This is a genomic window from Nocardia vinacea NBRC 16497, from assembly GCF_000308835.1.
In the GTDB taxonomy this organism is placed as follows: domain Bacteria; phylum Actinomycetota; class Actinomycetes; order Mycobacteriales; family Mycobacteriaceae; genus Nocardia; species Nocardia vinacea.
The window spans coordinates 1-111,792 of sequence record NZ_BAGN01000115.1 but is presented as its reverse complement, the minus strand read 5'-3'; the positions used below and the strand labels follow the sequence as shown (position 1 = coordinate 111,792).

114 protein-coding genes and 3 pseudogenes (1 of these 117 only partly in view) are annotated in these 111,792 nt (G+C 65.2%); 49 read left to right on the top strand and 68 right to left on the bottom strand.

All coding sequences use genetic code 11. The annotated features are described in order from the left end of the window. Nucleotides 1-770, top strand: the 3' portion of a protein-coding gene (locus ON44_RS16220) for a universal stress protein (RefSeq protein WP_040690746.1). 103 nt of this gene lie to the left of the window's left edge; only the last 770 of its 873 coding nucleotides appear in the window; its start codon lies off the left edge, out of view; it ends in the stop codon at nt 768-770. A 48-nt stretch (nt 771-818) separates the two neighbouring features. Here the strand turns inward: ON44_RS16220 and ON44_RS16215 are convergent, their stop codons facing one another. Next, the gene (locus ON44_RS16215; protein ID WP_040690743.1) at nt 819-2,657 is read right to left on the bottom strand and encodes an AMP-dependent synthetase/ligase; all 1,839 of its coding nucleotides are present in this window, start codon (nt 2,655-2,657) and stop codon (nt 819-821) included. 194 nt (nt 2,658-2,851) lie between these two features. On the opposite strand from ON44_RS16215, the gene ON44_RS16210 reads away from it, so the two are divergent. The 3 genes from ON44_RS16210 (at nt 2,852) to ON44_RS51310 (ending at nt 5,029) form a co-directional block, all read left to right on the top strand. Then, complete coding sequence (locus ON44_RS16210; protein ID WP_040690741.1) at nt 2,852-3,085, top strand: hypothetical protein; 234 nt, start codon at nt 2,852-2,854, stop codon at nt 3,083-3,085. A gap of 76 nt (nt 3,086-3,161) precedes the next feature. Then, on the top strand, nt 3,162-4,562 hold the full coding sequence (locus ON44_RS16205) for a wax ester/triacylglycerol synthase domain-containing protein (protein WP_083897916.1): 1,401 nt from the start codon (nt 3,162-3,164) through the stop codon (nt 4,560-4,562). A gap of 272 nt (nt 4,563-4,834) precedes the next feature. Then, nucleotides 4,835-5,029 carry a hypothetical protein gene (locus tag ON44_RS51310; RefSeq protein ID WP_040690739.1) on the top strand — a complete coding sequence of 65 codons (195 nt, stop codon included), beginning with the start codon at nt 4,835-4,837 and terminating at the stop codon, nt 5,027-5,029. Here ON44_RS51310 and ON44_RS48335 read toward each other — a convergent pair. From ON44_RS48335 to ON44_RS50245, 3 genes and pseudogenes are all read right to left on the bottom strand, one after another. Continuing rightward, a pseudogene (locus ON44_RS48335) lies at nt 4,959-5,219 on the bottom strand (leucine zipper domain-containing protein); the annotation flags it as partial. The gene ON44_RS51310 and the pseudogene ON44_RS48335 sit on opposite strands and share 71 nt — an antisense overlap. Continuing rightward, entirely contained in the window at nt 5,209-5,571 is a 363-nt protein-coding gene (locus ON44_RS16195; protein WP_051182079.1) for a YbfB/YjiJ family MFS transporter, read from the bottom strand. The gene ON44_RS16195 and the pseudogene ON44_RS48335, both read right to left, overlap by 11 nt. Next, a complete protein-coding gene (locus ON44_RS50245; protein ID WP_157187179.1) occupies nt 5,562-5,753 on the bottom strand; it encodes a hypothetical protein in 192 nt (63 codons plus the stop codon). The genes ON44_RS16195 and ON44_RS50245 overlap by 10 nt, the downstream gene beginning before the upstream one ends. Between ON44_RS50245 and ON44_RS16190 the strand changes: the two genes are divergently transcribed. The 3 genes from ON44_RS16190 to ON44_RS16180 all read left to right on the top strand — a co-directional run bounded on the left by ON44_RS16190 (nt 5,725) and on the right by ON44_RS16180 (nt 8,433). After that, entirely contained in the window at nt 5,725-6,591 is an 867-nt protein-coding gene (locus ON44_RS16190; RefSeq protein ID WP_040690738.1) for an SAM-dependent methyltransferase, read from the top strand. The two genes, ON44_RS50245 and ON44_RS16190, sit on opposite strands and share 29 nt — an antisense overlap. 224 nt (nt 6,592-6,815) lie before the next feature. Beyond that, nucleotides 6,816-8,003: a L,D-transpeptidase gene (locus tag ON44_RS16185; RefSeq protein ID WP_051182078.1), complete on the top strand. Its 1,188-nt coding sequence runs from the start codon at nt 6,816-6,818 to the stop codon at nt 8,001-8,003. Nucleotides 8,004-8,184: 181 nt separating this feature from the next. Beyond that, nucleotides 8,185-8,433, top strand: a complete 249-nt coding sequence (locus ON44_RS16180; RefSeq protein ID WP_040690737.1) for a hypothetical protein — start codon at nt 8,185-8,187, stop codon at nt 8,431-8,433. A gap of 208 nt (nt 8,434-8,641) precedes the next feature. On the opposite strand, the gene ON44_RS16175 is transcribed toward ON44_RS16180, so the two are convergent. Then, nucleotides 8,642-9,316: a hemerythrin domain-containing protein gene (locus tag ON44_RS16175; RefSeq protein WP_040690735.1), complete on the bottom strand. Its 675-nt coding sequence runs from the start codon at nt 9,314-9,316 to the stop codon at nt 8,642-8,644. Between the two features lie 56 nt (nt 9,317-9,372). Between ON44_RS16175 and ON44_RS16170 the strand changes: the two genes are divergently transcribed. Both ON44_RS16170 and ON44_RS16165 read left to right on the top strand, forming a co-directional pair. After that, complete coding sequence (locus ON44_RS16170; protein WP_040690734.1) at nt 9,373-12,657, top strand: ATP-binding protein; 3,285 nt, start codon at nt 9,373-9,375, stop codon at nt 12,655-12,657. 56 nt (nt 12,658-12,713) lie between these two features. Further along, nucleotides 12,714-13,169, top strand: a complete 456-nt coding sequence (locus ON44_RS16165; protein ID WP_040690732.1) for a nitroreductase/quinone reductase family protein — start codon at nt 12,714-12,716, stop codon at nt 13,167-13,169. A 65-nt stretch (nt 13,170-13,234) separates the two neighbouring features. On the opposite strand, the gene ON44_RS16160 is transcribed toward ON44_RS16165, so the two are convergent. Both ON44_RS16160 and ON44_RS16155 read right to left on the bottom strand, forming a co-directional pair. Beyond that, nucleotides 13,235-13,492, bottom strand: coding sequence for a hypothetical protein (locus ON44_RS16160; RefSeq protein WP_040690731.1), 258 nt, complete (start codon nt 13,490-13,492; stop codon nt 13,235-13,237). A gap of 203 nt (nt 13,493-13,695) precedes the next feature. Further along, nucleotides 13,696-14,871, bottom strand: a complete 1,176-nt coding sequence (locus tag ON44_RS16155; protein WP_040690728.1) for a lipase family protein — start codon at nt 14,869-14,871, stop codon at nt 13,696-13,698. A gap of 243 nt (nt 14,872-15,114) precedes the next feature. Here ON44_RS16155 and ON44_RS16150 point away from each other — a divergent pair, with 243 nt between their 5' ends. From ON44_RS16150 to ON44_RS16140, 3 genes are all read left to right on the top strand, one after another. After that, nucleotides 15,115-15,894: an enoyl-CoA hydratase-related protein gene (locus tag ON44_RS16150; RefSeq protein WP_040690826.1), complete on the top strand. Its 780-nt coding sequence runs from the start codon at nt 15,115-15,117 to the stop codon at nt 15,892-15,894. A 149-nt stretch (nt 15,895-16,043) separates the two neighbouring features. Beyond that, nucleotides 16,044-17,114 (top strand): CHAP domain-containing protein, encoded by a 1,071-nt coding sequence (locus ON44_RS46825; protein ID WP_051182077.1) that lies wholly within the window; start codon nt 16,044-16,046, stop codon nt 17,112-17,114. 335 nt (nt 17,115-17,449) lie between these two features. Beyond that, the gene (locus ON44_RS16140; RefSeq protein WP_040690726.1) at nt 17,450-18,439 is read left to right on the top strand and encodes a TIGR03557 family F420-dependent LLM class oxidoreductase; all 990 of its coding nucleotides are present in this window, start codon (nt 17,450-17,452) and stop codon (nt 18,437-18,439) included. Nucleotides 18,440-18,478: 39 nt separating this feature from the next. On the opposite strand, the gene ON44_RS16135 is transcribed toward ON44_RS16140, so the two are convergent. From ON44_RS16135 to ON44_RS53440, 4 genes are all read right to left on the bottom strand, one after another. Next, nucleotides 18,479-18,796: a protealysin inhibitor emfourin gene (locus tag ON44_RS16135; RefSeq protein WP_157187177.1), complete on the bottom strand. Its 318-nt coding sequence runs from the start codon at nt 18,794-18,796 to the stop codon at nt 18,479-18,481. 29 nt (nt 18,797-18,825) lie between these two features. Further along, the gene (locus tag ON44_RS16130) at nt 18,826-19,872 is read right to left on the bottom strand and encodes a M4 family metallopeptidase (RefSeq protein WP_040690720.1); all 1,047 of its coding nucleotides are present in this window, start codon (nt 19,870-19,872) and stop codon (nt 18,826-18,828) included. Nucleotides 19,873-20,231: 359 nt separating this feature from the next. Continuing rightward, complete coding sequence (locus ON44_RS16125) at nt 20,232-21,116, bottom strand: DUF4231 domain-containing protein (RefSeq protein WP_040690716.1); 885 nt, start codon at nt 21,114-21,116, stop codon at nt 20,232-20,234. Next, entirely contained in the window at nt 21,113-25,282 is a 4,170-nt protein-coding gene (locus ON44_RS53440) for an nSTAND1 domain-containing NTPase (protein ID WP_040690714.1), read from the bottom strand. Before ON44_RS53440 ends, ON44_RS16125 begins: the two co-directional genes overlap by 4 nt. Before the next feature lie 143 nt (nt 25,283-25,425). Here ON44_RS53440 and ON44_RS50240 point away from each other — a divergent pair, with 143 nt between their 5' ends. Continuing rightward, nucleotides 25,426-25,587, top strand: a complete 162-nt coding sequence (locus ON44_RS50240) for a hypothetical protein (RefSeq protein WP_157187176.1) — start codon at nt 25,426-25,428, stop codon at nt 25,585-25,587. Between the two features lie 92 nt (nt 25,588-25,679). Beyond that, a complete protein-coding gene (locus tag ON44_RS16115) occupies nt 25,680-26,162 on the top strand; it encodes a hypothetical protein (RefSeq protein WP_040690712.1) in 483 nt (160 codons plus the stop codon). Between the two features lie 68 nt (nt 26,163-26,230). Here the strand turns inward: ON44_RS16115 and ON44_RS49465 are convergent, their stop codons facing one another. Further along, nucleotides 26,231-28,444 carry a glycoside hydrolase domain-containing protein gene (locus ON44_RS49465; protein ID WP_169338069.1) on the bottom strand — a complete coding sequence of 738 codons (2,214 nt, stop codon included), beginning with the start codon at nt 28,442-28,444 and terminating at the stop codon, nt 26,231-26,233. Between the two features lie 237 nt (nt 28,445-28,681). Here ON44_RS49465 and ON44_RS46820 point away from each other — a divergent pair, with 237 nt between their 5' ends. Continuing rightward, the gene (locus ON44_RS46820; protein ID WP_157187175.1) at nt 28,682-29,818 is read left to right on the top strand and encodes a helix-turn-helix transcriptional regulator; all 1,137 of its coding nucleotides are present in this window, start codon (nt 28,682-28,684) and stop codon (nt 29,816-29,818) included. Here the strand turns inward: ON44_RS46820 and ON44_RS16090 are convergent. The 7 genes and pseudogenes from ON44_RS16090 to ON44_RS16060 form a co-directional block, all read right to left on the bottom strand. Next, nucleotides 29,791-30,843, bottom strand: coding sequence for a fatty acid desaturase family protein (locus tag ON44_RS16090; protein ID WP_051182075.1), 1,053 nt, complete (start codon nt 30,841-30,843; stop codon nt 29,791-29,793). The genes ON44_RS46820 and ON44_RS16090 overlap by 28 nt on opposite strands. Before the next feature lie 111 nt (nt 30,844-30,954). Then, entirely contained in the window at nt 30,955-32,334 is a 1,380-nt protein-coding gene (locus ON44_RS16085) for an aldehyde dehydrogenase family protein (RefSeq protein WP_040690710.1), read from the bottom strand. Then, on the bottom strand, nt 32,334-33,425 hold the full coding sequence (locus ON44_RS16080; protein WP_040690708.1) for an acyl-CoA synthetase family protein: 1,092 nt from the start codon (nt 33,423-33,425) through the stop codon (nt 32,334-32,336). The genes ON44_RS16085 and ON44_RS16080 overlap by 1 nt, the downstream gene beginning before the upstream one ends. Before the next feature lie 327 nt (nt 33,426-33,752). After that, nucleotides 33,753-34,056, bottom strand: a pseudogene (locus tag ON44_RS16075) (ArsR/SmtB family transcription factor). 678 nt (nt 34,057-34,734) lie between these two features. Then, nucleotides 34,735-34,884, bottom strand: a pseudogene (locus ON44_RS48320) (SUMF1/EgtB/PvdO family nonheme iron enzyme); the annotation flags it as partial. Nucleotides 34,885-35,038: 154 nt separating this feature from the next. Beyond that, on the bottom strand, nt 35,039-37,390 hold the full coding sequence (locus ON44_RS16065; protein WP_040690808.1) for an arylsulfatase: 2,352 nt from the start codon (nt 37,388-37,390) through the stop codon (nt 35,039-35,041). A 383-nt stretch (nt 37,391-37,773) separates the two neighbouring features. Next, the gene (locus ON44_RS16060; RefSeq protein WP_040690806.1) at nt 37,774-37,983 is read right to left on the bottom strand and encodes a TOBE domain-containing protein; all 210 of its coding nucleotides are present in this window, start codon (nt 37,981-37,983) and stop codon (nt 37,774-37,776) included. A gap of 281 nt (nt 37,984-38,264) precedes the next feature. On the opposite strand from ON44_RS16060, the gene ON44_RS50235 reads away from it, so the two are divergent. Continuing rightward, the gene (locus tag ON44_RS50235; RefSeq protein ID WP_157187174.1) at nt 38,265-38,498 is read left to right on the top strand and encodes a hypothetical protein; all 234 of its coding nucleotides are present in this window, start codon (nt 38,265-38,267) and stop codon (nt 38,496-38,498) included. 2 nt (nt 38,499-38,500) lie between these two features. Here the strand turns inward: ON44_RS50235 and ON44_RS16055 are convergent, their stop codons facing one another. From ON44_RS16055 to ON44_RS48315, 3 genes are all read right to left on the bottom strand, one after another. After that, nucleotides 38,501-39,331 (bottom strand): mycofactocin-coupled SDR family oxidoreductase, encoded by an 831-nt coding sequence (locus tag ON44_RS16055; RefSeq protein WP_040690705.1) that lies wholly within the window; start codon nt 39,329-39,331, stop codon nt 38,501-38,503. A gap of 98 nt (nt 39,332-39,429) precedes the next feature. Continuing rightward, nucleotides 39,430-39,837: a TIGR03668 family PPOX class F420-dependent oxidoreductase gene (locus ON44_RS16050; RefSeq protein WP_040690803.1), complete on the bottom strand. Its 408-nt coding sequence runs from the start codon at nt 39,835-39,837 to the stop codon at nt 39,430-39,432. Between the two features lie 63 nt (nt 39,838-39,900). Further along, nucleotides 39,901-40,494, bottom strand: a complete 594-nt coding sequence (locus ON44_RS48315) for a cupin domain-containing protein (RefSeq protein WP_157187173.1) — start codon at nt 40,492-40,494, stop codon at nt 39,901-39,903. A gap of 203 nt (nt 40,495-40,697) precedes the next feature. Between ON44_RS48315 and ON44_RS16040 the strand changes: the two genes are divergently transcribed. Beyond that, nucleotides 40,698-41,357, top strand: a complete 660-nt coding sequence (locus tag ON44_RS16040) for an RraA family protein (RefSeq protein WP_040690800.1) — start codon at nt 40,698-40,700, stop codon at nt 41,355-41,357. Nucleotides 41,358-41,386: 29 nt separating this feature from the next. Here ON44_RS16040 and ON44_RS16035 read toward each other — a convergent pair whose 3' ends face one another. After that, nucleotides 41,387-41,878 (bottom strand): DnaJ family domain-containing protein, encoded by a 492-nt coding sequence (locus tag ON44_RS16035; protein WP_040690703.1) that lies wholly within the window; start codon nt 41,876-41,878, stop codon nt 41,387-41,389. A 58-nt stretch (nt 41,879-41,936) separates the two neighbouring features. On the opposite strand from ON44_RS16035, the gene ON44_RS16030 reads away from it, so the two are divergent. The 6 genes from ON44_RS16030 to ON44_RS16005 all read left to right on the top strand — a co-directional run bounded on the left by ON44_RS16030 (nt 41,937) and on the right by ON44_RS16005 (nt 47,931). After that, the gene (locus ON44_RS16030; protein ID WP_040690702.1) at nt 41,937-42,866 is read left to right on the top strand and encodes an N-acetylglucosamine kinase; all 930 of its coding nucleotides are present in this window, start codon (nt 41,937-41,939) and stop codon (nt 42,864-42,866) included. A 63-nt stretch (nt 42,867-42,929) separates the two neighbouring features. Then, nucleotides 42,930-44,459, top strand: coding sequence for a sodium:solute symporter (locus tag ON44_RS16025; protein WP_040690700.1), 1,530 nt, complete (start codon nt 42,930-42,932; stop codon nt 44,457-44,459). Further along, the gene (locus ON44_RS16020; RefSeq protein WP_040690697.1) at nt 44,459-45,619 is read left to right on the top strand and encodes an anhydro-N-acetylmuramic acid kinase; all 1,161 of its coding nucleotides are present in this window, start codon (nt 44,459-44,461) and stop codon (nt 45,617-45,619) included. The genes ON44_RS16025 and ON44_RS16020 overlap by 1 nt, the downstream gene beginning before the upstream one ends. A gap of 3 nt (nt 45,620-45,622) precedes the next feature. Then, a complete protein-coding gene (locus tag ON44_RS16015; protein WP_040690695.1) occupies nt 45,623-46,486 on the top strand; it encodes a MurR/RpiR family transcriptional regulator in 864 nt (287 codons plus the stop codon). Nucleotides 46,487-46,502: 16 nt separating this feature from the next. Further along, on the top strand, nt 46,503-47,399 hold the full coding sequence (murQ, locus tag ON44_RS16010) for an N-acetylmuramic acid 6-phosphate etherase (protein WP_040690693.1): 897 nt from the start codon (nt 46,503-46,505) through the stop codon (nt 47,397-47,399). Nucleotides 47,400-47,493: 94 nt separating this feature from the next. Beyond that, nucleotides 47,494-47,931 (top strand): nuclear transport factor 2 family protein, encoded by a 438-nt coding sequence (locus ON44_RS16005; RefSeq protein WP_040690797.1) that lies wholly within the window; start codon nt 47,494-47,496, stop codon nt 47,929-47,931. A gap of 203 nt (nt 47,932-48,134) precedes the next feature. Here the strand turns inward: ON44_RS16005 and ON44_RS16000 are convergent, their stop codons facing one another. Continuing rightward, on the bottom strand, nt 48,135-48,902 hold the full coding sequence (locus tag ON44_RS16000; protein ID WP_040690690.1) for a trans-aconitate 2-methyltransferase: 768 nt from the start codon (nt 48,900-48,902) through the stop codon (nt 48,135-48,137). Between the two features lie 131 nt (nt 48,903-49,033). Here ON44_RS16000 and ON44_RS15995 point away from each other — a divergent pair, with 131 nt between their 5' ends. Further along, nucleotides 49,034-49,444 (top strand): nitroreductase family deazaflavin-dependent oxidoreductase, encoded by a 411-nt coding sequence (locus ON44_RS15995; RefSeq protein ID WP_040690687.1) that lies wholly within the window; start codon nt 49,034-49,036, stop codon nt 49,442-49,444. 49 nt (nt 49,445-49,493) lie between these two features. On the opposite strand, the gene ON44_RS15990 is transcribed toward ON44_RS15995, so the two are convergent. Next, nucleotides 49,494-51,011, bottom strand: a complete 1,518-nt coding sequence (locus ON44_RS15990; protein WP_085998546.1) for an FAD-dependent monooxygenase — start codon at nt 51,009-51,011, stop codon at nt 49,494-49,496. A gap of 239 nt (nt 51,012-51,250) precedes the next feature. Here ON44_RS15990 and ON44_RS15985 point away from each other — a divergent pair, with 239 nt between their 5' ends. Beyond that, on the top strand, nt 51,251-52,741 hold the full coding sequence (locus tag ON44_RS15985; RefSeq protein WP_040690684.1) for a carboxylesterase/lipase family protein: 1,491 nt from the start codon (nt 51,251-51,253) through the stop codon (nt 52,739-52,741). Nucleotides 52,742-52,794: 53 nt separating this feature from the next. Here ON44_RS15985 and ON44_RS15980 read toward each other — a convergent pair whose 3' ends face one another. Continuing rightward, entirely contained in the window at nt 52,795-53,682 is an 888-nt protein-coding gene (locus ON44_RS15980) for a LysR family transcriptional regulator (protein WP_040690682.1), read from the bottom strand. Nucleotides 53,683-53,754: 72 nt separating this feature from the next. Between ON44_RS15980 and dapA the strand changes: the two genes are divergently transcribed. Continuing rightward, complete coding sequence (dapA, locus tag ON44_RS15975; protein WP_083897914.1) at nt 53,755-54,798, top strand: 4-hydroxy-tetrahydrodipicolinate synthase; 1,044 nt, start codon at nt 53,755-53,757, stop codon at nt 54,796-54,798. On the opposite strand, the gene ON44_RS15970 is transcribed toward dapA, so the two are convergent. From ON44_RS15970 to ON44_RS15960, 3 genes are all read right to left on the bottom strand, one after another. Further along, the gene (locus ON44_RS15970) at nt 54,715-56,295 is read right to left on the bottom strand and encodes a hypothetical protein (RefSeq protein ID WP_040690680.1); all 1,581 of its coding nucleotides are present in this window, start codon (nt 56,293-56,295) and stop codon (nt 54,715-54,717) included. The genes dapA and ON44_RS15970 overlap by 84 nt on opposite strands. A 41-nt stretch (nt 56,296-56,336) precedes the next feature. Continuing rightward, a complete protein-coding gene (locus ON44_RS15965; RefSeq protein WP_169338068.1) occupies nt 56,337-56,528 on the bottom strand; it encodes a hypothetical protein in 192 nt (63 codons plus the stop codon). An 86-nt stretch (nt 56,529-56,614) separates the two neighbouring features. Then, complete coding sequence (locus tag ON44_RS15960; RefSeq protein ID WP_040690675.1) at nt 56,615-57,817, bottom strand: DUF418 domain-containing protein; 1,203 nt, start codon at nt 57,815-57,817, stop codon at nt 56,615-56,617. Between the two features lie 105 nt (nt 57,818-57,922). On the opposite strand from ON44_RS15960, the gene ON44_RS15955 reads away from it, so the two are divergent. Continuing rightward, nucleotides 57,923-58,675, top strand: a complete 753-nt coding sequence (locus tag ON44_RS15955) for a TetR/AcrR family transcriptional regulator (protein WP_218007583.1) — start codon at nt 57,923-57,925, stop codon at nt 58,673-58,675. 3 nt (nt 58,676-58,678) lie between these two features. Here the strand turns inward: ON44_RS15955 and ON44_RS15950 are convergent, their stop codons facing one another. After that, complete coding sequence (locus tag ON44_RS15950) at nt 58,679-59,482, bottom strand: aldose epimerase family protein (RefSeq protein WP_040690674.1); 804 nt, start codon at nt 59,480-59,482, stop codon at nt 58,679-58,681. 192 nt (nt 59,483-59,674) lie between these two features. On the opposite strand from ON44_RS15950, the gene ON44_RS15945 reads away from it, so the two are divergent. Together ON44_RS15945 and ON44_RS15940 are read left to right on the top strand one after the other, a co-directional pair. Further along, the gene (locus ON44_RS15945) at nt 59,675-60,184 is read left to right on the top strand and encodes a GtrA family protein (protein WP_040690789.1); all 510 of its coding nucleotides are present in this window, start codon (nt 59,675-59,677) and stop codon (nt 60,182-60,184) included. 57 nt (nt 60,185-60,241) lie between these two features. Then, complete coding sequence (locus ON44_RS15940; RefSeq protein WP_040690672.1) at nt 60,242-61,162, top strand: LLM class flavin-dependent oxidoreductase; 921 nt, start codon at nt 60,242-60,244, stop codon at nt 61,160-61,162. Nucleotides 61,163-61,165: 3 nt separating this feature from the next. Here the strand turns inward: ON44_RS15940 and ON44_RS15935 are convergent, their stop codons facing one another. Beyond that, complete coding sequence (locus ON44_RS15935; RefSeq protein WP_174415070.1) at nt 61,166-61,555, bottom strand: VOC family protein; 390 nt, start codon at nt 61,553-61,555, stop codon at nt 61,166-61,168. Next, nucleotides 61,555-61,845 (bottom strand): ArsR/SmtB family transcription factor, encoded by a 291-nt coding sequence (locus tag ON44_RS15930; RefSeq protein WP_040690787.1) that lies wholly within the window; start codon nt 61,843-61,845, stop codon nt 61,555-61,557. The genes ON44_RS15935 and ON44_RS15930 overlap by 1 nt, the downstream gene beginning before the upstream one ends. A gap of 86 nt (nt 61,846-61,931) precedes the next feature. Between ON44_RS15930 and ON44_RS15925 the strand changes: the two genes are divergently transcribed. After that, a complete protein-coding gene (locus ON44_RS15925; RefSeq protein WP_040690667.1) occupies nt 61,932-62,618 on the top strand; it encodes a hypothetical protein in 687 nt (228 codons plus the stop codon). A gap of 202 nt (nt 62,619-62,820) precedes the next feature. On the opposite strand, the gene ON44_RS15920 is transcribed toward ON44_RS15925, so the two are convergent. The 3 genes from ON44_RS15920 to ON44_RS15910 form a co-directional block, all read right to left on the bottom strand. Next, complete coding sequence (locus ON44_RS15920; protein WP_040690666.1) at nt 62,821-63,306, bottom strand: carboxymuconolactone decarboxylase family protein; 486 nt, start codon at nt 63,304-63,306, stop codon at nt 62,821-62,823. Beyond that, nucleotides 63,303-64,382, bottom strand: a complete 1,080-nt coding sequence (locus ON44_RS15915) for an NAD(P)H-dependent amine dehydrogenase family protein (protein ID WP_040690665.1) — start codon at nt 64,380-64,382, stop codon at nt 63,303-63,305. Before ON44_RS15915 ends, ON44_RS15920 begins: the two co-directional genes overlap by 4 nt. Before the next feature lie 77 nt (nt 64,383-64,459). Then, a complete protein-coding gene (locus ON44_RS15910; RefSeq protein ID WP_040690663.1) occupies nt 64,460-64,888 on the bottom strand; it encodes a MarR family winged helix-turn-helix transcriptional regulator in 429 nt (142 codons plus the stop codon). Between the two features lie 72 nt (nt 64,889-64,960). On the opposite strand from ON44_RS15910, the gene ON44_RS15905 reads away from it, so the two are divergent. Continuing rightward, entirely contained in the window at nt 64,961-65,998 is a 1,038-nt protein-coding gene (locus ON44_RS15905; RefSeq protein WP_040690661.1) for a membrane protein, read from the top strand. Between the two features lie 144 nt (nt 65,999-66,142). On the opposite strand, the gene ON44_RS15900 is transcribed toward ON44_RS15905, so the two are convergent. Continuing rightward, nucleotides 66,143-66,298, bottom strand: coding sequence for a hypothetical protein (locus ON44_RS15900; protein ID WP_157187172.1), 156 nt, complete (start codon nt 66,296-66,298; stop codon nt 66,143-66,145). A gap of 144 nt (nt 66,299-66,442) precedes the next feature. On the opposite strand from ON44_RS15900, the gene ON44_RS15895 reads away from it, so the two are divergent. The 4 genes from ON44_RS15895 (at nt 66,443) to ON44_RS15880 (ending at nt 71,859) form a co-directional block, all read left to right on the top strand. Further along, nucleotides 66,443-66,964 carry a hemerythrin domain-containing protein gene (locus ON44_RS15895; RefSeq protein WP_063721571.1) on the top strand — a complete coding sequence of 174 codons (522 nt, stop codon included), beginning with the start codon at nt 66,443-66,445 and terminating at the stop codon, nt 66,962-66,964. Nucleotides 66,965-67,055: 91 nt separating this feature from the next. Then, nucleotides 67,056-68,294: a tetratricopeptide repeat protein gene (locus ON44_RS15890; RefSeq protein ID WP_040690657.1), complete on the top strand. Its 1,239-nt coding sequence runs from the start codon at nt 67,056-67,058 to the stop codon at nt 68,292-68,294. Between the two features lie 457 nt (nt 68,295-68,751). Continuing rightward, nucleotides 68,752-69,552, top strand: a complete 801-nt coding sequence (gene erm, locus ON44_RS15885) for a 23S ribosomal RNA methyltransferase Erm (RefSeq protein ID WP_051182073.1) — start codon at nt 68,752-68,754, stop codon at nt 69,550-69,552. Nucleotides 69,553-69,609: 57 nt separating this feature from the next. Next, the gene (locus ON44_RS15880) at nt 69,610-71,859 is read left to right on the top strand and encodes a serine/threonine-protein kinase (protein WP_040690655.1); all 2,250 of its coding nucleotides are present in this window, start codon (nt 69,610-69,612) and stop codon (nt 71,857-71,859) included. Here the strand turns inward: ON44_RS15880 and ON44_RS50230 are convergent, their stop codons facing one another. Next, a complete protein-coding gene (locus ON44_RS50230; RefSeq protein ID WP_157187170.1) occupies nt 71,860-72,024 on the bottom strand; it encodes a hypothetical protein in 165 nt (54 codons plus the stop codon). 325 nt (nt 72,025-72,349) lie between these two features. On the opposite strand from ON44_RS50230, the gene ON44_RS15875 reads away from it, so the two are divergent. Further along, a complete protein-coding gene (locus ON44_RS15875) occupies nt 72,350-72,571 on the top strand; it encodes a hypothetical protein (protein ID WP_040690653.1) in 222 nt (73 codons plus the stop codon). Continuing rightward, nucleotides 72,568-73,845, top strand: a complete 1,278-nt coding sequence (locus tag ON44_RS15870; RefSeq protein ID WP_157187169.1) for a hypothetical protein — start codon at nt 72,568-72,570, stop codon at nt 73,843-73,845. Before ON44_RS15875 ends, ON44_RS15870 begins: the two co-directional genes overlap by 4 nt. Before the next feature lie 95 nt (nt 73,846-73,940). On the opposite strand, the gene thpD is transcribed toward ON44_RS15870, so the two are convergent. From thpD to ON44_RS15815, 11 genes are all read right to left on the bottom strand, one after another. Continuing rightward, the gene (thpD, locus tag ON44_RS15865) at nt 73,941-74,816 is read right to left on the bottom strand and encodes an ectoine hydroxylase (RefSeq protein ID WP_040690650.1); all 876 of its coding nucleotides are present in this window, start codon (nt 74,814-74,816) and stop codon (nt 73,941-73,943) included. An 8-nt stretch (nt 74,817-74,824) separates the two neighbouring features. Then, nucleotides 74,825-75,223 (bottom strand): ectoine synthase, encoded by a 399-nt coding sequence (locus tag ON44_RS15860; RefSeq protein WP_040690649.1) that lies wholly within the window; start codon nt 75,221-75,223, stop codon nt 74,825-74,827. Nucleotide 75,224: 1 nt separating this feature from the next. Beyond that, nucleotides 75,225-76,493: a diaminobutyrate--2-oxoglutarate transaminase gene (ectB, locus tag ON44_RS15855; protein ID WP_040690647.1), complete on the bottom strand. Its 1,269-nt coding sequence runs from the start codon at nt 76,491-76,493 to the stop codon at nt 75,225-75,227. Beyond that, the gene (gene ectA / locus ON44_RS15850) at nt 76,490-77,074 is read right to left on the bottom strand and encodes a diaminobutyrate acetyltransferase (protein WP_083897905.1); all 585 of its coding nucleotides are present in this window, start codon (nt 77,072-77,074) and stop codon (nt 76,490-76,492) included. Before ectA ends, ectB begins: the two co-directional genes overlap by 4 nt. 149 nt (nt 77,075-77,223) lie before the next feature. Further along, the gene (locus ON44_RS15845; protein ID WP_040690646.1) at nt 77,224-77,934 is read right to left on the bottom strand and encodes a response regulator; all 711 of its coding nucleotides are present in this window, start codon (nt 77,932-77,934) and stop codon (nt 77,224-77,226) included. Nucleotides 77,935-78,166: 232 nt separating this feature from the next. Continuing rightward, nucleotides 78,167-78,565: a hypothetical protein gene (locus tag ON44_RS15840; protein ID WP_245567179.1), complete on the bottom strand. Its 399-nt coding sequence runs from the start codon at nt 78,563-78,565 to the stop codon at nt 78,167-78,169. 127 nt (nt 78,566-78,692) lie between these two features. Then, entirely contained in the window at nt 78,693-79,478 is a 786-nt protein-coding gene (locus ON44_RS15835; RefSeq protein ID WP_040690645.1) for an RNA polymerase sigma factor SigF, read from the bottom strand. Continuing rightward, a complete protein-coding gene (locus tag ON44_RS15830; protein ID WP_245567178.1) occupies nt 79,468-79,959 on the bottom strand; it encodes an ATP-binding protein in 492 nt (163 codons plus the stop codon). Before ON44_RS15830 ends, ON44_RS15835 begins: the two co-directional genes overlap by 11 nt. Before the next feature lie 55 nt (nt 79,960-80,014). Continuing rightward, entirely contained in the window at nt 80,015-80,638 is a 624-nt protein-coding gene (locus ON44_RS15825) for a PAS and ANTAR domain-containing protein (protein ID WP_063721573.1), read from the bottom strand. Between the two features lie 128 nt (nt 80,639-80,766). Beyond that, on the bottom strand, nt 80,767-81,165 hold the full coding sequence (locus ON44_RS15820) for an STAS domain-containing protein (protein ID WP_040690776.1): 399 nt from the start codon (nt 81,163-81,165) through the stop codon (nt 80,767-80,769). A 223-nt stretch (nt 81,166-81,388) separates the two neighbouring features. Next, nucleotides 81,389-81,922 carry a DUF6328 family protein gene (locus ON44_RS15815; RefSeq protein WP_051182070.1) on the bottom strand — a complete coding sequence of 178 codons (534 nt, stop codon included), beginning with the start codon at nt 81,920-81,922 and terminating at the stop codon, nt 81,389-81,391. 168 nt (nt 81,923-82,090) lie between these two features. Between ON44_RS15815 and ON44_RS15805 the strand changes: the two genes are divergently transcribed. Next, nucleotides 82,091-82,423: a hypothetical protein gene (locus ON44_RS15805; RefSeq protein ID WP_051182082.1), complete on the top strand. Its 333-nt coding sequence runs from the start codon at nt 82,091-82,093 to the stop codon at nt 82,421-82,423. Between the two features lie 79 nt (nt 82,424-82,502). Here ON44_RS15805 and mbp1 read toward each other — a convergent pair whose 3' ends face one another. After that, complete coding sequence (gene mbp1, locus ON44_RS15800; protein WP_040690641.1) at nt 82,503-82,748, bottom strand: microaggregate-binding protein 1; 246 nt, start codon at nt 82,746-82,748, stop codon at nt 82,503-82,505. A 158-nt stretch (nt 82,749-82,906) separates the two neighbouring features. Here mbp1 and ON44_RS15795 point away from each other — a divergent pair, with 158 nt between their 5' ends. Both ON44_RS15795 and ON44_RS15790 read left to right on the top strand, forming a co-directional pair. Beyond that, nucleotides 82,907-84,427, top strand: coding sequence for an FAD-dependent oxidoreductase (locus tag ON44_RS15795; protein ID WP_051182069.1), 1,521 nt, complete (start codon nt 82,907-82,909; stop codon nt 84,425-84,427). A gap of 167 nt (nt 84,428-84,594) precedes the next feature. Next, nucleotides 84,595-87,408: an aminotransferase class I/II-fold pyridoxal phosphate-dependent enzyme gene (locus ON44_RS15790; protein ID WP_051182068.1), complete on the top strand. Its 2,814-nt coding sequence runs from the start codon at nt 84,595-84,597 to the stop codon at nt 87,406-87,408. 61 nt (nt 87,409-87,469) lie between these two features. Here the strand turns inward: ON44_RS15790 and ON44_RS15785 are convergent, their stop codons facing one another. From ON44_RS15785 to ON44_RS15760, 6 genes are all read right to left on the bottom strand, one after another. Then, nucleotides 87,470-88,225 (bottom strand): ESX secretion-associated protein EspG, encoded by a 756-nt coding sequence (locus ON44_RS15785; RefSeq protein ID WP_306306487.1) that lies wholly within the window; start codon nt 88,223-88,225, stop codon nt 87,470-87,472. A 115-nt stretch (nt 88,226-88,340) separates the two neighbouring features. After that, on the bottom strand, nt 88,341-89,510 hold the full coding sequence (locus ON44_RS15780; RefSeq protein ID WP_040690640.1) for a hypothetical protein: 1,170 nt from the start codon (nt 89,508-89,510) through the stop codon (nt 88,341-88,343). Further along, nucleotides 89,507-90,028 (bottom strand): hypothetical protein, encoded by a 522-nt coding sequence (locus ON44_RS15775; RefSeq protein ID WP_051182067.1) that lies wholly within the window; start codon nt 90,026-90,028, stop codon nt 89,507-89,509. The genes ON44_RS15780 and ON44_RS15775 overlap by 4 nt, the downstream gene beginning before the upstream one ends. Before the next feature lie 55 nt (nt 90,029-90,083). Beyond that, entirely contained in the window at nt 90,084-90,686 is a 603-nt protein-coding gene (locus ON44_RS15770; RefSeq protein ID WP_051182066.1) for a DUF3558 domain-containing protein, read from the bottom strand. Between the two features lie 178 nt (nt 90,687-90,864). Beyond that, the gene (locus tag ON44_RS15765; protein WP_040690637.1) at nt 90,865-91,071 is read right to left on the bottom strand and encodes a DUF397 domain-containing protein; all 207 of its coding nucleotides are present in this window, start codon (nt 91,069-91,071) and stop codon (nt 90,865-90,867) included. Further along, a complete protein-coding gene (locus ON44_RS15760) occupies nt 91,068-91,919 on the bottom strand; it encodes a helix-turn-helix domain-containing protein (RefSeq protein WP_083897904.1) in 852 nt (283 codons plus the stop codon). The genes ON44_RS15765 and ON44_RS15760 overlap by 4 nt, the downstream gene beginning before the upstream one ends. 313 nt (nt 91,920-92,232) lie before the next feature. Here ON44_RS15760 and ON44_RS15755 point away from each other — a divergent pair, with 313 nt between their 5' ends. Together ON44_RS15755 and ON44_RS15750 are read left to right on the top strand one after the other, a co-directional pair. After that, entirely contained in the window at nt 92,233-92,379 is a 147-nt protein-coding gene (locus ON44_RS15755; protein ID WP_245567176.1) for a hypothetical protein, read from the top strand. Between the two features lie 377 nt (nt 92,380-92,756). After that, nucleotides 92,757-93,008, top strand: a complete 252-nt coding sequence (locus tag ON44_RS15750; RefSeq protein WP_040690633.1) for a hypothetical protein — start codon at nt 92,757-92,759, stop codon at nt 93,006-93,008. Between the two features lie 110 nt (nt 93,009-93,118). Here ON44_RS15750 and ON44_RS15745 read toward each other — a convergent pair whose 3' ends face one another. The 5 genes from ON44_RS15745 to ON44_RS15725 all read right to left on the bottom strand — a co-directional run bounded on the left by ON44_RS15745 (nt 93,119) and on the right by ON44_RS15725 (nt 96,299). Continuing rightward, entirely contained in the window at nt 93,119-93,661 is a 543-nt protein-coding gene (locus ON44_RS15745) for an AAA family ATPase (RefSeq protein ID WP_245567175.1), read from the bottom strand. Between the two features lie 130 nt (nt 93,662-93,791). Then, on the bottom strand, nt 93,792-94,238 hold the full coding sequence (locus ON44_RS15740) for a hypothetical protein (RefSeq protein ID WP_040690762.1): 447 nt from the start codon (nt 94,236-94,238) through the stop codon (nt 93,792-93,794). Between the two features lie 36 nt (nt 94,239-94,274). Then, nucleotides 94,275-94,604: a YlcI/YnfO family protein gene (locus ON44_RS46810; RefSeq protein ID WP_051182065.1), complete on the bottom strand. Its 330-nt coding sequence runs from the start codon at nt 94,602-94,604 to the stop codon at nt 94,275-94,277. Continuing rightward, a complete protein-coding gene (locus ON44_RS15730; protein WP_040690632.1) occupies nt 94,604-94,879 on the bottom strand; it encodes a hypothetical protein in 276 nt (91 codons plus the stop codon). Before ON44_RS15730 ends, ON44_RS46810 begins: the two co-directional genes overlap by 1 nt. 433 nt (nt 94,880-95,312) lie before the next feature. Beyond that, nucleotides 95,313-96,299, bottom strand: a complete 987-nt coding sequence (locus ON44_RS15725) for an aldo/keto reductase (RefSeq protein ID WP_040690631.1) — start codon at nt 96,297-96,299, stop codon at nt 95,313-95,315. 192 nt (nt 96,300-96,491) lie between these two features. Between ON44_RS15725 and ON44_RS15720 the strand changes: the two genes are divergently transcribed. Further along, a complete protein-coding gene (locus tag ON44_RS15720) occupies nt 96,492-97,391 on the top strand; it encodes a helix-turn-helix transcriptional regulator (protein ID WP_040690630.1) in 900 nt (299 codons plus the stop codon). Nucleotides 97,392-97,635: 244 nt separating this feature from the next. Next, a complete protein-coding gene (locus tag ON44_RS15715; protein ID WP_051182064.1) occupies nt 97,636-97,896 on the top strand; it encodes an SRPBCC family protein in 261 nt (86 codons plus the stop codon). Between the two features lie 81 nt (nt 97,897-97,977). On the opposite strand, the gene ON44_RS15710 is transcribed toward ON44_RS15715, so the two are convergent. Genes ON44_RS15710 through ON44_RS15695 form a run of 4 tightly spaced genes read right to left on the bottom strand, consistent with a single transcriptional unit; the run spans nt 97,978 to nt 102,984 of the window. Continuing rightward, complete coding sequence (locus tag ON44_RS15710; RefSeq protein WP_040690628.1) at nt 97,978-98,649, bottom strand: FHA domain-containing protein; 672 nt, start codon at nt 98,647-98,649, stop codon at nt 97,978-97,980. Beyond that, nucleotides 98,649-99,935 (bottom strand): vWA domain-containing protein, encoded by a 1,287-nt coding sequence (locus tag ON44_RS15705; RefSeq protein WP_040690626.1) that lies wholly within the window; start codon nt 99,933-99,935, stop codon nt 98,649-98,651. The genes ON44_RS15710 and ON44_RS15705 overlap by 1 nt, the downstream gene beginning before the upstream one ends. Next, nucleotides 99,932-100,996 (bottom strand): serine/threonine-protein phosphatase, encoded by a 1,065-nt coding sequence (locus ON44_RS15700; RefSeq protein ID WP_040690624.1) that lies wholly within the window; start codon nt 100,994-100,996, stop codon nt 99,932-99,934. Before ON44_RS15700 ends, ON44_RS15705 begins: the two co-directional genes overlap by 4 nt. Further along, a complete protein-coding gene (locus ON44_RS15695; protein ID WP_444543892.1) occupies nt 100,993-102,984 on the bottom strand; it encodes a tetratricopeptide repeat protein in 1,992 nt (663 codons plus the stop codon). The genes ON44_RS15700 and ON44_RS15695 overlap by 4 nt, the downstream gene beginning before the upstream one ends. On the opposite strand from ON44_RS15695, the gene ON44_RS52565 reads away from it, so the two are divergent. After that, on the top strand, nt 102,974-103,153 hold the full coding sequence (locus ON44_RS52565) for a hypothetical protein (protein ID WP_245567184.1): 180 nt from the start codon (nt 102,974-102,976) through the stop codon (nt 103,151-103,153). The two genes, ON44_RS15695 and ON44_RS52565, sit on opposite strands and share 11 nt — an antisense overlap. 259 nt (nt 103,154-103,412) lie before the next feature. Here ON44_RS52565 and ON44_RS15690 read toward each other — a convergent pair whose 3' ends face one another. From ON44_RS15690 to ON44_RS15675, 4 genes are all read right to left on the bottom strand, one after another. Further along, nucleotides 103,413-104,591 (bottom strand): hypothetical protein, encoded by a 1,179-nt coding sequence (locus tag ON44_RS15690; protein ID WP_040690622.1) that lies wholly within the window; start codon nt 104,589-104,591, stop codon nt 103,413-103,415. A 4-nt stretch (nt 104,592-104,595) separates the two neighbouring features. After that, entirely contained in the window at nt 104,596-105,543 is a 948-nt protein-coding gene (locus tag ON44_RS15685) for a glutamate ABC transporter substrate-binding protein (protein WP_040690621.1), read from the bottom strand. Between the two features lie 38 nt (nt 105,544-105,581). After that, nucleotides 105,582-106,856: a GlnX family signal transduction membrane protein gene (locus tag ON44_RS15680; protein WP_245567173.1), complete on the bottom strand. Its 1,275-nt coding sequence runs from the start codon at nt 106,854-106,856 to the stop codon at nt 105,582-105,584. A gap of 99 nt (nt 106,857-106,955) precedes the next feature. Beyond that, the gene (locus ON44_RS15675; RefSeq protein WP_040690619.1) at nt 106,956-107,825 is read right to left on the bottom strand and encodes an IclR family transcriptional regulator; all 870 of its coding nucleotides are present in this window, start codon (nt 107,823-107,825) and stop codon (nt 106,956-106,958) included. A gap of 406 nt (nt 107,826-108,231) precedes the next feature. Here ON44_RS15675 and ON44_RS15670 point away from each other — a divergent pair, with 406 nt between their 5' ends. The 4 genes from ON44_RS15670 to ON44_RS15655 all read left to right on the top strand — a co-directional run. After that, a complete protein-coding gene (locus tag ON44_RS15670; protein ID WP_040690618.1) occupies nt 108,232-108,711 on the top strand; it encodes a hypothetical protein in 480 nt (159 codons plus the stop codon). Nucleotides 108,712-108,723: 12 nt separating this feature from the next. Further along, on the top strand, nt 108,724-109,458 hold the full coding sequence (locus ON44_RS15665) for a vWA domain-containing protein (protein WP_040690616.1): 735 nt from the start codon (nt 108,724-108,726) through the stop codon (nt 109,456-109,458). Between the two features lie 6 nt (nt 109,459-109,464). After that, the gene (locus ON44_RS15660) at nt 109,465-110,925 is read left to right on the top strand and encodes a protein phosphatase 2C domain-containing protein (protein ID WP_040690614.1); all 1,461 of its coding nucleotides are present in this window, start codon (nt 109,465-109,467) and stop codon (nt 110,923-110,925) included. Nucleotides 110,926-110,933: 8 nt separating this feature from the next. Further along, nucleotides 110,934-111,792: hypothetical protein (locus ON44_RS15655; protein WP_218007582.1), on the top strand; the 859-nt coding region annotated here is incomplete at its 3' end.

Genomic DNA, 111,792 nt, shown 5'->3' with positions numbered 1-111,792 from the left:
GTGCACCCTTGCACATCGTGTACGGCATCGGCGCACCGATGGACTTCGGTCCCGGAATCGCCTTCAACCAAATCGATTACGACGCCTTCCGGGCCGCCGGCGCCTCTGCCGTTGCCGCCGCACGCGAATTCGCCACGGCCGCAGCCGCACCCGTCGGCGACCTCGACATCACCACCTATGTGGTCGATGCGCCACCGATCCCGGTGCTGCTCGACCGCTCCAAGGACGCGCGCCTACTGGTCGTCGGCACCCGCGGTCTCGGCGCGTTCCGCCGCGGCCTGCTCGGCTCGGTGAGCACCGCCGTGGCACGGCACGCACACTGCCCGGTCGCGGTCATCCCCGAACCCGAGAACTACACACCGGATCGGGTGCTCGGCCCCGTGCTGGTCGGCGTCGACGGCTCCCCCGCCAGTGTCCGCGCCATCGGAATCGCCTTCGACGAGGCCGTCAATCGCAATGTCGCGGTACGAGCAGTACTCACCTGGTCCGAATTCAACCGCTACATCTCCCGCGCCGACATGCAGAAAGAGGCCGAAGAACTGTTGGCCGAGAGTCTGGCCGGTTACGCAGAGCAGTATCCGGATCTCGAGGTGCAGCGCGTGGTCGCCGAGGACCGACCGGTCAGACGCCTACTCGCCGAATCCGAAAACAGCCAACTGATCGTCGTGGGCAGCCACGGCCGCGGCGGCTTCGCGGGCATGACCCTCGGCTCGGTCAGCCAAGCCGTCCTACACGCCACCGACTGCCCCCTCATCATCGCCCGCCCCTGAACCGCGCTCCATCTGGAGTTGGGTCGTGAGCCGGCCTGCGAGTCGACCTCAGTCATAGAGTGCGTCGATACGGTCCGCGAGATTGTTGACGACTATCTTGCGGCGCAGCTTCATACTCGGTGTGAGATCACCTGCCTCCACGGACAGTTCGCGTTCGATGATGCCGAATCTCTTGATCTGTTCCCAGCGATTGAGTTGGGCGTTCAGGCCATCGATGTAGTCGGCGATCACGTCGTGGGTCTTCTCGTCCCGCGCGATTTCGGCGAGCGGCATATCGGCCAGGCCGTGCTTGCCGGCCCACTCGGTGATGGCCTCCGCATCGAGACCGACCAAGGCGACGCAATAGGGTCGCGTCTCTCCGTAGACGATGAATTCTCCCGCATACGGACAGAGTCCCTTGAACGTCGCGGCAATCGCGGAGGGAGCCACGTACTTGCCTTGCGAGGTCTTGAACAAGTCCTTCTTACGATCGGTGATGCGCAGGAAGCCATCGGTGTCGATCTCGCCGATGTCGCCGGTGCGGAACCAGCCGTCCGCGTCGAAGGCCTCGGCGGTGGCATCGGGGCGGTCGTGATAGCCGCTCATCACACCCGGGCTTCTGAGCAGGATCTCGCCGTCCTCGGCGATCTTGACCTCGGTGCCGGGGAACGGTTTGCCGACGGTACCGAACCGGTACGCATCCGGGCGGTTGATGAACGAGGCGGCAGCGGTCTCGGTCAGGCCATAGCCCTCGAGCACGATGATGCCGATCGCGTCGAACCACTGCGCGACATCGCGGTCCAACGGGGCCGCTGCCGAAACGAAGTACCGCAGCCGACCACCGAAACGTTCACGGACTTTGGCAAGCACCAGCCTGTCGGCAACTTTGTGCTGCAAGGAAACCAGCGGCGACGGATCCCTGCCTGCCTGCCTGGCACGCGAGACCTTCAGGCCGACCCCGACCGCCCAGTCGAAGAGCTTCTTCTTGATCCCGCCTTCTTCGGCCACTATGCCCTCGATACGAGCATGTGCCTTTTCGAAGATGCGCGGGGCGGCCGCCACGATGGTGGGGTGCAGTATCGCAAGGTTCTCCACGATCTTGTCCACCCGACCATCGATAGCCGTGGGAAAGCCGATCAGCGGTGACAGCGCCAACATCACCTTCCCGAACGCGTGCGACAGCGGCAGCCACAAGAAGTTCAGGTCGTCCGGGCCGAGGACGTTCACGGCATCGATCGCGGCGGCGCTGTAGGTCCACGCGGAATGCGGTAGCCGAACCCCCTTCGGGGTTCCGGTCGTCCCGGAGGTGTACATGATGCTGCCCAGGTGCTCGGGGCGGATCCCACCGATGCGGTCGACCACCGCATCGGGAGATCCGGTGAGCAATTTCCGTCCGCGCTTTTCGAGGTCGTCGAGAGTGATCACCCAGTTTCCGTCGCCCTCGCCGTCGAAGATCACTACCTGTTGTACGTCGGGAAGTTCGGCGCGATGCTCGATCAGTTTGTCGACCTGGGTCTGATTCTCGGCAACAACGACACGGCTGCCCGAGTTGGCGATTATGAACGCGACGCCGGTGGCGTTGGTGGTGGGGTAAACGGTGGTGGTGGCCGCACCGGCGCACATCACCGCGAAATCGACGAGCACCCATTCATACCGTGTGGACGATACGAGTGCGATCCGGTCCTGAGCCTCGATTCCCAGCGCTATCAACCCGGCGGCGAGGAGGTCGACTCGGTCACCGACCTGCTGCCAGGACACGCTGGTCCAGCCCTCGCCGTCAGGGAATCGGAACGCCTCCGCGTCCGGAGTCGCGGCTACCCGGTCGACCAGCATCTGGGCGACCGACGGTGCCCGCTTCTCGATCTTGCTGAGGTCGGAAGGTTCCTCGGATTCTCGGAGGAACGTCATAATTCGATCCTACGAGTCCCCGGGCGATCGCTCGGGCATTCGGACGAGAAACATGGGCGCGAGAACACCCTGGCAGTAATCTCGCAGCGCCGATACTTCCCGACTTGCCAGGCACCCGAGGAGAGGACGAATGGCCTCGCCATAGGAGTCTTCGTAATCGGTTGCCTTCGGCCGGAACCGAGCAGACTAGCGGTATGGATGCCGCCGAGCATGCCGCCGTTCGGGCCCGCGAGATCGAGCGCAGGCTGTTCGGCGTGGGATCTGATGTCCGTCGGTCGCCACGGGATTCAATCCATATCGCGTTCAACGTCGGGTTCCCGGAATTGACGTGCGCCGATGCCTGGTTCTCGCGTGCAGCGATCGACGGTCTGGAAGACAAGATCCGCGCGGCACTCTCGGTGGAGCCGAGCCGGACCGTGAAGGTCTGAGGAAGCACAAGTGAAGCGGTACAACGTATAACGGCGAAGACGAAGGCAGCAGGCGATGGGCCACCGCGAATCCCACATGTCGCAATCGGACCTGTTCTCATGGAACATGGAGCGGGATCCGGTCCTGCGTTCGACGATCGTCTCGGTTCTGATCCTCGATACCGATCCGGACTGGGATCGCCTGGTGGAGACGATCGATCGCGGCACCCGCCTCGTGCCGAGGTTGCGGCATCGGCTGAGCACCGTGCCGTTCGGTCTCGCCCCGCCCAGGTGGGCGCTCGATCCCGACTTCGACCTGTCCTGGCACCTGCGACGGGTTGCGCTGCCGGAACCGGCGACCATGTCCGCGGTACTCGAATTCGCGCGCACCGAGGCGATGACCGCCTTCGATCCGGCTCGGGCCCTGTGGCGCTCGACCTTGCTCAGCGGTTTGGCGGGTGGGGGATGCGCGCTGGTGATGACAGTGCACCACAGCCTCACCGACGGTATCGGCGGCATTCAGATCGCCACAGCGCTACTCGATTTCGATCGTGCGGGCACCGATCGCGGCCATCCGCCCGAGCCGCAGCACGACCATGACGGCGCACTGCGCGATATCGTGGCATGGAACTGGTCGGTTGGCTCGGATCTCCTTCGCGGCGGTATCCGGGCGACGCCACAGACCGCGTGGCGAGCCCTCACGCATCCCACGCGGGCGGTACGCAACAGCGCCGCGCTCGCGACCTCGCTGGTCCGTCTGGCCAAGCCCGTTACCGCGACGCTGTCGCCAGTGATGATCGAACGCAGACTCGGTCGCCGACTGGCGGTGCTGGATACACCCGTCGAGCAATTGCGCCGCGCTGCGCGTGCCGTGGGCTGCACGATGAACGACGCCTTCCTCACTGCGGTCGTCATCGGACTGCGCGGGTATCACGACCGACACGGGGCGAGGGTCGACCATCTGCGGCTGACCATGCCGATCAGCCTTCGGGCGGCCGATGACCCAATCGGCGGCAACCGGATCACGCTCGCTCGTTTCGCGTTGCCGGTCGATATCGCCCAGACCGAAGACTTGATGCGTGCCGTGGACGCTGCGGTCAGCGGTTGGCGCCGCGAACCGGCCGTACCGCTGTCCGGTGCTGTCGCGGCGGTGTTCAACCGGTTGCCGGTCGGAGTGGTTACCGAGATGGTCAAGCATGTCGACTTTGTCGCCTCCAACGTCCCGGGTTCCCCGGTACCCCTCTATATCGCCGGGGCACGTATCGACCGTATGTACGCTTTCGGCCCCACCATCGGCACGGCCGTCAACGTGACAATGACCTCGCACGCCGGAACCTGCTACGTCGCGATCAACGCGGACACCGCCGCGATCCCCGACCTCGCGACCCTGACCGAATGCCTCGCCGCAGGCTTCGCCACCGTGCTTCGCCTAGGCGGCGAGTACGCACCGCAAGCTGCCGACGCCACGGCCGAAACATCTCGGCCTGCACCGGTCTGATCGGTTCCCCACGCGATCAGATCACGAGGCGTTTCGGAGCGAAAGTGTCCTTGGGTACCGACGAAAGCCCCTGGCAGCTGGTCGCCTTCGACACTGCCGGTCTCGAGCGCAGTGCCCCGCCGACTCGAGGCAACGGGGCCCGCGAGTGTTTCGCACCCCCACAGCGGCGAAAGTCAGTGTGCTGCCGGACGGTCGGGCGAGATGCTGTGTTCGACACTCCGATACACGCCGACTCGACCATCGCGACCTAAGGGGCAGCGGAATGAGACACGATGCGGATCGACACCAGCAGGCATCGGCTGCGGTGGTGGTGGGGACCGATGGGTCCGCGGCTGCTGATGCCGCATCTCGAAATCCCCATAGTCGACCTCGAGATCGCCGAACACGCACTGCTGGCCGTCCCGATACGGCGATCCTTCGCGCCGACCATTTGCGTTCTCGCCGCAACTGCTCGATCCACAGAATGATCTCGGCGTGGTCGCCGGGGCCGAGGACCGGTCGAGCAAACCGATTTTCCCATATCGGCGAAATCGGTTGCCCCACTTGCACGCGCTGCCGAGAGACACCCATCTCGGTGGCGACGTGAGCGATCGGGCGAGTCCGGCACCGCTCGATGCGTCGCCGACCTTCCACCGACAACGGTGCGTTAGCGTGCATCGGCGCGCACCTGCTCGACCGGGCACGCGACGAGACGACGGCCTACTAGAACGACACCGGCCGGAGTGGCCGTGAAGGCTGCGCCGCACCAGAGCGCCGTGGTGGTGTGACGGGTGCAGTTGACGACGAGACCGGCGGTGGCGGGGCCGAGAACGGCACCGATGTTGAAAGCGGTGGTCGCCAAAGCGCCGGCGATACGTGGCGCTGTTGGGACGGCGGTCTGCACAATCGTCGCGATCAGCGTCGATCCGATACCGAAGGCACCCGCACCCGCCACCGCTGACATGATCAGCACCCCGATCAGGGTGTGCGCGGTCAGAGCAGCCAGCACCCAGACCCCGATCAGGACCACGTTCCGGCAGTGATGATCCGCCACCGATGACGGTCGCTGTGGCGGCCGGTCAGCGTCACACCGGCGAAAGAGCCGAGCCCGAACAATGCCAGCACGACCGGAACCCACCCGGCACCCTCGCAGATGCCCGCGGTGATCGCTACGTTGGCGAGTATGCGCACCGATGGAGATTCCTGGGACATCAATACCAGTGTGGGATCTACGGCGTTGTTCGTCGCGGCGGCTCGCGCGCTGGGCGGCCGCGCGGCCGATGCGCCTGCGGAGGACCCGTTCGCCGAGCTTTTTGTGCGGGCCGCGGGCGGGGAATGGGCCGATCTGCTCGACGGTCGAGTGCCTGCCCATCCGTTGCTGAGCCCCGAATTCGGCATTCAGTTCCAGCAGCATCAGGTCGCCCGCACCCGGTACTTCGACGATTACCTCCACACGGCCGCGGCCGCCGGCATCCGGCAGGTGGTCATCCTCGCGGCCGGTCTGGACGCCCGCGCGTACCGGTTGCCGTGGCCCGAAGGCGCCGTCGTCTATGAGCTGGACCGACCGCCAGTGCTGGAGTTCAAGCGCGAAACTCTCGCGCAGGCTGGGCTCGATCCGATCGCCGAGCGTCATGAGGTACCGGTGGATCTGCGTGAGGACTGGCCGAAAGCGTTGTGCGACAGCGGCTTCGATCCTGCCGTGCCGACAGCGTGGCTGGTGGAGGGTCTGCTGATCTATCTGTCGTCGGCTGCGCAGGATCAGCTGTTCGACGCCATCGTCTCGCTCAGCACGCCCGGTAGCCGGGTCGCGATCGAGCAGATGGATCCGCTGCCCGCGGAGGCCGTCGCCGAGATGGCCGAGCACGACGACGCGGGCTCGGACTGGGTGCGGTTGATCTACAACGACCCCCGCGCTGAGGCCACCGAGTGGTTCGCCGACCGCGGTTGGACCGGCGAGCGGATTTACCTCAACGACTACATCCGCGACCTCGGCCACACTCCGGCTGCCCAGCAGTCATTGATCAATCTGGTCACCGTCGTACGGCCCTGAGCCGGTTTTCAGCTGCCGCTTCGCACCAACGGACCTTGTGACCGTCCGGGGCCTGCAGACCGCCCATGACCGTCTTGCCCGAAACCCGGATCAATCGCGGAACGGTGTCGGTTGTGCGACGGATCGGTGGCGATACCGCTCGTTGGCATCTCAGCAAGTGCCTAGCTACCACATGCTGGCGGACAGAGGTCGGCCCTGCTGCACCCAACGAAGGGAGAAATACGGTGGCATTGGGACGTCGTCGGCTACTGATCAGCTTCGCCGGTGCAGGTGGCCTCGCCCTGGCCGGATGCGGGCTGCGAGAACCTGCGCCCCCCAAACCCGCCACAATCCGATTCGATCCTCCACCCGGCACCCACGACGTCGATGCGCGCAGCCCCGGCACGGTCACGGTCACCGACGGGACACTGCGGTCGGTCGAATGGGTCGACGAAACGGGCAGACCACTGCCGGGTGCACCGGCACCCGACCATCGAACCTGGACCAGCGCCGAACCACTCGGCTACGGACACACCTACACCGCGAAAGCCGTGGCGCAAGGCGAAGCCGGCGACGTCACCGCGACGACGACCTGCACGACGGTGCGACCGCAACAGCTCATCGACGTCTCCCTGCGCTCCGCCAATCTCGTCGAGCTGGCCGAAAACGACACCTACGGAGTGGGTTTCGTGCTCGTCGCCCACTTCGACGAACCCGTCGATCGAGCGGCCGTGGAAAGTCACCTGAAGGTCACCACCCAGCCCGCCGTCACCGGTGCCTGGTACTGGCTCGACGATCAGAACGCCCACTGGCGGCCCGAGCACTATCACGCACCGGGAACCAGGATCACGATCGAGGCCGCACTCTTCGGCGTCGCGCTCGGCGAGGGCCGCTACGGCCTGCGCGACCAACGGGTGTCGGTGATCATCGGCCCCGCGCACGTCGCGATCGCCGACGATGACACCAAACAGATCGAGGTCTTCGACAACGGGAACCTGGTGCGCACCATGCCGACATCGATGGGCAAGGGTGGCACCGCGGCCGTCGGCGGCAGATATCTGTCGTTCTGGACCCGCCCCGGCATCTACACCGTGCTGGACCGAAACGACCCGGTGATCATGGACTCCGCCAGCTACGGCCTGCCGACCAACTCCGGCGGCTACCGCACCAGCATCAACCACGCGGTCCGCATCAGCCACGACGGAATCTTCGTGCACGAACTCGCCGCAACGATGTGGGCCCAAGGCAACACCAACGTCTCACACGGCTGCCTGAACATCTCCCCCAACGATGCCGCATGGTTCTACGACTACGTCATCCCCGGCGACGTCGTCGAAGTCCGCAACACCGGCGGCGACCCCCTCGACATCTGGCAGAACGGCGATTGGAGCATCCCCTGGTCCGACTGGGTTCGGGGCGGCACCCACACATGACACGAAAAGGCAGGCCAGCCGTGACGCAGCCCAGCGTGCCCCGCAATATCGAGCGGCGACTCACCGCCGCGACGGTCAAGGAACTGATCTTGACTTACAACGACAGTGCCTCCACCGCGCACCAGGCCACGCGGTACGGCATCCTCGAGACCGCAGTAATCGAGACCGGAGCGCTCACCCGGTGTTCATTCTGCTCATGGACGAACTGGAGCGCTCATGCGAACGAGGCGAAATCGCCTCCGACACAGACGTATTCCACAGCGTGCTGCATTTCATCGCCGACTTGTACCCACTGCTTACCGGCCTGCCCGAAAGGCCATCCATGCGCGATCTGATCCTGGAGAATTACGTGGCTGCCACCCTGCTCGATATGCCGGTGTCGACGACATCGTCCGGCTACCCCAGCTATTCAGCGGTCGGCCTCTGGTAGTGCAGCTGCACGGCGGCGAACCTCTCACCACCGGAGAGCTTTATCTCCGCGAGGTACTCACGGCCGCTGGCCAGCCGACCACCAGTGCAGAGAACGCGTTGTCAACCAACGGGATCCGCTTGGACGCCCCCTGGCTCGACTGCAGGTGAGGTAGGCGGCCGCGACAGCGTCGCGGACCATGCGACTGGGGCCCGGTATGCGCGAACGTCTATTCGGGATCTGTCCCATAGACCGAGCGGTACTCCTTGGCGAAGGCGCGGCGGCCGAGCAGGCGCCACGCCAGTCTGGCGGCGAACGGCATGTCGGCGAGGAACTTTCGGCGTTCGGCGTGCGGTACGCCTTGCAGGATGAAGCCGAGGAAGATCAACTGCCGGTCCTTGGGCACGGCGGCGCGTCCCCGTTCGCCGAGCGCCCCCCATTCGCGGGCGGTCATGACGCGTCCGACGAGCGGCAGGATGAGCGCCTCCTCCTCAGCCATATGCTCGTCGAGAGCGGCGGCGAGCGCTGACAGTGTGGCGGCGAGACGCCCGCGCACCTCCGGATGCGCCGATGCGGCGAATTCCTCGGCCTGCCGAGCCGCGCGGTCGATCAGTTCGGCGATCCGCTCGTGCTGTTCCTCCATCCGCAGGATCAGTGCGCCATCGGTCTTCGCCCGCTCGAGCAGCAGTGGCCACATCAGCTCGTCCTCTGCGGCATGGTGGTGATGCAGGCCGGTATCGAGTTCGGTGAGGAACTCGACGATGCGGCCCGCGCGGGCGGTGTCACCGTCGGCGACACCGCCGACCAGGCCGGGCAGCGCGTCGAAATGGCGGCGGAAGGCGCGGTGGACGAGCACCATGTCGGTGGTATCTGGGCGTTCGGTGGTCTGGGTCGCGATGTTCATGGTTCTCACTGTCTGTCGATCCGCTTGTAGCGCACTTGCAATAGACTTGGCCGGTCATGGTGCGGATTCAGGTGCTCGGCTCGCTGGCCGCGCAGACCGAGCGCGGCAGCGTCGATCTCGGCGGCCCACGCCAGCGCGGCGTGCTCGCCCTTCTGGTGGTGGCCCGCGGCGCGGTCGTGCCGATCGACCGGCTGATCGACGATCTCTGGCGCGGTGAGCCGCCGCCGCGCGCACTCGGCGCGTTGCAGGCCTACATTTCGCACTTGCGCAAGCTCCTCGAACCGGATCGGCTGCCCCGCTCGCCGGCCACCGTGCTGGTGAGCCAGGCACCGGGATACGCGTTGCGGCTCGCCACGGAGGCGGTGGACGCCTGGCTGTTCGAGGCCGAACTACGCAGCGCGCCAACAGATCCCGCAGGACGACGACGCAGTCTCGAACAGGCACTCGGCCGATGGCACGGCCCGGCATTCGCCGAGTTCAGCGACGAATCGTGGGCGCAGCCCGAGGCGAACCGGCTCGAGGAACTGCGCCTTGCCGCGCGCGAGCGACTGGCCGCGACACTGGTCGAACTCGGTGACCCGACGGCCGCTGCCGCGGAAGCGGATGCGGTGACGAGCACGCATCCGCTGCGCGAGGAGGCGTGGCGTATTTCGGCGCTGGCGCGGTTCCATGCGGGGCGGCAAGCGGACGCGCTCGCCGCGTTGCGTGCCGCCCGTGCGGTGCTCGCGGACCAACTCGGCATCGACCCCGGCCCGGCCCTGGTGCGGCTCGAGGCCGATTTGCTGGCGCAACGCATCCCTATCGATCTACCCGCACCGGTCTCGCTGCCGTCGCCCACACCCGAGCCGGCCCCGTTGCATTCCGAATTCGTCGGCCGGACAAGGGAACTGGATGAGCTGCGGCGGGCGGCGCGAGCGGGCGGCGCACCTCGTGTCGCGGCTGTGATCGGGGAAGCCGGCAGTGGCAAATCCCTTTTGCTGCAGCGGTTTCGGGCCGAGCTGGCGGCCGGCGGCTGGTGCGTGGTCACGGGCCGCTGTCCCGAGGAGGACGGCGCACCACCGGCGTGGGCGTGGGTGGAAGCTCTGCGCGAGCTCGCGGGCACGGTCGATCCCGGCAAATACGCCGAGCCGCTGGAGCCCCTACTCGCCGACCGGCGCCGCGAGTTCGGCGCCGATGCCGCGGTCGGGCGGTTCCAGCTGCATCGCGCTGTCGGTGCGTACCTGGACGACGCGGCACGGCAGCAACCGCTCGCGGTGTTTCTCGACGACCTGCACCGCGGCGACTCCGAGACGGTAGGCCTGCTCGGCAGCGTGGCGAAAACGGCCTCGATCCTGATCGTGATCGCCTACCGTCCCGACGAGATCGGGATGCCTTTGGAAGACGCGCTCGCCTCGCTCGCCACCGCGACCGCAGCCCGGATACGCCTGCGCGGCCTGGGTTACGACGATGCGGCGGTCCTCATCCGGTCGGTGTCCGGACACGATCCCGATCAGGCCACGATCGCGGCACTGGCCGAACGCACCGACGGAAATCCCTTCTATCTCACCGAAAGTGCTCGTCTACTTGCCAGTGAGGGCGCGCTCGTGGCGACTTCCGAGGTACCCGAAGGCGTCCGCGACGTGCTGCGCCGGCGCTTCGCACGGCTACCCGAAATCAGCGTGTCGGTCCTGCGTCTCGCGGCGGTGATCGGGCGCGAATTCGATATCGACGTGCTGATCGGCGCGGCCGAAGTCGACGAGGACACGGTCCTCGATGCCATGGAGGCGGGCGTGCTCGCCGGGCTGCTCGAGGAACCAGGTCCCGACCACGCGCGCTTCACCCACGCGCTCGTCCGCGACACCCTGCTCGGTGACCTGTCCCGCATACGGCGACGCCGCTGGCATCTGCGCATCGCCGAGTCGATCGAGCGGGCCCGGCCGGAGGACCTGTCGGCGCTCGCGCACCATTTCGGGGAGGCGCTTACCGCGGCAACGGCACGACGTGCCGCCGACTACGCCCTCGCGGCGGGTGAACAGGCCGAACGCCGATTCGCCCACGACATCGCGGCCGAAAGCTACGACCGCGCCGTCACCGCGCTCGAACGGATCACCGGCGCGGACACCACGGCCGAGCGGGTCGCCGCGCTCTCCCGCATGAGCAGGAGCCACCTCGCCGCCGGCGCCGGCATGCCGGCTCGCGACGCACGCGACCGGGCGGTGTCGTCGGCCAACACGCTTGAACTGCTCGTCGGGGCGCTCACCGCATGGGACACGCCGACGCCCTGGCTGAACCGCGCATACGGATCGGTCGACCAGCGGGCGGTCGCCTCCATCGACGAGGCCCTGCGCACACCCGGGCTCACACCCCAGGCACGCTGCCGGCTCCTCGTGGCGCTGGTCCGCGAGATCGGCGGAGAGCTGCACGAACGAGCACGCGAGGCGGCCGAGGAAGCCGAAGCGCTGGCACGTGAACTGCGCGATCCTGTACTGCTCGGGCTGGCATTGCAGGCGCGGACTTCGGTGTACGACACGTCGATTCCGCTCGCCGATCGTGACCGGCTCGCCACCGAGTTGATCCGCCTCGGCGAGGACAACGATCTTCCCGCCTTCGCGCTGATCGGCCGTAACGCCGCATTCCAAGTGGCCGCAGCCCGCGGCGACATCGACCGCGCGAATACCGAACTCGCGGCCGCGACGGTGTTGGCCGACCGCTACCAGTGGCGCCAGGCCCAAGCCGCGAACACCATGGGCCGTGCGATGATCGCCCACCTGACCGGGAATCTCGAAGCGGCAGAACAGCATTATCAGCAGGCGCACGAATTATTCTTGCGCCACAAAGTCTTCGATTCGGACGGCAACCTTCTGATCGCACTCGTGACCATTCGTCTCACGCAAGGCCGGGTCGGCGAATTCGCGCCTCTTTTCACTGAAATGTTCACGCAGCTCGCAACTTCCGGCGACGACCTCGTCGTCGACCCGCTCGCATTGGCACTGCTGGCGACCGGTGACCGGGATGGCGCACGAGCAGCGACGCGGGCCCGGCGCCCGCTGCGTGCCGACTTCTTCCGTTCGCTCTTCCTCACCGTGCGCGGTATGGCCGTCACGGCTCTCGAACAGCGCACCGAGGCAGCACAGGTGTACCAGCAGCTCCGCATCTACACCGGTCAGATCGCCGGCGCGGACACCGGCGCACACGCCGTGGGACCGGTCGACACCGTGCTCGGCGACCTCGCGGCGCTGCTCGGCAAACCCGCCCAGGCAGCTGAGCACTACGCCGCCGCGGAACGGCTCGCCCGCCGCTGCGGATGCCGAGAGTGGATCACCGCCGTGCACAACCGCATCGGTTTACAAGTCGATTACTAGTCGCGCCCGGAAGCTGGGTAGCAGATCACTTATCAGCCAGCAGAAGGAGCGCGGCCATGCCGACCGATCGTAAGCTCAAGACCTTGAACACCATCCACCGTACGGTGATAAAGATCAGCGGCGGCGTCCTCGGCACAACCTTCAAGGGCATGCCGACGATCTCGCTGACCACGACAGGCCGTAGATCCGGCCGACCGCACACCGTCATCCTCACCGCACCGATCATCGACGGCGACACGATCGTCATCGTCGCCTCCCGCGGCGGAGATCCCACCGACCCGGCATGGCTGCACAACCTGCGCGCGAACCCCACAGTCCAGGTTTCACTCAAGCAAGGCTCGAACCGGCCGATGACCGCTCTCGTCCTGTCATCGGCCGAGCGGGACAAGCTCTGGCCCGACGTCATCGCAGCCCACCCCGGCTACGCCGACTATCAGGAAATGACCACCCGAACAATTCCTCTGGTCACCCTGACACCAATCGCTGATGAGATCAACGCTCGGCCGATCTGATAGCCGTTGCCCGCCCGCGGGCACGCGCGGGCCGGCGACCGACCCCCGCGAACCTGTCGTGACCGTCAGGGGGTCGTTGCCGCAGAAGGGACCAGACTCCATCGGCGGAACCCGCCCGAAGCCGTTTCGAGCCGCCACCACGCCAACCGCTCGGCGAGTTCTGGCAACCAACTGGCCGGCGCATCGCAGAGGTCGTGTTGCGCGCGGGCGGCGGCGGCGTGCAGAACGTCGGCGGCGACGGCGGGAAAGTCGTGTCGGAGATGCTCGATCGCATCGGTGACAACGACGTCTGGCGTGGCTCTATCCGATCTCACCGACGTCATCTCGTACCCCTCTTGCTGGCTCGTTCGTGGATGACTTTGTTGGCCGACAGTATTTGCTCGATCGTGGCGGGGACAGGGCCACTGGTCCCACTCTCGTGGGCCTATAGGCACTGCTGAGGCGGCGTCGACGAAGTGGTCGGCAAAGGCCCCGAGCAACTCGCGATCGAGCACCGATGCCCCTACCACGAGGGACGAGGGCGGACTCAGGGGTTACCGATGGCCGGGTCGGATCGAATGCGGGCCACGAACTGCTCGATGGCAGCCCACATCTGGGGGTTGAGTTGCGTGTGCTTGTCGGTGCCCAGGACGGTGTGGAAGTCGACGCCGTTCGCGGCGAGTTGGGCGGCGAGGAGGCCGTGCAGCGGGGACGGGACGGTGGTGTCGGTGATGTTGATGCACAACAGGATCGGGGCGTTGTAACCAGTGGTGGGTACGGTCATGTAGGCGTCGGCGGCAGCGGGGATGGGCGCGACGGACAGGGGTTTCGCCAGCAACTCGCCGATGCTGAGGCCGCGGACGCGGTCCATGATCTGGGGTGTGCACATCGCGCCGACACTGTCGAGCACGGACCGGCCCTCGGGGGTGAGGTATTCGTCGACGTTCACCTCGGGTCGGGCGGCGCGCAGCCCTGCCAAGATGCTGACGAGCAGATCCACGAAACCGTCCGCGATGACGGACGGGGTCGGAGTGCCCGGCCCGAACAGCGGTGCAAGCTTCTCCACATCGGACTCGGGGTCGATCGCGATGGTGCCACGGAAGTCCAGGTCCGGCGCATCGGTAGCCTGCAGGTGGCCGGTGCCGAGCGCGGCTTGCCCGCCCTGCGACGCGCCCATGACCGCCCACGTCCGCGACAATTCCGGGTGCGCGGCGCGGGCGGCGCGCACGAGGTCGATCGTGGCCGTGGCCTCGGTATCGATCCCCAGGTATGGATGCGGTCCGGTGTCGAAGACGCCGAGGCCGAGGTAATCGGGCGCGACCACGGCGAATCCCTGCGACGCCAGGTACTGGAGCAGCGAATCTTCATCCCCCGCAATCGTCTGGGCGGGGTGCTCGAGCGGATCGGACTGGCCACCGCAGCCTGGTCCGAGCCCGCTGGTGCCGTGGTCGTAGGCGATGATCGGCCAGCCGGACGACGGCGGGGTACCGGCCGGGACGTACAGCGCTCCGCTGGCCGGCTGCGTCGTCCCGTTCGAGCCGCGCATCCAGTACTCGATCACTGAGCCATCGGCATCGGAGATCCCGCGCGAACCGTCGGGTAGCGGGTACTCCGCGATCAGGGTTCCCGCAGTTTCTGCATGCACCGGGGCGATAGGCATCAGGAGTGCGATACCGAATGTGACCACCGCCGCCACTTGCTTACCCGCATGGACAACTCGCATCGAACACCTCACATCCGGTCCGACACCGTCACAATCGTGAACGAGGCTATAGATCAGAACGCGGCAACTCGCTTCAACACGCTGCTCAGCAGAAATCGCGCATCAGGCCGACCACACCTATCCGAGCAGACAGCTCGCGCCGCATCGGTGGATTCGATCTGGATGCGATCCCGCGGCGGGCGCGGTCACCTTTTCCGGATCACTCCGGAGGTGTCGTTGCCCGGAGGGATCTACGGTGGAGATATGACCGCCTTGGAGTATCGGCATTTGCTGGTCGCGCGGGATGGCGACACGGTGCGCATCACCATGAACCGGCCGGAGCGGCGCAATGCCCTGTCGGGCGAGCATCTGGCCGAACTGCTCGCCTCGTTCCGGGCCGTCGGCGAGACCGACGCGACCGGGATAGTTCTCGGGGCGCACGGTCCGGTGTTCTCCGCGGGACATGATTTCGCCGACGTGGCCGCCCGCGACCTGCTCGGCGTGCGGGAACTGCTCACACTGTGCACCGAGCTCATGTCGACCATCGAGTCGGTGCCGCAGGTGGTGATCGCCCGGGTACACGGTCTGGCCACGGCCGCCGGCTGCCAGCTGGTGGCCTCATGCGATCTGGCCGTCGCCGCCGAATCGGCCGGGTTCGCACTTCCCGGCGGCAAGGGTGGCTGGTTCTGCCATACCCCGGCTGTGCCGGTCGCGCGCGCCGTCGGCCGTAAACGCCTGATGGAACTGGCCCTCACCGGCGACCCGATCGATGCCCGCACCGCCGAACAATGGGGCCTGATCAACCGAGCGGTGCCAGACGCTGAGCTGGACACCGCCGTGGACGAGTTGCTCGCCCGCGCCACCCGGGGCAGCCGGGCCAGCAAGGCACTCGGCAAACGCACTCTCTACAGCCAACTCGACCGCCCTGAAGCAGATGCCTACGCCCTCGCCCTGGAAGTCATGGCCGCCGCCGCCCAACTTCCTGGCGCCCGCGAAGGGATGGCGGCCTTCCTGGCGAAGCGCCCGCCCGTCTGGCCCGATTAGCACCGCCAGGGGACTCTTTCAACAGGGACTGGAGCGTCATTCCCGATTCTGGGAATGGCCGATACTCGAATCGCATCGGTCCCTGTGAGTAGAGGATTACGGATGTCGCGATTCGTCGGTCCACAGCCGAGGGGCAACGGGGTGCTGCGATGAGCCCGACGGTCGACCACTATCGGATCATTCCGGAGCTGACCGTTCCCGATTACGCGTCGGATGCGCTCAAAGCCATTGTCGGTGCTACCCACGCGGCGGTCCAAGCCAATGTCGACAACCTGGGCGCGGGCACACCTTCGAGGGCCCCGAAATTCGTGAAACTGCTGCAGGACAAGAAGATTGTCGACGACAAGAATCAGTCGATCGCGACCACCAACCACAACGAAACCGTCTCGGCACTGCGGGACATCGAAGCCTCGATGGACGCGAACGACGAAGGCGTCGACAGCTCGACCTACGGAACCTACTCCGTGGCGGGCGACGCATATGTCGACATCGAGGCAGCGGTGAAACAACTTCAAGGCACCATCAACGACGCGGCGAACGTACCCGGAGCGAGCATCGACGCGGCAGGCCGAAAATACTGGCCGGAAACGGTGGAGGGCCCACTGCGGACCGCATGCGCCACTACCGCCGCGACAGTAGAGGAGCGGATGTGGGGCGCCGCGACGGACATCCAGCGCCATGCCGACCACATCAACAACTCCGCCCCCGACAACCCGACGAGCAGTGGCTACGGCGGGACCACGGCGCCGTTGACGACTCCGTGGTCCGGCCACAGCTATGTGCCACCCGCCGACGCCAGCACCATCGACAAGATCAAGGGATTCGCCGCGAACGAACTCGGCGTCGCCGAAACCGGAACCAACCACGTGAACCGGCCGTACAACATCGACGACGCATGGTGCGCGTCCTTCGCCACCTGGGTCTGGAAAAAGTCCGGGATCGACGTCGACTGGAGCAACAAGAACTACGTGCCCAGCGTCTGGTCCGACGCCGCCAGTAAGGGCTTGGCCGATAGCGACATGTCGAGCGCCCGCCCCGGGGACCTCGTTGTTTTCGGCGGCCAACACCACATCGGTGTAGTGGTGGCCCGCAACGGCAATAGCATCACCACCATCGAAGGCAACTCCGGCGACGCCGTACGCCAGCACACCTACAACCTCGCCAGCGGAAATTTCACCGGCGTCATACACCCGCCGGCCAAGACCCCGGTCAACGCGTAGCCGCCTTGGGCCGGGGCCCGGCGAACTATCGGGAGAGGCTGCCGGAGTCGATAGGGTGGGTTCGATGTCCAGAATCGATGATGGTGCGAGCCGAGTGGCCGCGGCAGCCCTGCGGTCGAGACGGACGGTGGCGGTTGAAGTCGCGCTCGACATGGTGTGCGAGGCGATAGGCGAAACCCCGAGTTGACCGGCGCCTATCCGCGGCCGGTGATTATCGAGGACGCTGTCTCGGAGATCTCGGCTTTCCCGTTCGTCGTATGGGTGGGGAGCGCTCCCGATAACTACGCGGTAGACGGGTAGCCCCCCGATATCCAGCGCCGAGCGAAGGAGCGACAGTGACCCGATTCGGATACACACTGATGACCGAGCAGAGCGGCCCGCGCGAACTCGTCCGCTATGCGGTCGCCGCCGAGGAGGCAGGATTCGATTTCCTGGTCAGCAGCGACCACTACGCACCGTGGCTCGAGGAGCAGGGACACGCACCGAACACCTGGACCACCCTCGGGGCCGTCGCACAGGCGACACAGCGCATCCCGTTGATGACCTACGTAACATGCCCGACCATGCGCTACCACCCGGCGATTGTGGCGCAGCAGGCGGCGACGTTGCAGATCCTGGTCGAAGGGCGGTTCACTCTTGGGCTCGGAAGCGGTGAGAGTCTCAACGAGCACGTCATCGGTGCGGGCTGGCCCGGACTCGAGGAACGGTTGGAGCGACTCGCGGAGGCCATCGGCATCATTCGTGACCTGCACGCGGGCGGGACGGTCAGCCGACTCGGCCAGTGGTATCGGGTCGACGCCGCTAAGGTCTGGGACCTGCCGGATCAGCCGGTACCGATCGCGGTCGCGGTATCCGGACCACGATCGGTACAGCGATTCGCCCCTTTGGCCGATGAGATGGTCAGCACCAGTCCCGATGCCGAACTCGTTCGGTCGTGGCATAGCATCCGCGCGAAAGAGTCCGCCGGGGCGCGGTCGCGCGTGACCGGGCAACTGCCGATCAGCTGGGATACCGATCGAGACAAAGCAATTCAGCGCGCCCACGAACAGTTCCGGTGGTCGGCAGGCGGCTGGGATGTCAACTCGAATCTGCCGACGCCGGCGAGTTTCGCGGCCGCGACGCAGTTCGTGCGCCCGCAAGATGTCGCCGAGACGATCCCGTGTGGCCCCGATCTCGACGCCATCGTGGCGGCGGTGCGGCCCTACCAGGACGCCGGGTTCACCGACATCGCCGTCGTCGAAATCGGCGACGAACAGCAGGACCGGTTCCTCGCCGAGGCCGCCGAACCGCTACTTGTGAAACTCCGTGCGGCCGATACCGGTTAGGCCATCCACAGTGGTTGCCTTCTTGTCGAGCGATCTGCTTCAGGTAGCCGGATCCGGTTCGGAGCGTTCGGCGAGTTCGGCGATCAGCGGTTGTGCTGCGTCGGGGATCTGCATATCGGTCCAGTGATAGGTACTGGTCCGATGGCCGTCGGTGACGGTGAGTTCGTAGTCGAACTGATCCGGCATCGGCGGACGATGTGTCGGCGTGTCCTGCTCGAGCAATGTGTCGTTGAGCAGATCTGTGATGACCGGCGCCTGCTCGGCGGGCAGGTCGCGCGCGTCGACCGAGGTTGTCATCTCTATTCCGGCGAGGCCGCCGCTTCGCCGGAATTCGAGATGTACGTCGGATGTGGCCATACACACGATGGTATTCGTGGCCGTGCGGTTCAACGCAGCGAAACTTTCACAGCATCCCATGCAGATTCCACCGCGTGTGCTTCGGTGCTGACCCTTCCGAAACGGTAGCGGGCCTGTTTCAACGTCAATGCGGCGAAGTTGCTGAAGGTGGCGTTGGGTTTGAGCCCGGGGTCGACGAGCGCGTCGTACCAGACTGTTCCCGGCGTCTTCCACGCTTCCCCGCCCAGCGTGGTGGCGAGCACATAAAAGGCGTGGTTCGGGATGCCCGAGTTGATGTGGACGCCGCCGTTGTCCCTGGTGGTCTGCACGTATTTGGACATATCGGCGGGTTGGTTGTCGTGCGGGTTGGCTGTGCCGGGGGCTTTCAGCGATCGCAATGCAGGCGACAACAGCGGTCCCACGATGTCCGCGCCGATCAACCAGTCGGCTTGATCGGCGGTTTGGGCCAGGTGGTACTGCTTCACCAGCGATCCGAACACGTCGGAGATGGATTCGTTGAGTGCGCCGGACTGGTTGGAATAGGTGAGATTAGCCTCGAACTGGGTGACTCCATGGGTCAACTCGTGCGCAACCACATCGAGGCTGCGGGTGGTGTCGGTGAATACCTGGCTGCCTCCGTCACCGAAGAACATGTGTCCCTGTCCATCCCAGAACGCGTTGTCGTACTTCGTGCCGAAATGGACCATCGCGGCAATCGGCATGCCCTGGTCGTCGATGGAGTCGCGTTGGAAGACGTTCCAGTAGAAATCATAGGTTTCGCCGAAATTGTCGTAGGCGGCGTTGATCGACGGGTCTGCAACCGGCGGCTGACCTTCGGCTCGAACAAGCGTGCCCGGCACCGTCGCAGTGGAATGCCGCTGGTCGAAGATCGATCGCTGCGGTACCCCATTCGATACCGCGCCGACCGCTTGTTGCGGTTGTGGTCCCTGGCGGCCGACGGCTTCGGCCCGCAGCATTCGGATGCTGTTGTCCAGATCCATGGATGCCAGCAGTTCTGCTCGCTGTTTCGGCGGGAGTTCACGTGCGACCGACTGCAGTAGGTCGGGTGGGAGTATGCACGCTGTTGGGTATCGCATTTTCTGCTCCGTTTCGGGTGCTGAGCGGTGGCTGATTCTGGATGCGGGCGCGGCCGGTTGGTGCGCGGCAATGGCTCGCTCGGAGTCGAGGTTTGCGAGGACCGTTTGGCGGCTCTACGTTATCCGGGCGTCGATATCCATCGAAAACGCTTGTGGCGCTGTCGATTTATGTCGTTGCCGCACGGTTCAGCGGAACAGATGAGTGGCTTGTGCCTTACCACCTAGACCAGCATCGACCTGCGTTTTCATTCTCTGACAGCACATAGCCCCCGGCACGGGTAAGCGACTACTCCTTATTTGCTGTCGAAGCGACCAACCGGGTCGAGTAGCGCCCGGCAGAATAACCGTGATCGGGCTGGTCAGCGGGCGTCGGCCCACTTTGCCAGCCAGCTTTCGTTTTCGATGGCGATCGCGTTCTCACAGTCGTCGACGAATTGCGACCATCGCGGTGGATCGGTCGGAGATCCCGCTGTTCGCCAATGGTCGAGCAGTCGCTGCAGGCGGTTTGCGGTCGCGAGATAGCTGACGACCAAGAAGTCGTATCGCTTGCTTGCGAGGAAGGCGACCAGCGAACCGCTGAGTGTGGTCAGGACTGCGATCCATGGTGCGATTCGGGTGGCGGCGTCGGCGCCTACCGCGGTATCGACCGAAGCCGCGATCGTGGCGACAAGGCCCAGTGCGATGGCGACCCGACGCAGGAATTGTGCTCGTGCGCAATACCGTAGCGCGGACGGGCGATAGTAGTTGGTGATCTGGCCTTCCACACGTTTGCTCGCATACTGCTCTGGTGTCAGCGGCCCGGGTGCGGGTCCCGGGGTCGGCGCCTCGTCGAGGAAGCACAGGAGATCCTCGGCGGCCTGTTCGAGCTCTTCGACCTCGGCCCGAAGCTGCGCGACCGTTCCCGGAATCGCGCGAAACCTGAAGATCTGGTGCCGCATTCCCTCCGATACCGCCCGGGCGCGGGTCCACCGCCGGACCGCTTCCGAGGTCAGGAATTGGGCTCCCACGAAGGTGGCACCTGCCAGCGCCGCCGCACCGGTGGCCGCGACGATGCGCGCGGGCAGCCCGGACTGCCGCAGCACCGTAGCCGTCAATGCGGCCGCGACCGCTCCCCAACAGCTCAGGTACAGCACTGTCAGCCGGAGCCGGTCGATCCGCAGTTTCATCCGGGTGGCCGCATGAGACCAGCGAATCCGCTTCTCCCACAGGGCATTCACCAGCTCGTCATCGGAAGCGACTGTCATTTGCCCTCCTCACCGAAGATCGGCAGATTCGGGCATAGTTTGTGGTACGGGATTTCCGGCGAGACCCAAGAGTTCCAGCGTTCCCGGCTCATGTTGTAGGTCATCTTGTCGCACAAGACGTCTTCTGATGCGGTCGGGATGGGCCAAACGCGGATGGTTCCGTCGTAGCTCGTCGATAAGACATCCTTGCCGTCGGGGCTGAACTCCACATGCGTGACCGGTTGGGTGTGGCCGACGAGGGCGGACCCGATCTGGCGGTTCTCCTGTACATCCCACAAACGCACGGTCCCGTCCCCGCCACCGGTGACGATGCTTCGGCCATCAGGGCTGAACGCGAGGCTGTATACCCAGCCGTCGGTCCGCATGGGCTTGCCGATCGAATCTCCGGTCTGCGCGTTCCACAGGCGTGCCGTTTTGTCCTGGTATGCGACGGCGAGAGTATGGCCGTCGCTACCGAATTCGATGTCGCTGACCCACCCTTGGCCCGTCAGGACTTTGCCGATCTGTTGGCCCGAGTTCGTGTCCCAGAGGCGGACATTCCAGTCCCGGCCGCCGGTCGCGAATTGTCGACCGTCGGGGCTGAACTTGAACGTCAACAACGATGGATGTCGAAAGGGAACCCCGATCGGCTGCATCGTGTCGATATCGCGTATCTGGATCTCGGTACCGTTATCCGTCGCGAGCTTTCGGTCGGCGACGTCGAGTGCCACGTACTTGGTATCCGGCGGCATGGCGATCGGTTGCCCGACCAGAGCACCACTGGCCGAGTCCCAGTGTCGCAGCGTGGTCGTAGTAGCCGTGACGATCTGCGTACCGTCGGGGCTGAAGCCCCAGGCGGCCACACCGTCGACCGGAATCACCGGAGCCATGGTTGTACCGGTACGGGCATCCCACCGCCGGATCGTCGCATCGACACCGCCGGACACGATCCGAGTACCGTCCGGGGTGAATGCTGCGGCGTAAACTCCTCCGTCGTGCCCGCGGAAGACCTGTCCGCCACTGGCGTCCCATTCGCGCAGCGTTTCGTCGAAGCTGCTGGAAATGAGACGCTGCCCGTCGGGGTGGAAGGCGACCGCGCTGACCGCGAATTCGTGTCCCACCAACGGTTCGCCGACCGGCTGTCCGGTCGCGACATCCCAGAGGCGCACGGTCTTGTCGTCGCTTGCCGAGGCGAGCCGGGTGCCGTCGCGGCTGAACACCACTCGCTCGATGCTGGCGGTGTGGCCTCGCAGCGGCTCGCCGATCTGCTGGCTGGTACGGGTATCCCACAATCGGATCGTGGTCCCGTCGCCACCCGCTGCGATTCGGGTGCCATCCTCGCTGAACGCGACACTGGTGACCTGCTCTCCTGGCACGCGCATCAGCTCCCCGATTTGCTGGCGGGATACGGTATCCCACAGCCGAACCGTGCCATCGAAGCTTGCTGAGGCGACTTTGTCATCGGCGCCGACCGCGACGCTCGTCACCTCTTTCTCGTGTCCGCGCATCGGTTCGCCGATCTGCTGGTGGGACTCGGCATCCCACAGCCGCAATGTCTTGTCCGAGCTGCCCGATACGATTCGGCGGCCGTCACGGCTGAACGCGACGCTGGTGACTTGCGCTTCGTGTCCGCGCATCGGTTCGCCGATCGGTTGGTGGGACTCGGCATCCCACAGCCGCAATGTTTTGTCGAAGCTGGCAGTCACGATTCGTTTGCCGTCGGGACTGAACGCGACCTGCGATACCTCGAGCTTGTGCCCGGTCATGGACTCCCCCGTGGGCTTCCAGGTCTCGGCGTCCCACAGCTGGATGCTGGAACCATGACTGGACACGATTCGCGTGCCGTCGGGGCTGAACGCGAGGCTGCGGGGGTCGCCGCCGCCGGAGGGGATGATCTTGCGCAGGTTGCGTAGCTGATTCACGGCATTGAGCAACGAGAAATCGCCGTCGTGGCGGTTCGTGAAACCGCGCGCGGCCAGGACACTCTGCATGGCGAGTACGTCGTCGTTGACGCCCGGATACGAACCGGACAGAATCAGTTGCGAATTCGCGTCCAGCGCAGACGCGGTCGCATCCCTACTGCGCTCGGACGCCTCCTTCTCCGCTCTCGACGCTTTGAGGAACAAGAACCCTGCAGCCAACGCCGCGACAACCGCTATAGCCAACGCCATCCGCAGGATTCGCGACCGCCGCCGCAGCACCAGGGTGTACTCCTGCGCCTTCTCCTTGGCCTGGGTTTCCGCCGCCGCCAACGCTTCCGCGGATTCCTGACGCTCCTGTGCCGTCCGCAGGTCGGCCTCGACGCGCTCGTCCTCACGCCGTCGGGAGGCGAGCAGGAACTCCCGGATCGGGTTGAGCCGTTCCCGGAAACCCGGTTCGGCGGAGAGGGATTCGGCACCATTGAGTCGTGTGCCGGTGAGCAGCCATTCGTCGCTTCGCGCGTTGGTCTCCCAGGCATGCGCCGCCCGTTCCAACTCGTCGGCGCCCTTCAGGTCGGTGGCCTGCTCGCGCAACCACGCGGCGAGCGTATCCCATTGGCGCAGTAGGCTTTCCAGTGCAACTTCGACGACAATCTCGCCGTCGCGTTCATCGCGGACCAGCAGGCGCCTGGCGATGAACGCCTCGAGCAGCGAGTGGCTGTCCGACGGCAGGTCGAACCAACGCGCCGCGCGTCGCATCGGCTGGTCGTTATCCGGATTGATCGTTGCCAGCCACGGCACGAACGCGGTCCGCAGCACCGCCAATTGCCTTTGCCTGACCTGGGAATCCACGGCTAGCAGCTCGTCGATCTCGCATTGCACGACGCGGCGCAGCCCACCCATCGCGTTGTATTCGGCGAGCGTGATCTCGCCGTCACCGTAGTCCTGGTAGAGCCGGGCCAGGGTGAGCGAGAGCAGCGGCAGCGTATCCGCGCCGCGCGACCAGTCGTCGAGCAGTCGGTCGACCAGGTCGGGCGCGAACGAGAGTTTGCTCCCGGCTTCCTGCGCGCGTCGAGCGGGCCCACAGATCACCTCCTTGAACTGCGCCTGCGGCATGGGTTTCAGATCGTCGAACGGGCGAACCTCCAGGGCGGCCAACTGCGGCGCGGTCTGCAGTGGCTCGTACCGGTCGGAGCGAATTGTCGCGATCACGATCATCGGCGGCGCGTCGTCCGCGCCGAGCAGGTCGGCCAGCACACCGAGGAAGGCGCCCGCCTGCGCACCCGCGTCGACGCCGAATAGTTCCTCGGCCTGGTCGATCGGGAGTACGAGGGTGGGTGGCACGTCGTCGGTCGGGTCGATGATGCGATCCCTGGCAGCCCGCTGCGCCTCGGTCAGCCACGCGCGCACCCGTGTGACATCACGAATTTCTTCCTTGATCACACCGAGGCTCGGCGTATGCAGCCCTACGCTGTCGCGTAGGTCGTGAATCGAGTGGGCGAATCCGCCACCGCCGCTGAGCGCGTTTCGTTGCGGTCGGACGATGCCCATCGGCAGGAAATGCCGGTCATCGCGATGGAGGCGCGGCAGCAAGCCCGCCCGCAGGAACGACGATTTACCGACGCCCGACGGCCCGAGTATGACGAACATTCGACCATCGCCGGAATTACGCATTCCCCGTATCGCATTCAGCGCGCGGCCGATCTGGGTGTCGCGCCCGAAATACACGGCGGCGTCCACCTTTTCCAGCGGCTGCCAGCCACGATATGGTGCGCGATCCGGGTCGTCGGGCGGCGGCCAGGCAAAGGTGTCCGCCCCGATTCCGGCCGCACGCAAGCCGTCCCGGAGTCGCAACAGTCCATCGGTGCGGAATTGCACCGGCGGCTCACCGTCCACGGCGATCTCCGTTTTCGGACCGTCACCGAACAGGTCGCAACGTTGCCATTCGCTGGTGATATCTCGGCCGGTCAAAGGCTGCAACCGAGCCGCGAAGATCGGCTTGTTCTGGTCCTCGGCGTGGCGGTATTCGACCTTGCATTCGCCCGATGCGTCCCAATTATCGGAGACCAGACAGATAACCGCTTCGCACCGATCGCTCGCGCGGCGCAGCGCGTCTTTCCACCGCACTCCCACCGGAATTCCGGTCTGCCGGTCCAGGTCGAGAAATATCTCGCCGGTGAGGCCGGGATCGGCCTCGGTCAACCACGCCTTGAGTGCGATCGCTTCTCGATCGTCCCGGCTGGAGTGGCTCAGAAAGACCCTGGACATCGCCCTACACCACCGCGCACAGACCCCGATGGAAGACCGCATCGAATATCGCAAGCAACATACGAAAATCCTGCGCTCGAACAAAACGCCGCACGCGAGTATCGCCCTACTCGATACCGCCGCAGTCCGTCACACTGGCATCCGTGAAGCGGAGCTTGGTATTCACCGCCGCGGTGCTGATCGTCGGGCTGGCGATCGAGTACGGTCGCGACGACGACCATTCGGGCGTGGCGGTGATGCTCGCGGTGGCCGCGGCCGTCTTGCTGCTCGATGTGGTCATCCGCCTGGGGCGTCATTCGCAGTGATGCGGTCAGCGCGGCAACGGGTTGATGCCGTGCGATCATTTCATCGCGTCGCACGCATCGATGCAGGCCGGAATCGACTATGAGGAGGGCTAGTGACGAACAACGGGGTTCGCCGGGCTACCGGCGTGAGTGCGAAGCTGGGTTTCGTCGGTGCGATGGTGAGTGCGCTGGTGCTGGGGCAGCACACCGTCGCTAGCGCCGCGGAGACGACGACGTTCCAGCTCCCGCTCGTGAAAATTTCCCAATCATGGGGTATTCCAACGCAATTCAGTATCTACTTGACGGCGACCGTCGGCGACCAACCCGGAGTAACCACCTTCGGTGTGGCCAATCCCGGCCCCTTCGGCGGTAGCACCATTCTCGACTCCCACGCCCGGATCCAGTGGTCGAACCTGACGACCGGAGCAGTCGGTGTGGTCGACGTGGCAGATCGGGAGACGGCGCAGCAGCCCTGCGACTGCGCCCCGGCGCCGGTGCCGGTGTACACCGGAGCAGGCCAGATCGTCGCACTTGCCACCGCAGGCGGCTTCGCCATCAACATTTCCTCGGGGTTCGGCACGTTCACGGCTCTTTGAGCCCGACCTGACCGGGTAATCGCTTTCGGCGATTACCCGGTCCAGTCGATGGATGGAATCCGGACGTCTCAGGGACCATCGGGCAACGGCTCTTCATTTCCGTTGACCGACCGAAGAGCGAGGGTCTGTTTCGGTGTCCAATAGATCCGGCCGTTTTCGAACTCCTGGTAGCTCCCAGTGTCGAAGGGAATTTCGTCGGATGTCGGCCAGCCGAGGGGCCCGTTCTCGAATCCGCTCCGATTCCATCGGTCACGGATTTCGCCGTGTATCCAGTACACCGGTCGGCCGTTGCGGTGATAGAGCGCCCCGTTCTGGAAGCCCTCCACCTCGCCCCATTCCACGTCCTTCGGATCGCGCAGTACTGTATTGTCGGTGATCGGATACCCCAAAGGCCCTGCTTCCCAACCGGTTTCGGCAAACTTGTCGAACAACGACGACGGGATCGGATGTGCACCGGTGGAGGGATGCCAGTAGATGTATCCATTCTTGAATTGAGCGAATCGACCGACGCCGTCCGCTGTCTTGATTTCGCCGTTGGTGCCGAGCCGCGGGCCCAGCCATGGCGAAGCCGCAGCCTTCGCATCGATTTCGCCGGCCAGCGCGGCACCGGAGAACTCTCGGACGTGGCTTTCGAAGACGTCCCACGGGAAGTTCGGGCCGACATCGGTATGGGTGCCGATCCCCAGGCACTCCGTCACATATTTGTGGTCGGAGATGCCGTCGCGCCGCGTATATGGCGGAGCGATGACATCGGTCGCGAAGCCGTACTTCTTCGCGTCCTGAACAGCCAGCCAGGCGGCTATCCGGAGATCTTCGTCGATGGCCATCCATTCGTCCCTCGACCATGCCGCCCGGCTGCCCGCGAAGCAGAGATTGATCGTCTGTGCGTTGGCATCCAGGACCGACCACGACGCGTAATCCGTGTCGACGACATCGCAGACGATTCCATTGCGCAGCGTGTAGTGATACGAGGCGCCGTTGGCCGTGTTGTTGAGGTACGCCGCCAGCGATTCGGCCGTGCCGCCGCCTTCCTGGGTATGCAGCAAGAAGTTCGTGATGCGAGCCCCCCAGCGCTCCGACCGGGAGTTTCCCATTCTGTCCAATTCGGTGAATACGGGGGCGTTCACGGCGTGTTCTCCTTGTGCCTGAGTGCGTTGGATGGACCACTGCCCGAAGTCGGTAGCCAAGATGTCGTTGACGTCGACCGAGCTACCGTCGATGACGGGGCCGGGATTGGATGCGGTATCGATGACGCGCTGATAAAGGACGGCCTCGGGTGTGTCGAGCCGATTGCCGGACCACGCGCGCGTCTGCCAGGCCCAGAACCGGCCTTCGGAAGTCCGGCCGAGTACACCGTCTTGGATGGCCCAGGCGCATACCTTGGACGAACCGTAGACTCCGGTCCACTCCCGCCCGATCGCGTCGTTGACGCCACGGAAAAAGTTGACCGCCTCGTCGTTCCATTGGTCCAGCGAAATGTCCTCGTCCACCGCGAAGAAGATCGGGCACCGGTCGTGCCCGCCGACGGCGGTATGGATTTCCCTGGCCTGCAGGCCCATCCGATGCCCGCCGTCGTAGCCTGTGGTCCAGTCCGAAGGCGCCTGGGCATTACCGGGCTTGCCGTACTGCCATATCGAAACGATGTCGAGCCCAGCCGCCTGCACACTGTCTGCATATTCCCTGGTCACCGGCTTGGCGCCGAAACTGGATCCGGGTCTGCTCGGCGACACGTAGACCAGGACTGCACTGTGTCCGGCTGCCTTGATGGCGTCGGGGTCGAGGAAACGCGCGGCGAAATCAACTGCGGTGGACATGCGGGGAACTCCATTGGTCGAGAGTGGCGGGTCTGTGGCTTCGGCCAGCAGCGGCAGCGGGTCGAGCCGGTCCGACCCGGGTGGCACCCAGACATGCCGATGCCACTCGAGGTGCAGATGCGGGGCGACGCCACCGTTGGATGCGGAATCGGGGTTGATGCGGGCGATCCGCTGCCCGGCTTCGACCCGGTCACCGACCGCGACTTCGCGAATCACGTGTCCGTACACGGTCGTGCCGCCGCCGTCTTCGGCGGGATGGTCCAGGACGACCCAGCCGGCCGGGTCGGGTCCGCCGAACCCGGAGGCCGGACCCGCGAATACCACCGTGCCTGCTTGGACCGCGTAGACGGGTAATCCGCCGCTGCCGCCTGGCCAGCCGAGATCGACACCCCAGTGGAAACCGTCGTCGCGGGGACCGAATCGGGAAGTGACGATGCGGCCACGCGCCAAGGGCCAGTACCTGGTCATGTCGTTCCCCTCCGAGAAGTCGTAGCCGACCGGCTGCGAAGCAGTTGCCCAATCGAGTAGAGCAGGGCTCGCGGCGCGGTTCGTCATCCAAACCGATGAAAAAGCGGTCCCCGTCGACGACATTCGGGACAATAGAATCGAGTGTCGGACTACTCGTGTGAAGCACCTCCCGAAGACCTATGATCCATCCCAGGATGATTGCCGTTTCTCTTGTGTCGCAGGTCATTTCATATGCCGATGACAGTCGAGAGGTTCTCCGCGATCGTCGCGCGAATCAACCGTGCGGCGCTGCATCCGGCTGACTGGCCGCAGGCGGTGCACGATATCGTCACGGTACTGGGCGCGCACCGCGGCGGCTTGGTCGTCTCGGCATCGGGTAGCCGACAGATGACCGCCTGTTCACTCGGCGCGGACGATCTGCGCCACAGCTACAACACCCGATACTGGCGTATCGATCCGATCGCGAATGCACTCGAACATCAACCCGCCGGTGTCATTACGACATGCGAAGAGCTGCTGGGGCCGGACTACCTGCACCGGCATCCGTTCTTCTGCGACTGGATGGCGCCACACCGGCTGGGCAACGGGATACTCACGCTCCTCACCAGTGGCGCCAGCACATCCTGGATCGGGGTGTATCCCGATGGGAGCCGCAATCTCGACCGATCACAGGCGACATCAACGATGCGCCTGCTGCTCCCGCATCTGCGGAACGCGCTGAACGTGCAGTCCTGTTTGACGGACGCCCGCAACGAATACGGCCTGGCAATCGCCGTGCTCGACGCGCATCGGAACGGGCTGGTGATCGTATCCAGTTGCGGCGCTGTCAGTTACGCGAACCCAGCGGCATTGTCGATCCTGGAAGCGCGAGACGGCCTCGGTATAGGACGCCGCGGGCACCTCGAATCATCGGACAGCCGAACAGCAGCCGGGATGCGCGCGATGATCGATTCGGCAGTCCGCAAGTATGGGCCCTACGTCGGCGGGCGCACCCTCATTCCCCGGGACAGCGGGCGCAGCTCGTACGCACTGCTGGTGTTGCCACTGGATCCGAAGATCGGCTGCCCGGAGGAGTACACATCGGCGGCGCTCGTCGTCATCGTCGACCCGGATCACGAAATTCCGGGAGGGCCGAAGGCGCTGCGGCAACTGTACGGGTTGACCGGAGCCGAATCGCGCGTCGCGGCGGCGGCATTACGCGGCGAAGGCCTGCGGTCGATCGCGGAAGAACTGGCGGTATCGGCGAACACCGTGCGCACGCATCTGCAACGCGTCTTCGAGAAGACCGGGACACATCGACAGGCAGAACTGGTTCGGGTGCTGACTGCTGTGCTGTCTGGAACCGGTCAGTTCGTCGAATTCCGCGAGGAGTAGGCCGTGCTCGCGGACCGACCGACAGTGTGCAGGTGACCCAGCGCTTGGCTGTATGAGCCCAGAAGGCTGGTCTGGCAATAGGGAACACCGATTTCAGCGCAGAATGCGGCGACCAGCGGTTGGGCTCGGCGAAGGTTGGGCCGGGGCATGGACGGGAAAAGGTGGTGCTCGATCTGGTAGTTCAGGCCGCCGAGCGCGGCATCGGTCAGCCACCCGCCGTGGACATTGCGGGACGTGAGCACTTGACGGCGCAGGAAGTCGGTTGAACCGGGAGTCGACAGTACGGCCATCCCTTTGTGGTTGGGCGCGAAGGTGCACCCCATGTAGAACCCGAACAGGCCTTGCTGCACCGCGATGAAGACAATTGCCTTAGCCGGAGACAGCACGAGGAACACCGCAGACAGATACAAGGCCACGTGGGCGCCCAGCAGCACGGCCTCCCGCCCCCAGTACGGCGTCGACCGCCGCACAAGGGCACGAACACTGGCGGTGTGCAGGCTGCCCGCCTCGAGGAACAACATCGGGAAAAACAGCCATGCCTGGTACCGGAATATCAGCCGCCGGATGCCACGGCCGGCCCGCGCCCGCACACTGGAATGCGCCAGCACGCCCATGATGTCGGGGTCGGCGCCCTCGGTGTTGGGGTTCGCGTGGTGGCGATTGTGATTGCCGACCCACCAGCCGATGCTCAACCCGATGCCGAGATTTCCGCAGATCATGCCGAACATTTGGTTGGCCCGCCGGGTGCGAAAGATCTGCTGATGCCCGGCATCGTGGCCGAGGAAGGCGAACTGAGCGAAGATCACGGCCAGAAACACCGCCGTGCCCAGCTGCCACCACGAGTCGCCGATGAGAACGAACGCCGTCCATCCCGCCGCCAGCGCCGCCCCCGTGACCGCGATCCGCCAGCCGTAGTACCGCAGCCGCCGGTTCAGCAGTCCCGCCTGTCGCACTCGGCGAGACAGCCGGGCATAGTCGCTGCCCCGGTCGGGCTCGACATGCGGGTCGGTCTCGGTCAATGTCACGCGTTGGGCCCCTATCGATACATCACCGGTTGCCAAGGATGTCCACAAACCTACCGGTGTCAACCGAACAACAGCCCCACGCAGCCCGAACGCTCGGGGTCGATGTGGCAGTCAGACTCCGGAACGGATCATGCCTTTGGTGCGCATCAGGAATTCGGCGAGGTAGCTGTCGTGGGGTACGCCCGGGCGCAGCCACGTGGTCGGGTTGTCGCCGAGGTACAGGTTGGTGATCGTCGGCTCGTCGAGGAGCGCTTCGATCAACTGCCGTCGCTCGGTCATCGCGGTCAATACCAGTGAGTTCTTCAGCGGCGCAACGCCGTCCGACGCCGACCACGGGCCTACCCAGACGCAGGGGAACGGGAGTTCGACGTTGAGTTGTGCTGCGGTGCTGTCCGCGACGAGGTGTACCGATGGGCGCAGGACCGCGCCACCGGTATCGAGTTCGTCGACGATGGTGTCGCCGCCGAGGATCGGGTGCGCATTGCCCGCCACCTTGTGCAGATAGGCGTCGATCGCGACCACGGCCTCGGTTGGCTGCACGGTGAGGATCGCGGCCGGATCGTCGGCGGGCAAGCTCGGGATCCGGTCGAGCACTTCGGCCAGCGCTCGGGCCAGAGGTGCTGGGTCGCCCTCGACCAGCACAGCGGTCGCGCACGTGCATGCGGTGCCGCCGAGGTGGCTCACCGAGTCGGCGATCAACTCGATATGGTCGCGCCAATCCACGTCCGAGGTGACCAGGATCTTGGATCGTCCGGGGCCCTGAGTCAGTACTCGGGGGTCGGTGCCGTACTTGTCGACCACGTCGTCCCCGCCGTAGACGATAGAGAAGTCCGCTTCGGCCAAGATGACGTCGGCGGCCGCGTAGTCGGTCGGAAGCAACGTGACGACGTCCGGCGGGAACCCAGCCGCACGTAAGGCGCTGACCAAGCGAAAAGCCGTGAACGGCTCACGGGTGGATGGTCGTACCGCGACCTTGTATCCCAGCGTGAGCGCCTCGAGCCAAAGGCCGTGTACCGCAGGCGTATTGCCCGCGGCGTGCACAGCGAACAGGTCTCCTTTGCGAGTCCAGACGGCCGAGCCCGCGCTGGTCTGTGGATCGTGCCAGTCGCGCACGGCTCCTCTGGGCATGGCGAGCTCGACGGTTGCGGGCTGCTCGCGCAGCACGTCGGCGACCCAGTGCACCGCCTGATGTACGACGGCCAGCGGCACACCGGAGGTGACCGAGACCAGACGTGTGTAATCGCTGGGGTCCAGACCGTCGATGACGCCGTGCAGGAAGAGGTCGGCGGCGCGCTGCAGTGCCCGCGAGCGCGCGGTTGCGGGCATGATGGGTGCTTTGCGCATTGCCGCCATGGTGCGCCGCACATAGAGGGGCGGAACCTGACTGATCTCACCGATCTGGTCGCCGGACACAGTGATCAGCGGCTTGCGGGCGTGTGCGCGGTAGGCGCCGTCCGGGCCGAGCGCGTCGATCTGGATGAACTCGCTCATCAGTACACGCCCTCGATGACCTCGACGTCGTCGAATGTTCGTACCGGTCCGACGTCGGCGACCGAACAACCGAGTGTGTCCGCGGGCGGCTCGACCTTCAATGCGATGTCGCGTTCCAGGTTGTTCGGCAGCAGTGCGTATTTGGTGAGATGGTTCATCACGACCTGTCCGCGCTCGCCGTAGTTCACTTCTGCGCCGGTTGCCGCGTCGACGACACCGAACGCGATATAGGGGCTGGGTGTATCGAATACCGCCAGCCCGTCTGACCGCTCCTCGTCACGTTCGCGCGACATGCCCAGGATTGTGGTACTGCCGTAGAGACCTTTGAGTGGAATGCCGGGAAAGATGTCGTGGCGGAACATATTCCGTGAATCCGCATCCATGTGGGCGCCGCTCCAGCAGATGAATCGGATCTTCTCGCGTACGAGGTCGACCAGTTCGTCGCGCTGCGCGATCCGTTCGAGGATCGGCGGTGTGGTGATGAGGATGCCGATCGATTGTGTCACCAGCAGGTGGGCTGCCTGGTCGACGATGTGATCGGCGTAGCGTTCGGTGTTGGCCGTGTCGCCCAGGCCGATCATCTGCTTGATCCACCGCGGGTCGAGATCGACAGTGAATTTCACACCGTTGTGCCTGCGTGCCCGGCGCTCGGCGAACTCTCCGAACATATGCGGCCCACTCGGCGTCACCGCGAGCACATTCGCGTCGCCGATTCCGGTGTAGTGGTGCTCGTCCCAGCCCAGCGCAAAGTCCATCCACCGGTCGAACATCACGAAACGCTTCGGATCGCCGGTGGTGCCGCCACTTTCGTAGATCCCGGCGATTACTCGATCCGCACCGGTCAGCCCGCGCGGAATCATATCCTCGACGGGCGCCTCGCGGAATTCGTTGACGACATTGGGAAAAAGGCTCAGTTCGCTGAATGTTCGCACATCGGAGAGCGGATCGAAATCGAGCGTCTTCGCACGCCGCAGCCAGAACGGGCTGCCCGTATCTTCGCTGAAATGCCAATGCATGAGGGCGCGGATATAGTCGTCCGCGTTGCTTGCCGCGAGTTCGCGACAGGAGAGGTTCAAAATTTCAGGGAGCACTCAGCGGCCTCCAGATAAAGCCCGAATCGGGGCAATTCGCTCGAATGGGGCAATCTTCCCGTGCCTGACGGCGGCCAAACCGGCGACCGACCCGGTTCGATCCCCCGATCGAAACCACCTGTCGGGCTTGCAGGGATCGCGACCGATACCACAGGGGCGACCGCGTGCTCCCTCAGCAGCATCCGCAGTCGGGACTGCCGGGCTGGGCGGCATCAATGCTGATTTGGGTTGTGGGACAGCAAGTGTCGCGGCCGAGGACACCTCGATCACCGACCCCAGTGAGAGCGACCACCGACGGAACAGACGGCATGCCCGACGACTGCGACCTCAGCAGCACTCCGCGTCGGCGGCTGGGTAGCAGGCCGGACCTACCGCGAGAACCAGGCCGAGGAGATCGTCGAGGGGGTGTGGGATGCGGCGATCAACCAGTTCGTAGCGGCTGCGCTGACCCTCAGGGACCGCCACGACCCGCCCGCAGACAGGCCAGATGATTGGACAGGATCTGCCGCGAAACCCCGTTTCGGTCGGCCAACTCCGACGGATAGGTCGGACCGGTGCGCATGCTCGACACGATCTGGGTACGGGTCGGATCCGACAACGCGTGACCGAAGCGGGCCAGCGCGCGCCACAAGAAGTTCGGCCTGACCGGCCATTAACAGGATAGTTATCTTCTAAATGTTCTCGTTCCGGCCGTTCGTCGGGTAGCCAGCGGTATGCTGTTGTGGACGCCTTTCGCGGTACCAGGAGGTGTCCTGTCCGGTTCGGTCGATAGCGCAGCTATCTGCCAGCCGGAGTACGCACTCCGGTCGGGGGTAAATCATGTGCGCTTCACCGAGCAACGAATCGGGTAACAGTAGCCGATTCGGCAGGTGACACATTCACAACCAAATCCAGCGGCTCGACAACGTGGCCGAGCACGCGGACGTCACAAAGCTTGGTCCTGGCCGACATCACCGAATCCAGCGGCCCCACGTCTAACCAGACCACGGGCGTGCATCAGCCCAACAGGGCGGCCACGGAGATGTCGATAACAATTTCTTGATTCAGCATTTAGTTGAAGGATGCAAAATGTCTAAAAAAATATTCAAGACCGCCGCCGCGACTGCTATGGCCTTGCCTTTGCTCGTCCTAGCAGCTCCCGCAGCTTCTGCCGACACGACTCCATCCCCATCTCCGTCGGCCGCCGCTCCAGCCGCCACGCCCGTGTTGTTCGGATCGGCCGTGTGGTGTATCAATCTCGGCAGTGTCATCTGGTGCATCTGAGTTCCTCGGCTCCCTCGAATTGAGCTAGCCGGTCGAGGACACAATTTCACGCTTCCGGTGCGTCGTGCGCGACGCACCGGAAGCCGAGATGGCAGGTAGCGGTGTCCTCGGTCTGCCCCTGTCGGGCAGCGGACCGGTACCGAAGGCAGTAGTCGGCCGCGCACAGATACGATCCGCCCTTGATCACGCGCCGGGCACATACCGCCACCAGCGGCGCCAGTAGTCCGAAGACACCGGTCCCCCAGTGCGGGGAAGAAGTCCTCCGACTTCCCATCGCGAAGCTGCCGCCGGAGATCCGGACCATGCCTCGCCGGATATCGTCGCGGATCGCGGTAGCCACCGAATCCGCCTCAATCGCGCGAAAATGCCGCAGCCGCCGCCATTTCCAGGTCCTGGTAGGGCTTACCGCTCACGTCCTCGATGACCTGGTGCATGGTTCCCCCGGTGAATGGGAACGGTGAACGGTAGCTCGCGGATACGGATTGACCGCTGTCGCGGCCGACGCGGATTCCTTCCCCGACGCCGGAGAAGACGATGGGCTGGGTCCGCATGTCCTCCAGTGAGCCGACCGGGTTCTCATCGATGTACAGGACGGCCTCACCGGTGGGTGTGAAGTTGTCCGGGCGGGTGCCGCGGCGTTCGTACCGGATCCCGAGGATGTGGTCGCCCAGCGGTACCGTCCGATCGGAGATGATGGTCTGCTCTTCCTCGCCGAGGAAGTTGTAGGTGTAACAGAGGTGGCCGTCCTTGACGTACAGGGTGTGTCCACCGAGTCGGCCGCCGTGGGCGAAAAGCACCCCCTCGGCATCGGCACTATCGATCGTCGTCTCCGCGAGCAGCGCGAACGACCGTCCCTGAATCTCCAACGCGGCACCGGGTCCCACCTCCGCGACGTCCGGATAGTAGACGGCACTGTCCCGCTGCGAGCCGTACGTCGGGCGTTGCCGCGTCATCATGGAGATGACGTCGAGATCGTTGAGCGGCAAGCCGTTGTATTTCTCGGCCTCCGAGAACCACAGCGCCTTCAGCTCTTCCAGCTTCTCGGGATGAACCTCGGCCAAGTCGTGCATCTGGCTGCGGTCCTGCTCGATATGGAACAGTTCCCAGCGGTCCTGGTCGAAATGCCCCCAACCGGACGGGCATGCCGCGTGAATGGTGTCGGCGAACCACCCGCGATGCCAGATCCCACGCGTGCCGAGCATCGAATAGAACTGCGTGTGCTTGCCGACGTCCGCGTTCGCGTCATCGAACAGCGCACGGAAACTGATCCCTTCCAAGGGACGCTGCTGCACGTTCTTGACCATGTCCGGAGGTGTGATGCCGAGCAGGTCGTAGACGGTCGGGGTGATATCGCAGACGTTGAGGTACTGATGGCGCACCTCGCCGCGGGCGGGTACCCCGGCGGGCCACGACATGAGGCACGGGTCGGCGATGCCGCCTTCGTGCGAGGCATATCGTTTGTACAGCTTGTACGGGGTGTTGAACGCCATCGCCCACCCGATGCTGTAGTGGCTGTAGGTGGTCGGCGAACCCAGCTCGTCGAGCTTGGTCAGACTGTCCTCGATCGTATCGATGTAGCCGTTGAAGAACTTCATTTCGTTGGCGGTGCCGTTCGGACCGCCCTCGCCGCTGGCACCGTTGTCGGAGAAGGCGACGATGATGGTGTTGTCCAGTTGGCCGCTTTCTTCGAGATAGTCCAGCAGGCGGCCGATCTGGGCGTCGGTGTAGGAGAGGAATCCGGCGAACACCTCCGCCTGCCGCCGGAACAGCCGCTTCTCGTCCTCCGACAGTGAATCCCACGCTCGCACCGTGTCCAGCATCGGCCACGGCTTGCCGTCGGCACTGGTCACATTCGCATACGGGTTCATCGGCGACAGCTCGGTGTTCTCCGGCACCAGACCCATGCGCTTCTGGTTCTCCAGCACGATCTCGCGATACTTCTCATAGCCCATGTCGAACCGGCCGCGGTACTTGTCGGCCCATTCCCGCGGCACGTGGTGCGGCGCATGCCCGCATCCCGGGCACAGGTAGGTGAACCACGGCTTGTCGGGGGCGACCACTTTCGAGTCGCGGATGAACTCGATCGCCTTGTCGGCCAGATCCTTCGACAGGTGATATCCGTCTTCCGGTGCGTACGGCTGCGGGATCGGGTGATTGTCGTACACCAGATTCGGATACCACTGGTCGGCCTCGCCACCGAGGAAACCGTAGAACCGCTCGAACCCACGCCCCAGCGGCCAATGCCGCTTGGAGGCCGCCAGATTCTCCTCTTCCAGTGGTGTCATATGCCATTTGCCGACCGCGTACGTGTTCCACCCGCGTTCGGCGAGGACCTCCGAGCACAGCGCGGTTTCGGCCGGTATGCGACCACACATACTCGGGAACCCATCGGTGAACTCCTCGATGGTCGCCATGCCGACCGAGGTCGCATTCCGGCCGGTCATCAAGGACGCACGAGTGGGTGAACACAGGGCGGTGGTGTGGAACTGTGTGAACTGCACACCGCGGTCGGCGATTCGCTTCATGTTCGGCATCTCGACCAGACCGCCGTAGCAGTCCCAGGTACCGATCCCGATGTCGTCCCACACCAGATACAGCACATTCGGCGCGCCCCGCGGCGCCTTCGGTTCCGCGTAAGGCCCCCAATCGGGGACCGAATCACGGATATCCAGCGCGACCTCCCCCTCGAACTTCCTGGCCATCATCCACCTCCGGTGCGAGAGCTGTTCGTTTGCCATTCGTCCTGTTGTCCGGGCTCCGGACCTCATGCCGAGTACACACGCGAACACCGACCGTGCGGCTGTCGTGTTGGGATGGATATCCCCAGCTCCGGCGATACCGCGGAGACGGGCTCGGATATTCGATTCGACGTGTGGTGGTCGTGCTCTCCCGGACATGATGTCGGGAAGTTCGCTGATAAACGCCTTCGGTACAGAGAGTACGGTGACCCACCGCGATGTGTCACGAGTTCGGCGGCAGGGGCGACCGAGTTCGGAACAGGTTGAGTTCGTACGTGGTCACCGGCGGCGTCCAGCCGATGATTGCGAGCGCCGACCTCGGATTCGGACTGCTGAAGATCTGAGGTTCAGTCGACGCCGAGGGCGACTTCGGTTGATTTGATGAGGACGGTGACTCGCGAGCCGTCGCTGAGCTCGAGGTCGTCGGCGGCGTCGCGGGTGATGGAGGACGTGATTTCGTCGCCGCCGGCCAGCCGGACGCGGACGACGGCCATCGCTTCGCCGCGGGTGACCGAGACGACTGTTCCATCGAGTTGGTTTCGTGTGGATAGTCGCATGTCAGTGATCCTACGCAGTGCGGGCACCGATTCATCGGATGTTCGTCCACGTCGCTCGGGGTTGCGTTTGCCCGCGCATATGCCACTGCCGACGCCGAGGTGGCATCTGAAGGTGCTCTCCCCGTCTTCCTGCTCTCGGTGGCGGCGGTGGTTCGAACGGAAGAGACTCTGAGGTGGGCGGTGGATGAGTAGGTCGATGAGTACTTCGGCGGATTCGGATGCGGCGGTGCGGAAATAGTGTCGATGGCATCGGTTCTCGAAATGTCGGAAGGACATCGACGATGACAAATCCCGGATTCTCGTCTTGGCAGGCGAGTCAGAATGCGAATCGGAACGTGGCCCGTCATATGGATTGGGCGCGCCAGTCCACGGCGGATGCGCATCGACTGTCGCGCCGCTACTCAGCCTCGCGTGGTTGGCGTATCGCGAATGTGATTGCGGCGCTGGTGGTTATCGGGGTGCTCATTGTCGCCGCACCGTTCGTACTGGCGATTCTCAACACCGTCGGGTTCTAGCCTCAGGTGGTGCCCGCGCTCATGCCGCCGGAGATGGTGATCGCTTCGCCGTTGAAGTGGCGCCCGGATTCGCCGACCAAAAGCAGGATGGCGTGGGAAACCTCTTGCGGCACAATCAGATCACCGTTCGGCGGACCGGCGGCGAACATCGCCTCCACATCCTCGAGTGTGGGATTCTCGATATCGGGCACCATCGCCGAATACATTGCTGGATTCATGATCATATCGGTGCGCACACCGGCCGGCAGTACCGCGTTGACAGTGATGCCGTGCGGAATTACTTCGTGGGCAAGCGATTTGACCAAACCGATGACACCCCATTTCGCCGCAGCGTAGTGGCCGGAGTTCGCCGCTCCCATGCGGCCGACGATGGACGAGGTGGCAACGATTCTGCCCCACCGGCGCTCGATCATATGCGGTAAGACCGCGCGGAAGCTGTGGAAGACGCCGGTGAGATTGACGTCGATCATGTCCTGCCACATCTGCTCGTCCATCTCGGCGACGGCCGCGCCGGAGGCGATGCCAGCGTTGGCGAGCAGGATATCGATCCGACCGAACTCGGCGACGGCTCGTTCGGCCAGCCCGTCCATCGCCGTGTGGCTGCGCACATCGGCCTGCACCGCGACACAACGCCGCCCGGTCTCCTCGACGAGTTTGACGGTCTGGGCGAGATCGTCTTCGGAACTCAGCGGATACGGCACGCTACCGATCGGTTCGCTGATATCGCACAGCACGATATCGGCGCCTTCGGCCGCCAAAGTCACCGCATGCGAACGCCCTTGACCGCGAGCACCGCCGGTGATCACCGCGACCCTGCCCTCCAACTGCCCCACGAGCGTCCCCTTTCGACTGGTTAGCCCATGCTGTCACGATCCGTAGCACCCGTGCATTCGAAATAGGAGTGCAACAGCCACGGTCCACACCGCGAGGGTCAGCTCGCGGACCAGCCCGACCAGCGGGTGACGTCGATAGCGAGCACTGGACCGGGTGGCGGCTCGGTGCGGTACACGGGATAGCGCGCGGTCAGCAGGTCCAGGGCCTGCTGGGTTTCAGGGGCGTCGGTGATTCGTGCGGTGCCGTCGGCCCTGGCCCACCACAGGTGCGTCCAGTCGTCGCTGTAGCAGTCGGCGAGTACGGCTACAGCGGGGTTCGCGGCGATATTCGCCAAGCGGCGTAAGGCGGTTGTCGTCTTCGGCTTCGCATCGACGGCGCTGTAGATGGTGTCGTCGATGACCGCGAATACGATCGGCACGATGTGTGGACGCAGGTCGGTGGAGACGGTGGCGAGTCGGGCTACCGGTTCTGCCACGAACCGTTCTCGCGCCGCTTTCGCACTCAGTCGCACCGAACCTCCGCATAACGTATTCAGGGCCGTAGCCCTATTCTCACCTGGACTCAGCGATTAGATGCGGACGAACAGCGGCCGGGCGGGGTCCACGGGTATCGGAATGGCAGGGCCGATTCCGAACAGGATGAAGACCGCGGGCTCCGGGCTGTCGTGCAAAGTGCCGTCGTAGTGTGGCGTACCCGCTGTGCGCGTGGCGAATTCGCCCGGGTACATGGGCAGAGTGGTGGTGAGGTCGATGGTGGGGCCCGCGCCGACGGTCCAGACGCCCGAGAGCATGACCGCGTGGCGATCGAAGGTGTAGGCATGCGGTGCGCTCATCCAACCGGGGTGCCAGCGGGCATAGCTCGCGTAGAAGCCGGGAGCTCGATAGGAACCGAGCACGTCGGCGGTTTCGAAGCTCTGCGGTGGTGCGCCGGGAGCGGGCTGCCAGTTCAGGTCGGCCATGCCGTGAATCGTGGTGCCCGGACCCGGGGACCGGTCGTGGACGGTCGGGAATTCGACGGTCGGCGGCTCGGCCGCGTTACCGTCCGATCCCTTCCAGACCACGGGGAGCATCAGCCCCAGTGCGGGCAGCGCCAGCGCGATTCTGCGGCGCATTTCGCGCGTCGTTTCGTCGTCGGCCTCGGCGAGGTATCGGTTGTCTTCCACGCGCATGACCTCCTGGACGCCATCGCAGCAGGGCAAACCGAATGCTTGACGCATCATACGGTGGTGTGCCGATCATTTGCTGGATATCCGGCAAGATCAACTCGGCCGCCCCGCTCATCGCACGGCCACGATTGGTCGGCAGGCTGTCCGACCGTACGATGCGAACTGATCCCGTCATTCGAGTTACGAAGGGGACGTCATCGATGCCGACCGACCAGCTCGTCCAGAAATTCCGGACCGTCGATACGACGGCGATCTGCGATGCCGATAAGTCGATCCGAGTGCTGGACAGCGCGATTCGCCTGCGCTCGGCCGAGCCGCGGATTCTCGGGCCCGCCTTCACCGTGCGCTGTCGCGGTGACTTCCTCGCCGTGCTGCGCGCCGTCGAGACCGCCGCGCCTGGCGACGTCATCGTCGTCGATGGCGGTGGTGCCGAAATCGCGCTCGCCGGAGAACTATTCGCGCGCGGCGCGCTGGTTCGCCGTCTCGGCGGCATCATCGTCGATGGCGGGTATCGCGATATCGCCTATGTCCGAGGTTGTGCGCTGCCGGTGTACAGCCGCTTCGTCACGCCCATGGCGGGTACCACCGCACACCTCGGTGAGCTGCAGATCCCGGTGACCTGTGGTGGCGTCGAGGTATCCCCGGGTGACCTGATCCTCGCCGATGAGGAAGGCGTCATCGTCGTCGAACCCGACCGAATCGACTGGCTCCTCGATGCGGCGGCAGCGGTCAAAGACGCGGAGGCCGGACTGGTCGCACTGCTCGACACCGGATCGACACTCAGCGATGGTCTCAACCTCACCGAGCACACCGCAGCCCTGAATCGCGGTGAACCCTCTACGCTGCGGTTTCTGGCCTGACCTCGAAATATCTTGCACTGCGGGTAGATTCAGCCTGGACTGCGGCGCGTAATCCGGTGCCACCAACGGGGTTCGGCAGGCGCGGGCCGAGGACGCGACTCAGGCGGAGCCGCTCGACGTGTGGCCGCACGGTCGGTGCGCCACTGCTTGACGATCTCCTCGGTATTGACCGGTCCGACCGGAACAAACGGCCCGTGCGGCATTCGCAACCACTCGACGATGCGCTCGTTCAGCTCCGATACCGTTTTGCGGACCTCGCGTTCGGAGGTCATATCACGCACCGTTTCCGGAAGTTCCTCGATATCGCGGCGCAATATGAGGGACGGGGGCAGCAGGCCGTCGCCACGCACGCCCTCTCGGCGCAGGTAGTTCTGCAACCACCAGTTCTCGTCGTCGACGGAGTTCGGGATCGGTTTGCCCGTGCCACGGAGGTTCTCGAATTCGCCGCGTTCGGTGGCCTCGCGGACCTGTTTGTCGATCCACGATTCGAAGGTGACACCGAGGGGCTTCCGCTCGGTCATGGCAACAGCTTCGACGGAACGTGCACAACCCCAGTCTACGGACGGTAAAGATATCCCCATGGCCAGCCATGTCCTCGCGATCGATCTCGGCAAGACCGGCTGTCGCGGTTCACTGCGTGTCGGCGGACGCCAGGTGGGCTATGCGGAAGCGCCGGGTGCGCCGGGGCTGGCGCACCGTACGGGTGTCACTGCGGCGGAGCGTGCGATCCACGCGGTGATCGATCAGATCGCCTCGCTACCAACAACGTTCACGCTCTCGGTGGGCGCGGCGGGTGCCGCATCGGCACCGGCCGCGGCCGCAGCACTCGCCCGAAGGCTGGCCGAGGTCCCCGGCGCGGTCGCCGTCGTCGTGACTTCCGACGCCGTCACCGCACACGCCGGAGCGCTAGGAGGGGCGCCCGGAGTCGTGCTGGCAATCGGGACCGGAGCCGTCGCGACCGCCGTCGACGGGGTAGGCCGGTTCACCCGAGTCGACGGCTGGGGGCCGCAACTCGGCGACGAGGGCAGTGGCGGCTGGATCGGCCTCGAAGGTCTGCGCGCCGCACTACGTGCCCATGACGGCCGCGGGCCACGCACCATCCTGACCGAGAGGGTCCGCGAACACTACGGCATCGAATTGGATGTATTGCCGAAATACCTTGGCGAACACGATAATCCGGCCCTTGCCGCCGCTGAATTCGCGCCCGTCGTTGCCGCTGCCGCCGACGATACCGCGGCCGCGATCATGGCGGCCGCCGCACGTGCACTCGCTCGCACGGTCCTCGCTGCGATCGAACGATCCGGAATTCGCCCACCTGTCCCCTATGCGATCACCGGCGGCCTGGTCAAGCTCGGCGCATCGCTCCTGGACCCGCTCGACAACCAGATCGCGCACGCGATCGATCGCCGCGACTCGCTCGGCGACCCGATCGACGGCGCCGCGCTACTCGCTCTCGACCCGACCACCGCGCTCGAAGCGCTGGTCACTCGAATCTCTGACACTTATTGACAGAGGCGTCGTGACATCTGACACTTAGTTGCATTCAGTCCACCGCGTCACCGGGGAGCTGCGTTGAACGCACTCGATCTCGCCGTCATCGTCGTCTATCTCGTTACCGTCGCGTGGATCGGCCTGCGGCTGTCCGGAAAACAGAAGTCCAGCAGCGACTATTTCGTCGGTGAGGGCCGAATGCCGTGGTGGACTGTGTGTTTCTCGGTGGTGGCCACCGAAACCAGTGTGCTCACCGTCATCTCGATTCCGGGCGGAGCGTACACCGATCAGGCCTTCGGAAATGTCGAACTGGCCATCGGGTACATCATCGGACGCACGGTCGTGGCGATCGTGCTGATCCCGCTCTACAAGCGCGGTGGGTTCGTCAGCGCATATCAGTATCTCGACCTGCGCTTCGGTCGCTACCTGCAGGGCGTGGCCGCGGTGACCTTCGTGTTCACCCGGCTGCTCGCCGAGGGCGTGCGACTGTTCGCCTCCGCCATTCCGATCAAATTGCTGCTCAGCGAATTCGGACTCGACTTCGGCTACGACGCGATCATCGTGGCGCTGACGCTGCTCACCGTCGTGTACACGTACCTGGGTGGCATCAAGGCGGTGATCTGGACCGATGCACTACAGATGGGCCTCTACCTCACCGGCGCGCTCATCGCGATCTGCGTGCTCACCGGCCACGTCGGCGCGTCCGGCTGGTCGGATGCGTTGCATGCGGGCAAGTTCGGTGTCTTCGATACCGATTTCGGTCTCGCGCACATTCTCACCAGCACCTTCGCTCTCCCGACCGCGATAATCGGCGGCGCGATCTTCGCGATGGCCTCGCACGGCTCGGATCAGCTGATCGTGCAGCGCATTCTGGCGACGCGGTCGCTGCGCGACAGCCAGAAGGCGATGATAGGTTCGGGCATCTTCGTAGCCATCCAGTTCGCCGCATTCTCCCTGGTCGGTGTGCTGCTGTGGTCCTACAACGGCGGCAAGACGGCCAAGGAACTCGGATTGGCCAGCGCGGACAGCCTGTATCCCAACTTCATACTGCACGGGTTGCCGGTGGTGGTCTCCGGACTGCTGGTCGCCGGAATCCTCGGCGCGGCAATGGGTTCACTGTCCTCGGCGTTGAATTCCATGGCCAATTCGACGGTCGCCGATATCATTCGCAGCTTCTCCCGGCGCACGCTCGCCGATCACACGCTGCTGCGGCTGGCGCGCGTGATGACACTGGTGTGGGCGGCGCTGATGGCGGCGTTCGCGATGGGTTTCAGCGCGACGACTGGCAATGTGTACCTGACCGCGCTCACCATCGCGGGGTACACCTACGGTGCACTGCTCGGCGCGTTCCTGCTCGGGCGACTGGTCGCGCGTGCCAACCAGTTCGACGCGATCGTCGCCTTCATCGCCACGGTGATCGTGATGACGTTCGTGGTGCGGGTGGTCAAGATCGATGTGACCGTCGCGGGGAAAGTGGTCGAAAAGGGTATCGCGGCACAGTGGTTGGTGCCGATCGGCGTGCTCGTCACCTTGATCGTCGGCGGAATTGCCAGCCTGTTCCATCCGGCATCCGCACCGGATGAGCCGGAACCCGTTGCGGCGGTGGCGTAGTGCGCGTCATCGGGTTGATGTCGGGGACCTCGCACGATGCGATCGATACTGTCGGCGCGGATATCACATTGCAGGACACGTCGATTCAGGTGCGACTTGTCGGACAGCTCAGCCGACCGTATTCCGAGGAACTGCGTACGGAGCTCATCGCCGCCTTGCCGCCCGGTGCCGTACCTATGGCCACCGTGTGCCGTCTGGATACCGCGATCGGCCAAGCCTTCGCCGATGCGGCTGATGCGGCACAGCACGAGTTCTTCGGCGGCACAGCTGATCTCGTCGCCTCCCATGGACAGACGGTCTACCACTGGGTGAGCGACGGTGCGGTGAAAGGCACGCTGCAGCTGGGGCAGCCTGCGTGGATCGCCGAGCGCACCGGGTTGCCGGTCGTCAGCGACTTTCGTTCGCGCGATATCGCCGCGGGCGGGCAGGGCGCACCGCTGGTGGGACTGTTCGACCTGTTGTGGCTGGCGGGACGTCCCGAACGCGCGGCCGCGCTGAATATCGGCGGGATCGCGAATGTCACGGTCACCGGCGACAAGCCGGTCGCCTTCGACACCGGCCCCGGCAACGCCCTCATCGATGCGGCTGTCGATCTGTGCACCGGCGGCGCCGAGCATTTCGACCGCGCCGGAGTGCGGGCCGCCTGTGGCGAGATCGACACCGATCTGCTGGAAACCCTTCTCGCGGAACCCTATTACCGCGCACCGGCACCCAAGACCACCGGGAAGGAGCTGTTCAACCGCAGCTATTTGGCGCGCGTGTTGGACGGCCGTTCGGTCTCCCCCGACGATATTGTCGCCACTGTGACCGCGCTGACCGCCCGTACCATCGCCGATGCCCTCGCACCGCTGCGCCCGACCGAGGTCATCGCGTCGGGCGGCGGGACACGCAATCCCACCCTGATGGCAATGCTCGGTGCACATCTCGCTACCACGAAGTTGCGCACCTCCGACGAACTCGGTCTACCGTCGGCGGCGAAGGAGGCAACCGCATTCGCGGTGCTCGGCTTCCTCACCGCGCACGGTCTGGCGGGTAGCCGACCCGCCTGTACCGGAGCGAGTCGCGCCGCGGTGCTCGGTTCGATCACCCCGGGTGCGGCCGGATTCGCGCTGCCCAGTGCGCCGACCGCTATGCCCCGACGACTCACGGTGGCGAGGTGAACCATGCCCGAGGCTGATGACGTACGTACTCGCCTGCTGGCGGCACTGCCACGACTCACCCCGACCGCACTGCGCGTCGCGCAGGTGATCCGGCACGACCCGGCCGCCGCCGCACAGCTCACCGTGAGCCAACTCGCCGACCGATCTGCGACCAGCACCTCCGCGGTCGTCCGGCTGGCGAAAACCCTCGGCTACGAAGGCTATCCGCAGCTGCGACTCGCAATGGCCGCAGTCGGCGGCGATGACGGCTCGCCCGTATTCGCCACCGATATCGACGCCGACGACGCGTTGTCGAAGGTGCTGCACAAACTCACCGCCTTCGAAACCGAGGGCATGATGGCGACCGCCGAACTCGCCGATCCGGCGACCATGGAAGCCGTCGTCGACGCACTGGTGGGCGCGCGACGGGTGCACCTGGTAGGTATCGGCGCGTCCGGACTCGTCGCGATGGATATGGCGCAGAAGCTGACTCGCATCGGAATGTGGTGCGGCGCATGCACATCCGAGGATGATGCACTGGTCCAGGCCAGCCTGCTCCAGGCTGGTGATGTAACCGTCGCGTTCTCGCATTCGGGCGAAACCGCCGCGATCGTCGAGGCTGTGCGCCGGGCCGCCGACGCGGGCGTGACCACGGTCGCCGTGACCGCGGGAGCACGATCCGGACTCGCCAATGCCGCCGCGCACACGGTGCTCGTGGCCGGACGCGAGGACGGATTCCGTTCCGCGGCCATGGCGAGTCGCATGAGTCAGCTCCTCATCGTCGACGCACTGTATGTCGGCGTCCTGCAACGCACGCCGTCGGCAGCCAGGGCGCTGCGGCGCACTTACGAGGCGGTAGCCGATCGTCGAACCAAGGAGGCCGAATGAATCACCCGGTGTCGCGGTGACCGAGATCGGCTCGCTGACCACCGAAGCGTCGAATCCACGCACCAGCGCGCTGGATTCGATGCCGATCGACGAGTTGCTGCGCACCATGAACGCCGAGGATGTCGGGGTGGCCTCCGCGGTGGCGCAGGCGATTCCGGAGATCGCGCGGGCGGTCGAGCTGATCGTCGCGGCGCGGCGGCGCGGCGGTCGATTGATCTACGTCGGCGCGGGCACCAGCGGCCGCCTCGGGGTGCTCGACGCGGTCGAATGCCCACCGACCTTCGGCACCGATCCCGGTGAGGTCCTCGGCATAATCGCGGGCGGACCGGATGCCTTCCTGCGGGCTGTCGAAGGTGCCGAGGACGATCCCGCACTGGCCGTCGCCGACCTGGCCGCCATCGCACTCACCGGCGACGATGTGGTCGTCGCACTGGCCGCCAGCGGCCGAACTCCCTACGCCGTCGGCGCGCTGCAGTATGGCCGCTCGGTCGGTGCCGCGACGGTCGCGATTTCGTGCAACCGCAATGCCGAAGCCAGCGCACACGCCGACGTCGGCATCGAAATCGACACGGGCCCTGAGGTTTTGACCGGCTCCACCCGGTTGAAGGCGGGCACGGCACAGAAAATGGTGTGCAATATGCTCTCCACCGCCGCCATGGTGCGGGCGGGCAAGGTCTACGGCAACCTGATGGTGGATGTGAAGCCCACCAATGCCAAACTCGTCGACCGCGCATGCCGCATCGTCGCCGAGGCGACCGGAGCAGACCCCGCCACCGCCGCGGCCCTACTGGACGCAGCAGATGGTCACGTGAAAACCGCGATCGTCATGCGCCTGGCCGGAGTCGAAGCGTCGGCGGCCCGCGCACTGCTCCATGATGCGGACGGACGGGTACGCGACGCCGTGCATCACTGATATTCCGTTCGCCGAATCCCAGCGCGGCCAACCGCTACCCTGGCCCACAGTTCCGCGCCCCGGCGGAACGATGTGTCGGCAATTCGGAGGCGCCATGCTGTCCCTGCAGGAGATTTCCGACCGCCTGGAGATCGAGGACCTCATGGTCCGGTACTCACATGCGGTCGACACCCGACAGTGGGATCTGCTCGACGAGATTTTCACCGCGGATGCGCATATCGACTATTCGGCCATGGGCGGCGCGGTCGGTGATCTCGAATCCACCAAGAAGTTCCTCGCCACCGTGATGCCGAACTTCCTTGCGTTCCAACATCTCATCAGCAATTCGTCCATCACCGTCGACGGTGACAGCGCCACCGGGCGCACCATGTGTCACAACCCGATGCTGGTCTCGACCGGCGAAGGTCAGCAGAGTCTGATGCTGTGCGGGCTCTGGTATCTGGACACCTTCGCCCGCGTCGATGGCCGATGGCGGATCAGGCAGCGTGTCGAGGAGAAGAGCTTCATGTTCGTCGCGCCGGGCACTGCCTGAATACGAACCGAGGCTCCCGGATTCGGGAGCCTCGATCGGTCATTCGTGTTGGCATTTATCTTCGCACGAGCACTTGCCGCCATCCTGGCAACCGCACCGACAGTCCGGACCACAAGCACAGGGAAGAACGCTGGGAACCATCGCAAACCTCTCCGAAGTAGGGATTGCCGCCTGAGCCATAGCCGGGAAGTATAACCAGGCGCTCAGCCGGTCTTGTGTGCCACGGCGAAGACCCGTCGGAACGGCAGCCAGGTGGTGCCGTCGAGCTGGCGCGGATAGGCCGCACGCAAGAGCGGCGCCAACTGTGCGGTGAACTCCTGCCAGGCGGTGTCGTCGAGTGCGTTGCGTACCGGACGCAGGGCGGTTCCGGTGACCCATTCGAGTACCGGATCCTCCCCCGACAGCCGTTGCAGGTAGGTCGTTTCCCATGCGTCGACCGCACAGCCCGCGAGGGCGAGCACCTGGGCATACCCGCTGGGGTCGAGGACATCACGCGGCTGCAGTATGCCCGCGGGTGCGAGCCGGTCGCGCCATTCGGCGCGGCCCGCGAGTTCTCGAATCGCGAGGTGTGACGGTGCGTCGAAATTGCCGGGCACCTGGAATGCGAGCCAGGCGCCTGCGGGTAGCGAATGTACCCATTGGGGCAGCAGCGTCGTGTGCATCGGCACCCAGTGCAGTACCGCGTTGCTGATCACGACATCGGTATCCGGCGCCGGTTGCCACTCCTGCACCGTGCCGAGTTGTGCGTCGATGCCGAGACTCCTTGCCGCGGCGACCATTTCAGGCGATGAATCCGAGGCCTCGATAACCGCTCCCGGCCACCGCTCGGCCAGCGCAGCGGTGAGATGTCCTGGGCCGCAGCCGAGATCGACGACGCGGCGTGGATCCTCGGCCCCGATACGACCGAGTAGTTCGAAGAATGGACGCGAGCGGTGGTCATCGAAGGCCAGATACTTCTTGGGATCCCACATCGGCAGCTCCAAGTCGATTCAACCAAACCGTACGTACGTACTGTATTCTGCGTCGGCTGGTCCGGCAAGAAGCGGCCGGAATTTCCGGCGCACAGTGTGGGTTGGTGCGGAAAACAACCGATGGGAGTGCAGTGAACGACTTCAATGCGCAGGTGATCAATGAGTTCCGCGCCAATGCGGGCAAGGTCGGCGGGATGTTCGACGGTGCGTCGATGGTGCTGATCACGACGACGGGCGCCAAATCCGGCCGCCAGGTCACCAGCCCGCTGGTTTACCTCCCGGACGGCGAGCGGATCGTGCTCATCGCCTCGAACGGCGGTGCCGATAAGCATCCAGCCTGGTACCACAACCTGCGCGCCAATCCGGAATTCACCGTGGAGCTCGGCACCGAGAGCTATCCGGCGAAGGCCGAGGTGGTGACGGGCGCCGAACGCGACGAACTGTATGCGCGGATGGTCCAGATCATGCCTGGATTCGGTGAGTACCAAGCGAAGACTTCCCGGGTGATTCCGGTTGTCGCGGTGTATCGCCAAGTGGCCTGACGATCAACGTGCCAGCCCGGTCCACTGTGTCCGGGCTGGCACCAGTCGATCAGGATTTGTCGCCGAACCAGCGTCGCAGCGCTTCGGCGAGTCCATCGCGCTCACCGGAATCCGAGGCCCAGGCCACGTAGCCGTCCGGTCGGATCAGCATCGCGGAAAGATCGCGTGGTGCAACGGGTTTCGCGGTCACCACGCGCACCCGATCCGACCACGGTGCCGCGATCATCCGCAGCCCAGCGGAATCGGCCAGATCCAACAGGATTGCCCGACCATCGGCGAAGTGCGCACCGAGCCGACTGCCGTCGGACAGTTCGATATCCGGCGCGACGGCGCCGATCAGGTCGTGGCCACCGCCGAGGTCGTAGCGGTGCAGCACACCAGAGATCCTCTTGAAGATCGCGGTGCTGCCGTCGCGAGTGGCGAGCAGATCGGTCATGACTTCGCGTAATGCCTTGCTGCGCTGGTCGAGTCGCATCAGCGCGACCTGTGCGCGGGTCCACTCCAGCACCCATGCGCCGACCGGATGACGTTCTGCGGTGTAGGTGTCGAGCAGAGCTTCGCTCGCATCCCCGCGCACGACGGCGGCCAATTTCCAGCCGAGGTTGACCGCATCGCCGATGCCCAGATTGAGGCCCTGCCCGCCGAGCGGTGAATGCACATGGGCGGCGTCGCCGGCCAGCAGCACCCGGCCCTTGCGATATTCGGTGACCTGGCGGGTGTTATCGGTGAACCTTGTTGCCGAGTGCACGGCGGTGATCTCGACCGGCACACCCGATACCGCGCGCAGGCTGGCCTGTAATTCGGCCGCAGTGACCGGCGTTGTCCGGTCGGAAGGCGGGCCGTCGAGTTCCACCGTGACGATACGGCCCGGTGTCGGGCCATTGGTGTAGATCCCGGACTCGGTGGTGTTCCAACCCGGCCGCAAACCCTCCGCACCGGTCATGTCGACAACTGCCTGATGGCCGGTGATCTCCGGGTCCAGCCCCGGAAAATCGAACTCGGCCAGCTTGCGGACGGTGCTGCGGCCGCCGTCGCAGCCGACGAGCCAGTCCGCGCAGACGGTGCTGTCACCGAGCTGGACAGTGACACCGGTTTCGTCATCGTCGAATTCGGCCAATTCCACACCGCGCCGGACCTCGACGCCGAGTCCGGCGGCGCGCCGAGCCAGGATCGCCTCGATGGCCTGCTGCGGCACCAGCACCACTTCGGCACCGGGCCCGAGCTCGGCGAAAACCGGATCCTCGAAATCGATTTCGTCCATGCGGAGCACGATGCCCGCGAAATGACCGGCCATCGGCAGGCGCTGGCTCCCGGCATTCGGGAATAGGCCCGCCGCGCGAATGCGCTGCAACGTCGCACTCTGCTGCTCGCGCAGGTCGGGCAGCAGGCCGCGACGGTAGAACGCCTGCACGGTCGGCACATTGATCCCACCGGCCTTGATGGTCATATCGGGTTCGGTCAGCCGCTCGACCACCAGCACCTCGGCGCCGCCGAGGCGAAGTTCGCAGGCCAGCATCAGTCCGACCGGTCCGGCACCGGCGACGATCACATCGAATGTCTCGTTCATGAACTCGACTCTGCCGATGGGCGATTGCGGCGGACTTACAGCGCCTTGCACGCGCCTTGCGTCGCGCCGGAACTCACTGACGTCAGTCGAGCTGATCGCTGACGGCCACACCGATCTAGTGGTCGGTCTGCGCGCGCCCACGGCATATCCGCGGCTATTCCGGAAGTTCTGCGACGTGCTCGAAACTGTAGTCCGACGCCCGGTGCTGCGTAGAGAATCGAGTCGAGCGAAGGAGACTCATGGAACCGATTGTTTCCGTCACCGGCGGCAAGATTCGCGGCCGGACGACCGCCGGGGTCAGCGCATTTCTCGGAGTGCCGTACGCGGCGGCGCCGGTCGGGCCCGCGCGGTTCCGGCTGCCGACGCGAGTGCCGGACTGGCAGGGGGTTCGTGATGCGCTCACCAACGGCGCGACCTGCGTGCAGACCCCCTATCCCCCGCCGATCCACGCGCTGATCGGCAGTGACGGGATACCGGGCGACGAATATCTGAATGTCAATGTGTGGACACCGGATCCGGACGGTGCCGGACTGCCGGTCATGGTGTGGATCCATGGCGGCGCATTCACCCGGGGATCCAATGCAAGGGCGATCTACGACGGTACGGCGTTCGCGCGCGACGGGGTCGTGCTGGTTTCGATCAACTACCGGCTCGGCATATCCGGCTTCGCGGCAGTACCCGACGCACCGCTCAACCGGGGACTACACGATCAACTGTTCGCGCTGCAGTGGGTGCAGGAGAACATCGCGGCCTTCGGTGGGGATCCGAACCGGGTCACCATATTCGGTGAGTCGGCGGGTGGGATGAGTGTGGCGACGCTGATGGCGTCGCCGCTTTCGCGCGGGTTGTTCCGGCAGGCGATCATGCAGAGCGGCAATGGATCCGCCGCGGTGGCCGTAGAGGATGCGCGCAAACTCGCCGGAGAATTGGCCACAAGTTTGGGAACGAATCCCACCGCGGCGGATTTCGGCGAACTCGGTCCCGATGAGCTGCGCGCGGCGCAGGACGCACTCGCGCTCGCGCTGATGAGTGATCCGGATCCGGCGCGATGGGGGTCGTCGATCATTGCCAATGGCATGGGGATCATGAGTCTGCTTCCGGTGATCGATGGTGAGGTGGTCGAAGGGCAACCGGTCAAAGTGCTTGCCGCGCAACCTGATCGGGCCGTGCCGCTCATCGCCGGATGCACCGCCGAGGAGTTCCGGTTCTTCACGTTTCCGACCGGCATCGCCGCCGGAATCACAGCGGACACACTACCTTTCGTACTCACCCGCTACGGACTCGATTCCGCGCTCGGGGATATCTACGGTGCGAATCGTCCCGGTGACACGGCAGCGGATATCTTCGCCGCGATCATTACCGACCGGGCCTTCCGCTCGGACACCCTGCGGATCGCGCAGTCGAACGCCGCCGCGGGTGCGCCGAGCTATGCCTATGAGTTCGCGTGGTCATCCGGCATCGAGGGGCTCGGTGCCTGTCACGTTCTGGAGGTGCCGTTCGTCTTCGATGCACTCGCGGGCGCGCACACGTTGACCGGCCCCAATCCGCCGCAACCGCTCGCCGATGAAATCCATTCGGCGTGGGTGGCTTTCGCCGAGTCCGGTGATCCCGGGTGGGCGCGCTTCGAGGAGGACTCGCGGCTGGTGCAGATCTTCGACAGTCCGGAGTCGGGTGTCGTGAGTGATCCGCGCGGGGACGAATTGGCGGCGCTGCGGAAGTCGGTCGCTTAACGGATCAAGATCAGGTGTAACTGGTGGCGGTCGAGCGAGGCGGCCGGTGGCCCCTACCTGTCGAGTGCACTGGAAATCGTTGTGGCGGAGGCGCGTAAGGCGGCGCGGGCCGCGACAACGGCTGGGTGTCGGCCAGTGCCGCGCCGGTAGGCCAGGTGGGTTTTGCGTCGGGTCGGTAAGGCGGTGAGCACCACGTTCGGAGGTGGGTCGAGTGCGCCGAGTTCGGGCACGAGGGCGACCCCCTGGCCGGCCGCGACCAGGGCGAGGACCGTACTGAAATCGTCCACGTGATGGCGGACCCGCGGCGTGAATCCCGCCGCCTGGCAGGCCCGGATCGTCATGGTGTGACAGAGCGTGCCAGGGGTGCCGACGATCCAGGAGGCGTCACGGTGGTCGTCGAGCGGTGCGGCGATCCGGGCGGCCAGGTAGATGGTCTCCTCGAGCAGCGGCTCGGTGTCCAAGGCGGGATCGGGTTCGGCGGGTACATAGTCGTACTCCTGGACCAGCGCGACGTCCAGGGTGTCCGTGCGCAGTGCATCCGGGACGGTGGCCGGATCCAGTTCTGTCACAATCAATTCCAGTGCCGGATGATCGCGGCTCAGTGCGACCGATGCCGGGGCGAGGATGGTGGCGACCGCCGTCGGGAAAGCGCCGATGCGCAGCGTTCCGGTGAGTGCGGCGCGGGAGGCAGCGAGGTCGGCGGTGGCCTGTTCGAGGGCCGCGAGGATCGTCTCCGCGTGTTCGACCAGGGTGAGGGCGGCGGGGGTGAGAGTGACGCGTCGCCCGGTCCGCTCGAGCAGCGGTACGCCTGCCTCCCGCTCCAGCGCGGTCAACTGCTGCGAGACTGCCGACGGCGTGTAGCTCATCGCCGCCGCGACCGCCGCGATCGTCTTGCGATGGGCCAGTTCGCGCAGCAGGCGCAGCTTCCGAACATCGAGCATCAGTTCAGCTTATGCTCAACGGAATAAATGTGAACTGGACCTGAAGTATTGCCGCGGGTCAGTCTGGAAACCATGACGCTCACCGGCCTCTTCGTCCCCCTGATCACGCCATTCGCCGCCAACGGTGAACTGGCCGCCGACGCACTGGCGGGCTTGGCCCACGAGGTACTCGACGACGGCGCAACCGGCATCGTCGCTCTCGGCACCACCGCCGAAACCGCCACCCTGAGCCCCGAAGAGCGCCACCGCGTTCTCGACATCTGCGGCGCCGTCTGCCGAGAACGCAACGCTCCCTTGATCGCCGGAGCGGGCACGAACTCCACTACGGATTCGGCCCGAGCACTCGCTGCCCTCGGCACCACCGTCACGGCCGCACTCACCGTCGTCCCCTACTACACCCGGCCCTCCGAAGCAGGCGTCCTCGCCCACTTCCGGCACCTGGCCGCCACCAGCCCGGTCCCCCTCATCGTCTACAACATCCCGTACCGCACCGGCCGCGCCCTCGGTACCGACACCCTCCACGAACTCGCCCGCATTCCGAACATCATCGGCTTCAAACACGCCGTCGGCGGTATCGACGACACCACAACCACATTCATGGCCACCCTCCCATCCGATGTCACCGTCCTAGCCGGTGACGACCTGCACGCCGCCCCACTCCTGGCCCTCGGCGCTCCCGGCGCCATCCTCGCCAGCGCCCACCTGGCCACCTCCGCCTTCGCCACCCTGATCCACCTCTGGCACAACGGACCCATCCAAGAAGCTCGCACCCTCACCCACCGCCTCACCCCTCTCTCCGCAGCCCTCTTCGCCGAACCCAACCCGGTAGTCATCAAATCCGCCCTCGCCGCCCAAGGCCGCATCCCCACCCCCACCGTCCGCCTCCCTCTCCTCCCCGCCGCCCCGGAAACAACCACCGCCACCCTCGAAGTCCTGAACCAGCTTTCCGTAACTGTCAGTCGGGCCTTCGCCTTCGATGAACGCGCGGTAATGCCGACTTTCAGAGGTTCTGTGGCGGTCGAGCACCGCAAATCATTCAACGGACTCGGGATTGCGCCATTCCTCGTCGATGGAGAATGCGCCGTGATGGCCCTTGTGCAGGCCGCAAACGGTTAGCGCGAGTACGCCGTGACCCTGCACGCGCGTGTGCGGACCGAGTCCTGCCGGGTCGACCGACGCCTTCGCGGCGACATTGAGTGGTGTCGCCAGATCGGGGATTCCGGTTACCTGCTGGAACTGGCGCCACAGGCTGAGATGGTCGAGCGGTTGGGGGGCGCCCCACGGTGTCGGTTCCGCGTTTTCGACGCGAAACCTCGCATCGCGGGTGTAGGAGGCCCACTCGTCTCCGTTGAATCCGTTGTCGGACAACCACTGCCGCTCGTCGTGATGTCGCAGACCGGCTTCGGCGGGATGTGGCGCGCCGAAATGGTCGAAATCCCGATCAGCGTCGTCTTGGTACCAGTCGTGTACGTAGTAGCGTTGTAGTCGACCGTGCTCGGCCATGCACCATCCCCACCGGTCGCCACAGCCACCATCCTCTATGAGGTTGTACCACTGCGCGCGCCCGAATCGCCTGCTCAGCTCGATGCAGCGGGATTCTCGAAGCTCACGCTCAGAAGGCGGGTCTATCTCGAGCACATCCTCGATCGTGATCGGGTGCCGGCGCCTCAGCTCGATCTCGCGTTCGTGGGCGTCGCCCTCGCGCGTCAGCACAGGGTTGCCGAAAACCAGTGTCCAGCCGTTCAATACCGGGCTGACGTACATGCGGGTGCAGTCGTGGTGTTCGGAGTAGCTCCGTTCGAACGGCCTACCCGCTTCGGCGTTGCGCCAGGGGTGGGTGCCCATGCACCAGGTCGCGGGAATCGGATCGTGGAGGTCGAACGCGTCGAGCACAGCGACTTGATCGTCGGTCTCGACGGCATACCATTCGCCCTGAGGCACGATAGGTCTTGGTATCTCCACGGCAATCTTCGCGGCGATGAGCCGCGCCAACGCGGTGAGATCGGGTGTGTCGAGTTGCCGCCAGCCGAGCCGGACCAGCGCCAGCAGAGCACCGCGGCGCTCCGGAATCGGTGCGCGCCTGGTGGCATGCAATAGTGGCAGCGTCGCAGGACCCAGCTTCGCGAAAACCGCCGCAGCCTCGTAGCGAGCCGAGGCGTGGGCCAGCACCGGAATCAGCAACGGCGCGTAAGCGACCGCCCGATCATCGCCGATCTGCCTGGCGACATTCCCCGGCCGGAGCGGCCAGCCGTGCTCACCACGCACGACCTTCGCATCACCATTGACAATCCCATCGGCGTAGGTCGCCACCTTCTCCAGGTCATCGGTGGGCAAATCCATTGCGATACAGCAGAGTTCAAGAATTCTGCGAGTGCGCGCCGGTTCGTCGAGTAGCGGCACGTTCGCGATCGCTTCGGTGAGCTGCCGATATGCGGGTGGGCCGATGCGGCGCAATACCGACACGATGATCTCGTCACCGACGAACGGTTCGGGCGCCAAGAGCTGCGCCACCAGCAGTTCGACCGCCGCTCGGCCAACGCCGACAAGCGTATCCGTGGCGGCGTTACGGGTCTGCGGGTCGGCCAACTCGAGCGTCACCGCGTACAAATCCATAACGAATTCGTAGCAGGACCTCCCGACAGTGCTGTACGCATTCATGGGGACCCGTCCGCTTCGCCCCGGCTCGCACATACAAGCGCCGAGGAAGATAGGGCAGTCTGTTCCGGCGGCACAGCGCGCTTTGTCGAGCCAACATCGCTCATGCCGCTGATCGTGCGTTGCTCGGTTTTCGTCATCCAGAACTTGACGATCTTCTCCTGCTCGTCGGGATCGTTGTCGGCGATCACCCCGTGGTTGCCGAAATCGATCTCGGCGGCCGACTCGGTGAATCCCGCTCGCGAACTCGCGGTCGCGCGAGCGATTCTTGCGGGATTCATGGTTGATTCGGCATTGGCTGTCCGGGAGGGTTGCGCCAGGTGGGGCGTTGGGCGTTGGTGATCCAGCGGAGGGTCCATTCGGCGGGGCCGTAGCGGAACCAGTGAAGCCAGAGTGCGCTCAGGGCTAGTTGGAGGGTGAAGACGAGCAGGGCTGTGGACATGGTGGCGAGCGGGGAGAAAGTGCCGGCGGCGGCCAGGCCTATGCCGGTGAAGATCAGTAGGCCGATTGCTGATTGGGCGAGGTAGTTGGTGAGGGCTATGCGGCCTGCGGGAGCCAGCGCTGTGCGGATGAAGGACGTGTGGGGGCTGTGCATTGCTCGCAGCAGAGTTGCGACATAGGCGGCGGTGAGGAATGGGGCGGTGGCGACGCTGATCGCTACCGAAAGGGTATGGCCGGTGCCGCCGCCGATGGTGAACAGGATGCTGCCTGCGAGGCCGATGGGGAAGCCGATGAGTTGGATTCGGCGCAGGATGGGTTCGTCGCCGCGTACGTGGGCGAGCAGTTTGCGACGGCCCGCCACCAAGCCGAGTAGGAACATGGCCAGTGCGGTCGGTCCCTGCAGCGTAAGAGATTGCAGGACAAGGAGTCCGAGGCCGTCGAGGTGTTCGCCGATAATGTCGCCCCAACCGCCGAGCATGGCCTGGGTTGCACTCTCGGCATTGGCCTGTGCCTCGGCGGTCGAGGGCAGCAGTGCCGACGCATCGAGGAACACAGTGCCGAGCAGCAGGCTCCCCACGACCAAGCCGTACAGAATCGCCGCGACGCGCAATGCGGTTCGGTCGCTGACCCGCCGCATCCAGAACAACACCAAGCACGCCACCGCATACGTGGTGAGTACGTCGCCCGCGTACAGGAACACGATGTGCAGCACACCGAGGACGAACAGGCCTCCGATGCGACGCAGCATCCGCGGTTCGAAGGCGGCTCGCGCGGCAGCCGCCGATTCCATCTGCAGGGTGAAGCTGTAGCCGAACAGGAATGAGAACAGCAGATAGAACTTCATATCGACGAACACCTCGGACAGTCCGCGCACGGCATCGTCGAGGGTGGAGGTGTAGTCGGGGTCGATCACCAGATTGCCGGGATAACCCGAGGCCATGAAGGTGATATTGACGATGAAGATGCCCAACAAGGCGAAGCCGCGCAGGGCATCGACGTCGTGCACCCGGGATCTGGAGGCGACCAGCTGATCGGTCATTGTGTTCTCCGCAAATCGATAGTATCCAAGGGATACTATCCAACATATACTATCTCTCGGGCTAGTATCCGCCAAAAGCATCGGCGATCCCGAGGAGGTAAGGCCGTGGCCGACGAGGCGGTGCCCGCCGACCTGGGCAGGCTCTGGAGACTCCCGACACCCGCACGGCTCGGCCGACCGGCGGAACTGGACGTCGACCGGGTCGTGCACGCAGCGGTGGATCTCGCCGATCGCTCCGGGCTGGGCGCGGTCACGCTGCTGAAGGTCGCGCAGACACTGGGTTTCACGAAAATGGCGCTGTACCGCCACGTCGGTTCCAAGGACGAACTCTTCGAGCTGATGGCCGATTTCGCCATCGGCCCGGCACCGGATCTCGGTACCGCACCCATCGAGTGGCGGGCCGGGCTGCGGCAGTGGGCGCATGCGATGCGCGCGGTCTACGCCGCGCATCCGTGGCTGCCGCAGGTACCGATCTCCGGGCCGCCCCGTGGTCCGAACACGATCGGCTGGATGGACGCCGCGCTGCGCGCACTCGCCGACACCGGACTCACCTGGGCCACCAAGGCGGGCATCCTGATGCTGGTGAGCGCACATGTGCGGCAAGCGAGTCTGCTCACCCAGCAGCTCACCGAGGCACGGCGCGGCACGGGTCTCGACGAGGTACAGGCCAATCGGAACTACCGCCGCACGCTGGCCGTCCTCGTCGATCCGGACCACTTCCCGGAGGCGGCCGCACTGTTCGCCAGTCCGCTGTTCGAATCACCGCCGGACGGGGATGCCGATGCCGCCGACCAGGACTTCGTCTTCGCGCTGGAATTGATCCTCAACGGCGTGGCCGCCGAGATCGATGGCGCATAGGACTCAATCGAGCAAACGCCAGGTCCAAGTGGTGGACAGTTCCAACGGGTCACTCGCGGTGACCGGCCGCGGGTGGGTGTTGATGCCGTTGGGCGGACCGGATTGTGGCTCGACACAGGCGGCTTCGGGTTGTTGGTCGAAGACGACGACCCACTCGGCGGGACTGGTGATGGTCAGCTCCAGAGCATCGGGCCAGTTCAGGGTGACAGTGGTGCCATCGGGCATCGCAAAACAGTCATCCCATGGACCGGGTTGCGGGGCAATGCGGCGTCCGGTCGGCAGATAGTCGGGGCCGCGCTCCTCCTGCCCGGCCGGGGTGAAGTCGAGCTCGATGTCCTTGCCGGAGCCCAGATTTCGCAGAAACCACGGATGCCAACCGACCTGCGCCGGAAACGGCTCGCCCGCTGTTTCGACCCGCATGGTCAGGGTGATCGAGTGCTCGGAGAGCTGGAATTCCTGGGTGACTCGCCCGCGATACGGCCACGGGTCCGTGAGCTCGCAGCTCAGCGCGGCGGTGGATTCCGTGGTGCTGAGGACGTGCCAGGCCCTATCGCGCGCGGTGCCGTGGATAGCGTGTGGATCGGCGTTGATCGGCAGCTGATGCAACGTGCCGTCATACCGGAACTGCCCCAATCCCATCCGTCCACACCAGGGCGCCATCGGAAACGCGCCGTACCGTGCGCCCTGCCGCAACAGTTCCAGCTCACCGACCCGCAAACTGGTCAGCCGTCCGCCATTCTCCGGCGCGATGCTGACCTGTGCCTTCCCTGCGGTCAGCACAACACGGAGATTGCCTGCATCGGCCATGAGCGCTCCTCCTCGGACTATGGGTCAGGTAAGACACAGTGCCATGAGCAGCCCGGTTGCGCTGACCGACGCGGCGCGCCCGAAACACCGGAGGTGACTTACCTGGCGCGACGGGAGCGGGCATGCTTGGGTTAGAGCGGCATCGACGGTCGGAAACGTGAGGTGACGGATTTGCTGGATATAGTGCGGGGCGTGTCCTTCGTCCAGCTTGCGCTCGACCGGATCCCGGAGCCGTACCGGTCATATCTGATCCAGCGGCGTGAGCTGCTCAAGTTCGCCGTCGTGGGTGGGATCACCTGGTTCATCGACACCGGGATCGTCTATGCGCTGAAGTTGACGGTGCTGGGCGAGAAGCCGCTCACCGCGCGCGTGCTCGGTGTGCTGATCGCGACGATCGTGTCGTATGTGCTCAATCGGGAGTGGTCGTTCCGGACCAGGGGCGGCCGGGAGCGGCATCACGAGGCTGCGCTGTTCTTCGCGATCAGTGCGCTCGGGATCGGTGTCACGCTGTTGCCGCAGGCGGTCGCGCTGTATGTACTCGATATCCGGGTGCCGCACGTCAGCCCGGTCACCCAGGCCGTCTCGAACTTCATCACCGGCCAGATTCTGGGCGTGCTGCTCGCGATGGCGTTCCGGTACTGGGCGTTTCGGCGGTATGCCTTCCCCGACGATCTCGTCCAATCGGAGCTCGAACCGCGGTAGGTCGCTTACCTTCGAGGTAATTGCCCCGATTCGGCGACCGGGGCGAAGATCGCCGGTATGACACAGATCGGCCTGCTGCTACCCAGCCGCGAAACCTCGATGACCGGCGAACACGATGCCGCAGGATTGGTCCGGTTCGCGCGGGCCGCCGAGGATGCCGGGTTCGATTCGGTGTGGATCGGCGATTCCCCGCTGGCACGAACCCGAGTCGATCCGCTGCCACTGCTCGCCGCCGTCGCCGCGACTACCGCGCGCGTCCAACTCGGCACCGCCGCACTCACCGCGACTTTGCGTCATCCACTGCTCGGCGCCCACACCGCCGCCACCGTCGACCAACTCAGCAACGGCCGGTTGGTCCTCGGTCTCGGTGCGGGATTCCCGCTACCCGAGAGCCGGGACGAGTTCGCCGCTGTCGGTGTGCCTTTCGACCAACGCGTCGGCCGGCTCGACGAAACGGTCGCCATCTGGCGCCGGAGTTGGTCCGGCGGAACCGAATTTGACGGCCGCTACTGGCAACTCGATGATCTGACCCGCACTCTCCCCGCCGCGAGCCCGGCCGGTCCCCCGCTGTGGCTGGCGGGCAGTGACACACCTCGAGTGCTCGAACGGGTGGCCCGGTATTACGACGGCTGGCTACCGTTTCTACCGGACCCGGACGCCTACGCCCGCGCATGGCACACCCTGCGCGAAAAGACCACCCGCAGCATCACCCCCGCCCTCTATGCCACCATCAATATCAACCCGGACTCCGCCGCCGCACGTACCGAACTCGACGGCTACGTCCGCCGGTACTACCGCCGATCGCTGGACGAAATGTCCACGATTCAAGCCTATTTCGGCGGTTCCGCCGACGAATGCGTCCATTGGCTCGGACGGTACCTCGATGCGGGTGCGCAGCATCTGGTGCTGCGCATCGGCTCACTGCAGGCCCGTCGCCAGCTGGATCTGCTCGCCGACGCCCTACTCCGAACGGCTTGAACCTCAGCCCTTCATCTGGGCGATCTGAATCAGGTTGCCGCAGGTGTCGTCGAGTACCGCAGTGACAACCGGACCCTGATCGAGTGGCTCCTGAGTGAATCGCACGCCGAGCCCGCGCAACCGCTCGTACTCGGCGTACAGATCGTCCACCGCGAACGACGTGAACGGAATTCCGTCCTCGACCAGCGCCTCCTTGAACGGCCGGACCGCCGGATGCCCATCGGGCTCCAACAGCAATTCGACGCCGTCCGGTTCCTGTTGTGACACGACCGTCAGCCAGCGCGCCTCGCCGAGTGGAACCTCGGTCTTCTTCACGAAGCCGAGCACCTCGGTGTAGAAGCGCAATGCTTTGTCCTGATCGTCGACCAGAACACTGGTGATATTGATGCGGATCATCGGTCCTCCATAAGCCAGCGGTGAGTGAGCCGCCGCAGTGGTTCTCGATTCAGATGGTGGAATTTGTACCGGCCGTCCCGGCGCGTGGTCACCAGACCGGCCGCTGCCAGCACGTCCAGATGCTGCGAAATCGCCTGCCTGCTCGAAGTGAGCTGATGGCCCATGGTGAGCCGCGCGCAAAGCTCGAACAAGGTCTGGCCGTCGCGATCGGCCAGTTCGTCGAGGATCGCCCGACGTGTGGGGTCGGCCAGCGCCTTGAAGACATCGCCGCTCACACCCTTCACTATAGGCAAGTAGCTACTTGCCTATCAAGTGGAGTTCAGATCGAAAACAGGGCGGGCGAATGTGTCGGCGGCCGAGTTAAATTGGGTTGATGAGCTATGAGTTCGTGGTGCTGCCCGCGGGCGCGGCGGCATCGCCGGGGGACGTACTTCAATATTTTCGATCCAGACGCGGGCAACCCGCCGATGACCACCTCTACCAGACCGTAATCGCCGGTCTGCACAGCTGGAACAGCCGAATTCCGGCCGCTGCCCGGCACGCCCGGCTGCGGATCGAGGCGGCCGGAGACTCGGTGCGGGTAACCGCCGCTGACAGTGTGGATCGCCGCAGGACTCGCGGCTCCGCTATGGACTACGCCGCGCCGCGGGTACGCGAACTCATCGAAGCCCTCATCGCGGGTTTCGCATATGAGATCTACGATGCGCGGTCCAACACCTTGACCAGCCCCGAGATACGCCGCTACGCCTCGATCGATATCGGCGGTGAACGCAGATACTCCTCACTCACCCAGCGCGAGATTTTCGACTGGGTCCGCCAACTCCACCTGCTGGCCGCCACCCCATTTCTGATCGCCGAAAAGCGAAACGACGCAAAGAGTTTCATCCGGGCCCACCGCAACTCCGCCACCGACTACACCCTCGAAATCCACCACCCGGTCCGCGACCAACGCCTGCGCGCCACAGTGACCGACGGCGCGACCGTTGCCCAACTCATCTGGGACTGGGCCAGCGACGAGTGGAGCCGACTGGACGGCATCGACTGGGCACCTTTGGAATGAAATAGTCAGCACCACTGGGCAATTCGCGCAGCGGCCGTTCGCCGATTGCAGTCTTCCTCGGTCACGTCCTCGGCCATGCCACGAATTCGTTCCCGCACCATCGGCATCCGATCACGTGCTCGGCTCGGCGGACGACATGGCACGACCGTAAGTCGCCACGGCCGCGCCGGAAACCTATTTATCTCTGGGACACAGGCATCCCCTACGACGAATGCCCAGGCAATACACATACCGTGTCGAGCCCGAGCACATGATTGAGCCGCCCGAAGGCCAGCCACGACCCGATGCTCATACTCAATTCGACGATTTCGGTCTGGCTGTACTGCGCGCGCATCCGATCCCAGAATTCGTCATCGAGATTGTGGTGATCGATGGCGTAGCGTTCGGCGTATTCGGCGGCGAGCCGGGTGCGTTCGTCGAACAGCTCGGTGGTACGCCAGTTGGTCACCGCGTCCGCGAACTCCGGCTCCACCTTCTTACCGTCGCGCTCGGTGCGCCAATCCAGGCAGAAGATGCAGCCGTTGACCTGGGCGATCTTCAGTCGTGCCGCCTCGAATTCGCGCAGTCCGAGGGTCGAATGCGAATACACCGACAGCGAGAAGTTCGAGGCGGCCAAGCCGATGCCGGGCACCATCTCGCCCCACACGTAACCGATCGGGTCCTTGCCCTCGGGGATGTCGATGATCATGGATGCTTCCTTCCGAGCTTGCCGACTGCGGGACGCAGTGGGACATCGAGCGCGTCATAGAGTCCGGGTTCGGCGGCGACGAGCCAGTCGATGGCATTCACCAATCGACCGACCGCGGTGGCATTGCCGCCCGCGGAACGGTTTCCGTCCTCGTCGGCGGCCTCGATGGTGATCTCGATACGCGGGTGGCCCTCGATGAGCACGCGGTGCGCGCCCTCGCCGTCCGGCGGCGTCGGCCAGTCCGGCGCGCAGGACGGGTGGATCCGGGTGATGTGCTCGATGATGATGCGCGACTCCCCCTCGACGATCCCCTGCACCTCGAATCGCAACGCGCCCTGCGTACCCGACGCGAACTCACCCATGCGCTCGGTGGTCACGGTGGCATCGAGCGCGCGGCGGTCCAGGGTTTCGCGGATCTCCTCGAGTTCGACGCCCAGCGCCCGCGCCATCAACCGAATCTGCCCGCCCCACACCATGGTCGGTATGCCCGGCGCCACCATCGGCGGCAGATAGTCCATCGGCTGGCCCATACCGACCAGATAGCGCACCGAATCGGGCTGGTCGTAGGTGGTGTAGTCGAAGATCTCCTGGCAGCGGATCACATCCACGGTGCTGCCGAGTCCGCTCATCAGCAGCGGCAGCACATCGTTGCCCCAGCCGGGATCGACACCGGAGACGAACAGCGACCCGCCGCCCCGCGCGATCGCCGCCAGTACCGGATCTCGCATTTCGGGTGGGGCGCTGCGCGGATCGTAGAGCGCGTAGAGCGCCGGGGTGACGACGACCGCACCGGACTCGATGGCCAGGACGATGTCGGCGAGCGCGTCGTCGGGTCGGATATCACCCGAGGCCGCGTACACCACAGCCCGTGGTCCGGCGGCCAGGGCGGCCACGATATCGGCGGTCGCCGCAATGCCGAGGTCGTAGTCGAGCCCCGCGAGCCGACCCGCATCGCGGCCGACCTTATCCGGATTGTGGACGAGCACGCCCGTGAGTTCCAGCGCCGGGTGTGCGTCGACGGCGCGGATGGCCGCGCGGCCGACATTGCCGGTGCCCCAGACAATCGTGGGGATCATCGAGTGAGCGTAGCAAGCGCTTGGTTTGGTGACCGGGATTATGGGGATTACGCAGTGGGACTTGGGAATTCGCGCGGTTATTTCGCGGTGTTATAGCGGACCAGATAGTCGGCGAAACGCCGGATGTCGGCGTCATCCCATGCCGTCAAGCGCTCGGCGAACTCCTGATGGCGACGCCGCTCGGCCGCCCCCGCGACCCGCCGGCCCTCCGGCGTCGGCCGCAGGATGTGGTTGCGCCGGTTCTCCGGATCGACCTCCCGGGTCAGGTACCCCAAGCGCTCCAGCGCACCCACCTGTCGGCTGACCGTGGATTTGTCGAGCACGAAGTGGTCCGCGAGATCGGTCGCCTGACAGCCGTCGCGCTCGATGACCAGATCCAGAATGCTCGACGCCACCAGCGACAACTCCGGATGCAGCTCCGAGGCGCGGCCGCGGGCGCGCCGAGCGAAGGCGGTCAGTTCGCGCTGGATGATGTGGATCGCCGCGGTGCGCGGTTCGATGGACATGGTTGCACTATACATCAGTTGTATGATACAACAGTAATAGTTGTATTTACCAACTATTAGGAGTTGACCTTCATGCGTTCGCACCAGCTACGGCATGTCGCCGGACATCTGCTGACCCCACTGCTGATGTGTCTCGGCATGGCGCTGGCCTATCTTGGTGCGTTCCATCAACCCGAGCCGAACCATCTGAAGGTGGCTGTGGTCGGCACATCCGCGCGGGACATGGTGCTGGCGCAGACCATGAAGGACAAGGCCGGCGACGCGCTCGAGGTCGTCACGCTGCCCACCCGTGACGACGCCACCGCACAGCTGCGCGACCGCACGCTCTCCGGCGCCTACATTCCCGACGCGCAACATCCCGAACTGGTTGTGGCCAAGGCCAATTCCGACACCACGGCGATGGCGGTCGAGTTGGTGTTCCGGCAGGTTGCCGGGACGCAGGGGGTGCCGATGACGGTCACCGATATCACCCGGACTGCCAGCGGTGACCCCACCGGACAGGGTCTGTTCTTTCTGCTCGTCGCCCTGAGTATCGGCTCCTACGGCAGCGTCGCCGCGATCGGCGCGGCGGGCGCCGGACTGTCCATGCGGGTGCGCGCGGCGATCGGCCTGGCGACCGCACTGGTGGTCAGCATCATCGGAATCGTGGTGGCCGCGCCGGTCTTCCATGTCGTCGACCACGACTACGCGGCAATCTGGGCGATGGGCTGGCTGTACTCGGCGGGCATCATCACCGTCGGGATCGGACTGCACACCTTCCTGAAGCGCTGGACCACGCTCGCGCTGATGGTGCTGTTCGTCATGCTCAACTTCACCACCTCCGGCGGCATCTACCGCCCCGAACTGCAGAACGGCCTCTTCGGTTCGCTGCACGCCTTCTGGAACGGTGCGGGTTTCGTGGAGGGTGCGCGCAGCCTGCTGTACTTCGACGCAGGTGCGGGTTTCGCCGGCCGCATCGCGAGCCTGTTCGTGTGGCTGGTCGTCGGCGCGGTAATGCTGGTGGTGGCCGCGCGACACGAACGCCGTTACTCCCCCGCGCCTACCGCTCCCGCGCGTGCACAGCGCCCCGCCGAGGCCGAGGCGGAAATAGCAGAGGCAGTCGGCGTCTGACAACTCAACGTTCGATTCGACCCACGTTTCGTGGGTCGAATCTTTCGCGGTCGCGTCGCATCGCGGTCCGGGACCGGGTACGATGATCGCATCGCCGCTCTGGCATTCGAATTCCGCAGAACCCGATTTATATGTAACCGTGAGTTACATATAAATGCGTGACGATGCAGGATCGGGCATGAACTGCAATTTCACGTGGCGCGCAACGTCTTCGAACACACCAAGTTGATCGGCGGCCCCCGTCAGGTGCAAGATCGTGGATGTGTCGCGTGGCGGCGCCGGGTGGACGGCGATCGGCATGGAGGCACCGTGATCGAGGAGTCCGCCGTGCGTCCACATTCGCGCTCGCACTGAGGTCGAGCGGGGCATCGAGGCCCCACCGCATTCCAGCACCCTTCGCGGAGCCGCACGGCCCGTGCGTCTTCCTCGAACGAGAGACGATCCATGGCATCAACCGACCTCGACGCAAACCGGGCGCGCGCCCTCGGACAGGAACTGGTGGCGATACACGACTGGCTGCGAACCGAACTCACGCGAATACGCGCGGATGTCACCGACTATGCGGCAGGTGCAGAGCTGCGGCCGACGCAACTTCGCGTGCACTGCACCGCATTCTGCGCCGCGCTGACCCGACACCACACCGGCGAGGACACCGCAGGGTTCCCGGCACTTGCCGACCAGTTCCCCGAACTGGCCCCGGTATTGGCCGAACTGCGCACCGATCACCAACTGGTTGCCGATATCCTGCGCAGACTGACCGAACTGCTCGACTCGATCGGGCCGGACAATGCCGATACCGTACGGCGCGAACTCGATGGATTGGCCGCCATCCTGGAATCGCACTTCCACTGGGAGGAACGCAGGCTCGTGCAGGCTTTCGACGAACTCGAAATGGGTACCAGGACGGGCGAGGAACTTCTCGGCGTCACGGTCGCGGTGGGTCGCATGCGGTCCGCTCGGGACTGAATCAGCCAGCACATCAGAGGCGGGTACGGTATTACCGGCCGGACCGCGTAGACAGGGGCGAGGAAGCATCGGTGAAAGGTCGGGGCGCGATATGAATCAACCGTATTCGCACTGGTATGCCCAGAATTCGCCGGAGAACCTACCCCTGGCCGCCCGCTACCGATCCGCCGACCCGATCACTTGGAACGGCAGCCTGATCTATCCGATGTACACCGAACAGGTCGGATCCGCGCCGATCCTGGTCACCATGAAGCTGCTGTCCGCGGCACCGCCCGCGGGGCTGCGCGGACACGGAATCGGGCTGTCGGTGGTCGACGGGCACATCGGCATCGATGGCAGACGCCTGGCCGGGGTCGACGTATGGAGCGATGCCCTGGCCGCCGGCGTCACCTTCGAGGTAGTCCCGACCGATGCGGGCGCACTGTTCTCGTTGACCCCGGTCTGGGTCGACGGGTTCGGCGCACAGAAATCCTGGTCGGGCAACTACGGCATCCTCATCGAACAACCACCGACCGGCCGAATCATCCTCTGGTGCAGCGTCGGCGAGGGCCCACCGAATTTCGCCAACTTGGTGGTCGAGGTGGAAACCGCGAGTCTGCCCGCCGACTCCGCCCGGACGCCTGCCGCCGCGCCCCAAGCGCCACCACCCGCGCAACCGCGACCGGACACATCCGTGCAGCCGGCGCCACCGACTCAGCCGCAGCGCACCGTATCCGTTGCCCTAGAGCAGCCTCGACTCCCTGAGCCGCCGCCGACGTCACCTGACCTCGAATTGGTGCGGTTCCCGGAACCGCTGCAAACGACATTCGCCCACCCCGAACTCCCGGCGGCCGAGCAGACCACACCGTTGCAACCCGCGCGCACCCGGTTGGCGGAACCGTCAGTAGCCGAGCAGGTTCCGGTGATGCAGGAACAGGCAGCGGATACCGACCACACCCCGCTCCCGGAACCACCGAAGCCCGAGCAATCCAAATCGCGGGAGCGCACCAATGACGGCGACCGCGGCTATCGCGCAGCCCTCTACGATCTCGGCGTCGCCATGTTCGGCCGCGGCGAGGAAGAACAAGCCTGCGGTCTGTGGGCACAGGCCGCCGAGGCCGGGCACGCCGGCGCGGCCTATGACCTCGGCGTCGTTCTGTTCAATCGTGGTGAACTCGGCGATGCCGAGCGCTGGTGGCGCACCGCGGCCGACCGCCGCGAATCACGCGCCATGACCGGACTCGCCGAGCTCCTCGAACGCCAGGGCAATCACGCCGAAGCCGAGATCTGGCGCGCCTGTGTCGCCGAGGAGCAGACCGACGAACACGATCAATCGGTGAATTCCGGCTGAGTCGCAGCAGGATTCGCCGCCAGTTGGGCCCTGGCGGCCATCAGCGCGAAGCCGAGCAGGTTGAGTCCACGCCAGGCAGCCGGATTCTCGGCACGCGGATCAGTCAGACCGTCGACAACGAACGGTGCGGGCCACCATTGGTCAGCATCCGGGGCCCACCCTACCCCTGGCGACGGGCGCGATAAAACAGTCGCGAACAACTCCTGCGTGCTCTAGGTTTGTCCGTATGGCAGGTAGTCCTGGCTTGAACGGAGCGTGCGTGGCCCCCGCGTACTACGTGCGGCCCCGCGCGGCAGCCCGGCCTCTGCCCGCGCACTGCGCTGCTCCCGTTCCTCGATCGATCTGATCGATTTCTCCAGTTCTCACCGAACTGAGATGGGCTGCGCCCCATAGTGTTCCGGCACGGTCCGGGCGAATCAAACATTCCTGATTCGACCACTCCGTTCGGAGGACACCCATGTCCCGCAATCGTTCGCTGCCGCATGCCCGGATCCACTCCGGCAGCACCCGCAAGCAGCTGTCACAGAACTTCCTCACAGATACCGGTGTCGCGCGGAGGCTGGTGCGCGCCGCCGGTATCGGCGCCGATGACCTGGTCGTGGAGATCGGACCCGGCGACGGCATGCTCACCAGGCAACTCCTGAGCACCGCGCGCCACATCCTGGCCTACGAAAAGGACCGCCATTACGCCGAGAGACTGCGCACACGCTATGCGAACAACCGTCGAATTCGCGTGCACCACGCGGATATTCGCGATATCACTCCGCCCCGCGAACCATTCACGGTCGTCGCCAATATTCCGTTCGCCGCGAGCACCGACATCGTCCGCTGGTGTCTTGCCGCACCGCGGCTCAGCTCGGCGACATTACTGACCCAACGCGAGTTCGCCCGCAAATACGCCGGGGACTACGGCCGCTGGACCAAACTCACCATCACCCAATGGCCCACCGTGACAATGGAATTGGGCACCAGAGTCGAACGCCACCACTTCCGTCCGATACCACGGGTCGACGCCGCCGTCCTGCGGCTGCGCAGACGCGAACAACCACTGCTCGCACGAAAGGAACTCCGTGGCTACCACCAACTCGTGGAATTCGGCTTCTCCGGCCTCGGTGGCTCCCTCGCGGCCACACTGCGCCGGGTCCATTCGACCCACAAGGTCCGAGCGGCCTGCACCGTTGCCGGAATCGCCCTCGACGAACCCGTCGGCCTCGTCTCCCCGGACCGCTGGCTCACCCTCTACCAGGCATTGAGCTAGCAGATCAGTTGCCCAACTCGGCCGCCATCGGGGTATCGGCGGAGCTACGATGCGCAGATGGCGCACCCCGCTCCGCCGGTTCCGGGGGCGACGGTCGGTCCGGACCGCTCGCCGGGCGGTCCGCGCGGCACCGGGGTCGCCGAGGTCGTCGAGCGATTCGCGGAAGCCTGGCGGGCGGCCGATACGCCCCCGGATCTGCCCGCCTACCTACCGGACTCCCCCGCCATCCGCCGGGTGTCGCTGATCGAGCTGATCAAGGTCGATCTGGCGAACCGGTGGATGCGTGGCACGGAGCCGAAGCGTCTCGCCGAATATGTCGAGGACCTGCCGGAATTGCGCACCTGGCCGCTGCCGCCCGATCTCATCTACGAAGAGTTCCACGTCCGCAGGCGCGCGGGCAGTTCAGTGGATGTCGAGGAATACACCGCGGCCTATCCCGAACAGGCCGAGCAACTCTCGGAGATGCTGGCCACCGACGACTACCACAGCACTCTGCTGGCCGTCTACGCCGATCCGGTGAACCTCGACGAGATCGATGTCGGCCAGAAGATCGACGACTTCGACCTGATGACCGGGCTGGGTCGTGGGGCGTTCGCGCCGGTGTTCCTGGCCAGACAGCGCTCCATGCAGCGGCTCGTCGCGGTGAAGATCTCCCAGGACAAGAGCGCCGAACCACAGACCCTGGCCCAGCTCGACCACGACTACATTGTGCGGGTCTTCGACCAGCGGGTCCTGGAGAGTCGCGGCCTGCGCCTGCTGTACATGCAGTACGTGCCGGGCGGGACACTGTTCACCGTGCTCGAGCGGGTGCGCAACACACCGGCGGCCGAACGCTCGGGCGCACGGCTGGTCGATGTCATCGACTCCGTACTCGCCGACAAGGGCGAGATCCGCCCCAGCGAATCCCCCGTGCGCGCCGAACTGGCCGAACTGTCCTGGCCGGAGACCATTGCCTGGCTCGGGCGCAGACTGGCCCAGGCACTGGACTACGCCGGACGGTCCGGAGTGCTGCACCGCGATATCAAACCGGCCAATGTGCTGCTGACCGCCGAGGGCATCCCGAAACTCGCCGATTTCAATATCAGCTTCAGCGGTAATGTCTCCGGTGACAGCCCCGTCGCCTACTTCGGCGGCTCGCTGGCCTACATGTCGCCGGAGCAGCTGGCCGCCGTGCACCCGGACAAACCGACGACAGCCGCCGACCTCGATACCCGCAGCGACCTCTACGCGCTGGCCGTCATGTTGTGGGAATTGCTCACCGGCCGTAAGCCTTTCGATGACGATAAGGTGACCGGCGGCGATCGCACCGCACTCGATGGCATGTTGGACCGCCGCTCGCGCAGTCCGCAATCGCTGCCCTATCAGGATCTTCCGGCCGATTGGCCGGCGGCGCTGCGCCGCGCATTAGTCCGCGCCCTCGACCCGGATCCGGATAAGCGGTGGGCGCGCGGCGCGGATATGGCCCAGCAATTCGATGTCTGCCTGGATGCGCGCGCCCGCGATCTGGTCGACCCGCCGCCGCATAGCTGGCAGTTGCGCGCACGGGTGCTCATGCACCCCATCATGGCGCTGGCCATCGGCGTTCCGAATGCGCTGGCAATCCTGTACAGCTACAACCACAATCGCACGCTCATCATCGCCAAACTGGACGAGCAGGCGCAGCTCCGCTTCGACCAGATCGCCGTCGCCGCCTACGGCATCTGCTTCCTGATCGGGGTCATCGTCACCAATGTGCTGCTGGTCGATCTGTGGTCCATTTCGCGCGGACTACGCAAGGGCAAGTCCTACGACGCGCCGACTCTGACGCGCGCCCGCAGCGAGGCCCTGCAACTCGGTCGCCGAAATGTGTTGACCTGCTTCGCATTATGGGTATTGGCCGGAGTTGTCGTCCCGGTATCGGTTCGGGTCTCCGGCAATCACCTCACCACCGAGGCCTATGTGCACTTCTTCATCACCCAGATCGTTTGCGGCGCGATCGCCATGGCCTACCCGTATTTTCTGGTCAGTTTTTATGCGGTGCGCAGCATCTACCCGATGTTCCTGCCGCACGGCGGACTCGGCGCGGCCGACGGTGTCCAATTGCGCCGGCTCGACCGCAGCTGCACCTACTTCCTCGCCATCGCCGCCGCCGTACCGCTGCTCGGCGTCGCGGGCGCGACATTCATTCCCGCCGAGGATATTCCGGCGGTCATCGTGCCGCTGCGTGTGCTGTGTGTGGGCAGCGCGTTGGCCTTCATCGCTATCTACTGGTTGTTCCGGATGCTCGAACAGGACCTCGCCGCTCTGGAACGTATTGTCGCCCGGTGATCAGCCCGGCTGGATGAGCATGCGCTCGAGGATCTTGCCGGTGGCATTGCGCGGTAGCGCGTCCAGGAAGGTGACCGGACGCAGATTATGGTCCAGCATCGCGAGTTCGGTGCCGAGCGGCTGCGACGGCGCGGTCGGGCCGGTAGGGTCGCAGCGCTGCATCATCTGCTCGAGCGTCCGATCTGATGACCGACGGTGGAATCCTCGCCGTTGACGATGACCGAGGTCGGCGCGCCCGGGATGGCCTCGGTGACCCGATCCAACCCGCACGCGTCCAGTCCATCACCGCGGCATTGTCGTATTCGGCGATCGCGGCGTGGAGCCGGCCCGTTGGTGACAGTTGGGTCAAGAGCTCGGCGCTTGACGGAAGATTGCCCGACGGCGCGTTACCAGTGATCCAGGCCTCGCAGACCAGGTGGCACTGCACAATGGGATCTAGAGGTGCTTCGTGCACTGTCATTGCGCGAGGACTGGGGAACCGGGAGCGAATATGACCGCCAGAGCAGATCTCGAACAGGAACTGGGCGGCCCCGTAGCGGCCCTCGATCAACTCTCCGAGGCGGAATCCGCCGAATTGCTGACCCTGTTCCGCGACGCGCGCAGGGCCGAGACGGCCGGACTCACCGAGGCCGTCGACGGACTGGTCGGTGCACTGCCCTGGCCGCTGAGCACCGCGGCGAAGAAGGTCATGTTCGGGAATCGGCTCGGATGAGTACAGCGTCGCGCAGCGATTCGATGGGGGGTGGTGGTCGGGAGTCGGGTGGGCCGGACCTGGTGACCAGGGCTCAGCTGGTTCTGCTGGCCCGCACACTGCATGTCCCCGCCGAACGCCTGGCCCACTTGGAGAAACTTGGCGCCGAGCAACTGCACGAACTGCAACAACGCATGGCGCGCGCCCTTTTCGACGACCACTCCGCGACCTTCGGTCGGCTCAGCAAGCTGGTGCCGATAATTCCGCTGAACATTTCGATACCGGTGGTGCAGCGAGTCGTGCCGCCGGTGATGGGCGGGCGCGCCGCGGGTGCGGTCGGCATCGAACATCCCAAGAAGGCCGCGGAAGCCCTCGGGATGCTGGATCCGAAATATGCCGCCGATTGCGCGCCGTATATCGACCCGCGCACCGTGGGCCGACTCGCTGCGGTCGCGCCGCCGGAACCGGTCGTGCGGGTGGCCAACGAGCTGTTGCGCCGCAAGGACTATGTCACCGCCGGTCCGTTCCTCGGCTTCGCAACGACGCAACTAGTCCGTGCCATCGAGGCAGGCGTGCCTGACGACGAGGGCCTGATCCTCTCGGCCGCCTACGCCTACTCCGGCTCGAATATCAGCGCGATCGTGCGCCAACTGCTATCCGGGCCGCTGGATCGGATACCGCATATCCTCGACACCGTCCTCGCCGGTTCCACCGAGCTGCGCCTGGCGGCGGTATCGGTCTTCGCCCGCTGCGACGAGGACGTGATCGAAGCGCTCGGCGACATCCTGCTCGATATCGGCCCGCCCGAAGCCATTACCGAACTCGCCGCCACCTTCATCGAGCACGGCGCGATCAACGACATGCTCCATTTCACCGCATACCTGAGCCCATCGGCGCTGGACACCTTGGCGGCCAATCCGATCACGGTGGATCCAGCTGCGATGGCGGCGCTGGTCGGCGCGCTCGCGGGGCAGAGCGATCCGATACTGTGGCGCGGCCTGCTCGACCTGGTCGAGCGCACCGATGCCGAGATCCAACGCCGAATCGGTACCCAACTACTCGAATTGCCCGAATCAACCGTGACCGCGATACCCGGCATCGCGACCAAGGGCCGGTTGTGGTCGACACTGCTGCGAGTCCTCGCCGTGGCCGATACCGACACCCAGGTCCGTCTCGGCGAGCTCTGGGCCAAGCTGTCCGCCGACGACCGCACGGACATCCAGGGGCGCGCCCGCGATCTCGGGCTCGCTACGCGCCTGGCGACACTCACCGTCACGCTGGACATCTACGGCTGACACCCAGTGCATATTCGCACACTGCGCAACCGAATGTTCACGCGCGCAGCCGGTCTCGGGTGAGGCGACCCGAGACCGGCTGCGTCGCAGGCGGATTACACCGGCGTGAAGTCCCGGCTCGCGATATACGTCGGTCGCGGGGCCGGGGCGGCGAACGGCTCCACCAGCGTGTTCTCCACGCTGTTGAACACCAGGAAGATATTCGACCGCGGGAACGGCGTGATGTTGTTCGACGAACCGTGCATGATATTCGAATCGAACAGCAGGGCCGATCCGGCGCTGCCGGTGAACTGCGTGATGCCGTACTGGTTCGCCAGCGCATTGATATCCGCGTGCGTCGGTACGCCGATCTCCTGCTCCTGCAACGACTCCCGATAATGCTCGGCCGGAGTGCTGCCGGTGCACGGAACGAAGGTGCGGTGCGAGCCGGGCATCACCATCAGGCTGCCGTTGATCGGATAGTTGTTGGTCAGTGCGATGGACAGGCTGACCGCACGCGGTGCGGGCATGCCGTCCTCGGCATGCCAGGTCTCGAAATCCGAATGCCAGTAGAAGCCGGTGCCGCGGAAGCCGGGCATGTAGTTCACTCGGCTTTGATGGATGTAGACGTCCGAGCCGAGCACCTGCCTAGCCAATCCGGCCACCCGGGATTCGCGCACCAGATCGGCGATAGCGCCGCTGAGCCGGTGCACCTCGAAGACCGAACGCACCCGGTTCGAGGACTTCTCCACGATCACCCGGTCATCGCCCTGCAGCGCCGGATCACCAGCGAGACGGTCGATTTCGGCACTGAACTCCGCGACCTCGGCGGGTGTCAACAGCTCTTCGACGATCCCGAAACCATTGGCATCGAAGGAGGCCAGCTCCTCGGAATCGACCGCGCCCCACACCGTGGGATCGGTCCGCTCCCGGTGCTCGCCGGCCGTGACGAGCCGAGTCGGGTAGCGATCGTCGGTCTGCACCAACGTCATTGCGCCTCCTATCCGCTTACTTGGGCCGCGACGAGCGGGTAGACGCCGTCACTGTCGTGGACCTCCTGCCCGGTGACCGGCGGGTTGAACACGCACATCATCCGCATATCGGTACGTACCTCCAAGCGGTGGCGCTCGTGTCCGTCGAGCAGGTACATCGAGCCCGGCGCCAATTCGTAGCTGACGCCGTGGTCCAGATCTGTCAGCGTCCCCTCACCTTCGATGAGCCACACCGCCTCCACGTGGTAGCGGTAGTGGAACTCGTGCACGGTCCCGGCCTCGATGCTGGTCTCATGGAAGGAGAATCCGACGCCGTCGCCGCCGAGCACGATGCGCTTACTGCGCCAGCCCTGCCCCGCGACATCGCGTTCGGTGCCGGTGATCTCCGCGGTGCTGCGCACGATCATCTCAACGCTCCTGTCCGCAAACGGTGCCGATCGCGCCGGTCAGCACCCGTAGACCATGCTCGACCTCCTCGTCGGTGACCGTCAATGGCGGCAGCAACTTCACCACTTCGTCCAGCGAACCGGAGGTCTCCACCAGGAGCCCACGCTCGAAGGCAATCTGGCAGACCTTGCCGGCCTGGGAGGGATCGTCGAAGACCACACCGTGCACCAGTCCACGACCTCGCGTCGAAATGCCCGGGAAGTACTCGGCCGCCTGGGTCAGGGCCGCACCGATCCGCTGGCCCTTGGCCTCGGTCGAGGCCTGCAGAGTGCCGTCGGACCAGAAGTGCTCTAGCGCGGCCTGTGCGGTGATGAAGGCCGGGTTGTTACCGCGGAAGGTGCCGTTGTGCTCACCCGGCGCCCAGACGTCGAGCTCAGGTTTGAACAGCACCAGCGCCAGCGGCAAACCGTAGCCGCCGATGGATTTCGAGAGCGTCACGATATCGGGGGTGATACCGGCGATCTCGAAGGAGAAGAACGGCCCGGTCCGGCCGCAGCCCATCTGCACATCGTCGACGATCAGCAGAATGCCACGCGCGGTGCACAATTCGGACAGATGCCGCAGCCACTCCGGCCGCGCGACATTCACGCCACCCTCACCCTGCACCGTCTCCACGATCACCGCCGCAGGCCGGTCGAAACCGGAAGAGGTGTCGTCGAGCACCCGCTCCATCCATTGGAAGTCAGCAGTCGTGTTGTCGAAATAGCCGTCATAGGGCATATGCGCGGCATGCACCAGCGGCACACCGGCGCCGGCCCGCTTGGCGGCATTGCCGGTCACCGACAGCGCACCCAGCGACATGCCGTGGAAGGCGTTGGTGAAGCTGATGATCGTCTCGCGTCCGGTGACCTTGCGGGCCAACTTCAGCGCGGCTTCGACGGCATTCGCGCCGGTCGGGCCGGGGAACTGGACCTTGTATTCCAGTCCGCGCGGCGCGAACACGGTGTCGCGCAAGGTTTCCAGCAGTCGGCGCTTGGCCACGGTCGACATATCCAGACCATGGGTGATGCCGTCACCGGCGATGTAGTCCAGCAGCGGCTGCTTGAGCACCGGATTGTTGTGGCCGTAGTTCAACGCCCCTGCTCCGGCGAAGAAGTCGAGGTATTCCTTCCCATCCTCGGCGCGCAACCAACTCCCGGACGCGGTGGTGAACACCGTCGGCCAGGCGCGGCAATAGCCACGGACATTGGACTCGAGCTCCTCGAAAATGGTCGTCTCGGCGGTAATCAACGTCGATCCTCCTGCTTTCGGGCGGTGGGGGTGATCAGATAGAGGTCTTCGGCAGCGTGGCTGTCCGGGAACAGTTCGGAATCGAACAAGGGGTGTTTGGTCAGTTCGGCCGACCGGCGACGCGCCACCGAGGCGAACATCGCGATCGAGGCCGGATTGTCCGGTGCGATCGTGGTCTCCAATGCCGAAACACCGGCGCCGGCTACGGTGTCGAGCAACGTGTCCAGCAGCGCCGCGCCGAGGCCGCGCCCCCGCTGTTCGTGCTCGACCGCGACCTGCCACACGAATACCGTCTCCGGCGCCTGCGGACGCAGGTAGCCGATCACGAATCCGACGACTCGGCCACCGACTTCGGCAACCACCGAGGTGCTCGCGAAATCACGACACCACAGCAGGTAGGCGTAGCTCGAATTGGTGTCGAGGACCTGCGAATCCTTGGCGATACGCCAGATCTGGGCCGCGTCACCGACTCTCGGCGGGCGCAGCACCGGCTGCGTGTGCGGTCCGGAAATCGGTACGGCCGAAGGGTATTCGGTGACCGACGGTTCGATCGTCTTGGTGGACAAGGTGTGCAGTGACATACGTCTCCCTGGTCGGGTCTGCAGTACTTATCCAGGCTTACGAAGCAACTTTGAGGTGAACCTGTCGAACTCTTTGCGGTTGTATTACGAAAAGATCACAACCGCAGGCAGCGTCATACTTCGGTGCCACTGCGGTGTCGGTCACAGGCTCAGCGCTGCAGATCGAGTCGGTAGCCAAGACCGCGCACGGTGACCACGATGCGCGGCTCGGAGGCGTCGAGCTCGATTTTGGTGCGCAGGCGGCGCATATGGACATCGACGATCCGCTCATCGCCGAAAAAGCCGTCGTCCCATACTCTTTCGAGCAGGACGGTGCGACTGAGCACCCGTCCCGGCGATTCCGCGAGTTCGCAGAGCAATTTGAACTCGGTGATGGTGAGCCGGATTTCGTCTTCGCCGCGGCGTACCGCGCCCCCGTCGCGATCCAGCACCAGCGGTCCGTCGGGGTGCGCGTCGAGTACGGCCTCACGCGGCGCTTCGCGCTCCATGGTCAGGCGTGCGCGACGGCGCAGCGCCCGCATCCGCGCGGAGATCTCCTTGATCTCGAACGGCTTGGTGACATAGTCGTCGGCCCCCGCCTCCAGCGCGGCCACCACATCATGGGTGTCATCGCGAGAGCTGACCACGATGATCGGCACGTCGTGCTCGCGGCGGATCTCCCTGATGCAGTCGAAGCCGTCCATATCGCCGAGCATCAGCTCGACGATCATCACATCGGGAGCGCCATTGCTGCGCAGATACGTCAGCGCGTCCTCGGCCTCATGTGCCTCGGCAACGTCGTAACCCTCGTCCTCCATGGCCGTGCGCAGTGCGCCACGTACCACTTCGTCGTCGTCAACGATCATCAGGTTTGCGGTCAAGCCCTCATCCCTTGCAACCACGCGGACGCGACGCGACGCGGAGACTCGCGTACCCAGAACCGACGCGAAAGTCCGCACTTCGAGCACCTTTGCCAACTGGTTGGATACCCCGACCGACCAATTGGTAAACGGCAGGTCACGGGCAGTCGGTTAGCGTCCGGCTACTCCACCCTGTGCATGAAGACCCGATTTGTGCAAATTGCACGTGACATGCGACACATTTCGGCCAGTGTCACCACTCGTCCCGATGAGACTGTTCCAGCCGGTTGAAGTTGCTCGGTCCGCCATCGGCCCTGCGCTCCTGATAGCGGAACATCAGCCGACGCGCGTCGAAAGTGGCAAACCACTCGTCCCAGCCCACCGCGCGCAGCACAGCGCCGCCGTAACCGGGGAAATCGAAGCGCAGGACGCCGAGGCGACCGTCGTATTCACTGCCGGGCATGGTGGCCGGGCGCGCGCCGCGCTGCTCGGCCCACCGCCGGATCACTTCATGATTGCGGGTGACGAGGAAGCGGCCGGGCTGCTGCGGGCCCTCGCCGCGAACGACTGATTCCGGCGGTTTCTTCAGCGACCTCGAAGCCCCCGGTCCGGCGTACGGATCTCGGGTGGCCGGTCGTCGCTGATCGTTCATGACGACCTCCTTGCGCGTCGGCATCAATAGTCCGGTTCCTCTTCGCGTACCCGCGTGCAACACCGGACAAACAGTGGATCCGATCACTACGAAACGCATTGCGCGACAATGTATTCCCCCCGGTGGATCAGTCGCGTAGCGCGGCGTCGCGCAACTGGCCGAGCGTTCTGGACAGTATGCGGGAGACATGCATCTGCGAAACCCCGAGCTGTTCGGCGATCTGGGACTGGGTCATGGACTCGAAAAAACGCATGACCAGCACCTCGCGTTCCCGGTCGGGCAGCTCCTCGATCAGCGGCCGGACCGCCAGATAGTCCTCCACATACTGGTAGCTGGGCTCATCTTCACCGAGACTGTCCAGTAGCGGTTGCGGCGCGTTCTCGATGTCGTCGCCGGCCACCGCGTCGATCGAACTCGACTGATAGGCATTGCCCGCGATGAGCGCCTGGGTGACCTCGACCAGATCAACATCCAGCTCCGCGGCGATCTCGCGCGCCTTCGGCAACCGGCCCAGCCGCTGCGATAGCGCCTCGATGGTCGGACCGATGCTGAGCTGGATCTCCTTGGTGCGCCGGGGCACCCGCACCGCCCACGTGTTGTCCCGGAAATGCCTGCGCACTTCGCCCATGATCGTCGGCACCGCGAACGACAGGAACGAGGAACCGCGCGACACATCGAAGCGGTCGACGGCCTGCACCAGACCCAATCGGGCCACCTGTAGCAGATCGTCGAAGTTCTCGCCACGCCCGGAGAATTTGCGCGCAATATGTTCGGCCAGCGGCAGGCACCGGCCGATCAGCTCCTCGCGCAACAGTTCTCGACGGTGATCGGCCGGGTCGATGGCGGCGATTTTTTCGAAGAGCGGCTCGATATTGTCGTAACTGTCGCGGTGCGCTCTCGAATCAGCCGCCATCACCACTCCGCGCCCAGCTGAAGTCGACAACGGTCGGATATCCGGAGACCACGCTGTCGAACGGCTCCTGCGCCGCCGAGATCGACTGCGTCAGCGTGCGGACGATATGCCAGCCGAATCCGGCCTGGCCAACCACTTTCTCCGACACCGCGACCGCGGCCACGCGCACGAACATCTCGTGATCGTTGTAGGTGAAATCACATTCCAAGGTAGAGCCCGGTGTCGCTTCCAGAATCAACGAGGTGGCCACCTCGTCGAGCGCGAGCCGGATATCGACCACTTCATCGATCGCGAAATCCGCGATGAGCGCGACGGTTTCGGCGAGCGCGCGCAGCATCGTCAGCTGCTCCAACTCGGCGGGGATACGAACCCCGATCGTCGTCGTCTTCTCCGCCGCGGACTGGGAACTCCACTCCCCCATGCCCATCACCACCTCTTTTCCTCCGAGCCGACCGGAACGTGCCTTCGAGTCGGGGGCCATTCGCGACTTACCCGGCCGGCCACCATCGAAACATCGCAACCGGTGTGGATTCGACTCAGTCGGCCTCGATCCGTTCATGCGCAGTCAACAGCAGATGGTCGAACTGTGTGCGCATTTCGGCCATCGAATCGGTCAGCGCGCCGAGATCGGCGATCAACCGGGCGGCCAGTGCCCGCAGTTTGATATTGGTCTCCTGCGATCGCCAGCTCAGCACCCGGAACGCTTGTTCGGCATTGATGCCGTAGACCAGCATCAACGCGCCCTTCGCCTGCTCGATCACCGCGCGCGCCGCATACAGTTCGGGCAGCGCGTCGTCCAGGGTCTCCTGCTGGCGCTCCTCGAGCGCGTCGGTGACATCGATGTAGTACCCCGACGTCCCGATCACCGTTTCCGACTCGTCGAGCATCTGATCGGCCACGACGATCACATGGTGCACACGACCGGTCGTATCGATGATCCGATGCCGGCTGGAGAACGGCTGCGCGTTTTCGATGGAGTTGGCCAGGGTGTCGGCGACCTGCGCACGATCCTCGGGGTGCTTATGCGATAACAACAGTTCGTTGGTCGGCGTCACGGTCCCGGGCTCGTATCCATGCAACATCGCGACCTCGTCGGACCACTCCCACCGCTGATCGGCAAACCAGAAGTTGAACGTGCCGACGTTCTGCGCCTTACCCATGCCGATGACCCGACCCAACACCTGTGCCTGCTCGGGTGAAACCGATCCACTCTCCGTCACAGCGCAAGTATGGGGCGCGATCATGCTCGGTGCCGGGATATCGGCCCGACCAGGGACTTAAGGCCTCATTATGTGTCGAGCGCGGCCCGCATGGTCGGGAAATCACAGCACACGGCGCGTACCCCGGTAATGGCGAGCACCCGCTCGATCTCCCGGCGCCCCGCGACGATGCGCACGTCGGGGCCGCCGTGCGCGGCCCGCTGGGTGATCGCTCCGATGGTGGCCGCCACCCGAATACTCAGGAATTTGGTGGCGCGCAGATCGAGGACAACCGCATGGCACCGGGTCGTGACGGCGCGTTCGAGCATCGCGCGGAACTCCGGGAGTGCGGCCGCATCGAGTTCGCCTTCGGCACGCACCACCACACACTGCTTACGGCGATCGACGCGTTGCGCCCAGAACCGGTTGCGTGGTCGTTCACCGGCCGGGTGCTGCCCGTTTGAACGGTGCTGAAGAACAGCAGACATGTAAACCTCCCAGAGGGGATTCCGGTCCTGCACGGCAGGATCGGATCGGCGGGAGGGCGGCGATATCGGCGGTAGGTAGGACGCACTGGTTGTCGCCACGCTGGGTCAGGTGTCGCTACGCGCTCCCGTCGGCCGAGTCCTGCGTAGTCTGTCGCCACGTCGGACCCAGGGTCGGCTGTAGTTCTCAACCTCGTCCTAGTCTGGCACGTCGGCTCGGTCCGATTCAACTATCGGAACCATCACGGCCGTCGCGCCAGCGCCACGGCGCCACCACCCAGGCCGCCGCGAACAACAGCGCGACCACCACACCCGCCACCGCACCGGCGATGGTCCCGGCGACGGTAGCCATCACCAGAGTGGTAGCACCGGTCAGGGCGAGGCCGAGCAGCAAGATCCCTGCCATCGCGCAGCGATGGGCGGCGGCCACGACACTGCCCAACCGATGGCGCCGGAACAGGATCCGATGCCACGACACCGGCGCGACCAGGAACACTGTCGCACCCATCGCCGCGGAGACGGTACCCAGATACAGCAGGCGCATCAGCTGCGACAAGGTGGTGAATCCGGCCTGGAACGGGAGGATCAGCAGCGCGCTGATCAAGAACTGCACACCGGTCTGCACGACGCGCAGTTCCTGCACCAGATTGGACCAATTGCGGTCCAGCCGTTGGGTTTCGGTCTCGTGCCTGGCGTTGCGATCCCATTCCTGATCATCGATGGTCACGGCTGGGTCATCGCCTTTCGATGTTGCCGCCATGGCTGCTCCTGGGTTCGCGCTCCGTATTGGCGGCGTACCCGCGCCAGGCCCGCATACACCCCGCGATCGTTGATCGGAGCGCCGCTGATTCGGTGTTCGACGCGCGGGTATGCGGATGACGACGCCGATGCGATCGGCGGCATCGTTTCGAGGAGGAGCGATCCAATCATGAGAAACACCGGAACCTGCCGAGGTCGCATCGCCGCGGTGGGCGCCGCGGCCGCGCTGGTGGTCTTGGCGAGCGGCTGCGAGGCGGCCGAGAAGGCGGTGAACAAGGGCGGTGACACGCCCTGTAGCGAATTCGTCGCGCAGGACAAGGATAAACAGCGCGTCACGGTGACCAAATTCCTCGAGCAGGAACGTAACGGCAATGCACCGGCGACCAATGATCAGACCATCGACGCCTCGATCGGCGCAATCGAATTGATGTGCCGGGCACAGGCCAATCCGGACACCCCTATCCGCAAAGCCGACCTGACCGGCATCCTGGTGCCGAAGTAATCCAGGTGCCGAAAGTGATGGGTTGCCGGGCATATTGCCCGGCAACCCATCACTTGTCATATGCAGCGATTATCGATAATCACTGCCCCTGCTGGTAAGCGCGCTGGCGCTGTTCGTCGAGCTTGGCTTCGGCACGCTCCTTCTCGGCGGCCGCCTCCTTGCTGGCTGCTGCACGCTGTGATTCCGCCTTATCCTGCTGGGCCTTGCCTTCGTCCCGCAGGTTGTCGTTTCCGAAGACTGCGCCGGCGGCCTCCTTGATCTTGCCCTTGGCATCCTCGACGACGCCTTCGACACCTTCGCGGGGACCACTCTTGTGCTCGGACACGATATCTACCTCCGAATTATCGGTTTTTCAGGTGGACATTCGCCGCATACCCGGGATCTGCCCGATGAATCCGAACTCCGCGTTTTCATCGTGGATTCCGGAAATTCTTGCCGCATATCGGGATGTTTCGGCGGTGTGGCAGCGGTTATCGCCGGAGCATGAGGTCCCTGTGGTTGAACGATGCCGAGGTGCCGGCGCGACTGCGGCTCACGCCGGGTCTGCGCTTCGACACCGTTGTAATCGGCGCTGGGCTCACCGGCCTGGTGACCGCCCTGCTGCTGGCCGAGAGCGGGGGCGACGTGGCGGTGCTGGAGAGTAAGCGAGTCGGGGCGGGCACCACCGGTGCCAGTACCGCGAAGGTCAGTCTGCTGCAGGGGATTCGAGCGCAGCGGATCCGCGGTCGCCACGGCGATCGGGCGGTGACCGACTATGTCGAGGCCAATCGCGAAGGGCAGCAGTGGCTATTGCACTACTGCGCGGAGCATTCGGTGCCCGTCCAGCGCGTCCCAGCACTCACCTACGCTCAGTCCAAGGCCGAAATGTCCGCTGTGCGAACGGAATACGAGGCGACTCGGGCCGCCGGGCTGGCCACGACGCTCGTCGAGGAGCTGGATGTGCCGTTCCCGGCGCACGGTGCGGTCCGGCTCGATGACCAGGCACAACTCGACCCGATGACACTGCTTGCCAGTTTGGCCGCCGATATCGAATCGCGCGGCGCGCCCATCTTCGAATCCACCCGAGCCAAGGGCGTGCACAGCGGCGAGCACGACGGGTTGATCATCGAAACCGAGCACGGTGATCTGGTCGCGCGCACGATCATCCTGGCCACCGGCACACCGATACTCGATCGCGGCGGCTTCTTCGCCCGGCTCACCGCCGAGCGCTCCTATCTGAGCGCCTTCCGGGTCGCCGAGCCGATCCCGCACGAAATGTTCATCAGCGCGGGCGAGCCCACGCGCTCGCTGCGGTATACGCCGGGACCCGATGGCACGGACCTGCTGCTGGTCGGCGGTAACGGCCACGTGGTCGGGCGCACGAATGCGGCCAGCCGCCGGGTCGATGAGTTGACCGCTTGGACACAGCGGTATTTCCCCACCGCCGAACCGCTGCAGAGCTGGTCCGCGCAGGATTACCACCCCGTCGACGAACTGCCCTACGTCGGTCCGCTGCTGCCCGGGCAGAATCACATCCTGCTGGCCACCGGCTACGCCAAATGGGGCTTGACCAACGGCATCGCCGCGGCCTTGGCGCTCGTCGGCCGGGTCAATGGGAAACCACCGCGGTGGGCCGATACCTTCGCCAGCTGGCGGCCGAGCGAGCTGAAGTCGATACCTGCCGCCGTATTCGCCAATAGCTCTGTGGCCCAACAACTTTCCTTCGGCTGGCTGCGCATGCTCGGCACCGGCCTCGGTGCAGCGCCTGCCGAGGGCAGCGGCCGCGTCGAACGCCACGGGCTGCGACCGACCGCCGTATGCACCGTCGACGGCGCCACCACCGAGGTATCCGCGGTCTGCCCGCATCTGGGCGGCATCGTGTGCTGGAACGATGCGGAGCAATCGTGGGATTGCCCGCTGCACGGCTCCCGGTTCGCCGCCGACGGCACGCTGCTCGAGGGTCCGGCAACCGATTCGCTGACACCGATCTCCGGTCCGTTCCCCGGTCCCGTATCGCCGCACTGACCGCGTCTCACAGAGCACCATCGAGGCCGACGCCACGGCATCTCGAGCGCCGGCTAGGAATTTGATCATCGGCGGAGCACAATATTTGCAGGGATAAATGTCCCAGCGTGACCGTTCGTGTTCGACAAATCACTTCGCCCACCGATCGAGCGGCGAAAACTGACGACATGCACCGAAACGGCGAGCGCCCGAAAGGGCTCAGTGTCTCCGCGCTGGCGGCGGTAGCGAACCCGTCGTACTCGCGAATCGACACATGGAATCTGCTCGACGACGCGTGCCGTCGGCTCGCCGATGTCAACCGTGCCGGGCTGGACACCACCCACGAAGCCGCCCGGGTGCGGCGCCTGCTCGATCGGCTCGGCGCCTACGAGCGGTACTGGCTGTACCCAGGCGCGGCGAGACTGGCGGTATTTCGCGGATATCTCGCCGATCTTGCAACGGTGCGGCTCACCGAGGAGGTGTCACTGGCCGTTCGCCTGCTCTCCGAGTACGGCGACGGTACAGCTGTGTTCGACACGTCCGCGCCGATGGCCGATCAGGAACTCGTGGCGCGGGCCAAACAGCAGCAGTTCTTCACCGTCCTACTCGGCGACGATTCTCCGCCCGAGGCTCCCGAAAGCCTCGCGGAGAGCCTGCGCGCGCTGCGCGATCCGTCGGACAATGTGCAGTTCGAGCTGCTTGTCGTGTCGAGCATCGAGGACGCCATCACCGCCGTCGCGTTGAACGGCGAGATTCAGGCTGCGGTCATCCGGCATGACCTGCCGCTTCGTTCACACGACCGGGTGCCGTTGATGACCACATTGCTCGGCGTCAACGACGACGTGGTCGTGACCGACCGCACGCAGAACTGGGTCGAATGTGGCGAGTGGATCAGGCAGCTGCGGCCTCATATCGATCTGTACCTACTCACCGACGAATCGATCGCCGCGGAGACCGAAGACGAGCCGAACGTCTACGACCGCACGTTCTATCGGCTCAACGATGTCACCGACCTGTACAGCACGGTGCTCGCCGGCTTCCGGAGCCGGTTCGCCACACCGTTTTTCGACGCCCTGCGCGCCTATGCGGCCGCGCCGGTCGGCCAATTCCACGCCCTTCCCGTCGCGCGCGGCGCCAGCATTTTCAACTCCAAATCGCTGCACGACATGGGCGAATTCTACGGCCGCAACATTTTCATGGCCGAGACGTCCTCCACCTCCGGCGGACTGGACTCACTGCTGGACCCACACGGCACGATCAGGGCGGCGATGGACAAAGCCGCGAAGACATGGTGTGCCGATCAGACGTACTTCGTCACCAACGGAACATCCACCGCGAACAAGATTGTTGTGCAGGCCCTGACCCGGCCGGGCGACATCGTTCTGATCGACCGCAATTGCCATAAGTCGCACCACTATGGCCTGGTGCTCGCCGGGGCGTACCCGATGTACCTGGACGCCTACCCGCTCGAGCCGTTCGCGATCTATGGTGCCGTGTCCCTGCACACGATCAAGAAGGCCCTGCTGGACCTCGAAGCGGCCGGACAACTGGACCGCGTGCGCATGCTGCTGCTCACCAACTGCACTTTCGACGGCATCGTCTACAACCCCCGGCGCGTAATGGAGGAGGTCCTGGCGATCAAGCCGGACATCTGCTTCCTGTGGGACGAGGCGTGGTACGCGTTCGCCACCGCGGTGCCGTGGGCCCGGCAGCGGACCGCGATGGTCGCCGCCCAGCAGCTCGAAGCGATGTTGTCCTCGCCCGGGTACGCCGAGAAGTACCGCGTGTGGCGTGCGTCGATGCAGGGAGTCGACCGCGCCGAGTGGGGCAACCAGCGGCTACTTCCCGACCCCGAGCGCGCGCGGGTACGCGTGTATGCGACGCATTCCACTCACAAGTCGTTGTCGGCGCTTCGGCAGGCGTCGATGATCCATATCCGCGACGAGGATTTCAAAGCTCTCACCCGCGAAGCGTTCGGTGAGGCGTTTTTGACCCACACCTCGACGTCGCCGAACCAGCAACTCCTGGCGTCCTTGGACTTGGCGCGTCGGCAGGTCGACATCGAGGGCTTCCAGCTGGTCCGGCACGTCTACGACATGGCACTGGTCTTCCGTCACCGCGTCCGCAAGGACCGGCTGATCGGCAAGTGGTTCCGCATCCTCGACGAGGACGACCTGGTGCCCGAGGAGTTCCGGCTCTCCGAAGTCAGCTCGTACCGACAAGTCAGACAGGGTGGCTTGGCGGAGTGGAACGAGGCGTGGCGGGCCGATCAGTTCGTGCTCGACCCGACTCGGGTCACCCTGTTCATCGGCAAGACCGGCATGAACGGATTCGAGTTCCGCGAGAAGGTCCTGATGGACCGGTTCGGTATCCAGATCAATAAGACCTCGATCAACAGTGTGCTGTTGATCTTCACGATCGGCGTCACCTGGTCGAGCGTGCACTACCTGCTCGACGTGCTGCGTCGGGTGGCTACCGATTTCGAGCGCAGCCGGCGCGCGGCCGGTAAGGCCGATCGCGCCCTGCAACAGCGCCGGGTCGACGAGATGACGAAGGATCTGCCGGCGCTGCCCGACTTCAGCGAGTTCGACAGCGTGTTTCGTCCCGACGGCGCCCGCTCGTTCGGCGATATGCGATCGGCCTTCTACGCCGGGTATGAGGAGTCCGACCGCGAACACATCCTGCTCGGCGACGCCGGGCGACGGATCGCCAAGGGGAAGAACCTGGTGTCCACCACCTTCGTCGTCCCCTACCCGCCCGGCTTCCCGGTGCTGGTACCGGGTCAGGTGATCTCGACCGAGATCCTGTATTTCCTGGCCGATCTCGACGTCAAGGAAATTCACGGATACAACCCCGACCTCGGGTTGTCGGTCTTCACCGAGGCCGCGCTCGCACGGCTGGCCGCAACTCGGCACGCAATTGCCACGGCGTCCGGCGATGCGCCGCAGGCAGCGACGGCGCTGGAGTCAGCTCGCGCGTTGGATCGGATGCAGTCGCGATAGCGCCCTCGGCGCGCGAGCTGAGCTGGTCACCGTGGATGGCGAGAATCCGGCGAAGATCGCATCACCAGCTGTCGTCGTCGCGGAGACGTTTCAGGGCCAGGTCGATCCAGGTTTCGAAGTAATTGGTGAGATCACCGGTGGTGGCGGGCCGGACGGTGATGTGTTCGCGGGTTTGCTGCTGGACGTAACGGCCATCGCCTTCGGTATCGAACCATCCGAGGGCGTACCAGGGGGCCGGGCGGCTGTGCAGGTATCCGGCGAGCAGGCCCGCGACGCCCGCGCCGGAGCGGTGCTGAGTGAGACGATCGAAACGTTCCAGCGGACTATTGCGGCCGTGGCCGTTGTTGCTGGAACGCAGGTCCTCGACATGGAAGGTATCCGGTTTGGCGCTGCCCGGAGGAACCGAGGGCAGAATGGCGGCCAAGCGTGCCGCTAGTTGTTCGGTGCGGAACAGCCGACAGCGGATTGGGCTGTCGACACCGCCCGCGGCGGTCTGGGTCAGCATCACCGCGTGATATGGAGTCCGGGCGCCGAGGACGCGGTATTCGCGGGGTTCGCCCTTACCGAGAACCGTTGATTCACCGGCGATTTCGATGCGCAGCTCGGAGGTGGTGAGGGTGTGCAGGGCGAGGTTGATCTGCTCGGTTTCCTCGACACCGTAGCGGGTGCGCACGGCGGCCCGATGCGCGGCGACCTCGTCGTTGGTGGCCAAACGGCTGACATAGCGCAGCGGATGCGGGAACCGGTCGTTCGCGTCGCTGTACCAGAGCGCCGCGAAATCGTCCGGTTCCCAACTCCATTCGGCCATCGTGCTCATCCAATCAACATCATGCGGCGGACTCGGCGCCCCCCGGGTACGACGTACGTACCTCGGGACAGGCAGCGAGCCAACGAAATTCAGGTAAGAAACGTTTCGGACCAGCGGCTGGGGATCAGCCCGGTGTCGATCCGGGTTCGGCGTGGTCACCGCCGATCACGCCGCCGGGAACAGTTTTCGGGTCGGGCCCGAGCAACTCTTCGGTGTTCTCCATGTTCCGAAGCCATTCGGGGAGCTGATGAGACTCGTCGTCGCCCTTGGATTGGCCACGGCCACCGCCCATTCCACCCATGCCCGACATGCCCGAGGTGCCGGTGCTGGTGGTCGCCGCACGTGCCGCGTTGGCTGTCGTACCGGTGGCGGTCGGTGTACCGGGCACGCTGCTGCCGGGCTTGCCCGAGGTCGTGCCGGAGGTGCCACCCAGCCCGCTGCCCGTGCTGCCCGTGCCGCCCGGATAGCTGCTGGGCGTCGTCGAAGTGCCCGTCGTGGGGGTCACCGAACTCGGTTGGGTAGCCGAGGTGCTCGACGGGGTCTGCGACGAGGAATCGGTACTCGTGGGAGTGGTCGACGATGGATCCTGCGAACTGTTCGTCGTCGGCTCAGTGGCGGGCTGCGAATTTTCGTTCTGGTCGCCTTTGCCCTCGTTGCCGGTCCCGGACGTCGGGTTACCGCCGCCGTTTCCAGATGTCCCCGGGGTGTAGCCGTCGTTCTTGGTTTCGGGTGCCTTGTACAACGGATCGGTCGGACTGTTCGGAACCGGGAGCACCGGAATCTGCTTATCCGCCGAAACAAATGTATCGACGTAATGATTGCGCATGGCTTCCCGTGCGGCGCTCTCGCAATCGTTGCGCACCGCAGCGGAATTGGGGCCGTGGTAGATACCCAGGTTCCAGCTCTTCGGGTTGTACCACGATCCCCCGTCCGGCGGCTTATCCACGGCATTCTGAGTATCGTTGACGCCCTTGGCCGCTGCCGACACCCGGTCGGCGAGGTTCTGCAGCGGTGTCGTCAGGTCCAATGCGGCCTTGGCGTATTTGCTGATCGCGTCCCGCGAACTATTCGCGGCAGTACCGTCCCAGGCTGCCGAGCTCGAATGATTGATCCGGTTGGCGAACAGTTCCGCAGCCGAAGCCCACCCCGTTGCGATCTGCACGTACTCACTGGAGCCATTGTTCGCCTCGGTTGTATTGAGCGGAGTGAACGCGTTGTAGATCTTCCAATGATTCCAGCTGTCGACATGTTCACCGCCATCGGAAATCTTCGACGGCTCATTCGAATCGCTCATTTCGAGGCACCGACGGCCGGGGGCGTTGTCACGCCCAGTTGGGTCGGGGTGCCGATCTGGCTGGGCTCCACATTCGCCGTCAACTCGTTGTAGCGAGCGGCGAATTCTTGATCCTGCTCGATGTATTTCTGGGCGATTGTGCGGTGCAGGGTTTGGATATCGTCGACGATCTCGTAGTGCTGCTGAAGGATGTCGAAGACGTTGTTGGCCGAGTCTGTGGCTGGATTGACGATCTTTGCCTTGCCGCGGAAGCGAGCCACCAGCGTGGCAGCTGAAGTCATGCCATCCGTCGTCTCCCCGAGACCCCAGTGCTTTCGGTCCGAGATCGCTACCGCGATCTGTTGAAGGTCCCGGATCTCTTTCTTGAAGGCTTTGCAGTCGCGTTCGATGTAGACGAACTCGTCAGCGTTGACCCGCACTTCGTTGCTGAAACTGACGGTCAGCTTGCCGTCCTGAGCGTCCTTGATCGCGCTGGCCAGCGGACCCGCTGATGACGGTGTCGCCGTATCGCTACTCATAGTTGGTATTCCTCCCCAGGACTCCGGCCGAGATCAACCGGAGGTCGACTCAAGTTTAGAGGGTGGCAGGTATCGCTGGAACGATCCCCTTCGCGAGACGCTTAGCGATGTCACAAGAGTGCTGGGACGCGGTCAGTTTGGCCGAAGGCGGGTTGCTGATGCTGACCTCGAGGCTGCCGCCCTTCATCTCGACGCTCAAGATGCAGTGCTCTTTCAGATCGTTCTGCTCGCTCGGGCTATAGGTAAGTGCCGCCCGTCCGTCCACGTTGAACTCCTCGGCGACCGTAAAGTCCTTGTTGGCTCGCACCATCGCCAAGGTGATGTTGGTGGTGTCGATCGAGCCGAAGTAGCCGTCACCACTAGCCTCAACCCAGCGGCAGCCGCGCCATTTGATATCGCCGGGCCTATCTGTGTTGTCAGCCCCTTTTTTCTCCAGCTTCTCCGACTGAATGAGAGCCTGCGGGAGGTCCTTACACGCGTCGAACCCCGCTGGCACATCCGCTGCGATGGTCGACGTCGCTGACGCACTGTTCGCGCTGCCCTTCGACTCCTCACCGGAGTTGCACGCCGAAACCAGCACGACCACCCCCGCACCGAGAACCACACCCCGGACCACACCACTCCAGCTGGCCATCTCGTCCTCTCGCACCGGTACCATCCCAGACCTGGGGCCGGACCGGCTTCCCCGCCCCCGCAAGCTCGTCTAGACCGTACCGGCCGGGTCACCAGCACGCAAAGCGTTCATCATGGTTGCCATCTCGGAGGAACGCTGAGTCGGAAGAACCCCAGATGCCGAAAGCATCTGCAGTTCCTACGAATTCACCTGCACACGCCGCTCAGGAAAGCTCGAACTCCCCGCCCTGCACACCTGCCGTGAACGCATCCCACTCGGCGGGACCGAATACAAGAGCTGGGCCCGTGGGGTTCTTCGAGTCTCGCACTCCGACCATGCCGCCGACGAGGTGTGCGATTTCCACGCATGTGTCCTGGCTGGCTGACCTGCTGCTCTTGAACCATGCTGCGCCGGACAGGTCGATGCTCACGCTTGGTACTCCCTTGCAACCTTCAGTAGCAGTTTCCTGCTTTCGTCTTCGTCCAACGCTACCTGCTGGATCTGAGCGATTGCAGTGCGATACTGCGTGATTTCCGCTTCTTGATCCAAGTAGAGGGCCCCTGTATAGCCCTGCACATACACCACTGGAGGCTCGGTCAGCCGAGATGTTGGATGCACGGGAAATTCCATCAACACAAACGATCCCGTGATCAATCCCCGGTGGCTTCCGACCTGCTGAGGGATCACCCGGATCGACACGTTCGGCGAGAGGCCGACGTCCGCAAGATGCCGGAGTTGTTCCGCCATCACGGCTGGACCGCCCACCTGATGGTGCAGCACCGACTCACTGAGGAGCACCCGGAACTCGAATTCGCTTGCGCTGTCACGCAACCTCGACTGCCGTCGACTGTGTACCTCGATCAACGTCTCCAGTGCCGCCGTAGCATGGCTGGGGAACTCGATCCAGGCGAGCGCGCGCCGGTAATCCGGTGTCTGCAGCAGGCCGGGGACAAGAGTGAGCTGGAACGTCGTCAACCGCTTCGCGGCCTCCTCCAACCCGATGAACAGGTCGAAGTGAGCCGGAACTGCATCGCCGTAGCTGTGCCACCAGCCCGGCTTCTTCGTCTCCGCGACGAGGGCGGCCAGCGCCGCACTCTCTTCCTCAGTCGCGCCGTACATCTTGCACAGAACGCCGATGTACAGCTCCTTCAGCTTCGGCCCGCGTTGGCCCGACTCCATCCGCCATAGCGTCTGGGGCGATACCTCGATGGCCCTGGCCGCTGCGGTAGGCGATACACCAGACTCCTCTCGGAGCCTCTTCAACTGGCGGCCCAACATCCGACGCGGTACAGCCGAACCGGTCATTACGTAGCCTCACTAGTCGTTGGCGTCGTTTTTGGAATGATCACGAACGGCAATCTGGAAGTGCGGGAATAAATTCGGCGAATCGCAGATAGAAATCTTCCAAAGTGCGCCCTATCAGCGTACTACTGAAATCGCCCCAGCAGCCGGGAAGCGCCCACCGCCGCACCAAATCCCTATGCCGCACAGGCGGTTTCGGCCTCCGCTGCCGGGCATTCCAGACACCCACACCCACGTTCGGAGTATCCGCATGCACGGCCTGCCGGTAACGAACCACAGCGAATTGCCCGTGATGACAACCGAATACGCGCATCTAATCATGCAGAGCCACTTGGACTGCCAGGCATCGATGTGCCCGGTCAAGGCGCAGGCGAAGAAGCGGCTCATCGAGGCCGGTCGGCTCGTCCCGGCCGATGTTCCGCACCTGGGGTTCTGATATGGCCACTGATCCCCTTCAGCACCAGTATCCGAACCATCCAATGTCACCGGTCCAGATGCATCAGGAGATCGCCCGCGACCTACACGCCGACTGCACGGTGCGGACGTGTGAGATGTTGCGCGGCTGTTGGACTCGCCTGATCGAGACGGGACATCCGCACCCCACCGATTCGCCCGCTGAATGCCCCACCTGCACTAGATCGTCTGCCTGACACCAGATCTCGAATACCGAACAACCAAGGGGTGCTGCCCAATGCTTCAGATCGCAGCTCTGATCGTCCTGCCTACCACCCGCACTTGCGGCGTATGGCCGGTCTGTGCCGTGGGTGAACTTCACGCTGGTCCGGGCGCGGAGACCACCGGTCAGGCGGGCCGATGATCGCCACAAAGCCGAACCGCCGCCAATCCCGAGCCACAGATCGCAATCCAGCACTGCCGCAACGCGATCCGTTCATCAGGCCACCCGCCATCTACAGCGGTGCACCAGCCGATGTGGTCGCGCGGTTCGCGGACGCGGTCCGCGAATGGGCGAATCAGCCCGCGCCCGCGGAGTCGTCCCGGTATCGGGCTGTCGAGTGCCCCGGCACCGGACGTGCCAACGAGGAGGGGCGTGATGCGTCGAGATAGATTGCGGACCACCCGAACCCAGGACGGTCACAAGGTTGCCGGGTGAGGGGTAAACCGCTATCAGTACCGACCAACGGCTGGATCCAGTCGAGGTCGAGTGAAGGGCGCAGTCACCGAGCAGTGACTGCGCTGTCCAATGGCTGGGCCCGCTCGAGAATCTCGTCGACGGTCTGCTCCACGGTGAGATCGGAAGTGTCCAACCACAATCCGATGCGCGGGGTCTGCGCTCGGAGCACCTCATCCAGGCTGTCGACGGTGAACCCCTCGTAGGCGACCTTGTCCCGGCCTGCCTCGCGCGCGGCGACCGTGGCCGGTTTCGGCGCGAGCACCACCACATATCGCGGCCGGGTCCGGATGCGGTCGAGGGTGTAGGGCAGGAACTCCCCGAGCACGACATCCTGGATGATCGCGGTGAATCCGGCCGAGGCGTACGCATCGGCGGTGTGCGCGGCCAGCGCGTGCCGCAGCCGCAGTTGCTCGAGTGCTTCCGTCGACGGTTCCGGACTCATGTCCGCCCGGCCACCGATGATGAAGCGCCGGAACGCATCTCCGCGCACATGCGCCGAACGCGGCAACCGCTCCGCCAACGCCTGTGCGACCGTGGACTTCCCGGCGGCCTGGATACCGGTGATCAAATAGACGGCGGATTCCATATCCGCCATCATCGCAGCCGATCGCCACTCATTTTCCGCCGCCGGTCCCCCGACTCAGCTCGTCCGGTGGAGCGGCTGCAGTCGCGACAACTTACCTGCCGACCCAGCATCGGTAGATGCCGACCACTAGCTAGTCCTGCGCTGGGCGAAGAATCGGGTTGATCTCGGCCAGCATGGCGATCAGCTGACTCGCTCCGTGACGTACCAGCTCATCAGGCGCCCTGGTCAATGTCTCGCACTCTCGCACAGCAGCATCCCGGTCGCGGGAGAACACCCCTAACACGTCGAGCACCGCTGTTTGGATCCAGTCGCCGTGGTTCGGATCGGCCGCAGCGAGTCCTGAGGCGACGGCTGCGAAACCGACCGCGTCCTGACGTCGGAGCAATGCCTCCGCCGTCGCGCGGGTAACGAGTGTGTCGCCAGCATGAAGCATGAGGCCCAACAGCGGCCCCCGGGTCTCGGGCATTTCGGCGAAGTTGGCGAGGCAGCGGCCTGCGTCTGCCCTGTCTCGATAGTCGGGGCTTTCCGCAAGCCTGATCAGCGTGGCTACGACTGCGCCTCTCACCTCGTTGCTCATGGGCGCATTCTTATGCGACCACGACGGAAGGTCCACTCAGCTCGCGCGATGGATCGGATGCAGTCGCGATAGTGCGCGCACCGCGTCGGCGCGCGAGATGAGCTGGTCGCCATCGAGTTCGGCGATGGCTGCCTCCATCCATTCGCGGATCAGCGTCGACAGGCCGATGCCGCGGCTGTCGGCGAGTTGCTTGACCCGGGTGTGCAGCTCCAGCGGCATGCGAATGGAGCTGGTCACCATGATGTCGTCGCCGGGGGCGAGTGGCGGCGGCGCCTTTTCCGGCGGGACCGGTTCGTCGCTGAAGGTCAGCCGATCCATGAACGCCGCCACTTCGTCCGGGGTGGACGGGAAATCCTTCTCACGCATCACCGGTTCTCCTGTTCCCACTCCTCGAACATTTTCAGTTCGTCGGCGCGCATTTCCCGGGCGCCGATGATCAGCCAGGTCCACTGGTCCTGTTGACGCGTCGCCACGATCAGTGGCCGCCCGGTACCCGTGCGACCCCAGACCGACAGCACCGACACGTGCCCGTCATCGGCGATCCGCGGCCAGCGCCGTGCGCCTTCCAGGACTTGGCGTACCTCCCGGGGTCCGATGCCGATCAGATGCGCGAACGCCCAGTCCGGCCACTCGAACCCCATGAACACATACTACGCGCATAGTAACCGACCGATCGGTCCCAGTTGCAGTTCTTGACACACATGGCGGACCACAGCCGGTGACCGATCTGGCCGCCCATTTCGAGATGACGCGGCCGAGCGAGCTTCTCCGAACATCTGCGGGTGTTCCGGGAGGCCGAGTTGGTCAGCGAGAACAAGGTGGGGCGGCAACGGCTGTACCCTTGCCCACATCAGCCCCGGCGCACAGCAAGAACATCAACTTCTTCGGCGCGATCGAAGTCGACATCGACGCAGAACTCGCCCAACTCGGCCCCAACCGGCTACCGGCCGTTGCGCGTACGAGACACCTTGATCCGACCGCACGCACGCCGGTTCGGCCCGAGTCCATCTCCCTCGCTGTGATCCCCGGCCGACTCTCGGCCGGGGATCACAGCGAGGTGAGGTCGCGGACCTGTCAGCGGTCGATGCTGGCCATGTTCGCTTCGTCGTGACGGGCCCCCACCGCTGGCGTGAGCCGGTCCAGGCGCGCGAGCTGAGCGGTGCTCAGCACGACGGCGTCGGCGGCGGTGTTCTCCTCGACGCGAGCGACGCGGCGGGTGCCGGGGATGGGGGCGATGTCGCTGCCCTGGGCCAGCAGCCACGCGAGTGCGACCTGAGCGGGGGTGGCGCCGTCCTCTTCTCCGACTGCCCGGACCTCATCGACCAGTCGCAGATTCTGGTCGAATGCCTCCCCGATGAACCGGGGATTGGTCTTACGCCAGTCGTCGTCGGGGATGTCGGCAGGCGAGCGGAGCTGACCGGTGAGGAAGCCGTGGCCCAGCGGGGAGTAGGGCACGAACCCGATCCCGAGGCCGCGCAGCAGCGGCAGGAGTTCGTCCTCGGGGTCACGTGTCCACAGCGAGTACTCGGTCTGCAACGCCGCCACCGGGTGCACCGCGTGGGCGCGGCGGATGGTCTCCGGCGAGGCTTCCGAGAGCCCGATGTGCAGGACCTTGCCTTCGGCGACCAGTTCGGCGAGCGCGCCGACGGTTTCCTCGATGGGGGTGCCGGGGTCGACGCGATGCTGGTAGTAGAGGTCGATCCGGTCGGTGCCCAGCCGCCGCAGCGAACCTTCGACCGCGGCCTTCACGTTCGCGGCGCTGCTATCGATAGTGCGGGGCCCGGTGCCCGCCGCCGGATGCGAGAGCAGACCGAATTTGGTGGCGACGACGACCTCGTCGCGTCGCCCGGCGATGGCGCGGCCGACGATCTCCTCGCTGTGGAAGGGACCGTAGATCTCGGCGGTGTCGATATGGGTGACACCCAGGTCGAGAGCACGGCGGATGGCGCGGATCGACTCGTCGTCGTCCAAGCCTCCGCCAGAGGTGTACGTGCCGGCCATGGTCATGGCCCCCAGGCCGATACGGGACACCTCCAGAGTGCCGAGAAAAGCAGGCTTCATCGAATAACTCCTTCGTTCGGTTCGTCGGCGGTGATCACAGGGATGGCCGGGACGGCCACCGAGCGCGGCATCACGGCCGCGGTGCTTCCCCGACTTCAGACAACACCGTGTCCCGGGAACGAGACAGGGTCTGCTGAGAGGGGTACTCACGGTGCCCCTCTATGCGGCCTGCCTGCATCTACGCTCGATACCATGGACGAGAAGGAGGCAGCGCGGACAGCGGTCCGCGAATTCCTCAGCAGCCGCCGTGACCGGGTCTCACCCGGCGCCGTGGGCCTGCCCTCGACCTGGACCCGGCGCCGCGTGAAGGGCCTGCGGCGCGAAGAGGTAGCCCTGCTGGCCGGGATCAGCCCCGAGTACTACATCCGCCTCGAACGAGGCCGGGCCACCGGTCCCTCACCAGGCGTCGTGGAATCCATCGCCGCGGTGCTACGACTCGACGACGACGAACGCGCACACCTCGATCAGCTGCTCACCGCACTGACCCCCGAAGCCCGCAAGCGTCGCAAAACAGCGATCACCGCCACGATCGGCCCCGGAATCCGGGTACTGCTGGACTCGATCAACCACCTGCCCGCTGTCGTGTTCAACAGCCGCCTCGACCTGCTCGCCGCCAACGACCTCGGACGAGCCCTCTACACCACGATGCTCGACACCGACGGCCCGGTGAACGCTGCGCGCTTCATGTTCCTCGACGAGCATGCGGCCCGGGGCCTGTTCCCCGAGTGGGAGCGTATCGCTGCGGACACGGTGTCGATCCTGCGCATCGAGGCCGGACGCCGCCCCGACGACCCGGAACTCGTCGCCCTCATCGGTCAGCTCTCCACCCGCAGCCACGCATTCCGCACCCGCTGGGCCGCCCACGACGTCAAGACACACCGCGCAGGCACGAAGGTCTTCCAGCATCCCCTGATCGGAAGGCTCACCCTGCCCTTCGAGAACCTCACCATCGACACCGCCACCGATCAGGTCATGACCGTGTTCACCCCGCAGCCGGGCTCACCCGAACACGACGCGATCCGCCTGCTCGCCAGCTGGAACGCCCACACCCCGAACCCCACGGAGGCCGAGAGTTCCCCGGACAGGTCCTGACAGGTGTTCCGTAAGACAATCGACCACCGGGAACGCCACATCCGAACGACTTCGCCCCTGCTCACGGGTGTTCGGTGAGACTATTCCGACGCACCGCAGCGAATCCGAACTCGCGCTGGCTGTTCCCCGGCGGTTCGGTCAGCGCACGCCACACCTTCGCCGGTGGGTGGGGTTCCGGAATGGCAGAAACCGCTATTCACGTAGTCGGTATTCGTCGTGGAGGACCCTGGGTTGCCGAGCCGTAATGGCCAGTCGGATGCTGCGCGTCGGCTGGCGCGATGCCGACCCGAATGCCGAGCACGGCGCCGACTGGACGATCACCTGGACGCTGGAGCCCGAGGGCAAGGGCACCCGATTGTTCTTGGAACACGCCGGATTCGATCCGGACCATCCGCTCCAGCAGAAGGCCCGCGCGATCATGGAAGCCGGCTGGCGCACCCATGTCATGCGGCGCATCGACGAAGTGTTGCACGAGGTGGAGTCGTCGCCGAACCTCGGGCGCTGAGTCGTGCCGCGTTTGCCTGCTGGTGCACCCACTGTCGCAGCTACCGGGTGTGAGCTGGCGATGAGGGTGTGCGGTACTCGCTCAGCGGTTTTCGGCGGTCACGATGATTGTGGTCCAGCCGCCCAGGTGGATGCGGTCACCGCTCTGGAGTTGGACCGGCGCCTCGGCGGGGATCAGGTCTTCGCTGCCATTGAGGCTTGTTCCGTTGGTGGAGCCGAGATCGGTGATGGTTATGCCGGTTTCGGTGAGGCGGATGATCGCGTGGGCGCGGGAGACGCCTGCGTCGGCGGGGGCGATGCCCAGATCGATCTCGGGTTGCAGGCCCTGGGAGACGCTGTGTTTGCCGATCAGGATGTCGGTTCCGCGCAACATGATTCGGCGCTCGGGATAGAACGCCGGGAACTCGACCTGATCGGCGTCGGGGCCCTTGCGGGCCTGCACCCGGTCGTAGAACTCGCGATCGGCGGTGATCGTGGCGACCCATGTCACCGCACCGGCCACGCTCGCGACCTCGGCGTCGGAAACCGCGGTGGCGGTGACGATTTCGGTCGGCGCGGCCGCACGCGGCACCGGCGTCGGCAGCGCCGAATCGGCGCCGCAAACTTCACAGAAGCGACCGGTGCTCGGCGACCCACATGACGGGCACAGCGCGGCCGCGATCGTCGGCGCGGGCGCACCGATCGGTGAACCGCAGACATCGCAGTAATCCGTCGCGACGGACTGATGCCCGTCCGGACAGGTGGCAATCGCCATCACCCCTCCTTGCGTACCCGCGCCGTCTTGGTAGAACGTGCGTCCAAGGCCATTTCGTCCGCGGCCTCGACTCTGGCGCGCAACCGCACCGTGCCATTGCGCTCATCCACTTCGACCACACCGCGCAACAGCTTCGCGGTGCCCTCGTTCCCGGATTCGGCGGCGAGCTCGACCGCGCGCCGCAGCTTCGCCGTCGCGGTCTCCACATCACCGTTTTTACGCGCGCTCAACCCCTCCTGCACGACCTGGGCGAGTTCGGCCTGTCCGGTGTAATGCGCGACGCGCCTGCTGATCCTGGCCGAGAGCTCGGTCTCGGTGGTCCATACCGCGCGCACCAATCCCTGACCGACCACCTCGTCGCCGGCGACCACACTGATCCGGGCCGCGAGTTTCTCCCGTCCCGGCGCGGCGGGCTCGACCCGCACCTGCACGTGATAGTCGCGGTCCTCGGCACCCCACGCCCCGAGCGGGTACTCCCCCAGCTGCGGTCCGGCATCGGTGCGGCGCGCGGTCAGATCCTCGATGGTCGGCGCGACCTGCTTGACGAACTGGACGGTGGCTCCTGCCGGTGTCCACACCCGCAGGGTGAGTTCCGGAATCGCCTTGGCCATCGACGTCTGCGTCATGGCGGCGAAGTCCGCCGCCAGATTCGCCGGATCCGCGACGATATCGACCGTGCCGTGCAGTGCCGAGGCGATGGCACGCAATTCGTCCACCTGCCAGTCGGTTCCGACGCCGCGGCAGTCGCAGGTGAAGATCCCCTCGGACTGTTTGATCTCGGCGACCAGCGCCGCGGGTTCCTCATGTTCGTTCTTACCGTCGGTGAGCAGAATGGCGTGCACCATGGCATCCGGATGTTTCTTGGCCAGCTGCCGGGTAAGCCCGAGCCAGGTGCCCATGGCGGTGCCGCCGTTGGGGCGCAACTTGTCCAGTGCGCGGCGGGCCGCTGCCCTGGTATCGCGGTTGACGGGCACCGATGGTTTATCGCTCGGATAGGTCAGCCGCGCCATCGATGTGCCCTCGATGATCGCGAACCGGGTGCCATCCTTCAATACATCGAGTGCGGCCAGGGTGGCCCGGCGTGCACCCTCGAACTTCTTGCCGGTGGCCATCGATCCGGAGCAGTCGAGGATCAGCACCTCCAGTCGGTCCGGCTCCGGTCCGGCCGCCACGAAATCCGCTCCGGTCTCCACCGTCACCACCGCGTCGACCGTATCCGCGCCCTCGGCCAGATATTCGTTCTGGTCTATCGCTACCGAAATACCGTTATTCGCAATGGAACTCACTGTGCTACTCCTGCATCGACCGATGGCCCGATCGGCACCAGTGCGACGGTGATGTTGTCGCTCCCCCCGGACCGTAGTGCAAATTCGACAAGCGCCCGCGCCGCCTCCTCGCGCGGTAACCCGCTGACCATCCGCGCCAGCGCCGCCGGATCGGATATGTAGTTCCAGAGTCCGTCACTGCACAGCAACAGCATCCCGGGACCCGTGGTGTGAAAGGTCTTCACACATCGGTCCGACCACGCTTTGTCCTCGCTGTCGGCACCGAGCCAGCGCAGCAGGGTATGCGCCCGCGGATCCTGCATCGCGGACTGCTCGTCCATGGCACCGGCATCGACGAGCGCCTGCGCCCACGAGTCGTCGACGGTCAGCCGCGTCGACGGCAGATTCCCGCCCACGATCGGCTCGATACCGGCGCCCTGCAACCAATATGCCCGGCTGTCACCGACATTCGCGACGGTGATCTCCACGCCGTCACCGCCGTATCCGCGCACGATGGCCGAAACATAGGTGCACGACGGAGCGTGACCGTCGTGCGTCGCGATATCGCGGACGGCCCGTGACGCGGCCGTGAGCCCGGCCATGACCACCGCCGTGCCGGAGCGGGCTTCGGCCAATGCGGTGAGGCAGGCGTCGACGCCCGCACGCGCCGCCGCGCCCGAAGCCGCCTGCGGATCGTCAGAGGTGGAGACGCCGTCGCTGACCGTGATCACCGTCACGATCGGGCGCTTGGCCCCGTCTTCCAGTACCGCGGCGGCGACCGCATCCTCGTTGCGCGCGTGCGCGATACCGCGATCGGTCATGACATAGACCGCGCCGAGATCGGCCTCGAATCGATCCGGCTGCGGCCGCAATTGACCGCAGCCGCCGCAGTAACCGTCGGCGTCGTATCGGGTGCCCCCACACCCCTCACATGTCGGTGCCGCATCCGGATCCGACCGCGGCAGCGCGATACGCCGCGCGCCGAGTTCACGACCGCAGGCCTCACAGAACCGGTCGGCGACCCCGACCCGCGCCGCGCATGCCGGGCATCGCGGCTTCACCGCGATATCGGACTCGGTCATAGGGTCGTCCTCGGCCGGATCGCATTGGCACGATCCACCAGCTCGAATCGGGCCCACATATCTTCGGTTTCGCGGGCGAGGTCGCGATAGCAGCGCTCCAAACCGGTTCGTACTCCGTCCTGATCGAGGTTGGCGCCGAGCAGCGCCCCATGTGTTGTCGGTGCTTTACCCGCGCGCAGCCAGTTCAATGCGGCGTCCAGCACGCGCATCCGCACCTGTGCGCCACGGCTTTTCGATTCGATCCGCAATGCTTCGACGCGCCCGCCCGCATCACGCAGCAGTGGTTCCGACAGTTCATCGGGTGCGCGGTCGGCCAGCATGGTCTCCACGGCCGTGAGCCGCGCCTCGGTGTAGAGCGCCGAGGCCGAATCCACCTGATCGAGTACGGCGACCGCACCGTCCCGATCGCCGTCCGCATTGCGCAGCCGGGCCAGCCCGAAGGCGGCGCTGACGAAGCCGTGGTCGGTGCGCCAGACCGTGTCGTAGTAGCGCGCAGCCCGTTGCCGATCCGACTGCGCGCCCGCGAGTTCGGCGACGGCCGCCTGTGCGACCTTCGGTGCGGCCTCACCGGGCAATGCGGCATACACGGCATCGAATTCGGCATACGCCGCGTCGATACTGCCCGCGAGCAGTTCGGCTTGACCGCGATACCAGGCCAAGCGCCAATCGCCGGGCAGGACGGCGGCGAGCTCCTCCAGTCGGCGCAGTGCGTCGATCGGGTCCCCGATCTCCAAGGCGGCGCGCACCAGCCGCAGCGGAATCTCCACGGATGCATCGCGGGTCGTGACCACCGAGCGCAGTCCCGCCTCGAAGGCGGGTTCCAGTTCGGCGGGTGAAGTTCCGCCGGTGGTGGCCAGGAGAGCCGCACCGCTGTCGTTCGGATCGACCAGCGGAACCGGTAGTGCCGCAACGATACTCGTCGGCGTCGGTGCTTCCTGAATGCCGAATACGCCACGCGGCGGCCCGAAGTAGGCCGACATTCCGGGACGCGGCACACCGTCATCGATGCTCAGCACCTCGCGCAGCACACCGGTCAGCTGATCGGCCATCTCCTCCATCGAGGAGAAGCGCGCCTCCGGATCGGCGTCGGTGGCGCGCAGGATGAATCGGTGCAGCGAATCGTATTTCGCCAGTAGCGGTTCGGCGTCCGGACCGGGCAGCGCGCCGAAATGTCCGCCCTGCTGCGGCACATTCATCAGTAATACCGCGAGAGTGCGTCCGACGGTGTAGACCTCGGTGGCGACGGTCGGCCCGCTGTGGGAAATTTCGGGGTCCTGATAGCCGATGGTGCCGTAAATAGGGCTGTCCTGATCGTCCATGGCGATCACCGCGCCCATATCGATGAGTTTGAGCTGCTCATCGGTCTGCATCACATTGTCCGGCTTGAAATCGCAATAGGCCAGGCCGAGCGAATGCAGATAGCCGAGGGCGGGCAGCATCTCCAGAATGTAGGCGATGGCCTGCGGCGGCGGCAGATAGCTGCCGCCGGCATCGCGGCGGGCGCGCAGGATCTGTTTGAGCGACGTTCCGCCGACGTACTCCATGACGATGTAGCCGACCGCGACACCGTCGGCGCCGCGGTGCTCGACGAAGTTGTAGATCTTGACGATGCTGGGATGTTCGACCTCGGCGAGGAATCGCTTTTCGGCGACCGCTGCGGCCATCGCGTCCAGATCCCCGGAATTGAGTAGACCTTTCAGCACCACCCAGCGGTTGGCGACATTGCGGTCGGTGGCCAGATAGATCCAACCGAGCCCGCCGTGCGCCAAACACCCGACCACATCGTACTGTCCGCCGACCAGATCCCCCTTGCTCAGCTTCGGTGTGAAGGAGAACCGGGTACCGCAGTTGGGACAGAAGCCCTCGCCGCGGCCGGGAATACCGTCACGGCCGCGTCCGACCGGTCGTTCACATTTGCCGCAGAACCGCTTTCCCTCGGCGACCTGCGGATCGGCCAGGACCGCGGTGGCCGGGTCGATGCGCGGCATCCGCGGCACCTCCACCATGCCGGCGCCGAGCCGACCGCGAGCGCTGGATTTCGACGAGGACCGGCCGGTGCGCACCGAACGTCCGGAGGCGCGGGTGCTTTCCGAGCGGGCCGACACTGCGGAAGTTCCGGAATTTCCGGCCGGAGCTGTGCCACAAGCATCGCAGTAGCCGTCGACGATGTTTCCGCCGCAGCCCGGCTCGGCACAGATAGCCTGCCGCGATTCAGCCGGAGCCGTACCACAGTCGTCGCAATACCCACCGACAACAGTTCCAGTACAGCCGGGTTCGGCGCAGCTGCGATCCTTGCTCGAAACCCCCTGCGGGATGGGTATTTCCGCCGATATCGTGGTCGCCTCGGCTGGTGCGGTACCGCACACCACGCAGTATCCGTCTTCGATCGTGCCGCCGCATCCCGGCTCATTACAGGTCATCCGCCCCGCCCCGATTTCTCCCCGATGATCTGCTGAAAGTCGGCGACCGCCCGGGTGACGGCCGCCAGATCGCACGGTCGCCGCGCGAGCAGACCCGCCGCGATCTGATTGGAGGCCAGGACATCTCGGTCCTCGCTGACGCCGAGACGAGCCGCCTTCGCCTGATAGGCAGCCAGTCGTCCGCGCAATTCGCTACGCCGATCGAGCAGGCCCTGAGCCAACTCCTCCACGGTGGCCGCTCCCGCGGTCGCGTCCGCGATCCGTGTACGCAACCGGACCAACTCCGCTGCCGTACCCGAATTCGCGGACAACGCATCGAGTTCCGCTTCGAGCGCGGTGATGTTGTCCTCGTACACCGGCAGCGGGCCCGCCAGAATCTTCGTCTCGACTTGCGTCCGTGCCTGCGCCGCGCGGGCTCGGGTGGCCCGCAGCACAGCCAAGCGCCTGCGCGTTTCGGCGACCGCCTCGACCCAATCCGCAGCGACCGCATCGAGTTCAGCGAGGATGGTGGCTATCTGCCGCAACTCCCCCGACAACTCCGCGATGCGCGCATCGATCTCCGGCACCGTCAGCGCGAGCGGATCGGTCGCCGAACGGCTCAGCAATTCGGCGATGCCGTCGCCGATCACGAGCAGTTGCCTGGTCTCGCCCCCGGCCGCGCCCGCCTTTTCCAGGGTGTCCTGCAGTGGCGCGAGGCCCGACATCACCCGGGTGTTCACCGCATCGATCGCGTCGAAGAATTCGGCGATTTCCGGGAAGGTGGCCCGCATGCGATCAACGGTATCGGCGAGTCCGACGAACAGAACCTCTTCGGCGGGTCCGGTGAGCGAACGTTGCGCCATCGGTATCGGCGTGCGCGCGGCCTCGTAGGGACGCCCGCGCAGCAGCCGGGTGAGTTCGGCGCGCTCACCGTCGTCGAGGCGAGCTCGAGTGCCGCGCGCCTTGCGCGCGGAATCCAGGATGATCTGGAGACGGCTGTAGTCCTCCCACATCAGCGCGAGCGCGGCGCGGACCGGCAGCCAGCGCTGTTCGGTCACCCCGGTCGGCGGATAGCGCTGCAGCAGTGTGTGGCCCGGATGTTTGTCCAGTTCCAGCAGGGTGGCGGTGATGGCATCGAATTCGACTGTGCGGATGGCCAATTCACCGTCGATTTCGGTGAGAGTGAGTAGTTGCATGGTCTTACTCTTTGTAGCGGAGGTCCGGTGGACCCGGCGACGGGCCGAGGGCGCTGAGTCTGGTGTTGTAGAGCTGCTGCCAGGTGCCATCGCTGCGGATGCGTTCCAGCACGCCGTTGACGAAGCGGACCAGATCCGGATGCCCCTGCGCGATGCCGACCGCGTACGCGCCGGTTCCGATCACCTCACCGACGATCTCCAGATTCCGGTCCTGGGCTACCAGGCCGACCAGGATCGGATCGTCGCCGCTGATCGCGTCCACGTGACCCTGTTGCAGCGCGGCCAGACAGTCGGTCCAGTTCGACGCGCCCAGAACAACGGGCCGCTTGGGCAGGCTGAACAGCGGTCCGGGTGAGGTGGTGCCCCGGGTGACGCACACCCGTTTACCACCCAGATCCGCGCCCGCCCGGATGCCGGAGTTGCGGGTGGCCAGAAGGCGTTGGGTCGCACGGTAATACACACCCGAGAAGTCGACATCGCGGCGCCGCTCACAGGTCGCCGAGAAGGTGCGCACGATCAGGTCGACCTGTTTGTTCTGCAGGGCCGGTATCCGCTCGGCCGCGGTGACCGAACGCAATTCGATCCGGTCCGGATCACCGAAGAGGGATCGGGCGATCTCGCGCGCGATATCGATATCGAAGCCCTCGAGCTGTCCGGTGCCAGGATTGCGGAAGCCGAACAGGTAGGTGTTCTGATCCACGCCGACCCGCAGTTTGCCATTGGCGACGATGGCCGCCATGGCCGAACCCGACGGCATCGCACCGGGACTCGGCAACGGCCCGGGACGCAGGGTGGCCTCCGGATCGCAGTTGCCGCCGGCTTCGCTCTGCGGTGGCGTGGTGATCTCGACGAGATCGGGTTTGGGGTTGACCGCGGCCACATTCGTGGACGCCGGGGCCTGGATGCCGGAACCACATGCGGTCACCAGCACACTCACCGCGATCAGCGCCATCCATCCGAAGCCGTACCGCCGCAGGGGGTTTCGCTGTCTCACAGGAACTCCTTCAGCCGTGGCCACAGGCCGGTGACGGTCGAGGCCGCGGCGCCGAACAGCAGCACCAATGTCCCCGCCGGGCTGAGCGTCAAGGTCGCACCCGCCGCGTCGACGCCGTGGCGCAACTCACCGCGTTCCTGGATGAGGTTGTCGCGCAACAGCTGATCGAGATGGGCGAACAATGTCGCCGAGGTGTCCGGACCGGTGCCGATGGCCTGCGCCACGGCCGCGGGATAGTTCGCCGCCTCGTAGGCCGCACGCTGTTTGGCGTGTCCGGCGGTCCAGCCGAGCACGCTGCGCGAGGCCGCGGAATCGGGTCCGGTCGCCGTCGCCAACCGATCCGCGAGTTCGGTGGTGTGCTTGCGGTAATCGGTTTCGCTCGTGGTGATATCGCCGCGGGTGATCAACTCCAGGGTTTCGTCGGTGCGCGCTTGCTGGGCCAGGATCCGTGCCCGGGTCAGGGTTTCGAAGCGACTGGTCGCCCCGGATTTGCCGGTATCGAGTGCGGCCGCGGCGATGATCGTCGCGGCGACCACCCAGAACAACGCGAGGGCGGTCGCGCCCGCGGCGACCGCGAGACCGAGGTTCACCCGGCGATTGGTGCGCCGCAGCAGGACGAAAGTGCCACTACCACAACCGATGAGAACCAGCATCAGCAGCACGATGGTCGTCCACGGCAGCGCGCCGATATCGTGCTGATCTCGGCGCATCGCGGCCATGCGGTCCTTGCTCAGCATTTCGGCGTTGGGCAGCAAGGAATTCTGCATCAGCAGTGAGGCCTCGCGCAGATAGGACGAACCGACCGGGAAGCCCTGCCGGTTGTTTGCCCGTGCGGTTTCGACCAGGCCGGTGTAGGCGGGCAGGTCGGCGGCGATCCTGGCGACGATATTCCTGCTCTGCTGATCGGCGGCCCCGGCGGTCGCCTCCGCAAGTGCGGATGCCGCTTCGGCAAGCGCCTGCTGATACTGCCCGCGCACCTCCGGTGATTCGATGCCACCGGACAGGAAGGCCGTCGCCGCGGACGCGTCGGCGGCCGACAGCGCGACGTACAGGGTCTGTGCGGCGTAGGCCAGCGGTTCGGTGTGTTCCAGCACGGTATCGCGCCGAGCGATCTTGCCGCTCAATTGATCGGCCGAGGTCAACCCGGCAAGCAGACCCAACACCGCGGTTACGACGGCAACCGCGCCGATGGCACCCGGAGTCGTCCCGGCGAAGCGCCGTAACCACGCACCCCCGTTGCGCATGGTCGCCGGTAGGCGAATCTCCAACACCGTCCCCCTTCATCTACCCGGCCGGTGTTCCCGATCGCGATAGTACGGGAGGGAATTCGGGTTTGCTGCCCATCGCGCCGGGGGTATCGAAATCCGAGGTCAATCCGAGGTCGCATCGAGCAGCGGTGCGAGGTTCGGCGTCCAGCGCGGGTACTGGGTGAAGATATCGCCGAAGGACTTCGACGGCTTGCCCAGCGGTAGGCCCGCCGACTTGTCTTCGCGCAGCTCGTGCTGCAGCGATTCCACCGAGCGCACCAATCCGGTATGCAGACTGCGCTGTTCGAGAACGGCACTGCGGCCGGTGATCCCGATCGCGCCGATCAACGCACCCGAGCTGTCGCGCACCGCCGATGCCACACAACTCCAGCCGACCGCCGTTTGCTCACGTTCGTGCGCGAATCCGGTGTCGCGGGCCTCGTCGAGCAGTGCCCGCAGTTTGCGCGGATCGGTCACCGAATACTGGGTCAGCGGTGGCCAGCGCATGGCGAGGATCTGTTCGGCCTGTTCTTCGTGCGCGGCGATCTGCAGCCGCCCCGCGGCGGTGAGGACCATACTCGGCCCGAAGGAGGCCAGGCTCGGCCAGTTCTGCCGCTTCATCACCTCGGCGTAGTTACGGCCGAACGCCGAACCGTTGAGGGTCAGCTCACCACCGTACAGGCTTGCGCACCAGACGATTTCGCCGCGTGTGCGCATATACAGGTCCTGGATGTAGGGCTGCGCGGTGACGACGAAACCGTGCTGCTGTGCCGCGCGCAAACCGTGGTAGATCAGCAGCGTGCCCGCACGATAGCCGTCCTGGGTCAGTTCGAGCATGCCGCGTCGGGCCAGATCGTTGGCAATGCGGCGGACGGTGGGTTTCGGAATGCCGGTCTGCTTGGTCAAGGCGGCCAGCGACACCGGATCCCGGGAATCGGCGACCGCCTCGATAATCGCGACGGCGCGGCCCACCACGGTTCTGTCATCGGGCATATCGCACCGCCGAGGCGACCGGAGCACAGCGGCGACACATCATGTCGACCTTCTCGGGAATTGGGAACCGGCCGCGCGAGAAATGCGCGGTTGCGATGAGTGTGCGACCGCATCGCCACGGGTGTCAAACCGGTGCCACATTGGACGGCCGTTGGTTATTCGTTGGTCGGTGCCGCGAATCTCAGGGGGCCCGAAACGTACCGACCCGTGTTCGGTACCGACCCCTAACGCACCCCTATCCAACCCTCCAGCGTCGCACCCCGAGGCGACCGTAATCAATGCACGCACAGCCAATTTCGATGAACGTGTCACTCAGTGATACGGCGGGGATGTTTCCGCACCGGATTTGCCGGACGCTGATTCCAGGTCCCGTCCACCGGGCTTGGCGCGCAGGAAAGTGAACCCAGTGAAGTACCTACTCACCGCCGTTCTCGCGGTGGTCGCGGCGGCCGCGGTTTTCCTCGCGGTCGGCAAGTCGAATCTCGATATCCGACTGCCGCATGTCGATCAGGCCTCGACTCAGGATGAGCCCACCGGATCGACTCGTAGTAGCGGCGATTCGAGCGGGAAGGTTACTCCCGGACCCACCGGGAAACCGGAGCAGACCAAGAAGCACACCGTCGTCTTCGACGTGACCGGCAGCGGCAAGGTCCGCGACCTCAGCTGGAGTGACGGTGCCAGCAGCTACCTCGGCGCGGGCGCTACGACACTGCCCTACTCGCGCACCCTGGTCAGCAACCGGAACGGCGGTTTCGTCGTCTTCATCGAGGGCACGCCCGATCCCACAGGTGCGGCCCACTGCAAGATCACCGTCGACGGCAAGGTCGTCGCCGATCAACAGGCCACTGGTCGCGGAATGTACTGCCGCGCAGAAATTTCCAACTAATCGGAGCCAGGAATGCGTGAGGATACTCGTTTCAAACTCACCCAGGCCGGAGTGAGCGCCAGCCGGGTGTTCCCCTTCTATGTCGTCTGCGATGTCTCCCGGTCGATGTGGGATCCGGCATGGACCAACCAGAAGATCACGCCGCTGGAGACGGTGGAGCAGGCGCTACCGGATATGCTCAATGTGCTGGAGGAGGATCCGACCACCTATGACACCGCACATCTTTCGGTAGTCGCCTTCGGTGATTCCGCCGTCGCGGTGCTGCCGCTGACCCCGCTGCGGGTCGACCCGTCCATTCCGGCGCTGCCACGCCAGGGCGCGACCGACTACGCGGACGTATTCCGCTATCTGGACCGGCAATTGCGTGGTGACCACAAGCGTTTCGCCAGCGCGAGATTGGACACCTACACGCCGGTGATCTTCTTCCTCACGGACGGAAATCCGCAGGTGCGCGGAAAATTCCAGCCCGATGAGGTCTGGGTGCCGGTACGCGCCGGACTGGAGGCGCCCAGCCACCCGTTCCGCCCGGTGGTGGTGGCCCTCGGCATCGGTGATGTGCGCGAGGACACGGTGCGGCAGTTGCGCTCACGCAATCCGGTCGGCGTCGCCTGTGTCGCCGAAGGCAGTGTGGCGCCGGGCGATCTGTTGCGCGCCATCATCAACAGCATCAAGTTCTCGATCAGCAGCAGTGTCGGGCAGGGCAGGTTCCTGTTCCGTACGCCCCTCGGTATGCGGGAACTGGACTGAATAGCCATGACGCTGGATACGTTTCGCCAACGCCCCATTTTGCTGGTGGCCGGGATCGCACTGCTTGGTGCGCTGCTGTCGATCATTGTGCAGCTACTCAATGACAGCGAGACCGAGAGCTGGACGACGGCATGGGTTACCGATCAGGTCGTCGCCGCGGGCCTCACGGGCTGTCCACCGGCCTCCGCCCAGCCGGAAAGTGTTGTCGGCGTGTCGAATTGGCCCATCCGTGCGAAAATGGTCAATAAGCAGGGTGACACCTGTGCGCTGATTTCTGGTACTCCCATCACCTTTCCGCAGGGATTCAAGCCGTCGCCGGGGAAGCACAGGGATGTCGTCGGTAACGAAGTCGACATCCGGTCCCTCGGTAATGCGGGTGACCTGCTGATGGTTTCGATCGTCGCACCCAGAGACGAACGGTCCTGGGTGTCGTGGTTACCCGCGGCTCTCATATGTTTCCTTGCCGCGACGGCGACCGGAGCGGCGGTCCTGCTGGTGCGCCCCCGAGCAGATGTCCGGGCCCCCGAACGCGGCGACGAGACCATGCGCCGAGAGGTCGAGCGCCCCGAGCCCGTCCGTCCGGTGGAACTGCCCGCCCTGACCACGTCGGGCGTGAGCGGACTGACGGTCGACCGTGGCCGCAGCGGCCGCTACGACGTCTATGCCGCGACGCAGGTGGGACTTTCGCACGCCAAGGACGGCCACACCCGCGAGGACGCCTACGCCATCGGCGGCGACCCGGATCGCGGCTGGGTCTATCTCGCGGTCGCGGACGGACTCGGCTCGGCCGCCAATTCCCATGCCGCCGCCCAGCGCGCGACCCGCGCCTGCCTGACGCTGCTGCACCGGTACGCGAGTTCGCTCGATCGCATCGGCTATCCGTCCACCTGGGAGCCGCTCGCCGCGGAGATCACCGCGAAGGTCGCCGCCCAACTCGACGCGGGGTCGGTCGACGAACTGGCCGCCGAGCTCGATTACCGCAGCCCGCACGGCGCGGGCGATAACAAGCGCACCTCGATCCCGGCCTGCACATTGGCCTTCGCCGCACTCGGCCCGGTATCGGCGGACGGCTATCCGCTGGCCTGGGCGACCGTCGGCGATTGCGATCTGCTGCTCGTGGATCTGAATTCCGGTGCCACCAAATGGCTTACCCAGCACGCGACCAAGCGCGGAATGATCAGCAATGTCACGCCGTCACTGCCACGCGATGCCGATCGGGTGATCGCCGGACTCACGTTCGTGCCGTCGAATCTGATGGTGGTGCTGGCCAGTGACGGGATGGCGGATGCGATCCGGCTGGTGCCCGAACAATTCGCCACGCTGCTGCCGCAGATCGCCGGGCCGCGGCCCGCCGAACATGTTTTCGGTCAGCTCGTCGGCTTCGACCTGCCCGGCCTGCACGATGACCGCACCATCGTCGCGGCCTGGCCGACACGCGGGCGCGGGCCCGCCCGGGAAAGACGGTAGGTGGGGCAATGACAATGCCGGGGTGGTCGGCAGCCGGCCGTACCGAGTACCGCGTGGACGAACTGCGCATCGTGGGCGACTTCCCGTTGGGTGAGGGCGGTTCCGCGCAGGTGTGGCGGTGTACGACACCGGATGAGGTGTCGGTCGCCTTCAAGCGCTATGACCGGGATACGGTGCGCCAATTGCAGCCGGAGGTGCTGCGCGAGTTGGTCGGCTGGCCGCACCGGCTGGATCAGGACGACCGGAAGCGGCTACTGGAGCTGTGCGCGTGGCCGCATGCCGTGGTCGTCGAAAACCAAACGGTGGTAGGCACTCTCATGCCGCTCGCGCCGCGCGAATTCTTCTTCGAATCACACACCGGGCCGCAGCCGCGCGCCTTCACCCGGGTCGCAGTGCGGGTGTCGGATGCGCAGAAGCGCCGCCACACTTATTTCGACTTCCCGCACAAGATCGCGCGGCTCGGGCAGTTGCTGGTGGATCTGCAGTTCCTGCACGACAACGACATCGTGGTCGGGGATCTGCAGCCGAACAATATTCTGACCACCGACGCGCGCCCGGTCGACGGTATCGTCTCGGCGCACAATTACTTCCTGGACTGCGATTCCTTCCTCATCGGCGGCCGCGGGGCGACCCCGCGACTGGATCCGCTGCCGTGGCGGCCCCCGTATCCGGTGCAGCAGTTCACCGCGACCACCGATCTGTTCAAATTCGCACTGCTGATGATTCGTTGCCTCGCCGAGGATCTGGCCGCGAATCAGCTCGACTATCGGCAGTACGCCCAGTTGCTGCCCAGCGGGGATTTCCAGAAGGTCGACCGGCTGCTGACCACCCCGCACCCGGATCTGACCTCGGCGGATCTGCGAGCGC

What these genes read in the sequence shown, in the direction of transcription:
- ON44_RS16215 (WP_040690743.1), bottom strand. Translation starts at nt 2,657, where the DNA reads ATGACGTTCCTCCGAGAATCCGAGGAACCTTCCGACCTCAGCAAGATC.
- ON44_RS16210 (WP_040690741.1), top strand. Translation starts at nt 2,852, where the DNA reads ATGGATGCCGCCGAGCATGCCGCCGTTCGGGCCCGCGAGATCGAGCGC.
- ON44_RS16205 (WP_083897916.1), top strand. Translation starts at nt 3,162, where the DNA reads ATGTCGCAATCGGACCTGTTCTCATGGAACATGGAGCGGGATCCGGTC.
- ON44_RS51310 (WP_040690739.1), top strand. Translation starts at nt 4,835, where the DNA reads ATGCGGATCGACACCAGCAGGCATCGGCTGCGGTGGTGGTGGGGACCG.
- ON44_RS16190 (WP_040690738.1), top strand. Translation starts at nt 5,725, where the DNA reads ATGCGCACCGATGGAGATTCCTGGGACATCAATACCAGTGTGGGATCT.
- ON44_RS50245 (WP_157187179.1), bottom strand. Translation starts at nt 5,753, where the DNA reads ATGTCCCAGGAATCTCCATCGGTGCGCATACTCGCCAACGTAGCGATC.
- ON44_RS16175 (WP_040690735.1), bottom strand. Translation starts at nt 9,316, where the DNA reads ATGAACATCGCGACCCAGACCACCGAACGCCCAGATACCACCGACATG.
- ON44_RS16170 (WP_040690734.1), top strand. Translation starts at nt 9,373, where the DNA reads ATGGTGCGGATTCAGGTGCTCGGCTCGCTGGCCGCGCAGACCGAGCGC.
- ON44_RS16165 (WP_040690732.1), top strand. Translation starts at nt 12,714, where the DNA reads ATGCCGACCGATCGTAAGCTCAAGACCTTGAACACCATCCACCGTACG.
- ON44_RS16160 (WP_040690731.1), bottom strand. Translation starts at nt 13,492, where the DNA reads ATGACGTCGGTGAGATCGGATAGAGCCACGCCAGACGTCGTTGTCACC.
- ON44_RS16155 (WP_040690728.1), bottom strand. Translation starts at nt 14,871, where the DNA reads ATGCGAGTTGTCCATGCGGGTAAGCAAGTGGCGGCGGTGGTCACATTC.
- ON44_RS16150 (WP_040690826.1), top strand. Translation starts at nt 15,115, where the DNA reads ATGACCGCCTTGGAGTATCGGCATTTGCTGGTCGCGCGGGATGGCGAC.
- ON44_RS46825 (WP_051182077.1), top strand. Translation starts at nt 16,044, where the DNA reads ATGAGCCCGACGGTCGACCACTATCGGATCATTCCGGAGCTGACCGTT.
- ON44_RS16135 (WP_157187177.1), bottom strand. Translation starts at nt 18,796, where the DNA reads ATGGCCACATCCGACGTACATCTCGAATTCCGGCGAAGCGGCGGCCTC.
- ON44_RS16130 (WP_040690720.1), bottom strand. Translation starts at nt 19,872, where the DNA reads ATGCGATACCCAACAGCGTGCATACTCCCACCCGACCTACTGCAGTCG.
- ON44_RS16125 (WP_040690716.1), bottom strand. Translation starts at nt 21,116, where the DNA reads ATGACAGTCGCTTCCGATGACGAGCTGGTGAATGCCCTGTGGGAGAAG.
- ON44_RS53440 (WP_040690714.1), bottom strand. Translation starts at nt 25,282, where the DNA reads ATGTCCAGGGTCTTTCTGAGCCACTCCAGCCGGGACGATCGAGAAGCG.
- ON44_RS49465 (WP_169338069.1), bottom strand. Translation starts at nt 28,444, where the DNA reads ATGACCAGGTACTGGCCCTTGGCGCGTGGCCGCATCGTCACTTCCCGA.
- ON44_RS46820 (WP_157187175.1), top strand. Translation starts at nt 28,682, where the DNA reads ATGACAGTCGAGAGGTTCTCCGCGATCGTCGCGCGAATCAACCGTGCG.
- ON44_RS16085 (WP_040690710.1), bottom strand. Translation starts at nt 32,334, where the DNA reads ATGAGCGAGTTCATCCAGATCGACGCGCTCGGCCCGGACGGCGCCTAC.
- ON44_RS16065 (WP_040690808.1), bottom strand. Translation starts at nt 37,390, where the DNA reads ATGGCCAGGAAGTTCGAGGGGGAGGTCGCGCTGGATATCCGTGATTCG.
- ON44_RS16060 (WP_040690806.1), bottom strand. Translation starts at nt 37,983, where the DNA reads ATGCGACTATCCACACGAAACCAACTCGATGGAACAGTCGTCTCGGTC.
- ON44_RS50235 (WP_157187174.1), top strand. Translation starts at nt 38,265, where the DNA reads ATGACAAATCCCGGATTCTCGTCTTGGCAGGCGAGTCAGAATGCGAAT.
- ON44_RS16040 (WP_040690800.1), top strand. Translation starts at nt 40,698, where the DNA reads ATGCCGACCGACCAGCTCGTCCAGAAATTCCGGACCGTCGATACGACG.
- ON44_RS16035 (WP_040690703.1), bottom strand. Translation starts at nt 41,878, where the DNA reads ATGACCGAGCGGAAGCCCCTCGGTGTCACCTTCGAATCGTGGATCGAC.
- ON44_RS16030 (WP_040690702.1), top strand. Translation starts at nt 41,937, where the DNA reads ATGGCCAGCCATGTCCTCGCGATCGATCTCGGCAAGACCGGCTGTCGC.
- ON44_RS16015 (WP_040690695.1), top strand. Translation starts at nt 45,623, where the DNA reads ATGCCCGAGGCTGATGACGTACGTACTCGCCTGCTGGCGGCACTGCCA.
- ON44_RS16005 (WP_040690797.1), top strand. Translation starts at nt 47,494, where the DNA reads ATGCTGTCCCTGCAGGAGATTTCCGACCGCCTGGAGATCGAGGACCTC.
- ON44_RS16000 (WP_040690690.1), bottom strand. Translation starts at nt 48,902, where the DNA reads ATGTGGGATCCCAAGAAGTATCTGGCCTTCGATGACCACCGCTCGCGT.
- ON44_RS15990 (WP_085998546.1), bottom strand. Translation starts at nt 51,011, where the DNA reads ATGAACGAGACATTCGATGTGATCGTCGCCGGTGCCGGACCGGTCGGA.
- ON44_RS15985 (WP_040690684.1), top strand. Translation starts at nt 51,251, where the DNA reads ATGGAACCGATTGTTTCCGTCACCGGCGGCAAGATTCGCGGCCGGACG.
- ON44_RS15980 (WP_040690682.1), bottom strand. Translation starts at nt 53,682, where the DNA reads ATGCTCGATGTTCGGAAGCTGCGCCTGCTGCGCGAACTGGCCCATCGC.
- dapA (WP_083897914.1), top strand. Translation starts at nt 53,755, where the DNA reads ATGACGCTCACCGGCCTCTTCGTCCCCCTGATCACGCCATTCGCCGCC.
- ON44_RS15970 (WP_040690680.1), bottom strand. Translation starts at nt 56,295, where the DNA reads ATGGATTTGTACGCGGTGACGCTCGAGTTGGCCGACCCGCAGACCCGT.
- ON44_RS15960 (WP_040690675.1), bottom strand. Translation starts at nt 57,817, where the DNA reads ATGACCGATCAGCTGGTCGCCTCCAGATCCCGGGTGCACGACGTCGAT.
- ON44_RS15950 (WP_040690674.1), bottom strand. Translation starts at nt 59,482, where the DNA reads ATGGCCGATGCAGGCAATCTCCGTGTTGTGCTGACCGCAGGGAAGGCA.
- ON44_RS15940 (WP_040690672.1), top strand. Translation starts at nt 60,242, where the DNA reads ATGACACAGATCGGCCTGCTGCTACCCAGCCGCGAAACCTCGATGACC.
- ON44_RS15925 (WP_040690667.1), top strand. Translation starts at nt 61,932, where the DNA reads ATGAGCTATGAGTTCGTGGTGCTGCCCGCGGGCGCGGCGGCATCGCCG.
- ON44_RS15920 (WP_040690666.1), bottom strand. Translation starts at nt 63,306, where the DNA reads ATGATCATCGACATCCCCGAGGGCAAGGACCCGATCGGTTACGTGTGG.
- ON44_RS15915 (WP_040690665.1), bottom strand. Translation starts at nt 64,382, where the DNA reads ATGATCCCCACGATTGTCTGGGGCACCGGCAATGTCGGCCGCGCGGCC.
- ON44_RS15910 (WP_040690663.1), bottom strand. Translation starts at nt 64,888, where the DNA reads ATGTCCATCGAACCGCGCACCGCGGCGATCCACATCATCCAGCGCGAA.
- ON44_RS15905 (WP_040690661.1), top strand. Translation starts at nt 64,961, where the DNA reads ATGCGTTCGCACCAGCTACGGCATGTCGCCGGACATCTGCTGACCCCA.
- ON44_RS15900 (WP_157187172.1), bottom strand. Translation starts at nt 66,298, where the DNA reads ATGCCGATCGCCGTCCACCCGGCGCCGCCACGCGACACATCCACGATC.
- ON44_RS15895 (WP_063721571.1), top strand. Translation starts at nt 66,443, where the DNA reads ATGGCATCAACCGACCTCGACGCAAACCGGGCGCGCGCCCTCGGACAG.
- ON44_RS15890 (WP_040690657.1), top strand. Translation starts at nt 67,056, where the DNA reads ATGAATCAACCGTATTCGCACTGGTATGCCCAGAATTCGCCGGAGAAC.
- erm (WP_051182073.1), top strand. Translation starts at nt 68,752, where the DNA reads ATGTCCCGCAATCGTTCGCTGCCGCATGCCCGGATCCACTCCGGCAGC.
- ON44_RS15880 (WP_040690655.1), top strand. Translation starts at nt 69,610, where the DNA reads ATGGCGCACCCCGCTCCGCCGGTTCCGGGGGCGACGGTCGGTCCGGAC.
- ON44_RS50230 (WP_157187170.1), bottom strand. Translation starts at nt 72,024, where the DNA reads ATGATGCAGCGCTGCGACCCTACCGGCCCGACCGCGCCGTCGCAGCCG.
- ON44_RS15875 (WP_040690653.1), top strand. Translation starts at nt 72,350, where the DNA reads ATGACCGCCAGAGCAGATCTCGAACAGGAACTGGGCGGCCCCGTAGCG.
- ON44_RS15870 (WP_157187169.1), top strand. Translation starts at nt 72,568, where the DNA reads ATGAGTACAGCGTCGCGCAGCGATTCGATGGGGGGTGGTGGTCGGGAG.
- thpD (WP_040690650.1), bottom strand. Translation starts at nt 74,816, where the DNA reads ATGACGTTGGTGCAGACCGACGATCGCTACCCGACTCGGCTCGTCACG.
- ON44_RS15860 (WP_040690649.1), bottom strand. Translation starts at nt 75,223, where the DNA reads ATGATCGTGCGCAGCACCGCGGAGATCACCGGCACCGAACGCGATGTC.
- ectA (WP_083897905.1), bottom strand. Translation starts at nt 77,074, where the DNA reads ATGTCACTGCACACCTTGTCCACCAAGACGATCGAACCGTCGGTCACC.
- ON44_RS15840 (WP_245567179.1), bottom strand. Translation starts at nt 78,565, where the DNA reads ATGAACGATCAGCGACGACCGGCCACCCGAGATCCGTACGCCGGACCG.
- ON44_RS15835 (WP_040690645.1), bottom strand. Translation starts at nt 79,478, where the DNA reads ATGGCGGCTGATTCGAGAGCGCACCGCGACAGTTACGACAATATCGAG.
- ON44_RS15830 (WP_245567178.1), bottom strand. Translation starts at nt 79,959, where the DNA reads ATGGCCCCCGACTCGAAGGCACGTTCCGGTCGGCTCGGAGGAAAAGAG.
- ON44_RS15825 (WP_063721573.1), bottom strand. Translation starts at nt 80,638, where the DNA reads ATGGGTAAGGCGCAGAACGTCGGCACGTTCAACTTCTGGTTTGCCGAT.
- ON44_RS15820 (WP_040690776.1), bottom strand. Translation starts at nt 81,165, where the DNA reads ATGTCTGCTGTTCTTCAGCACCGTTCAAACGGGCAGCACCCGGCCGGT.
- ON44_RS15815 (WP_051182070.1), bottom strand. Translation starts at nt 81,922, where the DNA reads ATGGCGGCAACATCGAAAGGCGATGACCCAGCCGTGACCATCGATGAT.
- ON44_RS15805 (WP_051182082.1), top strand. Translation starts at nt 82,091, where the DNA reads ATGAGAAACACCGGAACCTGCCGAGGTCGCATCGCCGCGGTGGGCGCC.
- ON44_RS15795 (WP_051182069.1), top strand. Translation starts at nt 82,907, where the DNA reads ATGAGGTCCCTGTGGTTGAACGATGCCGAGGTGCCGGCGCGACTGCGG.
- ON44_RS15790 (WP_051182068.1), top strand. Translation starts at nt 84,595, where the DNA reads ATGCACCGAAACGGCGAGCGCCCGAAAGGGCTCAGTGTCTCCGCGCTG.
- ON44_RS15785 (WP_306306487.1), bottom strand. Translation starts at nt 88,225, where the DNA reads ATGAGCACGATGGCCGAATGGAGTTGGGAACCGGACGATTTCGCGGCG.
- ON44_RS15780 (WP_040690640.1), bottom strand. Translation starts at nt 89,510, where the DNA reads ATGAGCGATTCGAATGAGCCGTCGAAGATTTCCGATGGCGGTGAACAT.
- ON44_RS15775 (WP_051182067.1), bottom strand. Translation starts at nt 90,028, where the DNA reads ATGAGTAGCGATACGGCGACACCGTCATCAGCGGGTCCGCTGGCCAGC.
- ON44_RS15770 (WP_051182066.1), bottom strand. Translation starts at nt 90,686, where the DNA reads ATGGTACCGGTGCGAGAGGACGAGATGGCCAGCTGGAGTGGTGTGGTC.
- ON44_RS15760 (WP_083897904.1), bottom strand. Translation starts at nt 91,919, where the DNA reads ATGTTGGGCCGCCAGTTGAAGAGGCTCCGAGAGGAGTCTGGTGTATCG.
- ON44_RS15750 (WP_040690633.1), top strand. Translation starts at nt 92,757, where the DNA reads ATGATCGCCACAAAGCCGAACCGCCGCCAATCCCGAGCCACAGATCGC.
- ON44_RS15745 (WP_245567175.1), bottom strand. Translation starts at nt 93,661, where the DNA reads ATGGAATCCGCCGTCTATTTGATCACCGGTATCCAGGCCGCCGGGAAG.
- ON44_RS15740 (WP_040690762.1), bottom strand. Translation starts at nt 94,238, where the DNA reads ATGAGCAACGAGGTGAGAGGCGCAGTCGTAGCCACGCTGATCAGGCTT.
- ON44_RS46810 (WP_051182065.1), bottom strand. Translation starts at nt 94,604, where the DNA reads ATGCGTGAGAAGGATTTCCCGTCCACCCCGGACGAAGTGGCGGCGTTC.
- ON44_RS15730 (WP_040690632.1), bottom strand. Translation starts at nt 94,879, where the DNA reads ATGGGGTTCGAGTGGCCGGACTGGGCGTTCGCGCATCTGATCGGCATC.
- ON44_RS15725 (WP_040690631.1), bottom strand. Translation starts at nt 96,299, where the DNA reads ATGAAGCCTGCTTTTCTCGGCACTCTGGAGGTGTCCCGTATCGGCCTG.
- ON44_RS15720 (WP_040690630.1), top strand. Translation starts at nt 96,492, where the DNA reads ATGGACGAGAAGGAGGCAGCGCGGACAGCGGTCCGCGAATTCCTCAGC.
- ON44_RS15715 (WP_051182064.1), top strand. Translation starts at nt 97,636, where the DNA reads ATGGCCAGTCGGATGCTGCGCGTCGGCTGGCGCGATGCCGACCCGAAT.
- ON44_RS15710 (WP_040690628.1), bottom strand. Translation starts at nt 98,649, where the DNA reads ATGGCGATTGCCACCTGTCCGGACGGGCATCAGTCCGTCGCGACGGAT.
- ON44_RS15700 (WP_040690624.1), bottom strand. Translation starts at nt 100,996, where the DNA reads ATGACCGAGTCCGATATCGCGGTGAAGCCGCGATGCCCGGCATGCGCG.
- ON44_RS52565 (WP_245567184.1), top strand. Translation starts at nt 102,974, where the DNA reads ATGCGCGGCATCCGCGGCACCTCCACCATGCCGGCGCCGAGCCGACCG.
- ON44_RS15695 (WP_444543892.1), bottom strand. Translation starts at nt 102,984, where the DNA reads ATGCCGCGCATCGACCCGGCCACCGCGGTCCTGGCCGATCCGCAGGTC.
- ON44_RS15690 (WP_040690622.1), bottom strand. Translation starts at nt 104,591, where the DNA reads ATGCAACTACTCACTCTCACCGAAATCGACGGTGAATTGGCCATCCGC.
- ON44_RS15685 (WP_040690621.1), bottom strand. Translation starts at nt 105,543, where the DNA reads ATGGCGCTGATCGCGGTGAGTGTGCTGGTGACCGCATGTGGTTCCGGC.
- ON44_RS15675 (WP_040690619.1), bottom strand. Translation starts at nt 107,825, where the DNA reads ATGCCCGATGACAGAACCGTGGTGGGCCGCGCCGTCGCGATTATCGAG.
- ON44_RS15665 (WP_040690616.1), top strand. Translation starts at nt 108,724, where the DNA reads ATGCGTGAGGATACTCGTTTCAAACTCACCCAGGCCGGAGTGAGCGCC.
- ON44_RS15660 (WP_040690614.1), top strand. Translation starts at nt 109,465, where the DNA reads ATGACGCTGGATACGTTTCGCCAACGCCCCATTTTGCTGGTGGCCGGG.